96 protein-coding genes, 3 pseudogenes and 1 riboswitch (2 of these 100 only partly in view) are annotated in these 114,148 nt (G+C 72.8%); of the genes and pseudogenes, 45 read left to right on the forward strand and 54 right to left on the reverse strand.

What is annotated here, in order from left to right; translation table 11 throughout:
- Positions 1–150 carry the 3' end of an SIS domain-containing protein gene (locus tag ACH4FX_RS10320; protein WP_398477150.1) on the forward strand. The gene continues 609 nt to the left of window position 1, outside the view, so only the last 150 of its 759 coding nucleotides appear in the window; its start codon lies beyond the left edge, outside the window; it ends in the stop codon at positions 148–150.
- A gap of 56 nt (positions 151–206) precedes the next feature.
- Here the strand turns inward: ACH4FX_RS10320 and ACH4FX_RS10325 are convergent, their stop codons facing one another.
- Positions 207–1,628, reverse strand: coding sequence for a PAS domain-containing protein (locus tag ACH4FX_RS10325; RefSeq protein WP_398477694.1), 1,422 nt, complete (start codon positions 1,626–1,628; stop codon positions 207–209).
- A 560-nt stretch (positions 1,629–2,188) separates the two neighbouring features.
- Entirely contained in the window at positions 2,189–2,890 is a 702-nt protein-coding gene (gene pdxH / locus ACH4FX_RS10330; protein WP_398477152.1) for a pyridoxamine 5'-phosphate oxidase, read from the reverse strand.
- A 528-nt stretch (positions 2,891–3,418) separates the two neighbouring features.
- Between pdxH and ACH4FX_RS10335 the strand changes: the two genes are divergently transcribed.
- Positions 3,419–4,516, forward strand: coding sequence for a citrate synthase 2 (locus ACH4FX_RS10335; protein ID WP_398477154.1), 1,098 nt, complete (start codon positions 3,419–3,421; stop codon positions 4,514–4,516).
- 73 nt (positions 4,517–4,589) lie between these two features.
- On the opposite strand, the gene ACH4FX_RS10340 is transcribed toward ACH4FX_RS10335, so the two are convergent.
- The 9 genes from ACH4FX_RS10340 to ACH4FX_RS10380 all read right to left on the reverse strand — a co-directional run bounded on the left by ACH4FX_RS10340 (position 4,590) and on the right by ACH4FX_RS10380 (position 16,057).
- Entirely contained in the window at positions 4,590–5,219 is a 630-nt protein-coding gene (locus ACH4FX_RS10340; RefSeq protein ID WP_398477156.1) for a TetR/AcrR family transcriptional regulator, read from the reverse strand.
- Positions 5,207–6,007: an enoyl-CoA hydratase family protein gene (locus ACH4FX_RS10345; RefSeq protein ID WP_398477158.1), complete on the reverse strand. Its 801-nt coding sequence runs from the start codon at positions 6,005–6,007 to the stop codon at positions 5,207–5,209. Before ACH4FX_RS10345 ends, ACH4FX_RS10340 begins: the two co-directional genes overlap by 13 nt.
- Positions 6,004–7,593: a 4-coumarate--CoA ligase family protein gene (locus ACH4FX_RS10350; RefSeq protein ID WP_398477160.1), complete on the reverse strand. Its 1,590-nt coding sequence runs from the start codon at positions 7,591–7,593 to the stop codon at positions 6,004–6,006. The genes ACH4FX_RS10345 and ACH4FX_RS10350 overlap by 4 nt, the downstream gene beginning before the upstream one ends.
- A 171-nt stretch (positions 7,594–7,764) precedes the next feature.
- The gene (locus tag ACH4FX_RS10355) at positions 7,765–8,934 is read right to left on the reverse strand and encodes an acyl-CoA dehydrogenase family protein (protein WP_398477162.1); all 1,170 of its coding nucleotides are present in this window, start codon (positions 8,932–8,934) and stop codon (positions 7,765–7,767) included.
- Between the two features lie 41 nt (positions 8,935–8,975).
- On the reverse strand, positions 8,976–10,874 hold the full coding sequence (locus ACH4FX_RS10360) for an acetyl/propionyl/methylcrotonyl-CoA carboxylase subunit alpha (protein ID WP_398477164.1): 1,899 nt from the start codon (positions 10,872–10,874) through the stop codon (positions 8,976–8,978).
- A gap of 7 nt (positions 10,875–10,881) precedes the next feature.
- Positions 10,882–12,480, reverse strand: coding sequence for an acyl-CoA carboxylase subunit beta (locus tag ACH4FX_RS10365; RefSeq protein WP_398477166.1), 1,599 nt, complete (start codon positions 12,478–12,480; stop codon positions 10,882–10,884).
- A complete protein-coding gene (locus ACH4FX_RS10370; protein ID WP_398477168.1) occupies positions 12,477–14,183 on the reverse strand; it encodes an acyclic terpene utilization AtuA family protein in 1,707 nt (568 codons plus the stop codon). The genes ACH4FX_RS10365 and ACH4FX_RS10370 overlap by 4 nt, the downstream gene beginning before the upstream one ends.
- Positions 14,180–14,977 carry a TIGR03084 family metal-binding protein gene (locus ACH4FX_RS10375; RefSeq protein ID WP_398477170.1) on the reverse strand — a complete coding sequence of 266 codons (798 nt, stop codon included), beginning with the start codon at positions 14,975–14,977 and terminating at the stop codon, positions 14,180–14,182. Before ACH4FX_RS10375 ends, ACH4FX_RS10370 begins: the two co-directional genes overlap by 4 nt.
- A 156-nt stretch (positions 14,978–15,133) precedes the next feature.
- Positions 15,134–16,057, reverse strand: a complete 924-nt coding sequence (locus ACH4FX_RS10380; protein WP_398477696.1) for an EamA family transporter — start codon at positions 16,055–16,057, stop codon at positions 15,134–15,136.
- Positions 16,058–16,228: 171 nt separating this feature from the next.
- On the opposite strand from ACH4FX_RS10380, the pseudogene ACH4FX_RS10385 reads away from it, so the two are divergent.
- Positions 16,229–16,360 (forward strand): annotated as a pseudogene (locus tag ACH4FX_RS10385) (LysR family transcriptional regulator); the annotation flags it as partial.
- A 156-nt stretch (positions 16,361–16,516) separates the two neighbouring features.
- On the opposite strand, the gene ACH4FX_RS10390 reads toward ACH4FX_RS10385, so the two are convergent.
- Positions 16,517–19,354, reverse strand: a complete 2,838-nt coding sequence (locus tag ACH4FX_RS10390) for an FAD-binding and (Fe-S)-binding domain-containing protein (protein WP_398477171.1) — start codon at positions 19,352–19,354, stop codon at positions 16,517–16,519.
- Between the two features lie 62 nt (positions 19,355–19,416).
- Positions 19,417–20,787 carry an FAD-binding oxidoreductase gene (locus ACH4FX_RS10395; protein ID WP_398477173.1) on the reverse strand — a complete coding sequence of 457 codons (1,371 nt, stop codon included), beginning with the start codon at positions 20,785–20,787 and terminating at the stop codon, positions 19,417–19,419.
- A 62-nt stretch (positions 20,788–20,849) separates the two neighbouring features.
- Between ACH4FX_RS10395 and ACH4FX_RS10400 the strand changes: the two genes are divergently transcribed.
- Both ACH4FX_RS10400 and serC read left to right on the forward strand, forming a co-directional pair.
- Positions 20,850–21,830 carry a helix-turn-helix transcriptional regulator gene (locus ACH4FX_RS10400; RefSeq protein ID WP_398477175.1) on the forward strand — a complete coding sequence of 327 codons (981 nt, stop codon included), beginning with the start codon at positions 20,850–20,852 and terminating at the stop codon, positions 21,828–21,830.
- A gap of 102 nt (positions 21,831–21,932) precedes the next feature.
- A complete protein-coding gene (gene serC, locus ACH4FX_RS10405) occupies positions 21,933–23,051 on the forward strand; it encodes a phosphoserine transaminase (RefSeq protein ID WP_398477176.1) in 1,119 nt (372 codons plus the stop codon).
- Positions 23,052–23,113: 62 nt separating this feature from the next.
- On the opposite strand, the gene ACH4FX_RS10410 is transcribed toward serC, so the two are convergent.
- Positions 23,114–23,935, reverse strand: coding sequence for an ABC transporter permease (locus ACH4FX_RS10410; RefSeq protein ID WP_398477178.1), 822 nt, complete (start codon positions 23,933–23,935; stop codon positions 23,114–23,116).
- Positions 23,932–24,951: an ATP-binding cassette domain-containing protein gene (locus tag ACH4FX_RS10415; RefSeq protein ID WP_398477180.1), complete on the reverse strand. Its 1,020-nt coding sequence runs from the start codon at positions 24,949–24,951 to the stop codon at positions 23,932–23,934. Before ACH4FX_RS10415 ends, ACH4FX_RS10410 begins: the two co-directional genes overlap by 4 nt.
- 159 nt (positions 24,952–25,110) lie before the next feature.
- Between ACH4FX_RS10415 and ACH4FX_RS10420 the strand changes: the two genes are divergently transcribed.
- Positions 25,111–25,875: a TetR/AcrR family transcriptional regulator gene (locus ACH4FX_RS10420; protein WP_398477182.1), complete on the forward strand. Its 765-nt coding sequence runs from the start codon at positions 25,111–25,113 to the stop codon at positions 25,873–25,875.
- 33 nt (positions 25,876–25,908) lie between these two features.
- Here the strand turns inward: ACH4FX_RS10420 and ACH4FX_RS10425 are convergent, their stop codons facing one another.
- Positions 25,909–26,919, reverse strand: coding sequence for a hypothetical protein (locus ACH4FX_RS10425; RefSeq protein ID WP_398477184.1), 1,011 nt, complete (start codon positions 26,917–26,919; stop codon positions 25,909–25,911).
- 156 nt (positions 26,920–27,075) lie between these two features.
- On the opposite strand from ACH4FX_RS10425, the gene ACH4FX_RS10430 reads away from it, so the two are divergent.
- Both ACH4FX_RS10430 and ACH4FX_RS10435 read left to right on the forward strand, forming a co-directional pair.
- A complete protein-coding gene (locus tag ACH4FX_RS10430; RefSeq protein WP_398477186.1) occupies positions 27,076–27,765 on the forward strand; it encodes a GDSL-type esterase/lipase family protein in 690 nt (229 codons plus the stop codon).
- A gap of 62 nt (positions 27,766–27,827) precedes the next feature.
- Positions 27,828–28,826, forward strand: a complete 999-nt coding sequence (locus ACH4FX_RS10435) for an aldo/keto reductase (RefSeq protein ID WP_398477187.1) — start codon at positions 27,828–27,830, stop codon at positions 28,824–28,826.
- A 200-nt stretch (positions 28,827–29,026) separates the two neighbouring features.
- Here ACH4FX_RS10435 and thpR read toward each other — a convergent pair whose 3' ends face one another.
- The 3 genes from thpR to ACH4FX_RS10450 all read right to left on the reverse strand — a co-directional run bounded on the left by thpR (position 29,027) and on the right by ACH4FX_RS10450 (position 31,612).
- Entirely contained in the window at positions 29,027–29,593 is a 567-nt protein-coding gene (gene thpR, locus ACH4FX_RS10440; RefSeq protein WP_398477189.1) for an RNA 2',3'-cyclic phosphodiesterase, read from the reverse strand.
- A 145-nt stretch (positions 29,594–29,738) separates the two neighbouring features.
- A complete protein-coding gene (locus ACH4FX_RS10445) occupies positions 29,739–31,145 on the reverse strand; it encodes an MFS transporter (protein ID WP_398477191.1) in 1,407 nt (468 codons plus the stop codon).
- A 29-nt stretch (positions 31,146–31,174) separates the two neighbouring features.
- Entirely contained in the window at positions 31,175–31,612 is a 438-nt protein-coding gene (locus tag ACH4FX_RS10450) for a MarR family winged helix-turn-helix transcriptional regulator (RefSeq protein WP_398477193.1), read from the reverse strand.
- A gap of 130 nt (positions 31,613–31,742) precedes the next feature.
- On the opposite strand from ACH4FX_RS10450, the gene ACH4FX_RS10455 reads away from it, so the two are divergent.
- Positions 31,743–31,931 carry a ribbon-helix-helix protein, CopG family gene (locus ACH4FX_RS10455; RefSeq protein ID WP_078897657.1) on the forward strand — a complete coding sequence of 63 codons (189 nt, stop codon included), beginning with the start codon at positions 31,743–31,745 and terminating at the stop codon, positions 31,929–31,931.
- Between the two features lie 49 nt (positions 31,932–31,980).
- On the opposite strand, the gene ACH4FX_RS10460 is transcribed toward ACH4FX_RS10455, so the two are convergent.
- Positions 31,981–33,444, reverse strand: a complete 1,464-nt coding sequence (locus ACH4FX_RS10460; protein ID WP_398477195.1) for an NCS2 family permease — start codon at positions 33,442–33,444, stop codon at positions 31,981–31,983.
- Positions 33,445–33,717: 273 nt separating this feature from the next.
- On the opposite strand from ACH4FX_RS10460, the gene ACH4FX_RS10465 reads away from it, so the two are divergent.
- Both ACH4FX_RS10465 and ACH4FX_RS10470 read left to right on the forward strand, forming a co-directional pair.
- Positions 33,718–34,008, forward strand: coding sequence for a DUF2530 domain-containing protein (locus ACH4FX_RS10465; RefSeq protein ID WP_398477197.1), 291 nt, complete (start codon positions 33,718–33,720; stop codon positions 34,006–34,008).
- Positions 34,009–34,148: 140 nt separating this feature from the next.
- A complete protein-coding gene (locus tag ACH4FX_RS10470; RefSeq protein WP_398477199.1) occupies positions 34,149–36,548 on the forward strand; it encodes an HAD-IC family P-type ATPase in 2,400 nt (799 codons plus the stop codon).
- An 89-nt stretch (positions 36,549–36,637) separates the two neighbouring features.
- Here the strand turns inward: ACH4FX_RS10470 and ACH4FX_RS10475 are convergent, their stop codons facing one another.
- Together ACH4FX_RS10475 and ACH4FX_RS10480 are read right to left on the reverse strand one after the other, a co-directional pair.
- Positions 36,638–39,916, reverse strand: a complete 3,279-nt coding sequence (locus ACH4FX_RS10475) for a sacsin N-terminal ATP-binding-like domain-containing protein (protein WP_398477201.1) — start codon at positions 39,914–39,916, stop codon at positions 36,638–36,640.
- Positions 39,917–40,238: 322 nt separating this feature from the next.
- A complete protein-coding gene (locus ACH4FX_RS10480) occupies positions 40,239–41,192 on the reverse strand; it encodes a DUF3027 domain-containing protein (RefSeq protein ID WP_398477203.1) in 954 nt (317 codons plus the stop codon).
- A gap of 409 nt (positions 41,193–41,601) precedes the next feature.
- Here ACH4FX_RS10480 and ACH4FX_RS10485 point away from each other — a divergent pair, with 409 nt between their 5' ends.
- From ACH4FX_RS10485 to ACH4FX_RS10500, 4 genes are read left to right on the forward strand one after another with little or no spacing between them, the layout of a single operon-like run.
- Positions 41,602–43,134: an MFS transporter gene (locus ACH4FX_RS10485; protein ID WP_398477205.1), complete on the forward strand. Its 1,533-nt coding sequence runs from the start codon at positions 41,602–41,604 to the stop codon at positions 43,132–43,134.
- A gap of 26 nt (positions 43,135–43,160) precedes the next feature.
- Positions 43,161–43,673, forward strand: coding sequence for a hypothetical protein (locus tag ACH4FX_RS10490; protein WP_398477207.1), 513 nt, complete (start codon positions 43,161–43,163; stop codon positions 43,671–43,673).
- A gap of 36 nt (positions 43,674–43,709) precedes the next feature.
- On the forward strand, positions 43,710–44,489 hold the full coding sequence (locus ACH4FX_RS10495; protein ID WP_398477209.1) for a futalosine hydrolase: 780 nt from the start codon (positions 43,710–43,712) through the stop codon (positions 44,487–44,489).
- Entirely contained in the window at positions 44,486–45,337 is an 852-nt protein-coding gene (locus ACH4FX_RS10500) for a 1,4-dihydroxy-6-naphthoate synthase (protein WP_398477211.1), read from the forward strand. The genes ACH4FX_RS10495 and ACH4FX_RS10500 overlap by 4 nt, the downstream gene beginning before the upstream one ends.
- Positions 45,338–45,370: 33 nt before the next feature.
- On the opposite strand, the gene ACH4FX_RS10505 is transcribed toward ACH4FX_RS10500, so the two are convergent.
- Complete coding sequence (locus tag ACH4FX_RS10505) at positions 45,371–45,754, reverse strand: cold-shock protein (RefSeq protein WP_398477213.1); 384 nt, start codon at positions 45,752–45,754, stop codon at positions 45,371–45,373.
- A gap of 204 nt (positions 45,755–45,958) precedes the next feature.
- Here ACH4FX_RS10505 and ACH4FX_RS10510 point away from each other — a divergent pair, with 204 nt between their 5' ends.
- Positions 45,959–46,198 (forward strand): hypothetical protein, encoded by a 240-nt coding sequence (locus tag ACH4FX_RS10510; RefSeq protein ID WP_398477215.1) that lies wholly within the window; start codon positions 45,959–45,961, stop codon positions 46,196–46,198.
- Between the two features lie 20 nt (positions 46,199–46,218).
- Here the strand turns inward: ACH4FX_RS10510 and ACH4FX_RS10515 are convergent, their stop codons facing one another.
- On the reverse strand, positions 46,219–46,902 hold the full coding sequence (locus ACH4FX_RS10515; RefSeq protein WP_398477216.1) for an HAD family hydrolase: 684 nt from the start codon (positions 46,900–46,902) through the stop codon (positions 46,219–46,221).
- 103 nt (positions 46,903–47,005) lie between these two features.
- Here ACH4FX_RS10515 and ACH4FX_RS10520 point away from each other — a divergent pair, with 103 nt between their 5' ends.
- The 4 genes from ACH4FX_RS10520 (at position 47,006) to ACH4FX_RS10535 (ending at position 51,145) form a co-directional block, all read left to right on the forward strand.
- A complete protein-coding gene (locus ACH4FX_RS10520) occupies positions 47,006–48,034 on the forward strand; it encodes a FecCD family ABC transporter permease (RefSeq protein WP_398477218.1) in 1,029 nt (342 codons plus the stop codon).
- Entirely contained in the window at positions 48,031–49,119 is a 1,089-nt protein-coding gene (locus ACH4FX_RS10525) for a FecCD family ABC transporter permease (RefSeq protein ID WP_398477220.1), read from the forward strand. Before ACH4FX_RS10520 ends, ACH4FX_RS10525 begins: the two co-directional genes overlap by 4 nt.
- A 116-nt stretch (positions 49,120–49,235) precedes the next feature.
- Positions 49,236–50,039: an ABC transporter ATP-binding protein gene (locus ACH4FX_RS10530; RefSeq protein WP_398477698.1), complete on the forward strand. Its 804-nt coding sequence runs from the start codon at positions 49,236–49,238 to the stop codon at positions 50,037–50,039.
- A gap of 32 nt (positions 50,040–50,071) precedes the next feature.
- On the forward strand, positions 50,072–51,145 hold the full coding sequence (locus tag ACH4FX_RS10535; RefSeq protein ID WP_398477222.1) for an ABC transporter substrate-binding protein: 1,074 nt from the start codon (positions 50,072–50,074) through the stop codon (positions 51,143–51,145).
- A gap of 69 nt (positions 51,146–51,214) precedes the next feature.
- Here the strand turns inward: ACH4FX_RS10535 and ACH4FX_RS10540 are convergent, their stop codons facing one another.
- On the reverse strand, positions 51,215–52,618 hold the full coding sequence (locus tag ACH4FX_RS10540) for a hypothetical protein (RefSeq protein ID WP_398477224.1): 1,404 nt from the start codon (positions 52,616–52,618) through the stop codon (positions 51,215–51,217).
- Between the two features lie 155 nt (positions 52,619–52,773).
- On the opposite strand from ACH4FX_RS10540, the gene ACH4FX_RS10545 reads away from it, so the two are divergent.
- Complete coding sequence (locus ACH4FX_RS10545; protein WP_398477226.1) at positions 52,774–55,422, forward strand: helicase-associated domain-containing protein; 2,649 nt, start codon at positions 52,774–52,776, stop codon at positions 55,420–55,422.
- Positions 55,423–55,536: 114 nt separating this feature from the next.
- Here the strand turns inward: ACH4FX_RS10545 and ACH4FX_RS10550 are convergent, their stop codons facing one another.
- Complete coding sequence (locus ACH4FX_RS10550) at positions 55,537–56,163, reverse strand: TetR/AcrR family transcriptional regulator (protein ID WP_398477228.1); 627 nt, start codon at positions 56,161–56,163, stop codon at positions 55,537–55,539.
- A 471-nt stretch (positions 56,164–56,634) separates the two neighbouring features.
- Here ACH4FX_RS10550 and ACH4FX_RS10555 point away from each other — a divergent pair, with 471 nt between their 5' ends.
- Positions 56,635–58,275, forward strand: coding sequence for a DNA repair helicase XPB (locus tag ACH4FX_RS10555; protein ID WP_398477230.1), 1,641 nt, complete (start codon positions 56,635–56,637; stop codon positions 58,273–58,275).
- 57 nt (positions 58,276–58,332) lie between these two features.
- On the opposite strand, the gene ACH4FX_RS10560 is transcribed toward ACH4FX_RS10555, so the two are convergent.
- Positions 58,333–59,661 carry a glycosyltransferase 87 family protein gene (locus ACH4FX_RS10560; protein WP_398477232.1) on the reverse strand — a complete coding sequence of 443 codons (1,329 nt, stop codon included), beginning with the start codon at positions 59,659–59,661 and terminating at the stop codon, positions 58,333–58,335.
- 176 nt (positions 59,662–59,837) lie between these two features.
- Entirely contained in the window at positions 59,838–60,032 is a 195-nt protein-coding gene (locus ACH4FX_RS10565; protein WP_398477234.1) for a hypothetical protein, read from the reverse strand.
- Positions 60,033–60,401: 369 nt separating this feature from the next.
- On the opposite strand from ACH4FX_RS10565, the gene ACH4FX_RS10570 reads away from it, so the two are divergent.
- The gene (locus ACH4FX_RS10570; RefSeq protein WP_398477236.1) at positions 60,402–62,519 is read left to right on the forward strand and encodes a HelD family protein; all 2,118 of its coding nucleotides are present in this window, start codon (positions 60,402–60,404) and stop codon (positions 62,517–62,519) included.
- Positions 62,520–62,662: 143 nt separating this feature from the next.
- On the opposite strand, the gene ACH4FX_RS10575 is transcribed toward ACH4FX_RS10570, so the two are convergent.
- Entirely contained in the window at positions 62,663–63,367 is a 705-nt protein-coding gene (locus ACH4FX_RS10575; protein WP_398477238.1) for a copper homeostasis protein CutC, read from the reverse strand.
- A 184-nt stretch (positions 63,368–63,551) separates the two neighbouring features.
- On the opposite strand from ACH4FX_RS10575, the gene ACH4FX_RS10580 reads away from it, so the two are divergent.
- Positions 63,552–64,283: a hypothetical protein gene (locus tag ACH4FX_RS10580; protein ID WP_398477240.1), complete on the forward strand. Its 732-nt coding sequence runs from the start codon at positions 63,552–63,554 to the stop codon at positions 64,281–64,283.
- Here ACH4FX_RS10580 and ACH4FX_RS10585 read toward each other — a convergent pair.
- Both ACH4FX_RS10585 and ACH4FX_RS10590 read right to left on the reverse strand, forming a co-directional pair.
- Complete coding sequence (locus tag ACH4FX_RS10585; RefSeq protein ID WP_398477242.1) at positions 64,270–65,088, reverse strand: cytochrome c oxidase assembly protein; 819 nt, start codon at positions 65,086–65,088, stop codon at positions 64,270–64,272. The genes ACH4FX_RS10580 and ACH4FX_RS10585 overlap by 14 nt on opposite strands.
- Positions 65,085–65,555: a DUF2243 domain-containing protein gene (locus tag ACH4FX_RS10590; protein ID WP_398477244.1), complete on the reverse strand. Its 471-nt coding sequence runs from the start codon at positions 65,553–65,555 to the stop codon at positions 65,085–65,087. Before ACH4FX_RS10590 ends, ACH4FX_RS10585 begins: the two co-directional genes overlap by 4 nt.
- A 171-nt stretch (positions 65,556–65,726) precedes the next feature.
- Here ACH4FX_RS10590 and ACH4FX_RS10595 point away from each other — a divergent pair, with 171 nt between their 5' ends.
- Complete coding sequence (locus ACH4FX_RS10595) at positions 65,727–67,001, forward strand: Cmx/CmrA family chloramphenicol efflux MFS transporter (RefSeq protein ID WP_398477246.1); 1,275 nt, start codon at positions 65,727–65,729, stop codon at positions 66,999–67,001.
- A gap of 72 nt (positions 67,002–67,073) precedes the next feature.
- On the opposite strand, the gene ACH4FX_RS10600 is transcribed toward ACH4FX_RS10595, so the two are convergent.
- Together ACH4FX_RS10600 and ACH4FX_RS10605 are read right to left on the reverse strand one after the other, a co-directional pair.
- The gene (locus ACH4FX_RS10600) at positions 67,074–67,346 is read right to left on the reverse strand and encodes a DUF4031 domain-containing protein (RefSeq protein ID WP_398477248.1); all 273 of its coding nucleotides are present in this window, start codon (positions 67,344–67,346) and stop codon (positions 67,074–67,076) included.
- 1 nt (position 67,347) lies between these two features.
- Positions 67,348–67,710, reverse strand: a complete 363-nt coding sequence (locus ACH4FX_RS10605; RefSeq protein WP_398477250.1) for a hypothetical protein — start codon at positions 67,708–67,710, stop codon at positions 67,348–67,350.
- Positions 67,711–67,855: 145 nt separating this feature from the next.
- Between ACH4FX_RS10605 and ACH4FX_RS10610 the strand changes: the two genes are divergently transcribed.
- The 3 genes from ACH4FX_RS10610 (at position 67,856) to ACH4FX_RS10620 (ending at position 71,465) form a co-directional block, all read left to right on the forward strand.
- Positions 67,856–68,803, forward strand: coding sequence for a MurR/RpiR family transcriptional regulator (locus tag ACH4FX_RS10610; protein ID WP_398477252.1), 948 nt, complete (start codon positions 67,856–67,858; stop codon positions 68,801–68,803).
- A 92-nt stretch (positions 68,804–68,895) separates the two neighbouring features.
- Entirely contained in the window at positions 68,896–69,855 is a 960-nt protein-coding gene (murQ, locus tag ACH4FX_RS10615; RefSeq protein ID WP_398477254.1) for an N-acetylmuramic acid 6-phosphate etherase, read from the forward strand.
- 62 nt (positions 69,856–69,917) lie between these two features.
- Positions 69,918–71,465 carry a PTS transporter subunit EIIC gene (locus tag ACH4FX_RS10620; RefSeq protein WP_398477256.1) on the forward strand — a complete coding sequence of 516 codons (1,548 nt, stop codon included), beginning with the start codon at positions 69,918–69,920 and terminating at the stop codon, positions 71,463–71,465.
- 22 nt (positions 71,466–71,487) lie between these two features.
- On the opposite strand, the gene ACH4FX_RS10625 is transcribed toward ACH4FX_RS10620, so the two are convergent.
- From ACH4FX_RS10625 to thrC, 6 genes are all read right to left on the reverse strand, one after another.
- Positions 71,488–72,993, reverse strand: a complete 1,506-nt coding sequence (locus ACH4FX_RS10625; RefSeq protein ID WP_398477258.1) for an alanine/glycine:cation symporter family protein — start codon at positions 72,991–72,993, stop codon at positions 71,488–71,490.
- 171 nt (positions 72,994–73,164) lie between these two features.
- Positions 73,165–74,019 carry an SDR family NAD(P)-dependent oxidoreductase gene (locus ACH4FX_RS10630; protein ID WP_398477260.1) on the reverse strand — a complete coding sequence of 285 codons (855 nt, stop codon included), beginning with the start codon at positions 74,017–74,019 and terminating at the stop codon, positions 73,165–73,167.
- Positions 74,020–74,245: 226 nt separating this feature from the next.
- Positions 74,246–75,868 carry a chaperonin GroEL gene (gene groL, locus ACH4FX_RS10635; RefSeq protein WP_030022296.1) on the reverse strand — a complete coding sequence of 541 codons (1,623 nt, stop codon included), beginning with the start codon at positions 75,866–75,868 and terminating at the stop codon, positions 74,246–74,248.
- Positions 75,869–76,233: 365 nt separating this feature from the next.
- On the reverse strand, positions 76,234–76,437 hold the full coding sequence (locus ACH4FX_RS10640; protein ID WP_003986833.1) for a cold-shock protein: 204 nt from the start codon (positions 76,435–76,437) through the stop codon (positions 76,234–76,236).
- Between the two features lie 433 nt (positions 76,438–76,870).
- Positions 76,871–77,149 (reverse strand): MoaD/ThiS family protein, encoded by a 279-nt coding sequence (locus tag ACH4FX_RS10645; protein WP_398477262.1) that lies wholly within the window; start codon positions 77,147–77,149, stop codon positions 76,871–76,873.
- Between the two features lie 60 nt (positions 77,150–77,209).
- A complete protein-coding gene (thrC, locus tag ACH4FX_RS10650; protein WP_398477264.1) occupies positions 77,210–78,499 on the reverse strand; it encodes a threonine synthase in 1,290 nt (429 codons plus the stop codon).
- Positions 78,500–78,516: 17 nt separating this feature from the next.
- Positions 78,517–78,669, reverse strand: a riboswitch (SAM riboswitch).
- 163 nt (positions 78,670–78,832) lie between these two features.
- Between thrC and ACH4FX_RS10655 the strand changes: the two genes are divergently transcribed.
- Positions 78,833–79,780: a glucosyl-3-phosphoglycerate synthase gene (locus ACH4FX_RS10655; RefSeq protein WP_398477266.1), complete on the forward strand. Its 948-nt coding sequence runs from the start codon at positions 78,833–78,835 to the stop codon at positions 79,778–79,780.
- A 138-nt stretch (positions 79,781–79,918) separates the two neighbouring features.
- Positions 79,919–81,373 (forward strand): trehalose-6-phosphate synthase, encoded by a 1,455-nt coding sequence (locus tag ACH4FX_RS10660; RefSeq protein WP_398477268.1) that lies wholly within the window; start codon positions 79,919–79,921, stop codon positions 81,371–81,373.
- A 38-nt stretch (positions 81,374–81,411) separates the two neighbouring features.
- Here ACH4FX_RS10660 and otsB read toward each other — a convergent pair whose 3' ends face one another.
- The 3 genes from otsB to ACH4FX_RS10675 all read right to left on the reverse strand — a co-directional run bounded on the left by otsB (position 81,412) and on the right by ACH4FX_RS10675 (position 84,091).
- Positions 81,412–82,266 (reverse strand): trehalose-phosphatase, encoded by an 855-nt coding sequence (gene otsB / locus ACH4FX_RS10665; RefSeq protein ID WP_398477270.1) that lies wholly within the window; start codon positions 82,264–82,266, stop codon positions 81,412–81,414.
- 177 nt (positions 82,267–82,443) lie between these two features.
- Positions 82,444–82,713, reverse strand: coding sequence for a DUF3263 domain-containing protein (locus ACH4FX_RS10670; protein WP_398477700.1), 270 nt, complete (start codon positions 82,711–82,713; stop codon positions 82,444–82,446).
- 109 nt (positions 82,714–82,822) lie between these two features.
- Positions 82,823–84,091 (reverse strand): extracellular solute-binding protein, encoded by a 1,269-nt coding sequence (locus tag ACH4FX_RS10675; RefSeq protein WP_398477702.1) that lies wholly within the window; start codon positions 84,089–84,091, stop codon positions 82,823–82,825.
- 260 nt (positions 84,092–84,351) lie between these two features.
- Between ACH4FX_RS10675 and ACH4FX_RS10680 the strand changes: the two genes are divergently transcribed.
- From ACH4FX_RS10680 to ACH4FX_RS10690, 3 genes are all read left to right on the forward strand, one after another.
- Positions 84,352–85,284, forward strand: a complete 933-nt coding sequence (locus ACH4FX_RS10680; RefSeq protein ID WP_398477272.1) for an ROK family protein — start codon at positions 84,352–84,354, stop codon at positions 85,282–85,284.
- Entirely contained in the window at positions 85,284–86,495 is a 1,212-nt protein-coding gene (nagA, locus tag ACH4FX_RS10685) for an N-acetylglucosamine-6-phosphate deacetylase (RefSeq protein WP_398477274.1), read from the forward strand. Before ACH4FX_RS10680 ends, nagA begins: the two co-directional genes overlap by 1 nt.
- A 352-nt stretch (positions 86,496–86,847) precedes the next feature.
- Positions 86,848–87,777 (forward strand): 1-phosphofructokinase family hexose kinase, encoded by a 930-nt coding sequence (locus ACH4FX_RS10690; protein WP_398477276.1) that lies wholly within the window; start codon positions 86,848–86,850, stop codon positions 87,775–87,777.
- A 139-nt stretch (positions 87,778–87,916) separates the two neighbouring features.
- Here ACH4FX_RS10690 and ACH4FX_RS10695 read toward each other — a convergent pair whose 3' ends face one another.
- Positions 87,917–88,855, reverse strand: a complete 939-nt coding sequence (locus tag ACH4FX_RS10695; RefSeq protein ID WP_398477278.1) for a CBM35 domain-containing protein — start codon at positions 88,853–88,855, stop codon at positions 87,917–87,919.
- Positions 88,856–89,157: 302 nt separating this feature from the next.
- Positions 89,158–90,846 carry a diguanylate cyclase CdgB gene (cdgB, locus tag ACH4FX_RS10700; protein ID WP_398477280.1) on the reverse strand — a complete coding sequence of 563 codons (1,689 nt, stop codon included), beginning with the start codon at positions 90,844–90,846 and terminating at the stop codon, positions 89,158–89,160.
- Positions 90,847–91,148: 302 nt separating this feature from the next.
- On the opposite strand from cdgB, the gene ACH4FX_RS10705 reads away from it, so the two are divergent.
- On the forward strand, positions 91,149–91,751 hold the full coding sequence (locus ACH4FX_RS10705; protein ID WP_398477282.1) for a flavin reductase family protein: 603 nt from the start codon (positions 91,149–91,151) through the stop codon (positions 91,749–91,751).
- 161 nt (positions 91,752–91,912) lie between these two features.
- On the opposite strand, the gene arfB is transcribed toward ACH4FX_RS10705, so the two are convergent.
- Complete coding sequence (gene arfB, locus ACH4FX_RS10710; protein ID WP_398477283.1) at positions 91,913–92,350, reverse strand: alternative ribosome rescue aminoacyl-tRNA hydrolase ArfB; 438 nt, start codon at positions 92,348–92,350, stop codon at positions 91,913–91,915.
- A gap of 257 nt (positions 92,351–92,607) precedes the next feature.
- Here arfB and ACH4FX_RS10715 point away from each other — a divergent pair, with 257 nt between their 5' ends.
- Complete coding sequence (locus tag ACH4FX_RS10715; protein ID WP_398477285.1) at positions 92,608–93,183, forward strand: TerD family protein; 576 nt, start codon at positions 92,608–92,610, stop codon at positions 93,181–93,183.
- Positions 93,184–93,444: 261 nt separating this feature from the next.
- Positions 93,445–95,031, forward strand: coding sequence for an erythromycin esterase family protein (locus ACH4FX_RS10720; RefSeq protein ID WP_398477287.1), 1,587 nt, complete (start codon positions 93,445–93,447; stop codon positions 95,029–95,031).
- Positions 95,032–95,344: 313 nt separating this feature from the next.
- Here the strand turns inward: ACH4FX_RS10720 and ACH4FX_RS10725 are convergent.
- A pseudogene (locus tag ACH4FX_RS10725) lies at positions 95,345–95,527 on the reverse strand (XRE family transcriptional regulator); the annotation flags it as partial.
- On the opposite strand from ACH4FX_RS10725, the pseudogene ACH4FX_RS10730 reads away from it, so the two are divergent.
- Positions 95,454–95,685: pseudogene (locus ACH4FX_RS10730) on the forward strand (M24 family metallopeptidase); the annotation flags it as partial. The pseudogenes ACH4FX_RS10725 and ACH4FX_RS10730 sit on opposite strands and share 74 nt — an antisense overlap.
- Before the next feature lie 175 nt (positions 95,686–95,860).
- Here the strand turns inward: ACH4FX_RS10730 and ACH4FX_RS10735 are convergent.
- Positions 95,861–96,967: an SGNH/GDSL hydrolase family protein gene (locus ACH4FX_RS10735; RefSeq protein ID WP_398477289.1), complete on the reverse strand. Its 1,107-nt coding sequence runs from the start codon at positions 96,965–96,967 to the stop codon at positions 95,861–95,863.
- Between the two features lie 558 nt (positions 96,968–97,525).
- Between ACH4FX_RS10735 and ACH4FX_RS10740 the strand changes: the two genes are divergently transcribed.
- The gene (locus tag ACH4FX_RS10740) at positions 97,526–98,023 is read left to right on the forward strand and encodes a hypothetical protein (protein WP_398477291.1); all 498 of its coding nucleotides are present in this window, start codon (positions 97,526–97,528) and stop codon (positions 98,021–98,023) included.
- A 356-nt stretch (positions 98,024–98,379) separates the two neighbouring features.
- On the opposite strand, the gene ACH4FX_RS10745 is transcribed toward ACH4FX_RS10740, so the two are convergent.
- Complete coding sequence (locus ACH4FX_RS10745) at positions 98,380–99,024, reverse strand: pentapeptide repeat-containing protein (protein ID WP_398477293.1); 645 nt, start codon at positions 99,022–99,024, stop codon at positions 98,380–98,382.
- A 367-nt stretch (positions 99,025–99,391) separates the two neighbouring features.
- Between ACH4FX_RS10745 and ACH4FX_RS10750 the strand changes: the two genes are divergently transcribed.
- Together ACH4FX_RS10750 and ACH4FX_RS10755 are read left to right on the forward strand one after the other, a co-directional pair.
- Positions 99,392–100,678, forward strand: a complete 1,287-nt coding sequence (locus ACH4FX_RS10750; RefSeq protein ID WP_398477295.1) for an FAD-dependent oxidoreductase — start codon at positions 99,392–99,394, stop codon at positions 100,676–100,678.
- Between the two features lie 188 nt (positions 100,679–100,866).
- On the forward strand, positions 100,867–101,880 hold the full coding sequence (locus ACH4FX_RS10755; RefSeq protein ID WP_398477296.1) for a zinc-binding dehydrogenase: 1,014 nt from the start codon (positions 100,867–100,869) through the stop codon (positions 101,878–101,880).
- A 97-nt stretch (positions 101,881–101,977) separates the two neighbouring features.
- Here the strand turns inward: ACH4FX_RS10755 and ACH4FX_RS10760 are convergent, their stop codons facing one another.
- Positions 101,978–103,099, reverse strand: coding sequence for an aminopeptidase P family protein (locus tag ACH4FX_RS10760; protein WP_398477298.1), 1,122 nt, complete (start codon positions 103,097–103,099; stop codon positions 101,978–101,980).
- 236 nt (positions 103,100–103,335) lie between these two features.
- On the opposite strand from ACH4FX_RS10760, the gene ACH4FX_RS10765 reads away from it, so the two are divergent.
- Positions 103,336–104,217 carry a GyrI-like domain-containing protein gene (locus tag ACH4FX_RS10765; protein ID WP_398477300.1) on the forward strand — a complete coding sequence of 294 codons (882 nt, stop codon included), beginning with the start codon at positions 103,336–103,338 and terminating at the stop codon, positions 104,215–104,217.
- Positions 104,218–104,506: 289 nt separating this feature from the next.
- Complete coding sequence (locus ACH4FX_RS10770; RefSeq protein ID WP_398477302.1) at positions 104,507–105,085, forward strand: SUKH-4 family immunity protein; 579 nt, start codon at positions 104,507–104,509, stop codon at positions 105,083–105,085.
- A gap of 438 nt (positions 105,086–105,523) precedes the next feature.
- On the opposite strand, the gene ACH4FX_RS10775 is transcribed toward ACH4FX_RS10770, so the two are convergent.
- The 4 genes from ACH4FX_RS10775 to ACH4FX_RS10790 form a co-directional block, all read right to left on the reverse strand.
- Complete coding sequence (locus tag ACH4FX_RS10775; RefSeq protein WP_398477304.1) at positions 105,524–105,961, reverse strand: hypothetical protein; 438 nt, start codon at positions 105,959–105,961, stop codon at positions 105,524–105,526.
- Between the two features lie 40 nt (positions 105,962–106,001).
- Positions 106,002–106,535, reverse strand: a complete 534-nt coding sequence (locus tag ACH4FX_RS10780; protein ID WP_398477306.1) for a hypothetical protein — start codon at positions 106,533–106,535, stop codon at positions 106,002–106,004.
- A 915-nt stretch (positions 106,536–107,450) separates the two neighbouring features.
- Positions 107,451–107,891, reverse strand: a complete 441-nt coding sequence (locus ACH4FX_RS10785; RefSeq protein WP_398477308.1) for a hypothetical protein — start codon at positions 107,889–107,891, stop codon at positions 107,451–107,453.
- Between the two features lie 1,694 nt (positions 107,892–109,585).
- Positions 109,586–111,214 carry a tyrosine-type recombinase/integrase gene (locus ACH4FX_RS10790; protein WP_398477310.1) on the reverse strand — a complete coding sequence of 543 codons (1,629 nt, stop codon included), beginning with the start codon at positions 111,212–111,214 and terminating at the stop codon, positions 109,586–109,588.
- Between the two features lie 174 nt (positions 111,215–111,388).
- On the opposite strand from ACH4FX_RS10790, the gene ACH4FX_RS10795 reads away from it, so the two are divergent.
- The 3 genes from ACH4FX_RS10795 (at position 111,389) to ACH4FX_RS10805 (ending at position 113,810) form a co-directional block, all read left to right on the forward strand.
- Positions 111,389–111,580, forward strand: a complete 192-nt coding sequence (locus tag ACH4FX_RS10795) for a DNA-binding protein (RefSeq protein ID WP_398477312.1) — start codon at positions 111,389–111,391, stop codon at positions 111,578–111,580.
- Positions 111,581–111,860: 280 nt separating this feature from the next.
- Positions 111,861–112,799, forward strand: coding sequence for a zinc ribbon domain-containing protein (locus tag ACH4FX_RS10800; RefSeq protein ID WP_398477314.1), 939 nt, complete (start codon positions 111,861–111,863; stop codon positions 112,797–112,799).
- Between the two features lie 78 nt (positions 112,800–112,877).
- Complete coding sequence (locus tag ACH4FX_RS10805) at positions 112,878–113,810, forward strand: MBL fold metallo-hydrolase (RefSeq protein ID WP_398477316.1); 933 nt, start codon at positions 112,878–112,880, stop codon at positions 113,808–113,810.
- Here ACH4FX_RS10805 and ACH4FX_RS10810 read toward each other — a convergent pair.
- Positions 113,792–114,148 carry the 3' end of a helix-turn-helix domain-containing protein gene (locus ACH4FX_RS10810; RefSeq protein ID WP_398477318.1) on the reverse strand. Its footprint extends 573 nt past the window's final position, so only the last 357 of its 930 coding nucleotides appear in the window; the start codon falls outside the window, past its right edge — the gene reads right to left on this strand; its stop codon occupies positions 113,792–113,794. The two genes, ACH4FX_RS10805 and ACH4FX_RS10810, sit on opposite strands and share 19 nt — an antisense overlap.

The raw sequence follows: 114,148 nt of genomic DNA on the forward strand, positions 1-114,148 counted from the left end.
ATGCAGGCGGTCGTCGCGACGGCCGCGGGCGTGCTGGCCGACCGGGGCATCGACCCGCCGCTGCTGCGCTCCGGGAACGTGGACGGCGGGCACGACTGGAACGGCCGGGTGATGCGGGAGTACGCGGACCGGATCTACTACCGGCAGTAGACCGGATCTACTACCGGCAGTAGGCGGTGCGCGCCGGGCCCGACGGCCGCCGCGCGTCACCCCGGCGCCGGTCCCGCCACTCCCCCTGTTCCCGCCAGGTCCAGGGCCGCGGCGATCCGGGACGCGACGTCCTCCGCGTACGCCGCGTCCGCCCGGTCGAACGGGCGCCGCGAGGCTCCGCGCAGGAACGTCGCCACGCCCAGCGTCCGCCCCCGGCTGCGCAGCACCACGCACAGGCCGTGCACCGTGCCGTCCGGCCACTTGCGGGCAGCGGCCCAGCCCTCCGCGACGGCCGGGCCCGCCCCGGCCCGGACCGAGCCGCATCGTTCCAGCGCCTGGGCGGCCGGGTGGCCCGGCCCGTAGGCGACCGGGATGCCGGTGGGCGGTACGGCTTCGGACGGGCCGGGCGCCCCGGCGGGCGAGGCGATGGCCCGTACGAGGACGGGCCGGCCGTCCTCGCCGGCGGCGCCACCGGCCCCGCAGTCCGCCTCGCCCCCCGCTTCCCGCTCGCCCCCGCGGTCGCCCCCGCCTCCCACGACATCGATCAGCCCGTGATCGGCGAACCCCGCCAGGGCGAAGTCGAGGTGGACCGCCGCCGCCTCCATCGGGTCCTCGCACTCCCCCGCCGCACGGCCGGCGCGGTACAGCTGCTGGGCCCGGAAGCGCAGCAGCGAGGCTTCCTGTTCGGCGCGCTTGGCCTCCGTGACGTCCTGGAAGAGCCAGCCCACCCCGAGCGGTACGGGCTCCTCCGCCAGCGGCGAGGCCAGTCGCAGGAAGCCGCTGCGCCAGCACCGGCGGGTCTGCTCGGCCTCGTCGGACCGGAGCGTCACCCACAGCTCGGCGGCGGCCGGCGGCGTGCCCTCCGCCAGGACGTGCGTCAGGGCGCTCTCCAGCTCCTCCACGCCCTGGGACAGCAGATCGCCCAGCGGGCGCCCCAGCACGGCCGTACGGCCCATTCCCAGGGCGCGTGCGGCGTGCGCGTTGACGACGGCGGGCCGCAGGTCGGCGTCGACCAGGACCACGCCCCAGGAGGCGTCCACGAAGAGCGCCTCGCTCAGCGCGATGGAGCGCTCCAGGTCGATCTGGGCGTGCACCTCGCTGAACGCGCAGTACACGCCCGACGGCCGGCCGTCGGGCCCGAGCACCGCGGAGGACTGGGTACGCACCAGGACGCGGCGCCCGTCCTTGGTCAGCAGCGCGAACTCGTGGACCTGGCGCCCCGGCGACCGCGTCGCCGCCAGCAGCCGGGCCTCGACCTCGTCGGCGTCCTCCTTGCGGACCGCCCAGCCGGCCAGCCCCGGCCTGCCGACCGCCTCGGCCGCCGACCAGCCGAGGAGCCGTTCGGCCTCCCGGTTCCAGTGGGTGACGGTGCCGTCCGCGCCGAAGGCGCACAGCGCGGCGTCCATCCCGTCCAGCAGCGCCGCGAGCAGGCCGGAGTCCTCACTGTCCGGCTGCGGGTCCGGATCGGCGCCGGGCAGGCCGGCGGCGCACGGGCCCCCCGGGGGCGGGTCGCCCCGTTCCGCGGCCCGGCCCGGCCCTCCGGGCGGAACGGGCTCGAAGCGGTGCGACGAGGACGACGAAGAGGACGACGAAGACGAAGCAGCCACTGGCACCCCCTACGAACGCGGTCCGCATGTGCTGCACGTCGGATCATTCAACTGGAACGTGACGCGGGCCACACCCCTTTCGCGGAAATCCCCGGAAACCTGCCCGCGGGAAATTCGCTTGTGCGGCCGGCGGGCCGGTTCCTAGGGTGTGAGGACACGAGAAGGGAGGTGGTTCGGCAGATGATTTCGTACCGGACGCGTGAGGTGGCTGCGGGCTAGCGGCCCGCCGTCGCACTCTGTGTGCAGCGCCGGACCAGCGCAGGAGACGACTGCGCAGCCGGCCCAATCCCAAGCAGTCACCCGACCCGCGGGCCGCCGGTTCGTCCGACCGGTCCCTCCGTGCCACCGGCGCGGGGGAAGCCCGCGGGTCGTCTGCGTGTACGGGCCCGGCCGCGCCGCCGGGCCCCGGGTCGTGTACCGGGCGCGGGCCCTCAGGGCGCGAGCCGTACGACGGACCAGCCGTCGCGGCCCCCGTCCGCTGCCCGTTCGTAGCGCAGCCGGTCGTGCAGGCGGTTCTCCCGGCCCTGCCAGAACTCGACGGATTCCGCGACGACCCGGATGCCGCCCCAGTGCGGCGGCGCCGGCACCTGCTCGCCCTCGGGGTAGCGGGCCGCCAGCTCGGCCCAGGCGCGCTCCAGTTCGGCGCGGGAGGCGACCGGCGCGGACTGGTCGCTGGCCCAGGCACCCAGCTGCGAACCGTGCGGGCGGGTGCGGAAGTACGCGGCGGTCTCGTCGCGCCCGATGCGGGCGGCCGGGCCGGACACGATCACCTGGCGGGCGAGCGGGTGCCACGGGAAGAGCAGCGAGACGTACGGGTTCTCCGCCAGGTCACGGCCCTTGCGGCTGGTGTAGTTGGTGAAGAACACGAAGCCGTGCTCGTCGAAACGCTTGAGCAGCACGGTCCTTGAGCTGGGACGGCCGGCGGCGTCGGCGGTCGAGACGACCATCGCGTTCGGCTCGTGCAGTCCGCTCGCGGCCGCTTCCTTGAACCAGCGCGCGAACTGGTCGTACGGGCTGGGGGCGAGGTCTGCCTCGTCGAGTCCCTCGGCGCGGTACTGCGCCCGCATGGCGGAAGGATCGAGCGGGTCGGGGAGGGGCGTGTCGGCGGAGTGCACGGCCACATCTTGCAGCATGCGGGCCTGTTGGGGCAGCCGGGTGGCAAGGAAGTCTGCCCTTGGACGGCCGGGCGTAACCCTCCCGTAAGCGAAACATCCGGTGTGCCGGATCTCACGCTTCCCGGCGGGTGCCGGACCGGCCACAATCGTGCCGCGGACCACTGTGGCGCGGGAACGGCGCGGGATATCGTGTCCGCCCTGAAGTGATCGAAGTGACGTGTTCCGGGCGGGCGGCCGCGGGTGCCGGTCGGGTGACCAACGCCCGCGCGGGGCATGACGGGAGTGACCGGTACGGACCGCGAGCCGCGCAGGCGGCCGCGTAACCGGGCCGGCGCCCGGACCAGCCGTACGGAACCGGCCCGGCAGCGCGGGTCGCGGCCGGCGGACCCGGCGGTCCGCCGGAGCCGCGTGCCGCCCCGGCCGCCGCACCGGACACCGCACGGCGGCAGCCGAACCGCCGACCCGACCAGCCTGACCTGACAGATCTCGAACGCACGGCATCTTGGTCATGAGCCGCATGTCGTCCACATCTTGAGGAGCCGCCTGATGTCCGACTTCGTCCCCGGACTCGAAGGAGTCGTCGCGTTCGAAACGGAGATCGCCGAACCGGACAAGGAGGGCGGCGCGCTCCGGTACCGCGGTGTCGACATCGAGGACCTGGTCGGCAAGGTCTCCTTCGGGAACGTGTGGGGGCTGCTGGTCGACGGGTCGTTCAACCCCGGGCTGCCGCCTGCCGAACCGTTTCCCATCCCCGTCCACTCGGGTGACATCCGGGTCGACGTGCAGTCCGCGCTGGCCATGCTGGCGCCGGTGTGGGGCCTGAAGCCGCTGCTGGACACCGACGAGCAGACCGCCCGGGACGAGCTGGCGCGGGCCGCGGTCATGGCGCTGTCGTACGTCGCGCAGTCGGCGCGCGGGCAGGGTCTGCCGATGGTGCCGCAGAAGGAGATCGACAAGGCCGGCACGATCGTCGAGCGCTTCATGAAGCGCTGGCGGGGCGAGCCGGACCCGAAGCACGTCGCGGCCGTGGACGCGTACTGGACCTCGGCGGCCGAGCACGGCATGAACGCGTCCACGTTCACGGCGCGGGTCATCGCCTCGACCGGGGCCGATGTGGCGGCGGCGCTGTCCGGCGCGGTCGGCGCGATGTCCGGGCCGCTGCACGGCGGGGCGCCGTCGCGGGTCCTCGGCATGATCGAGGAGATCGAGCGGACGGGTGACGCCACGGCGTACGTGAAGCGGGCGCTGGACCGCGGCGAGCGGCTGATGGGCTTCGGCCACCGGGTCTACCGGGCCGAGGACCCGCGGGCGCGCGTCCTGCGGCGCACGGCGCGCGAGCTGGGCGCGCCGCGCTTCGAGGTCGCCGAGGCGCTGGAGAAGGCCGCCCTGGAGGAGCTGCACAACCGGCGCCCGGACCGCGTCCTGGCGACGAACGTGGAGTTCTGGGCGGCGATCGTGCTGGACTTCGCGGAGGTTCCGGCGCACATGTTCACGTCGATGTTCACGTGTGCCCGCACGGCGGGCTGGAGCGCGCACATCCTGGAGCAGAAGCGGACCGGCCGGCTGGTCCGGCCGTCGGCCACATACGTGGGCCCGGGCCCGCGCGGCCCGGAGTCGGTGGACGGCTACACGCTGCCCGCCTAGCGGGAGTCGTGTGGGGGCGCGCCACCGGTACGGGCCGGTGGCGCGCCCCCTCGTCGTGTGGCCGACGCCCGGTTCAGGAAGTGCCGTTCAGCGCTCCGTCCAAGATCCGCGCCCACTGTGTCACCACCCGTTCCCGGCGGGCCGTGTCGTCGGTCAGGAGGGTGGCCAGGCCGAGGCCGCGGGCCATGTCCAGGAGGCCCTGGACGGTCTCGCGCACGCCGGGCACCGACTCGTCGGCGCCCAGGAGCGTGACGGCCGTGCGGTGGGCCTCGCGGCCGACGCGGGCCTCCAGGGCGGTGACGCGGTCGCGGAGCGGTTCCTCGTCGGAGGCGGCCACCCACAGGTGGAGCGCGGCCCGGAAGAGGGGGCCGGTGTACAGGCCGACGATCTCCTCGACGACGATGCGGGTGCGGGCCGCGGAACCGGTGGGCGGCAGCTCCGCCGCGAGGGCCTGCAGGGCGCTCTGGCGCCGTTCCGCGACATGCTCGACGGCCGCCGTGAACAGGTCCTCGCGGGTGCGGAAGTGGTGCTGGGCGGCCCCCCGCGAGACGCCCGCGCGTTCCGCGACGACGGCGACGGTGCTGCCGCTCCAGCCGCGTTCGGCGAGGCAGGAGACGGCCGCTTCCAGGAGGGCGCGGCGGGTGGCGCGGCTGCGTTCCTGCTGGGGCTCCTTGGGGGCGCGGGCGGACGTCACCGTACCCATGACGGTTCCCGGCGCTGGAGGAAGGCGGTCATGCCCTCACGGGCCTCCTCGGAGGCGAAGAGGCGGGCCGAGGTGTCGGCGAGGGCCGCCGTGTCGCGGTCGAAGACGCGCAGGACGTCCGCGGTGACCAGGGCCTTCGAGGCGGCCAGGCCCTGGGGGGAGCCCTTGCGGAGGCCGGCCAGGACCGGTTCGAGGGCGGTGTCGGGGTCGTCGGCGGCCAGGGTCACCAGTCCGGTGCGGGCCGCTTCGGCGGCGTCGAAGCGTTCGCCGGTGAGGTAGTAGCGGGCGGCGGCCCGCGGGTCCATACGGGGCAGCAGCGGCATCGAGATGACGGCGGGGGCCAGGCCGAGGCGGGCCTCGGTGAAGGCGAAGGTGGCCCCGGGGCCCGCCACGGACACGTCGCAGGCGCCGAGCAGGCCGAGGCCGCCGGCGCGTACGTGGCCGGTGACCCTGGCGACGACCGGCTTGGGGAGTTCGATGACCGTGCGCAGCAGGCGGGCGAGGCCGAGGGGGCCGGAGACGGCCGCCCCGTCCCCGTCCGCGCCGCCGGTCGCCTCCGTGAGGTCGGCCCCCGCGCAGAACGTCGTCCCGGTGTGGGTGAGCAGGACGGCCCGGGTCCCGTCGGACGCGGCGGCCGCCGCCAGCGCCGCGTGGAGTTCGCCGACCAGGCGCCGGGAGAGCGCGTTGCGGTTGTGCGGGGAGTCGAGGGTGAGGACGGTGACGCCCCGGTCGTGGGCGTGCCGTACCAGCGGTCCGTCCGGAGTGGCGTCCGGTGTGGCGTCGCTCATGAGGCCGTGGAACTCCTTTCCCTGGCGCGCAGTTCGCGCCGCAGGATCTTGCCGGTGGCGGCGCGTGGCACGGTGTCCGTGAACTCCACCCGCCGTACTTTCTTGTACGGGGCGACCTGCCCGGCAACGTACGCGATGACCTCGTCCTCGGTGAGCCGGGCCCCCGCGGCGCCGCGCTGCCGCACGACGTACGCCTTGGGGATCTCGTTGCCGTCCGCGTCCGGCACGCCGATCACGGCGGCGTCCGCGATGCCCTCGTGGGCGAGCAGCACCGCTTCGAGGTCGGCCGGCGCGACCTGGTAACCCTTGTATTTGATCAGCTCTTTGACGCGGTCCACGACGTACAGCCAGCCGTCCGCGTCCACCCGTCCGATGTCGCCGGTGTGCAGCCAGCCGTCCGGGTCGAGCACCGCGTCGGTCTCGGCGGGCCGGCCGAGGTAGCCGCGCATGACCTGGGGGCCGCGGATGAGGATCTCGCCGCTCTCGCCGGTGCCGAGGTCCTTGCCGGTGTCCGTGCAGCGGATGCGCATCTCGGTGCCGGGCAGCAGCTTGCCGACCGTGCCGGGCGGCGCGGTGGCGCCCAGCGGTACGGCGTGGGTGCCGGGCGAGAGTTCGGTCATGCCGTACGCCTGCATGACGGGCCGGATGCCCAGGCGCCGGGAGCAGGCCTCGGCGAGCCTGGCGTCCAGCGGGGCGGCGGCGCTGACGAGGTAGTCGAGCGAGGACAGGTCGTACTGGACGACGGCCGGGTGCTTGGCGAGGGCCAGCACGATGGGCGGAGCCACGTAGACCGCGTTGACCCGGTACTTCTCGATGGTGCGCAGGAAGTTCTCGAGGTCGAAGCGGGGCAGTACGACGACGGTGGAGCCGTTGCGCAGCGGGGCGTTCATCAGGGCGGTGAGGCCGTAGATGTGGAAGAAGGGCAGTACGGCCAGGACGCGGTCGCCGGGCCCGCTGCTGATCAGCTCGTTCAGCTGGGCGAGGTTGGTGGCGATGTTGCGGTGGGTGAGCATCACGCCCTTCGGGGCGCCGGTGGTGCCGGAGGAGTACGGCAGCACGGCCAGGTCGCGGGCGGGGTCGATGCGGACGGCCGGCTCGGGCGCGGTGGAGGCGATCATGTCGCGTACCGAGCGGTGGCCGACGGCGCCGTCGCAGATGAACACCTCGGTGATGCCGCCGGCCTGTTCGGCGGCGCTGCGTGCGGTCTCCAGCAGCGGGGAGACGGTGACGATCCAGTTGGCGCCGGAGTCGCGCAGCTGCCGGGCGAACTCGCCGGAGGTGGACAGCGGGTGGACGGTGGTGATGGCCGCCCCGCAGCGGGAGGCGGCGTAGCAGACGGCCGGGTAGGCGAGGGTGTTGGGGCTGTGCAGCGCGAGCACGTCGCCCGGCCGTACGCCCGCGTCGGCCAGCGCGGCGGCGATCCGGCGGGTGGCGCCGTCGAGTTCGGCGTAGCCGACCGTGGTGCCGTCCTGGCCGTCGATCAGCGCGGGCAGGGCGGCGTGCGCGATGGCCGACCGGCCCAGTACGGCCTCGTGGATCGGCAGGTCCACGGGCGCGACATCGGCGTACTGACTGTGAAAGACCATGGCCATCCCCTCAGCAGCGGCGCGCGCCCGGTGCCGGGGCGGTGCGGGCGGGCGCCTGTCCGTGTGCGTGCAGCATCGCGGTTGCCGGTGCGGTTGTCAGTACGGCGACTGCCGGTACGGCGACCGCGGTGCCGCGCGCGGCCGGCCGGTCCACGAGGCCGTACCGGGCCCTCAGTACGACTTCGGCAGCCCGAGGCTCTGGTGGGAGACGTAGTTGAGGATCATCTCCCGGCTGACCGGGGCGATCCGCGCCACCCGGGCCGCGGTGATCAGGGAGGCCAGGCCGTACTCGCGGGTCAGGCCGTTGCCGCCGAGGGTGTGCACCGCCTGGTCCACGGCCCGCACGGCCGCTTCGGCCGCCGCGTACTTGGCCATGTTGGCGGCCTCGCCCGCGCCCGCGTCGTCGCCCGCGTCGTAGAGGTGGGCGGCCTTCTGCATCATCAGCCGGGCGAGTTCCAGCTCGATGTGGACCTGGGCGAGGGGGTGGGCGATGGCCTGGTGGGCGCCGATGGGCGCCTTCCAGACCTGGCGGGTGCGGGCGTAGTCGACGGCCCGGCCGACCGCGTAGCGGCCCATGCCGAGGGCGAACGCGGCGGTCATGACGCGCTCCGGGTTGAGCCCGGCGAAGAGCTGGAGCAGGCCCGCGTCCTCCTCTCCCACCAGCGCGTCGGGAGGCAGCCGTACATCGTCCAGCGTCAGCTCGAACTGCTTCTCCGGCGCGCCCAGTTCCATGGAGATCCGGCTGCGCCCGAACCCGGCGGCGTCGCGCGGGACGATGAACAGGCAGGGCTTGAGCTTGCCGGTGCGGGCGTCCTCGGTGCGGCCGACGATCAGCGTGGCCTCGGCGATGTCCACCCCCGATATGAAGACCTTGCGCCCGTTCAGGACCCACTCGCCGGTGGCCGGGTCGCGGCGGGCGGTGGTGGTGATGCGGTGCGAGTTGGAGCCGGCGTCCGGTTCGGTGATGCCGAAGGCCATCTTGCGGGAGCCGTCGGCGAGGCCGGGCAGCCAGGTCCGCTTCTGTTCCTCCGTACCGAAGCGGGCGATGACCGTGCCGCAGATGGCGGGCGAGACGACGAGCATGAGCAGGGGGCAGCCGGCCGCGCCCAGTTCCTCCAGCACGATGGAGAGTTCGGCGATGCCGCCGCCTCCGCCGCCGTACTCCTCGGGCAGGTTGACACCCAGGTAGCCCAGCTTTGCGGCCTCCGCCCACAGCTCGTCGGTGTGCTTGCCCTCGGCGACGACGCGGGCGAAGTACTCGCGGCCGTAGCGCTTGCCGAGCGCGGCGACGGACGCGCGGAGGGCGCGGTGTTCCTCGGTTTCGATCACGGGGGTGCTCACGGGGACTCCTTCGGAGGGGAGCGGACGCCGGAACCGGTGTCTCACTCGGTGACGACGGCCAGCGGCGTGCCGACCTCGACCTGCTGTCCGGCCTTGACGTGCAGGGCGGTCAGCGTGCCGGAGGCGGGGGCGGTGATCTTGTGTTCCATCTTCATGGCTTCCAGCCAGAGCAGCGGGGCGCCGGCCTCCACCCGGTCGCCCTCGGCCAGGCCGTCCGCCACGCGGACGACGGTGCCGGGCATGGGGGCGAGCAGCGAGCCGGGTTCGGTGCGGGCGTCGGGGTCGGGGAAGCGGGGCAGGGCGGTGAGGGTGCGGGATCCGGCGGTGGAGTCGACGAAGACCTGGTCGCCGTAGCGGGTGACGGCGAACTCGCGCCGGACGCCGTCCGCTTCGAGGACGACTCGGCCCGGGGCGGACCGGACGCGCCGTACGCCGGGGAAGTCCTCGGCGTGCAGCCCGTCCCGGCCCAGCCGGTAACGGATCTCGTGCTCGGTGCCGCCGCAGGCGTAGGTCTTGGTCTGCGGCTGCGACGGTACGTTGCGGAAGCCGCCGAAGCGGGACCGGCCGTGTGCGTCGGCGAGGGCGGCGGCCAGCGCGCACAGGCCGGTGACCGTGGCGTCCGGGGCCGCTGACAGAACGTCCGGGTCGCGGTCGTAGAAGCCGGTGTCCAGGCCGGTGGCGGCGGCGAACCCGGGGTGGCGCAGGGACCGTACGAGCAGGTCGCGGTTGGTGACCGGGCCGTGCACGCGGGCCCGTTCCAGCGCGCCCGCCAGCTTCCGTACGGCCTCGGCGCGGCTCGGTGCCCAGGCGATGACCTTGGCGAGCATCGGGTCGTAGTGGACGCCGATCACGGTGCCGTCCGCCACGCCGGAGTCGAGGCGGACCCCGTCGGGCACGGACAGGTGATGCAGCGTGCCGGTCTGCGGCTGCCAGTCCGCCGCCGGGTCCTCCGCGTACAGCCGGGCCTCGACGGCGTGTCCGTGCGGTGCGGGCGGCTCGCCGGGCAGCGCCTCGCCCTCCGCCACCCGCAGCTGGAGGGCGACGAGATCGACGCCGTACACCGCCTCGGTGACCGGGTGTTCGACCTGGAGGCGGGTGTTCATCTCCAGGAAGTGGGCGTGTCCGGCGGCGGAGACCAGGAATTCGACGGTGCCCGCGCCGCGGTAGCCGATGGTGCGGGCGGCGTCGGCCGCGGCCGTGTGCAGGGTGTCGCGCAGCGCGTCGGAGAGGCCGGGCGCGGGGGCCTCCTCGATGACCTTCTGGTGGCGGCGCTGGAGGGAGCAGTCGCGGGTGCCGAGCGTCCAGACCGTGCCGTGCGCGTCGGCGAGGACCTGGACCTCGACGTGCCGGCCGCCGACGACGTACGGCTCGGCGAAGACCTCGCCGTCCCCGAAGGCCGCGGTGGCTTCCGCCCGTGCCGCGGCCAGCTCGCCCGGCAGGTCGGCCAGTTCCCGTACGACGCGCATGCCGCGCCCGCCGCCCCCGGCCGCCGCCTTCACCAGCAGCGGCAGGTCGGCGGCGGTGGCCCGGTCCGGGTCGACGGGGGCGAGCAGCGGTACCCCGGCCGCCGCCATCAGTTCCTTGGCACGCGTCTTGGAGGCCATCGCCTCGATGGCGGCGGGCGGCGGCCCGACCCAGGTCAGGCCCGCGCCGGCGACGGCCGCGGCGAATCCGGCGTTTTCCGACAGGAAGCCGTAGCCGGGGTGGACGGCGTCGGCGCCCGCGGCCTGCGCGGCCTGCACGATCAGGTCGCCGCGCAGGTAGGTGTCGGCGGGGGCGCTGCCCGGCAGGCGTACGGCGGCGTCGGCCTCGCGGGCGTGCGGGGCGTCGGCGTCCGCGTCGGAGTACACGGCCACCGTGGCGATGCCCAGGTCCCGGCAGGTGCGGAAGATGCGGCGGGCGATCTCGCCGCGGTTGGCGACGAGCAGGGAAGAGATCACGGGTTCCTCACATCCGGAAGACGCCGAAGCCGCCCCGCGCGCCCTCGACGGGGGCGGTGTGGACGGCGGACAGGCACAGGCCGAGGACGGTCCGGGTGTCGCGCGGGTCGATGACGCCGTCGTCGTACAGCCGCCCGGACAGGAACATCGGCAGCGACTCGGACTCGATCTGCTGCTCGACCATGGCGCGCAGCCCGGCGTCGGCCTCGTCGTCGTACGGCTGCCCCTTGGCGGCGGCGGAGGCGCGCGCCACGATCGACAGCACCCCGGCGAGCTGCTGCGGTCCCATCACGGCGGACTTGGCGCTGGGCCAGGCGAACAGGAAGCGCGGGTCGTAGGCGCGCCCGCACATGCCGTAGTGCCCGGCGCCGTACGAGGCGCCCATCAGGACGGACAGGTGCGGGACGCGGGAGTTGGACACCGCGTTGATCATCATGGCGCCGTGCTTGATGATGCCGCCCTGCTCGTACTCCTTGCCGACCATGTAGCCGGTGGTGTTGTGCAGGAAGACCAGCGGGATGTCGCGCTGGTTGGCGAGCTGGATGAACTGGGCGGCCTTCTGCGACTCCGCGCTGAACAGCACGCCCTGCGCGTTGGCGAGGACGCCGACCGGGTAGCCGTGCAGCGCGGCCCACCCGGTGGTGAGCGAGGGCCCGTACAGCGGCTTGAACTCGTCGAAGTCCGAGCCGTCCACGATCCGGGCGATGACCTCGCGGGGGTCGAAGGGGGCCTTGAGGTCGCCGGGGACGATGCCCAGCAGCTCCTCCTCGGCGTACTTGGGCGGCGCGGCGGGTGCCGGTGCGGCGTGCGCCTTGCGCCAGTTGAGGCGGGCGACCACGCGGCGGGCCCGGCGCAGCGCGTCCGGCTCGTCCAGCGCGAAGTGGTCGGCGAGTCCGGACGTACGGGCGTGCATCTCGGCGCCGCCCAGCGACTCGTCGTCGCTCTCCTCGCCGGTGGCCATCTTAACCAGCGGCGGCCCGCCGAGGAAGACCTTCGCCCGCTCCCTGACCATGATCACGTGGTCGGACATGCCGGGGATGTACGCGCCGCCGGCGGTGGAGTTGCCGAAGACCACGGCGACGGTGGGGATGCCGGCGGCGGAGAGCCGGGTGATGTCCTTGAACAGCGCGCCGCCCGGGATGAAGATCTCCTTCTGGCTGGGCAGGTCCGCACCGCCTGATTCGACCAGGGAGACGACGGGCAGCCGGTTGGCGAAGGCGATCTCGTTGGCGCGCAGGGCCTTCTTCAGCGTCCATGGGTTGGAGGCGCCGCCGCGTACGGTCGGGTCGTTGGCGGTGACCAGGCACTCCACGCCCTCGATGACGCCGATGCCGGTGACCAGCGAGGCGCCCACCGGGTAGTCGCTGCCCCAGGCGGCCAGCGGCGACAGTTCGAGGAACGGCGTGTCGGGGTCGAGGAGCAGTTCGATGCGCTCGCGGGCGAGCAGCTTGCCGCGCCCCCGGTGCCGCTCGACGTACTTCGTGCCGCCCCCGCCGATGGCCTTGGCGTGCTCGGCCTCGATCTCGGCCAGCTTGGCGAGCATCGCCTCGCGGTGGGCCGCGTACTCGGGCCCGGTCGGGTCCAGTCGGCTGCCGAGCACGGTCACAGCAGTACCTCCGGTATGTCCAGGTGGCGGGCGCGCAGCCACTCCCCCAGGGCCTTGGCCTGCGGGTCGAAGCGGGCCTGCGCGGCGACGCCCGCGCCGAGCAGGCCGTCGATCACGAAGTTGAGGGAGCGCAGGTTGGGCAGGACGTGCCGGGTGACGGGCCGGTCCGCGGCCTCGGGGAGCAGGTCGCGCAGCCGGTCGGTGGTCAGCTCGTGGGCCAGCCAGCGCCAGGCGTCGTCCGTACGGGCCCATACGCCGACGTTGGCCGAGCCGCCCTTGTCGCCGCTGCGGGCCCCGGCCACCAGGCCGAGCGGCGCGCGGCGGAGGCGGCCGTCGTGGGCCAGGGGTTCGGGGAGCGGGGGCCCGGCGAGCGGCGCGGGCTCGCGGGTCTCCGCCGGGGGCGGCACCCCGACGCGGCGGCCGTCCGGGAGTACGGCGATGTGCGGTACGTCCGCCGCGTCCACGTACTCCGCCTCGAAGACGCCGTACGGCTCGCCCTTGCCCGGCGGCGCCGTCACATGGAAACCGGGGATGCTGCCGAGCGCCAGCTCGACCGCCGCGCCGCTGACCACCCGCCCCACCGCTTCCTGGTCGGCGTCCCGCACCACCAGCCGCAGCAGGGCGCTCGCCTCTTCCTGGACGGCGGCGTCGGCGTGGTCGGTGCGGGCCAGCGTCCACTCCACGGACGCCGGGCGGCGCTTCGCCGCGTCGAAGGCCGCCGCCATCTGCTCCCGTACGAGGGCGGCCTTGGCCTCGATGTCGAGGCCGGTCAGCACGAACGTGACCGCGTTGCGCCAGCCGCCGAGGCGGGTCAGGCCCACCTTCAGCGCCGGTGGCGGCGCCTCGCCGCGTACACCGTCCACCCGTACCCGGTCCGGACCGTCCTGGGCCAGCCGTACGGTGTCCAGCCGCGCGGTGACGTCCGGGCCCGGGTAGCGTGCGCCGGCCGTCTCGTAGAGCAGCTGGGCGGTGACGGTGCCGACGGTCACCGTGCCGCCGGTGCCGGGGTGCTTGGTGATCACCGAGGAGCCGTCGGCGGCGATCTCGGCGAGCGGGAAGCCGGGGCGGCGCACGTCGTGGGCGGTGAAGAAGGCGTAGTTGCCGCCGGTGGCCTGGGTGCCGCACTCCAGCACATGGCCCGCGACGACCGCGCCCGCGAGCCGGTCGTGATCGGCCGGCGCCCAGCCGAAGTGGGCCGCTGCCGCCCCGCTGACCAGGGCGGCGTCCGTGACCCGGCCGGTCACGACCACCTCGGCACCGGCTTTCAGGCACGCGGCGATGCCCCCGCCGCCCAGGTAGGCGTTGGCGGTCAGCACGCCCGCGCGCCCGCCGTACCGGGCCATGAGGTCGTCGCCCTCCACGTGCGCCACCCGGACGGGCACGCCGACCCGGTCCGCCAGCTCCCGTACGGCGTCGGCCAGCCCGGCGGGGTTGAGGCCCCCCGCGTTGGTGACGAGCCGGACTCCACGCTCGACGGCCGTCCCCAGGCTCTCCTCCAACTGCCGCAGGAACGTCTTCGCATAGCCGCGCGTGGGGTCCTTGAGCCGGTCGCGGCCCAGGATGAGCATGGTCAGTTCGGCGAGGTAGTCGCCGGTGAGGACGTCGAGCGCGCCGTCGGTGAGCATCTCGCGCACGGCGTCGAAGCGGTCGCCGTAGAAGCCGGAGGCGTTGCCGATGCGCAGCACGCCGCCGTCGCCGGTCATCGGGCGTGCCGCCCGCCGGGTGCCCGGCCCGTGCCGGGTGGCCCGGCGAACGCCTGGGCGATGCCCAGCCAGCGGTCCGCGTCCGCCCCTTCGGCCCGTACGTCCACGTCGTCGCGGTGGGCCCGCTGGGTGACCAGCAGGCAGAAGCCGAGGGCGTCGCCGGTCACCCGCTGGGCCGCGTCCGGCGGACCGTACGTCCAGGTGCCGCCGCCGGGGGCGCGCAGCTCGACGCGGAACTCCTCCTCCGGTGCGGGCAGTCCGTGCGCCGCGTACGCGAAGTCGCGCGCCCGCACGCCGATGCGGGCCACGTGCCGCAGCCGGGCGGTCGGCTCCCGCCGCACGCCCAGCGTGTCGGCGATGTCCTGGCCGTGCGCCCAGGTCTCCATCAGCCGCCCCGTGGCCATCGAGGCGGTGCTCATCTCCGTGCCGAACCAGGGCAGTTTGTCCCCGGCGGTCCGGGTGACCAGGGCCTCGTACAGCGCGGTCCGGCCCGCCCGCCAGCGCGCCAGCAGCTGATCGGGCGGTGTCCGGGCCTCCTCCGCCGCGCCCTCGTCGACAAAGGTCGCGGGGGAGGCCAGGGCCCGCCGGACCGCCGCCTCGAAGGCGGCGGGGTCGGTGGCGGACCGCAGGGCCTGCCGGTCGGTCCAGACCAGGTGCCCGATCTGGTGGGCGATCGTCCAGCCCGCGGCCGGTGTCGGCTCCGCCCACCGCGCCGGTGCCAGCCCGCCCATCAGCGCGTCGAGCGCGTCCCCTTCGTCCTTCAGGTCCGCCAGTACGGCCTCGGCGTCGGACACGCGGCACTCCCCTCGTCGGCCATCTGCCGTGCGGGCAGGGCACGTTGACTCATGCGGTGCGGGTACCGAGCGTGGCAGCGCGCGGAGAAACAATCAAGCACGCCTGCATGATTTTCTGCGGGAGGCGTGCGGCGGAGGCCCCGCACGCCCGGCGGGTCAGCCGGTCTTGCCGCCGCTCGTACTGCGTACCGCCCCCACACTGGCCAGCACCACCAGTCCGATCGCCACCACCTCGGCCCAGCCGAGCGACTGGTGCAGGACCAGGAAGCCGGCCAGCGCCCCGGCGGCCGGCTCCAGGCTCATCATCACGGCGAAACCGGAGGCCGGCAGCTTGCGCAGGGCGAGCAGTTCGAGGGTGTACGGCGTGACCGAGGAAAGCAGCGCGACGGCGGCGCCCAGACCGATCGTGACCGGGTCCAGCAGGGCCGTCCCCGCGCTGAGGAGGCCCGCCGGCAGGCTCAGCAGCGCCGCCACCGACATCGCCAGGGCCAGGCCGTCCGCCTGCGGGAAGCGCTGCCCGGTCCGGGAGGAGAGCAGGATGTACGCGGCCCACAGCGCGCCCGCCGACAGCGCGAGCCCGGCACCGAGCGGGTCCAGCCCGTCGAAGCCCTCGCGGCCGAGCAGGGCCACCCCGCCCAGCGCGAGCGCCGCCCACACCAGGCTCAGCGCCCGCCGCGAGGTGACCACCGAGAGGATCAGCGGGCCCATGAACTCCAGCGTGACGGCGGCGCCCAGCGGGATGCGGTCGATGGCCTCGTAGAAGAGGGAGTTCATGCCGAACAGGGCGACACCGAAGGCGAGGACCGTGGCCCAGTCGCCCCGGGAGTGGCCGCGCACCCTGGGGCGGCAGGCGATCAGCAGGACGAGCGCGGCGACGACCAGGCGGAGCGTGACCACGCCGAGCGCACCGGCCCGCGGGAAGAGCAGCACCGCGACCGAGGCGCCGAACTGGAGCGAGATGATGCCGCCGATGACCAGCGCGATGGATATCAGGCGCCCGCCCGCCGCCGCGTCCCGCTCGGCGGCGCGGACCTCCGGGGAGGCCGGGACCGGCTCGGGGACCGGGGGTACGGGCGGCAGGCCGGGGGCCCCGCCGGACGGGGCACCGGACCGGTCACCGGACGGATCTCCGGCCGGGGTGCCGGACTGCAGGCTGCTGGACTCGTGGCGCGACTCGTTCACACGCCCACGCTACGGTCCGCCGCACAGGGCCGTGAAATGCCTTTTCCCCTGCTGTCATGCTCCGCGCGCATGAGCATCGGGCTGCGGCATCTCCGCTGTTTCCCGGCCATTGCCGACACGCTCAGCGTCACCCGGGCCGCCGAGCGGCCGCACCCCAGCCGGCCCGCCGTCTCCCGAGCCCCGCAGCAGCTGGAGCAGGAGACCGGTACCCGGCTCGCCGACCGGTCCACCCGCCACCCGGAGCTGACGCCGGAGGGCCACGCCTTCCGCGTACGGGCCGAGGCCGCCGTCACCGCCTTCGACGACGCCCTGGCGCACACCCGCCCGGTGCCCCGGCCACTGCTCCTCGGCCACGCCCTAAGCGCCGGGCAGCGCTTCCGCCAGCACCTCGGCCAGGTGCCGGGCCCGTCGGCCGGTGAGCTGGCCGATCTGGGTACGGCAGGAGAAGCCGTCGGCGAGGACCTCCGTGCCGGGGGCCGCCTGCCGTACGGACGGCAGGAGCTGTTCTTCCGCGCAGGCCACGGACACGTCGTAGTGGCCGCGTTCGAAGCCGAAGTTCCCGGCCAGGCCGCAGCAGCCGCCGCTCAGGCCGCCCGCCAGTCCGGCCCGTTCGCGCAGGCGCTGTTCGGCCGCCTCGCCCAGGACGGCGTGCTGGTGGCAGTGAGTCTGGCCGACGGCCGGGCGGTCGACGCGCGGCGGTTCCCAGCCGGGTGCCCGCTCCTCCAGGGTCTGCGCGAAGGTCCGTACGGAGGCGGCCAGCCGCGCCGCGCGCGGGTCGTCGGGCAGCAGCTCGGGCAGGTCGGTGCGCAGGGCCGCCGCGCAGCTCGGTTCGAGGACGGTCAGCGGGGTGCCGTCGGCGAGCAGCGGGGCGAGTGCGTCCACCGTACGGCGCATGACCGCGCGCGCCTGGTCGAGCTGGCCGGTGGAGACATAGGTCAGTCCGCAGCACAGGGAGCGGCGGCGCTGCGCCGGGGGCAGCCGGACGGACAGGCCGGCGGCCTCCAGGACGCGGACGGCGGCGCGGCCGGCCTCGGGGGCGAGGTAGTTGGTGAAGGTGTCCGGCCAGAGCAGGAGCGCCGCGCCCTCCGGGGCCGGTACGGGGGCCCGCTTCGCCCACCACCGCACGAACGGCTCGGTGACCAGCTCCGGGATCGCCCGCTGGGGCGCGATGCCGCCGAGGCGCTTGCCCGCGGCGGCCAGCGGCGTCCGGGCCAGGGCGTTGAGCAGCGGCGCGACCGGGGCCGCCGCGCGCAGCCAGCGCGGCAGCCGGCCCATCGAGTAGTGCGCGGCGGGCCGCAGCCGCCCGGCGTAGTGGTGGTGCAGGAACTCGGCCTTGTACGTGGCCATGTCGACGCCGACCGGGCAGTCGCTGCGGCAGCCCTTGCACGACAGGCACAGGTCCAGCGCGTCCCGCACCTCCTCGGAACGCCAGCCGTCGGTGACCACCTCGCCCGCCAGCATCTCGTGCAGCAGCCGGGCGCGGCCCCGGGTGGAGTGCCGTTCCTCGCCGGTGGCGCGGTACGACGGGCACATGACGGCCGAGGGGCCGGGGGCGGCGTTACGGCACTTGGCGACGCCGACGCAGCGGCGGACGGCCGCCGAGAAGTCGCCGCCGTCGTGCGGGTAGCCGAACTCCACGTCCACCGGGCGCTTCGGCAGCGGCGCGAAGCGCAGGTTCTCGTCCAGCCGGTCCGGCCGGACGAGCATGCCGGGGTTCAGGCCGCCCGCCGGGTCCCACAGGTCCTTGAAGCGGCCGAAGAGGCCGACCAGTTCGGGCCCGTACATCGTCGGCAGCAGTTCGGCGCGGGCCTGCCCGTCGCCGTGCTCGCCGGAGAGCGAGCCGCCGTGCGCGACGACCAGCTCCGCCAGGTCGCCGGAGAACTCCCGGAACCGGCGGATGCCGGGGGCGGTCAGCAGGTCGAAGTCGATGCGGACGTGGATGCAGCCGTCGCCGAAGTGCCCGTACGGCGTGCCGCGCAGGCCGTGCTGGGCCAGCAGCGCCCGGAAGTCCCGCAGGTAGGCGCCGAGCCTCGGCGGCGGCACCGCGCAGTCCTCCCAGCCGGGCCACGCCTCCGAGCCGTCGGGCATCCGGGTGGCGGTGCCGGAGGCGTCCTCGCGCACCCGCCACAGCGCGCGCTGCCGCGCCGGGTCGGTCACGACCGTATGGCCGGTGGTGGCAGCGCTCCGGCACAGTTCCTCGGCGCGCGCCAGCGCCTCCCCCGGCGTCTCGCCGCCCATCTCGACGAACAGCCAGGCGCCGCCCTTGGGGAGACCCGCCGCGCTGCCCACCAGGTCGGCGGCCATGCCCTCGACGGTCAGCGGCCGGTACGGGAGCAGGGTGTGCGCCGCCTCGGCCGCCGCGCTCTCGTCCGCGTAGCCGAGCACCGCCAGCGCCTTCGCGGCGGGCGGCCTGACCAGCGCGACGGTGGCCTCGGTCAGCACGCCGAGGGTGCCCTCGCTGCCGGTGAGCGCCCGCGCCAGGTCGGTGCCCTGCTCGGGCAGCAGCGCGTCCAGCGCGTAGCCGGAAATGCGGCGCGGGAGGTCCGGGTAGCCGGTGCGCAGCAGCGCCAAGTCGCCGTCCACCAGCGCCCGTACCCCGTCCCGCAGCCGCTGCGGCAGCGCGTCCAGGGCCGCCGTGCCCCGCCCGGCGCGCAGCCGCTCGCCCCCGTACGTCAGCATCTCCAGCTCGCGCACGCTGTCGGCGGTGGTCCCCCACGCCACCGAGTGCGAGCCGCAGGAATTGTTGCCGATCATGCCGCCGAGGGTGCAGCGGCTGTGCGTGGACGGGTCCGGGCCGAAGGTCAGGCCGTGCGCGGCGGCTGCCGCCCGCAGGTCGTCGAGGACCAGCCCCGGCTGGACGACCGCCGTACCGGCCTCGGGGTCCAGCGCCACGATCCGCCGCATGTGGCGGGTGAAGTCCAGCACCACGCCGACGCCGGTGGCCTGCCCGGCGATGCTGGTGCCGCCGCCGCGCGGCACCACCGGCACGCCGTGCCCGCGGCACACCCGCAGCGCGGCGGCCACGTCCTCGGCGTCCCGCGGCGCCACCACCGCCCGTGGCACCCGGCGGTAGTTGGACGCGTCCATGGTCATCAGCGCCCGGTCCCCGGCGGCGGCCGAGACCTCGCCGCGCACCGCGGCCGTCAACTCCCGCACCAGTTCCCGCGTCCCGCGTGTTTCCGTACGATCAGCCATGCCCCCAGCCTGCCCACTCGGCCGGGGGGTTCATGGCGCTCCGGGCGGCCCGCGTTCCCGGCCTAGACCCGGAAGACGTTCTCCGGGTCGTACGCGGCCTTGGCAGCGGCCAGCCGCGTGCGCAGCGGCTCCTCGTACGCCTCGGCCGTCACGTCACCGTGATCGCCGAACAGGAAGTTGACGCTGCGGCCCACCGCCCACGGCGCCACCACGGCGAGCATCCCGGCGTGCCGGGACCGGACCGCCGTCACGTCGGTGCCGTCCAGCGGCGACAGCACGCGCAGCAGGAAACGCGCGTCCCGGTGCCCGACCGAACCACCGCCCGAAACGAGCGCGCCGCCGAGGTGGTTGAGCTGCACCACGCACATCATCGGCGCGTCCGGCCCGCCCAGCGCGGCCACCGTGCGCAGCGCGTCCGCGTCCAGGCCGCTGAGCAGCACGCCGTCGCCGTCGTAGGCGTGCGGCGCGGCCGGGTCCTGGTGGATGGTGTGCGCGTCGCTGTACGGCATCTCGCGCAGCGTGTCGGCCACCCGGGGGCCCACCGCGCGCAGCGGCGCGACCAGCCGTCCGCCGTCCTCGGCCGTTCCCGTGTACGCGATCCGGATCTGTACCAGGTACCGCCCGCGCAGATGGGCGGGCAGTACCGGGAGGTCCGGGTAGACGATCAGCCCCACCGACGAGGTCAGGGTGTCCGGCAGGTCCTCGGCCCAGGCGAGGTACGCGGCCAGCGCCTCGTCCAGCAGGTCGGCGCCGAAGACCAGCTGACCGCCGTACAGCCGCGCCACCGGCACCAGTCCGAACTCCAGCCCGGTCACCACGCCGAGCCCGTGCCCGCCGCCGAGCAGCGCCCGGAAGAGGTCCGGGTCGCGCTCCTGGGACACCCGGCGCAGCTCACCGTCGGCGGTGACCAGTTCCACCGTCCGCACGTGGTCCGACGCATAGCCGAACTCCCGCCCCAGGATGCCCAGTCCCCCGCCGAGGGTGTACCCGACGACGCCCACCCCGGGCGACGACCCGTTCACCGGCGCCAGCCTGTACGGCGCCGCCGCCTCGATCACCTTCCCCCAGAGCGCCCCCGCCCCGGCCCACGCGGTCCGCGCTTCCGGGTCGATCCGCACCTCGTCCATCCGGCGCGTGCTGACGAGCAGGCCCCCGTCGGCCGCCGCGGCGAGGCCGTGCCCGGTCGACTGGACGGACACCGGCAGTCCGTGGGCGCGGGCGTGGCGCACCGCCTCCGCCACGTCCGCCGCCGAGGCCGCCCCGACGATCACCGAAGGGCGGTGGGAGCGCCCGGTCTGGAATCCGGACCGCTCCGCGTCGTAGCCCTCGTCACCGGGCACGAGGACGACGCCGGCAGTGCGTTCGGTCAACTCGGCGAGGGAGGAAGGAGCGGTGGTGCGGGCGGGGGCGGCAGGGGTGTACGTGATGTCCATGCGGGTGACTCTGTCGCCATAACCTGACACATGCCGTCGGGTTTTCCGGGAGACTGGGACGGGTGAAATCCGACCGTCTCCTGTCGATCCTGCTGCTCCTCCAGACACGTGGCCGGGTGCCGGCCGCGGAGCTGGCCACCCGCCTGGAGGTGTCCGTCCGGACGATCTACCGCGACATCGAATCGCTGTCCGCGGCCGGGGTGCCGGTGTACGCGGAGCGCGGGCGGCACGGCGGCATCGCGCTGCTGCCCGGCTTCCGTACGGACGTGACCGGGCTGACCACCGACGAGGCGCGGGCGCTGTTCGTGCTGGCCGCCGAGGGCGCGCACCACGCGCTCGGACTGGACGACGCGCTCGGGTCCGCGCTGCGCAAGGTGATGGCCGCGCTGCCCGCCCCGCACCGCCCGGCGGCCGAGCTGACCAGCCGCCGCATCCTGGTCGATCCCGGGCGCTGGCTGTCCGGCCCGCGGCCGGCCGTGGACCTGGACACGCTGCACACCGCGGTCTTCGCCGACCGGCGGCTGCGCATCCGCTACCGGCACGGCGGCGAGACCCGGCCGCGTACCTACACCGTCGATCCGTACGGCCTCGTCTCCAAGGCCGGGACCTGGTATCTCGTCGCGGACCGGCGGCGGCGCGCCCAGCTGTTCCGGGCCGACCGGGTGGCCGCGGCCACGGTGCTCGACACGCCGGTGCGGCGCCGGGACGGTGTGGAACTGGCCGACGCGTGGGAAGCGCTGCGGCGGCAGGTGGAGGACCGGCCGGCGGGGCTGCGGGTGACCGCCCGGGTGCGGCGTCCGCGGCTGGACCTGTTCGTCCGCATCATGGGACCGGCACTGGTGGAGCCGCCCCGGGACACCGGCGGCACGTGGGTGACGGTCGAACTGGCCGTACAGGAACTGCGCGCGGTCCGGCAACTGCTCCAGTTCGCCACGACGGTCGAGGTGCTCGAACCCCCGGAGGCACGGGCGGAGCTGGCGCGGGCCGCCGCGTCGGTCACCGGCCTGTACGCGGACGACCGGCAGCCGGACACCCGGCGCTGAGCGGCCCGGCCGCCGGACCCCCGTCGAAACGGCGGCGTCCGTTCCGTCTCATCCGGTGGACCCCGGTCCTGCACCGGCCTCCTGACGGATTACGCTTCGCCCGTGGCTGATATCCAGATTCCCGCTGACATCAAGCCCGCCGACGGTCGCTTCGGCGCGGGCCCCTCCAAGGTGCGTACGGAGGCGCTCGACGCCCTCGCCGCCACCGGACGTTCCCTGCTGGGCACGTCCCACCGCCAGGCTCCGGTCAAGAACCTGGTCGGCACGGTACGCGACGGCGTACGCGAGCTGTTCCAGCTGCCCGAGGGCTACGAGGTCGTCCTCGGCAACGGCGGCTCCACCGCCTTCTGGGACATCGCGACCCACGGCCTGATCGAGAACAAGTCCCAGCACCTCACCTTCGGCGAGTTCTCCTCGAAGTTCGCCAAGGCCGCCAAGCTGGCGCCGTGGCTGGCCGAGCCGACGCTGGTCGCCGCCGACCCGGGCAGCCACCCGGAGCCGAAGGCGGAGGAGGGCGTGGACGTCTACGCCTTCACGCACAACGAGACCTCCACCGGTGTCGCCGCCCCCGTCCAGCGCGTGGCGGGCGCGGACGCCGGCTCGCTCGTCCTGGTCGACGCCACCTCCGGCGCGGGCGGCCTGCCCGTGGACATCACGCAGACCGACGTCTACTACTTCGCGCCGCAGAAGTCCTTCGCCTCCGACGGCGGCCTGTGGATCGGCGTCTTCTCCCCCGCCGCCCTGGAGCGCGCCCGCAGCATCCACGCCTCCGGCCGGCACATCCCGGAGTTCTTCTCGCTGCCGACCGCGATCGACAACTCGCTGAAGAACCAGACGTACAACACCCCGGCTCTGTCCACCCTCTTCCTGCTCGACGAGCAGCTGAAGTGGATCAACGGCCAGGGCGGCCTGGACTGGGCGGTACGGCGCACCGCGGCCTCCTCGCGCACGCTGTACGGCTGGGCCGAGGCGTCCAAGTACGCGACGCCGTTCGTCACCGACCCGGCCAAGCGCTCCCAGGTCATCGGCACCATCGATTTCGACGACGAGATCGACGCGGCGGCCGTCGCCAAGGTGCTGCGCGCCAACGGCATCGTGGACACCGAGCCGTACCGCAAGCTGGGCCGCAACCAGCTGCGCGTGGCGATGTTCCCGGCGATCGACCCGGCGGACGTCGAGGCGCTGACCGCCTGCATCGACTACGTGATCGACCAGCTGTAACAGCCGGAGACGTACGGCGGCCGGGCCCCGGCGGGCCCGGCCGTCGCGCTGTCCGCTCCCGTTCAGCGGCTCAGGCGCTGGAAGCGGCGTACGGCCAGCGGCAGGAAGACCACCGTCAGAACGGCCGGCCAGACCACCGCCATCAGCAGGGCGTGCTCCTCGATCCAGCCGCCGCCGGTCGCGCCGGGCCGCCCGAACAGCTCCCGGACGGCGTTGGCCGTCGAGGAGACCGGATTCCACATCGCCACCGCGCCGAGCCAGTCCGGCATCATCGACGGCGGCGTGAAGACGCTGGAGATCATGCCGAACGGGAAGGCCAGCGCGAACAGCCCGCCCGCCGCCTCCTGGTTGGGCACCAGCAGCCCCAGCAGCACCCCGGCCCAGATGAGGGCGAAGCGCAGGAGCAGCAGCAGGGCGAACGCGGCCGCCGTGGCGAGCGCGCCGCCGTCCGAACGCCAGCCGACGACCACGGCGATCAGCGCCAGCACCGCCAGGTCCAGCGCCGCGCCGAAGACGTCCGAGACGCCCCGCCCGCTGACCACCGCCGAACGCGCCATCGGCATCGACCGGAAGCGGTCGGTCACACCCCGGTCCTTGTCGACCGCGACCAGCATCGCGGTGTTCATGAAGCCGAAGGCCATCGTCATGGTGAACATCCCGGGCATCGCGTAGTCCCGGTAGGAGCCCCCGCCGCCGACGTCCATCGCGCTGCCGAAGACGTAGACGAAGAGCAGCACCGAGACGATCGGGAAGCCCAGCTGCCAGGCGATGTTGACGGGCTGCTTGACGAGGTGGGTCAGATCGCGGCGGACGATGGTCCAGCAGTCGGCGACGGCCCAGTACAGGCGCCGTTCGGGGAGCCGCGCGGGGGTGGCTGCGCTCATGCCGCGGCCTCCGTCCCGTACGTACCGTCGGCACCGGCCGTACCGCTCGCGGCGCCGGCCGCCTCCGTACGGCGCCCCGTCAGCCGCAGGAACACCTCGTCCAGCGTCGGCCGCCGCAGCCCGATGTCCGCCACGCCGATCCCCGCGTCCTGGAGGGCCCGCGCCACCTCGGTCAGCGCCGGCACGCCGTCGGTGACCGGCGCGCCCACCCGCCGTTCCGCCACGTCCGTGTCCGGCGCGGCACCGTCCGCGGCCACCCGGGCCAAGATCCGCGCCGCCCGCGGCAGTTCGGCGGCCTCGCGCAGCACCACCTGGACACGGTCGCCGCCGATGCCGCGCTTGAGCCCGTCCGGCGTGTCCTCCGCGACGGTGCGGCCGTGGTCGATGACGGCGATCCGGTCGGCCAGCTGGTCGGCCTCGTCGAGGTACTGCGTGGTCAGCAGGACGGTCGTACCGCCCGCGACCAGGTCCCGTACGGTCTCCCAGACCTCGTTGCGGCTGCGCGGGTCGAGCCCGGTGGTCGGCTCGTCCAGGAACAGCACCTCGGGTGCGAGCAGCACACTGGACGCCAGGTCCAGGCGCCGCCGCATGCCGCCGCTGTAGGTCCTCACCGGCCGGCCGGCCGCCTCGGCCAGTCCGAAGCGCTCCAGCAGCTCCTGCGCACGGGCCCGCGCCCGCCGCCTGTCCAGGTGGAACAGCCGCCCGAACATCTCCAGGTTCTGCCGTCCGGTCAGGATCTCGTCGACGGCGGCGTACTGCCCGGCCAGGCCGATCCGCCGGCGTACGGCGTGCGGCTCGCGCGCCACGTCGTGCCCGGCGACGACCGCCCGCCCGCCGTCCAGCCGCAGCAGCGTCGCCAGGATGCGTACGGCGGTGGTTTTGCCCGCCCCGTTCGGCCCGAGCAGGCCCTGTACGGTGCCGCGGCGGACGGCCAGGCCGAAGCCGTCGAGCGCCCGCTTGTCCCCGTACCGCTTCACCAGCCCCTCCGCCAGCACCGCCGCTTCGGATGTCCTCATGCGCCTCCCCGTCCTTCCCGCGCCCCGAAATCGGGTACGGCGTACCCAGTTCTCCGGCCCACCGTACCCGATGACCGCGTACGGCGTACCCAGTTTTCCGGCGGCAGGCGGCGTACGCCCGGCCGGGGCTCAGACGCAGGCTCTTAGACTGACGGCACCATGACGACAGAACACAGCGGCAGCGGCGACGCGGCCCGCAGCATGGAGCTGCTCTGGGGCACCGGTGAGCGCCCCACCCGCGGCCCCAAGCCCGGACTGACCCTCGACCGGATCGTCGGCGCCGCGGTGGCGGTCGCCGACGCCGAGGGGATCGGCGCGGTGTCGATGCGCCGGGTCGCCGCCGAGCTGGGCGTCGGCACCATGTCGCTCTACCGCTACGTGCCCGGCAAGGGCGAGCTGCTGGACCTGATGCTCGACCGGATCGCCGCGTTCGACCCCGCCGGCTTCCCCGGCCCCGAGGCGGGCTGGCGGACCGTCCTGGAAACCGTCGCGCGCGGCCAGTGGCAGGTCCACCACCGGCACCCCTGGCTGCTCCAGGTCGACCAGACCCGCCCGCTGCTGGGCCCCAACTCGGTGAACGCGCTGGAGTACACGCTGCGCGGGCTGTCCGGCGTCCCGCTGCGCGACCCGGAGAAGATCCGGCTGCTCACGATCCTGGAGGGGTATGTCGCGGGCGCGGCCCGCACCCGGCTCAACTCGGCGATGGCCGAGAAGCGCACCGGCATCACCGACGAGGAGTGGTGGAAGATCCAGGGCCCCTTCCTCGTCCGCGCCATGGAGAGCGGCCGCTACCCGCACCTCGCCCAGCTCTCCGAGGACACCTTCGCGACCGACGAGGACTGGGACGGCGACGCCCTGTTCGAACTGGGCCTGGCCCGACTGCTGGACGGATTCGCGGCCGACATCGAGAGGCGGGGCGGCTGAGCGGGGCCTCGGCCGCCCGCGGCCACCGGCCGCTCACCGCCGCCGGAAGACCCGCCGCAACGCCAGCACCACCACCGTCGCCACCCCGAACGTCGCCGCCGCCAGCAGGACGTTGCGGTTCTTGCCCGCGTCGTCGCCACCCTTGCCGTCGGTGCCGGACGGGTCGCCCTTGCCGCCCTTCCCGTCGGCCCCCTTCGCCGACTCCGGCAGCTGGTCGCCGCTCAGCCCCACCGGCTGCACGCGGCTGTCCTTGCCCTCCGACCCGAACAGCAGCGTCCGCCCGTCGGGGGTGAAGCTGACCGACTCCCCCTGCATCTGCAACGGCACGCCCACACTGCCGATGTCCTTGGGGCGTCCGGCATCCCAGCGGTACATCTCCGCGCCGAAGTAGCCGCGCAGCAGCAGCCTCGTGCCGTCCGGCGAGAACGCGCCGTCGGTCACCCACTGGTCGATGGGGGCGATCCGGCGGAAGGTGTTCGTACCGCGCGTCGAGAGCCTTTCCGGGCCCTCGTACAGGGCGGCGCCGCCGCTCTTCTTCTTGCTGGCGATGTAGACCCGCCCGGTCTTGGGGTGCACCATCATCGCCTCGGCGTCCCGCGGGCCCTCGTCGTACGTGACGGTGAGCTGGGCCGCGGTGACGGTCTGGTCGCGCAGCTGTTTCGGCTCGGGGAAACGGTAGATCCACACGTGCTTCCAGCTGCCGCCGAGGTTGTCGCCGATGTCGCCGACGTACACGTTGCCGTCCGGGCCGACCGAGACCGCCTCCACGTCGCGCGGATCGCCGATGCCGCGCAGGGTGACGGTGGCGACCGTACGGCCGGTCCGCCCGTCCACGGCGTAGACGTACGGCCCGTCGTCGCTGTCGTTGTGGGTCCAGTAGACCCCCGGGTGCGCCCGGCTGGCCGCGAGCCCGCTGGACTCGGTGATCCGCGGGTCGGAGAGGGTGAACCCGTCGGCTCCCCCTCCGTCGTCGGCCACCACCGGCCCGGCCGCCGCGAACAGCAGTATCCCCGCGGCCCCGGCCGCGCACAGTAGCGAACGCATGGGGCCAGCTTGCCACTTCGGTACGGCCGGCCCGCAGGCGTCCGCCGCACCGGCGGGCCCGGGGCCGCCGGTACGCCGGCCGGCTCCCTATGATCTCCGCATGAACACCCCGACCGCGCCCTCCGGCGCCCCCGGGCCGGCGGGCCGGGAGGCCATATGCGCGTGATGTTCGTCGGCGACTCGATGACGATCGGCCGTGCCGGGGACTACACCTGGCGCTACCGGATGTGGCAGCACCTGAACCGGACCTTCGGCGGGCCGTACCGCATCGTCGGACCGCGCAGCGCGCTCTACGACCCGAGCGCCGACGCGGCGGACTCGTACGCCTACCGCGACCCGGACTTCCCCGAACCCGCCCGGCGGCACCTCGCCGGGTGGGGCGAGGGCTGGTGCCACCTGGCGCCGCTGATCGGCGACGCCGTGCGCACCACCAAGGCCGACACCCTGCTGGTCTCGCTCGGGCTGATAGACCTCGGCTTCTACACGAACGCCGAGCAGACCGCCGCGAACGTGCACCGCTTCGTCGCCGCGGCGCGGGCCGCCCGCCCCTCCGTACGGGCCGTGCTGCTGCCCGTCATCCCGAACACCCGGGCCCTGTCCGACGCCCCCTTCGCCGCCGAGTGCGAACGCTTCAACGAGCTGCTGGCCAAGGCCGTCGCGGACCTCTCGACCCCCGCTTCACCGCTGCTGCTGGCCTCCCACCCGGCGGGCTACGACCTGGACCGGGACACCTACGACGGGACGCACCCCTCCGCGTCGGGCGAGCACCTGCTGGCGGCGGCCTTCGCGGACGCCCTGCACCAGGCGTGGGACGTGGGCGCGCCGTACGCGGCGGCGGACGCCTGACCCCCGCCGGCCGCGGCGCCCGTCTTGATTCGAGCGCACTCCAAGGCGTTGGCTAAGGCCCCATGGAGTACACGCAGCTCGGACGCACCGGACTCAAGGTCAGCAGGCTCGTCCTGGGAACGATGAACTTCGGGCCCCAGACGGACGAGGCCGACAGCCACGCCATCATGGACGCCGCGCTCGCCGCGGGCGTCAACTTCTTCGACACCGCCAACGTCTACGGCTGGGGCGACAACAAGGGCCGCACGGAAGAGATCATCGGCTCCTGGTTCGCACAGGGCGGCGGCCGCCGCGACAGGACCGTCCTCGCCACCAAGGTCTACGGCCACATGGGCGGCGACAAGGAGCGGGTCTGGCCCAACCACGACCGGCTCTCCGCACTGAACATCCGGCGGGCGGTGGACGCCAGCCTCAAGCGGCTGAACACCGACCACATCGACCTGTACCAGTTCCACCACGTGGACCGGCACACGCCGTGGGACGAGATCTGGCAGGCCATCGACGTCCTGGTGCAGCAGGGCAAGATCCTGTACGCCGGGTCCTCCAACCACGCCGGCTGGCACATCGCGCAGGCCAACGAGGCCGCGGCCCGGCGCGGTTCGCTGGGCCTGGTCAGCGAGCAGTGCCTGTACAACCTCGCCGAGCGGCGCGCCGAGATGGAGGTGATCCCGGCGGCGCAGGCCTACGGGCTCGGCGTCATCCCGTGGTCGCCGCTGCACGGCGGCCTGCTCGGCGGCGCCGTGCGCAAGGCGCGCGAGGGCGGCGGGGCCCGTACGAACGGGGGCCGCTCGGCCGACGCGCTGGCGAACTCCGCGATCCGGGCGCAGATCGAGGCGTACGAGAACCTGCTCGACAAGCACGGGCTGCAGCCCGGTGAGGTGGCGCTGGCCTGGCTGCTCACCCGGCCCGGGGTGACCGGGCCGATCGTCGGGCCGCGCACTTCCGGGCAGCTCGACTCCGCGCTGCGCGCCGTGGAGCTGGAACTGTCCGCGGAACTGCTGGCCTCGCTCGACGAGATCTTCCCCGGCAGCGGACCGTCGCCGGAGGCTTTCGCCTGGTGAGAGCCGGTGCGGAAGGCCGCCTCGCGCGGCGTCGTGGGCGGCCGGCCGGTGCTCAGCGCAGGGCGGCCGCCACGATCACGACGACGAGCAGCACGGCGAACAGGCCGGACATGATCCGGTTACGGGTTTTGGGGTCCACCCTTCGAGCGTAACCGGCCCGGCCGGAACACCCGCGGGCAGGCGGCCCGCACGGACCGGGGTCAGCGCCCCAGCGGCCAGGCCGCCACCGTCTCGTACCGGGGCTGTTCGCCCGGCACCCCGCCGGCCGGCAGGTGGCTGCGGACGAGCGCCAGTTCCCGCACGGTCCAGGCGTCGCCCTCGTAGTCCGCCAGGGCCTCGGCGAACGGGCGCAGGTCGAGGGCGCCCGCGCGGTTGCGGGCGACGGTCAGGTGCGGGGTGTAGGCGCGGTGGCCGGTCATCTCCACCCCGGCCCGGCGGGCCGCCGCGTTCGCCGCGTCCGCCAGCTTCCGCATGGCCGGCAGGCCGCCGTCGGCCCCGGCCCACACCACCCGGTCCGCGAAGCGCCCGCCGCCCTTGAGGCGCAGCGGGAACGGCTCGTGCCGCCGGGCCGCCCGCGCCAGCCGTGCGTGCAGCCCGGGCAGAACGGTGTCGGGCACCTCGCCGTAGAAGGCGAGCGTGAAGTGCCAGCCGGCCCGTCCGGTCCAGCGCAGCCGGTCCGCGTCGGGCAGCCGCCGCAGCCGGCGCACCCTGGCCGCGAGTTCGTCGACGGCGGCCTCGGGCGGGAGCGCGGCGGCGAAGAGTCTCATGCGGTCAGTGTCGCGCACGGGGTGCGCGGCGGGCCGGGTACCGGCCGGGGGCGGGGTACGCCCCGGAGCCGGGCAGGGCGGCGGGCCGGACGTGCCGAGGGCCGGGTCCGCCGTCCGCTCGCGGTCCCGGCCCCGTACGGAAGGCTCAGGCCGCCGCCGCCAGCCGCTCCGGGTCGCGGCGGCGCTCGCGCGGTACGAACCGTACGTGCCGGTGGCCGCGCCGCAGGTCGATCCGCACCCGCAGACCGCCCGCACGGATCAGCATCAGGCCGACGCCGACCGCGGCCAGCACGGAGATCAGGCCGCCCGCGAGGAAGCCGAGGCGGGCGCCGTAGGCGTCGGTGACCCAGCCGACGATGGGGGCGCCCAGCGGAGTGCCGCCCATGAACACCATCATGAACAGGCTCATCACCCGCCCGCGCATCAGCGGGTCGGTCGCCATCTGCACGCTGGAGTTGGCCGTGACGTTGATCGTCAGGCCGACCACGCCGATCGCGATCAGCAGCGCGCCGAAGATCCAGACCGCCGGGGAGAGGGCCGCGGCCATCTCCAGGACGCCGAACAGCAGCGCCGCGCCCACCAGGAGGCGCAGCCGCGAGGTGCTGCGCCGGGCCGCGAGCAGCGCGCCCGCCAGCGAGCCGGCCGCCATCAGGCCGTTGAACCAGGCGTACATGCCGGCGCCGCCGTGGAAGACCTTGTCGGCGAAGGCGGTCAGCCAGATCGGGAAGTTGAAGCCGAAGGTGCCGATGAAGCCGACCAGGACGATCGGCCAGATCAGCTCGGGGTGGCCCGCGACGTAGCGCACGCCTTCGCGCAGCTGGCCCTTGCCGCGCGGGGCGCGGTCGACCTTGTGCAGCTCACGGGTGCGCATCAGCAGCAGGCCGGCCAGCGGCGCGAGGAAGGACAGGCCGTTCAGGAGGAAGGCCCAGCCGCTGCCGAGGGAGGTGATCAGCGCGCCGGCCACCGCGGGGCCGATCAGCCGGGCGGACTGGAAGTTGGCGGAGTTCAGGCTGACGGCGTTGCGCAGGTCGTCCGGGCCGACCATCTCGACGACGAACGCCTGCCGGGCCGGGTTGTCGACGACGGTGATCAGGCCGAGCACGAAGGCCATCAGGTAGACGTGCCAGACCGCGACGTGCCCGCTGAGGGTCAGTACGGCCAGCACGAGACCGGTCAGGCCCATCGACGCCTGGGTGAACAGCAGCAGCCTGCGCTTGGCGACCCGGTCGGCGATGACCCCGCCGTACAGCCCGAACAGCAGCATCGGCAGGAACTGCAGGGCGGTGGTGATGCCGACGGCGGCGGAGGAGCCGGTGATGCTGACGACCAGCCAGTCCTGGGCGATGCGCTGCATCCAGGTGCCGGTGTTGGACACGACCTGTCCGGTGGCGAACAGCCGGTAGTTGCGGACGCGCAGCGAACGGAACATCCCCCCGCGCGGCCCGGCGGCGGTGCCCGGGGAGCCGGTGGGGGGCGCGGTCGCGGTGTCGGTGGCGGTGGAGTCGTCGGGTATCGGTGCGGGGGCGGAGTCTGCTCCGGATCCCGTACTCAAAGTGGGTTCGCCTCCTCGGCTCTTCGGTTCTACAGCTGGGCGAGCTTCTCCAGTACGGGTGCGGCGGTCCGCAGTGCGGCCCACTCGTCCTCGTCCAGCCCGGAGGCCAGCTCGGCCAGCCACGCGTTGCGTTTACGGCGGCTCTCTTCGAGCATCGCCTCGGCCTGTTCGGTCTGGGTGACGACCTTCTGACGGCGGTCGTCGGGGTGCGGTTCGAGCCGGACCAGGCCCTTGGCCTCCAGCATCGCCACGATGCGGGTCATCGACGGCGGCTGGACGTGTTCCTTGCGCGCCAGCTCGCCGGGGGTGGCGTGGCCGCACCGGGCGAGGGTGCCGAGCACCGACATCTCGGTCGGGCTGAGCGACTCGTCGACCCGCTGGTGCTTGAGTCGGCGGGAGAGCCGCATCACGGCGGACCGCAATGCGTTCACGGCGGCAGCGTCGTCGCCACGGGACAGTTCCGGCATGTTCGTTAGCATAACTCATTACCCTCTCTAATGAAAGCCCGTCGACATGCGGCCCTCCGCATCACGCTTCCGAGTGAGGACGCAGCGGAAAGTGACACACCTGACCGGGCGGCGAGAGGACCGTGGCGGTATGGGATCGGGAGTGCTCAGCCTGCGCATGGACGGGGAACTGCTGGAGCGCCTCCGGCAGCACGCCGCGAAACGCGGAATGAGCGTCCAGGACTATGTGACCCGGACGCTCATCCGCGAGGACTTCGACGAACGTTTCAAGTTGTCGGTGGACCGGACGGAGCGGTTCTACGCGGCCCCGCCGCTGTGAGCCGGGCCGCGCATGCGAGCCGGACCCGCCGTACGGACCCGCCGGGTGCCTATCTGACGCCCAGCGCCTGCTCGATCGGGTTGAGCAGGAAGTAGACGAGGAACGCCAGCCCCACGGCGTTCAGCAGCCAGGGGATCTCCTTGAAGCGGCCGGTCGCCGTGCGCAGCAGGATGAAGGCCAGCACGCCCATGCCGATGCCGTTGGTGATGCTGTAGGTGAACGGCATCGAGACGATCGTCAGGAACGCCGGGACGGCGATGGTGAAGTCGCCCCAGTCGATGTCCCGGACGTTGGCGGACATGATCAGGAAGCCGACGACCAGCAGCGCGGGCGTCGCGGCCTGCGACGGGACGACCGTCGCCAGCGGTGTGAAGACCAGGGCGAGGAGGAAGAGCCCGCCGGTCACGACATTGGCCAGACCGGTGCGGGCCCCCTCGCCGACACCCGCGGTGGACTCCACGAAGCAGGTGTTGGCCGAGGCCGAGCCGACGCCGCCGGCCGCCACCGCGATGCCGTCCACCATCAGGATGCGGCCCATGCCGGGCAGGCTGCCGTTCTCGTCGGTCAGCCCGGCCTCCTCGCCGACGCCGATGATCGTGCCCATCGCGTCGAAGAAGCCGGACAGCAGCACGGTGAAGACGAACAGGCAGCCGGTCAGCAGACCGACCTCCTTGAAGCCGCCGAACAGGCTGATCTGGCCGACCAGGCCGAAGTCCGGGGCGCCGACGATGCTGTCCGGCACGTTCGGCACGGCCAGGCCCCAGCTCGCGTCGGGGATCTCGGCGACGGCGTTGATGATGATCGCGACGATCGCCATCACGACCATGCCGATCAGGATCGCGCCCTTGGTCTTCCGCACGGTCAGCAGGAACATCAGCGCCAGGCCCACCACGAAGACCAGCACCGGCCAGCCCTGGAGCTGCCCGCCCTGGCCCAGTGCCAGCGGCACGGTGGTGTGCGCGGCGTCCGGGTTGCGGGTGACGAAGCCCGCGTCGACCAGACCGACCAGCGAGATGAACAGGCCGATGCCGATCGCGATGGCGCGCCGCAGCCCGTTCGGGATCGCGTCCATGACCCGCTGCCGCAGGCCGGAGGCGACCAGGATCATCAGCACCAGACCGGCCAGTACGACCATGCCCATCGCATCCGGCCAGCTCATCTTGGGGGCGAGCTGGAGGGAGACGACGGCGTTGATGCCGAGGCCGGCGGCGACGGCGATCGGCACGTTGCCGATGACGCCCATCAGGAGCGTGGACAGGCCCGCCATCAGGGCGGTGGCGGTGACCAGCTGGCCGTTGTCCAAGTGGTGACCGAACTTGTCCTGACCGGCACCGAGGATGATCGGGTTCAGCACGACGATGTACGCCATGGCGAAGAAGGTGGCCAGACCGCCGCGCAGCTCGCGGGAGACCGTCGAACCCCGCTCGGAGATCTTGAAGAACCGGTCGAGACCGTTCCTGGGCGGCTTGGGACTCTGGACGGCGTCGACCGGCGTGGTGGCCGAGGGGGACATGCGCGGACCTCAGTCGTACGGGCCTGGGCAGGCGTGGGGGCCCGGAGCGGGCCCAGAACACAAACGAACCGGACCTCATTGGACGATTCAACGAACCAAACCAGTCAGATCCGGATAGGTTCAGTATGAATAAACAAGACGATGATCGCTATCTCCGCGCGTAGACCCCGGCGGGACACGGGCCGCGGGCGTTCCGGTGGCCGCCCGGGAGCGTGCCGTGCGTCCCGCCCGGCCGGAATCGGGCCGGGCGGCGGCTGCCCGTAAGCTGGCCCCATGTGGAAGAAGTCCGAACTGCGCGAGGCCCCGGAGCCTCTTGAGGGCCCCGTCGTCGGCACGATCACCGGCGGCACCGTCATCTGGTTCGTGCTCTTCCTGGCCCAGCTCCCCTTCTACGGCTGGTTCGCCGACCACGACCGCACCTGGTGGGTGTGGACCTGCCTGGCCGGCGGCTGCCTCGGCATCCTGGGCATCTGGTACGTGCGCAAGCGCGACGCCGCCATCAAGCGCGCGGCGGCCGCCGCTGCCGCGCCGGACGCGGACCGGGCCGCCGCCGACGCGTCCTGAGCGCACACGCCGACAAATCCACCCCATAGGGGACGCACCACACCGCTCCGCGGTTGACGCCGACCCCTCCAACAACTCCCGACACCTTCCTGTCCGCATCCAGCGGGTGAATCGTCCGCTCCGCCCGTAACGTCGGAGGCATGACTGAGCGGGCCAGGACCAAAGCCGAGGAATCCGAGCCGGGCGCCGCCGGCGTGCCGGCCCACCGCGGCCTGACCGCCGCCGAGGTCGCCGAGCGGGTGGCCAGAGGCGAGGTCAACGACGTCCCCGTACGGTCCTCGCGCTCCACCGCCGACATCGTCCGGTCGAACGTCTTCACCCGCTTCAACGCCATCATCGGCGTGCTGTTCGTGATCATCCTGATCGTCGGCCCGATCCAGGACGGCCTGTTCGGCTTCGTCATCGTCGCCAACACCGGCATCGGCATCATCCAGGAGCTGCGCGCCAAGAAGACCCTGGACAGCCTGGCCGTCCTGGGCGAGTCCAGGCCGACGGTGCGGCGCGACGGCACCGCCGCCGAGATCCCCACCTCCGAGGTCGTGCTCGGCGACGTCATCGAACTGGGCCCCGGTGACAAGGTCATCGTCGACGGCGAGGTGCTGGAGGGCGACGGCCTGGAGATCGACGAGTCGCTGCTCACCGGCGAGGCCGACCCGGTCGTCAAGAAGCCCGGCGACAAGGTGATGTCCGGCAGCTTCGTGGTCGCCGGCGGCGGCGCGTTCACCGCCACCAAGGTCGGGCGCGAGGCGTACGCGGCCCAGCTGGCCGAGGAGGCGTCCCGCTTCACCCTCGTCCACTCCGAGCTGCGCACCGGCATCAGCCAGATCCTCAAGTACGTGACGTGGATGATGGTGCCGACCGCCGTCGGCCTCATCCTCAGCCACCTGTTCACGCTGAACATGGGCGGCGACGACGCGGTGCGCCGGATGGTCGCCGGCATCGTCCCGATGATCCCCGAGGGCCTGGTGCTGCTCACCTCCGTCGCCTTCGCGATCGGCGTGATCCGGCTCGGCCGCAAGCAGTGCCTGGTCCAGGAACTGCCCGCGATCGAGGGCCTGGCCCGCGTCGACGTGGTCTGCCTGGACAAGACCGGCACGCTCACCGAGGGCGGCATGGACGTCAGCGAGCTGCGGCCGCTCGACGGGGCGGACGAGGACCGGCTCCGGCAGGTCCTCGGCGCCCTCGGGGCCTCCGATCCGCGCCCCAACGCCTCCCTCCAGGCGATCATCGACGCCTACCCGGCCGGCGACGGCTGGCGGTCCACCGACGCGCTGCCCTTCTCCTCCGCCCGCAAGTACAGCGGCGCGGCCCTGGAGAGCCCGGACGGCGAACGCGCCACCTGGCTGCTCGGCGCCCCCGACGTGCTCCTGCCCTCCGGCGACGGCGCCCTCGCCGAGATCGACGACCTCAACGCCCAGGGCCTGCGCGTCCTCCTGCTGGCCCGCGCCGAACAGGGCCTGCACGACCCCTCCGTCGCCGACCACGTACGCCCCACCGCCCTCATCGTCCTCGAACAGCGGCTGCGCCCCGACGCGATGGACACCCTGCGGTACTTCGAGGAACAGGGCGTCCAGGCGAAGGTCATCTCCGGCGACAACGCGGTGTCGGTCGGCGCGGTGGCCGGCAAACTCGGCATGCCGGGCGCCGAGTCCCCCGTGGACGCGCGCGAACTCCCCGCCGACCTGGAGGAGATGGGCAAGGTACTGGAGGACGGCGCGGTCTTCGGCCGGGTCACGCCGCAGCAGAAGCGGGACATGGTCGGAGCGCTCCAGGCGCGCGGCCACAACGTCGCGATGACCGGTGACGGCGTCAACGACGTCCTCGCCCTCAAGGACGCCGACATCGGCGTCTCCATGGGCGCGGGCAGCGAGGCCACGAAGGCCGTCGCACAGATCGTGCTGCTCAACAACAGCTTCGCGACGCTGCCTTCGGTGGTCGCCGAGGGCCGCCGGGTGATCGGCAACATCACCCGCGTCGCCACGCTCTTCCTGACCAAGACCGTCTACTCGGTGTTGCTCGCGATCCTGGTCGCCTGCTGCCAGATCCCGTACCCGTACCTGCCGCGGCACCTGACGCTGCTGTCCACCCTCACCATCGGCGTACCGGCCTTCTTCCTGGCCCTCGCCCCCAACAAGGAGCGCGCGAAGCCGCACTTCGTCCGGCGGGTGATGCGGTACGCGGTCCCGTCCGGCCTGATCATCGGCCTCGCCGCCTTCGCCACCTACCTGCTGGCCCGCAGCCACTACACCGGCCCCGACGCGCTGGCGGCCGAGACGAGCGCGGCCACGCTGACGCTGTTCCTCAGCGCCATGTGGGTCCTGGTGATCATCGCCCGCCCGTACACCTGGTGGCGCGTCGGCCTGGTCCTGGCCATGGCCCTGGGCTTCCTGATCGTCCTCGTCGTCCCCTGGCTCCAGGACTTCTTCGACCTGAAACTGGTCGGTACGACGATGCCGTGGGCCGCGGTGGGCGTCGCCGTCGCGGCGGCACTGCTGCTGGAGATCGCGTGGCGGGTGATGGGACGGCGGTTCCCGGCGTAGCCGGCCGCGGCGACGGCTCCCCCCGGACGTGGCGCGGCCGGGCGGAACAGGGGACCGGCCTCGTTCCGCCCGGCCGCGCCGTACCGGCACTAGTCGAACCAGCGGGCCTCCGCCAGCTCCTCCGCGCGTTCCAGGTCCTCCAGGAGCGCGGCGGTCTCGAAGCGGCGGGGCCACTGGCCGGCGGCCCAGGCGAGGCCGGCGGCCACGCCCTCCAGGGTCGCGGCGTGGACGGTGCCGTCGGGGGTCCGGCGCCAGTCGAGTTCGGTGCCGTCCTCGACGGTCAGCTCCTCGTGTTCGACGTACGAGTGCGGCGTGTCCGGGCCGAGGAGGGTGCGGACCGGCTCCGGGACCTCGTGCCGGGTGCCCTCCGAGGTGACGGGCGCCGCGAAGACCTCGCTCAGCCGCCGCACCTGGAACAGTTCGGCCAGCTCCGCCGCGCGGGCCGGACGTACCGGCAGCAGCGGCAGCCCGGCGACCAGCGGCATCAGGTCGGGCGCGTCCGCGACCACCGCCTCGGCCGCGTCCACCACGCGGGCCTCGCCGTCGACCACGGCCCGCAGCTCGTCGGGGAGCGTGACCTGCTCCGGGTCCAGGTCCGCCAGCACCCCGTACAGCGCGTGCAGCTGCGCGGAGTCCACCTCGCGTGCCGGGTCCGCGAGACGGGCGAGCAGTTCGGCCGCGCCGCCCGGCTCCTCCAGCAGCGCCGCGACGGAGGTCCGTACCCCCAGGGCGCGCAGCACCTGGGCGTCCACCTCGCCCGCGTCCGCCGACTCGTACAGCCCGGCCAGCAGCGGATCGCCGCCCGCGGCCCGCAGGCCCGCCGGACGGCGGCCGTCCAGCACCGGGTGCCCGCGCAGCCACCACGCCGTGTACGGGCGCACCAGCTCGGTCGTCCCGTCCGGCAGCAGCACCCGTACGGGCGCGGTCAGCGCGTCCCGCAGCGGCGGCCGCGACAGCATCGCCAGCGCCTGCGGCCACGCGTCGTCGTCTACCAGGTCCAGGTCCCGCACGGCCACGATCTCCGTCGCGACCGGCGGCACCGGCGTCTCCGGCAGCCCGTCGAGGACGTCCTCGCACCACACGTCCACGGCGTCCAGCACGCCGACGTCGTCCGGCTCGGTGAAGTCCCCGTCCCGCGGCTCCAGTTCGTCCGGGTCCAGCACCACGTCGGGGGCCCGGACCAGGGCGAAGCCGGCCAGCACGCCGACGGCGGTCAGCGGCTGCTCACCCCACCGCTCGGCGAACCCGGCGTCGACCGCGGCGAGTTCGCCTTCCCGGATCACCCGCTCGAAGTCGCTGCCCGGGAGCACCAGTTCGCCCGCCGGGGCCGGTTCGCCGTCCTCGTCGGGCAGCGCGAGCGCGGCCAGCCAGGGCTCGTCGCCGGGCGCGAGGTGCGCGTCGCGCACCAGGCCGAGCACGGCCTCCGCCAGCTCCTCACCGCCGAGGCCGCCCGGCTCGCCGTCGAAGCCGAAGGCGTAGTCGTCCTCGGCCGCGTCCAGGGAGCCCGCGACGGCCGCCCTTACCTGGGGGGTCGTCAGGACGGCACGCGGGTTCGCCGGGGTGGCACCCAGCTTCTCCAGCAGGGGGTGTACGGCGTCCGGGTGCGCGACCTTCAGGCCCAGGCGGGCCAGCGTACGGTGCCGGTCCGCCGCGCCGCCCTCGCCGCTCTCCGGGAGCGGCAACAGCACCTGGCGCGGTCCGATCGTGGTGCGCGCCGCGCGGCCGTCCTCGGTCGCGGAACCGGCCAGCGGCACCGGGAGCCCGCTCAGCCGCTCCGGGTCCGTACCGGCCAGCGAGTCGTACAGCCGCCACCACCACGCGGGCGCCCGCTCCACACCGGCCAGCCGGTCGACGACCTCGCCCAGCGGCACCCGCGCGACCCCCAGGGCACGCAGCTCGGGCCGCCGCTCCAGTCCGGCGGGCAGCAGGCTCGGGAACAGCTCCGCCAGTACCCGGACCGTGTCGGCACCGGCCCCCTCGACCAGCTCCGCGTCCACCGGCCGCAGGACGTACGCGTCCTCCTCACCACGGGCACCGCCCCAGCCGCCGCCCTCACCAGGGGCCAGCTCGTCGGGGCCGCTCGTGCCCGGTACCGCCTGAAGGGGCTGCGTGACGGGTGACGGCGTGGTCGGCGCGGCCGCACTCGGCAGGAAACGCACCCGCGGCAGCAGCTCCAGCACCTGGCGCCGCAGCTCGTTGTCCAGCTCGCCCTGGCCCAGCGGGCCCGGCACGAGGTCGATCGTGCCGGCCGAGACGGGCTGCCAGGCGGCCAGCAGCGCCGCGTACGCCTCGGCGGCGCGCCGTACGAGGTGGTCGGTGAGCGCGCCGGGCGCGACGCGGCGCCGGGTCGGCTCCAGCGGGAACGACGCGATCAGCAGCGCCGGCAGGCCGTGCTGCTCGTCGGTGGGCGTCGGCGCGTGCACGACCGGCGCGGTCGCCGGGCGCACCGGCGCGCCCTCCGCGTCCACCGGCACCGCCCAGGTCACCGCCCAGTTCGGGCGCAAACGCTCCTCCACCGGGCGGTCCGCCAGCAGCTCCGGCCCCAGCGTGCCGCTCTCGCTCCTGACCCGCCAGCGGGAGGTGCCGCGTTCGCTGTCCTCGATGACGGTGTACGCCCCCTCCTGGCGGCGCCTCAGCTCCCGTACGCCGTCGGGGGTCTCGATCACGACCTCGGCCAGGCCGGGCAGCGTCAGCAGCAACGCGGCGTCGATACCGGCCAGCAGGCGCACCGTCAGCTCGTGGGCGGCGCCGTCGCGCAGCGGCAGTACGACGGAGGTGTCATAACCCTGGGGGGCGCTGCCCTCGGCGGGGAAGGGCAGGCGCAGCACCGGTACGTGGCCGTCGCGGCGGCGCAGTTCGCCACCGAGGCCGGGGCTGTGCGCGGCGAACTGGCTCGCCAGCTCCCGGGCCTCGGTCAGCGACCAGCGGACGCCGCCGGTGCGGCCGATCAGCGCGGGCTCGTCGCTGACCGCCAGCACCGCCGAGAAGCCGACGCCGAAGCGGCCGACGGAGACCGCGGCCTCGGTCTCGCGCTTGGCGGAGGCGCGCAGCGTGGACAGGGACTCGACGCCGGTGGCGTCGAGGGGGGCACCGGTGTTGGAGGCGACCAGCACGGCGGGGCCGGAGCCGGGGCCTTCGGCCGGGTGCAGGGTCAGGCGCAGCCGTCCGGGGACGCCGGCGCGGGCGGCGGCGTCCGAGGCGTTCTGCGCCAGCTCCACGGCGAGACGGTCGCGGTAGCCGCCGAGGGCGAGATCCTCCTCGGCGTTCGCATCCTCCCGGAACCGGGCCGGCGAGGCCGCCCAGGCGTCGAGCACTCCCCGCCGCAGCCGGGCCGTCCCGAACGGATCTGCCTCTGCCGCTTCGCTCACGTTGTCTCCCGATGCTCTGGTGCCGGCTTCATTTTCTACCGGGTGGGGGTCACGCTTGCGGTGGGGGTGTGGTGGGGGGTGCACGTCTTGCGCGTTACGCGCGGTGGGGGGTGCGCGTTCTGCACATTACGCCCGGTGGGGCTGCGCGCCGTGCGCGGTCTGTCCGGTGGTGGGGGCTCGGGGCCCCTCCGGAGTCTCTCTCCCCCAGCCTCCGGCCGGGGGGAGAGATGCCCCCCTGCGCACCCCCGCCCCACAAACAAAGCAAACGCGTATCCGCGCGCAGCGCGGGCCCGGTACCCCCCACCCAAGCGAAGCGCAGCGATTAGCTGTGCCCGAACTCTTCCCCCGGCCCGGCCTCCTCCACCGACCCCCCGGCCCGATCGGGCCGCAACGGCATCGGGTCGACGACGGTCTCGTCGATGACCGGCGGGGCCGGACGCGGAGGCTTCGGCATGACGGCCGCCTCCGAGTGGCCCCCACATCCGTACCCGAGGGACACGACGTGCCCGTCCGCGGGACCGAACTCGTTGGCGCAGATGCCGAACGCCTGGCGCAGGGAGCCGGCCAGCGGGACCAGGAAGCCGCAGGAGACGCAGTTGGCGGGGGCCGCCTGGGCCATGGCGGTCTTGGGGCCGTAGGTCTCTTCCCAGCGGTCGGCCGCGGCGTGCAGGCCGTAGCGGGAGAGGACCCGGGGGCGCCCCATGCCCAGCTCGTCGGCGACCGAGGCGATGCTGCCGCGGGCGGTCGTCTCGGGCTGGGCCGCGGGCGAGCCGGGCTCGACGTCCGCGTCCTCGGCGTCCGCCAGCTCGGCGACGCCCGGCGCGACCTGGGCGGGGCCGGCCGCCGGGCCCCCCACGGCCGCTTCCTCCGCGGCAGCGGAGTTCGGCGGCGGCGCGTCCTCGCCGGTGAAGCCCGGCTCCAGCCGGAGGTCCTCCGCCTCGGTGGGCAGCAGGTCCCCGGGACCCATGTCGCCGGGGCGCAGCCGCTCGCTCCACGGCACCCACTCGGGCGCGAGCAGCGCGTCGGGGCCGGGCAGCAGGACGGACTCGTCGAGGGTGACGTGCTTGGCGCGGGAGGCGCGGGCGACGGTCACGGCCCAGCGCCAGCCCCGGTAGCCGGGCTCCCGGCATTCGAACAGGTGCGTGACGACGCGGTCCCCGTCGGCGACGGCGTCGACGTGCTCGCCGACCGTTCCCGGCGCCGCGGCCTCCTCGGCCGCCGCGCGGGCAAGGTCGACCGCCTCGGCGCACAGGCGGTCAGGGGTACGGCTTCGCATCGCAGCACTCACAAGAATCGATTCTCTCTTCCACGCCGTCTCACGAGTGCGCCAGCCGGAGCTGTCCTGTCCTGTCCGGACGACCGGCGTGCCGGTGCGGGCGGAGCGGACCTGGGGACCGCGTCGACGTCCGCGCCCGGGCATCTCGGCCGAGCGCACCTCCTACGAACCATTCTGCGGGATCGCGGCAAGGCGCGCGGCCAAGGACGACCGCCGGTGGCGCGCTACACACGCTACCCCTTCAACGGTGGACGATCCCTCGGCGGGAGCGGCAAATGTCACCGGCAGCGGCCACCGGCCGTGCGCCCCGGCGCGACAGGCCGCGGAAACAGCCATGGCCCGGGCGAGTTGGGGGCACTATTGCTGCGTGGCTGCCGGACGGGCGTCGAGAAGGACGAGGCTGCCGCGGATGCCGCGGGCGCCGCGGGCCCCCAGGCGGGGCACCGCGGGGTCCGGCCGGGCCCCGCGGATCGCCAAGGCTTCGCGGATTTCCGCCGGCCCGCGCGTCCAGAAGGGGGCGCGGGTCTCCACGGCGTCCACGAGACCCGGCGTGGCCGGCGCCCGGGCGGGCCGCGCGTGCCGCGCCGTGGGCCGGACGCTGCGCCGCCCGTTCGCGGCGGCCGGGCGCGGCATACGGCGCGCGACGCATGCGCACGGCGCGGGCGAGTCGGGCCTGGGCAAGCTGATCGAACTGCACGCGGTGAACTCGGCCGGCGACATGATGATCACGGTGGCGCTGGCCTCGACGGTCTTCTTCTCGGTGCCGACGGACCAGGCGCGCGGCCGGGTGGCGCTCTACCTGGCCGTGACGATGGCGCCGTTCGCGCTGCTCGCGCCGGTGGTCGGGCCGCTGCTGGACCGGGTGCCGCACGGCCGCCGGGCCGCGATGGCGGGGGCCATGCTGGCCCGGGCGCTGCTCGCGCTGACCATGGCGGGCGCGGTCGCGGGCGGCGGGCTGGAGCTGTATCCGGCGGCACTGGGCGTATTGGTGTCCTCGAAGGCGTACGGGGTGGTGCGGAGCGCCGTCGTACCGCGCCTGCTGCCGCCCCGTATCTCCCTGGTGAAGGCCAATTCGCGGGTGACGCTGGCCGGGCTGCTGGCGACCGGGGCCGCGGCGCCGGTGGGCGGCGCGCTGCATCTGATCGGGCCGGACTGGCCGCTGTACGGCGCGTTCGCGGTCTTCGTGGCGGGCACCTTCCTGTCGTTCTCGCTGCCGCACAAGGTGGACTCGGCGAAGGGCGAGGGGCGGGCGCGGCTGGCGTCCGCGGAGGACGGCGAGCGGCCGGGCGGGGCGGCCGGGGAGCGGCCGGGGAAGGCCCTGGCGGGCGGGCGGCGGCCCGGGCTGCGGACGGTCGGCCCGTCCGTGCTGCACGGCCTCCAGGCCAATTGCTCGCTGCGCTCGCTGTCCGGTCTGCTGACGTTCTTCCTGGCCTTCCTGCTGCGCGAGCATCCGCTCGGCGGGCTGGGGCCGCAGGTCTCGCTGGGGCTGGTGGCGGTGGCGGCGGGCGCGGGCAACGCGCTGGGCACGGCGGTCGGGGCGTGGCTGCGGGCCCGGGCCCCGGAGCTGATCATCGCGGTGGTGCTGGGGCTGGCGCTGGCCGTCGCGGTCACGGCGGCGGTCTTCTACGCGGTGCTGGCGATCGTGGTGGTGACGGCCGCGGCGGCGACGGCAGGCCTGTGCCAGGCGCTGGGGAAGCTGTCGCTGGACGCGGTGATCCAGCGCGATGTGCCGGAACCGGTCCGTACCTCGGCGTTCGCCCGTTCCGAGACCGCGCTCCAGCTGTCCTGGGTGGTCGGCGGCGCCGTCGGCATCGTGCTGCCGCTGAGCGGGACGGTGGGGCTGGCGGTGGCCGCGGCGCCGGTGACGGCGGGCGCGCTGCTGGCCGTACGGGGTCTGCTGGGCGCGGCGCGGCACGGCGCGCCCCACCCTCGTGTGGCGTGAGCGGAACCGACCGATAGCCTGCCCGCATGACCGCGTTCTCTTCTTGGGGCACAGGCCGCCGCGCCGCTGCCGCCCTCGGTGCCGTGTCCCTGGGGCTCATCACCCTCTCCGCCTGTGAGAAGCCGACTCCGCTCGCCACGGTGACCGCCGGCAAGGACACCGTGACCGCCGAGGCCGCCTGCTACGACGACGGCAAGGTGATCGGCGATCTGGCCTCCACCGACAAGAAGGCGCAGGCCGAGTTCACCAAGTGCCTGACCACCGAGCCCAAGAAGACGATCACCGTGCACCCGGGTGAGAAGCTGCGCCTGGGCGTCGAGCCGGACGTGGCCGAGGACGGCTGGATCGCGCTGTCCAACAGCAGCCCGATCACCAACATGAGCAAGCAGACGTACCAGGTCGTGCCCAACGCCGACCAGCTCTTCGTCAACCAGCAGACGCGCAGCCTGGCCGACACCACCGTGGTGTCCGTCGTGGCGTCCAAGGGCGGCAAGTACACCGGCGTGTGGAACGTCAAGCTCCAGCGCGCCGAGTCCTGAGTCCGCTGTCGTCCGCGCGAGGCCGGTGGTGATGAGGTGACCGTGACGCGTGTCCTGGTCGTCACCGCCGTCGCGGCCGAGCGCGACGCGGTGGTCGCGGGCGTGGCCGGCGGCGACGGTGCCGAGGTCGTCGCGCTGCCGGCGGGCGGCCATGTGCTGCACCGGGTACGGGCGGGCGAGCGCTCCGAGGTGGTCCTCGACGGGCTGGCCGCCGGTGTCGGCCCGGCCGCCGCTGCCGCCGGGGCGGCCACCGCGCTGACCGCCGCGATCTGTGGCGGATCCGGCTACGACCTCGTCATCTCCGCCGGGATCGGGGGCGGCTTCGGGCCCGATCCGGCCGTGGGACGGCCCGGGGCCGCGGTCGGCGCCACGGTCGTCGCGGACGAGATCGTCGCCGCCGACCTGGGCGCCGAGACCCCGGACGGCTTCGTTCCGGTGACCGACCTCGGTTTCGGCACCGTCGTCCACACCCCGCCGCCGGACCTGGTGCGGGCGCTCGCCACGGCGACCGGTGCCGCGTGCGGCGCGGTGCTCACCGCCTCGACCGTGACCGGCAGCGCCGAGCACGCCGCGCGGCTCGCCGCCCGCCACCCGCGCGCCCTGGTCGAGGCGATGGAGGGCTTCGGCGTCGCCGAGGCCGCCGCCGCACAGGGCCTGCCGGTGCTCGAAATCCGTACGGTCTCCAACCCCGTCGGCCCGCGCGATCGCGCCGCGTGGCGCATCGGGGACGCGCTCGGCGCGCTCTCCGCCGCCTGCGCCGCGCTCCCCCGCGTCCTGACGGCGGCCGGGGCCCCGACCTCCTGGAGGACGCCATGAGCGACCCGCTCAAGATCGCCTACTCGCCGTGCCCGAACGACACCTTCGTCTTCCACGCGTGGGCGCACGGCAAGGTCCCGGGCGCGCCCGCGCTGGACGTCACCTTCGCCGACATCGACGTCACCAACGGCATGGCGGAACGCGGCGAGTTCGACGTCCTGAAGGTGTCGTACGCGGTGCTGCCGTGGGTGCTGGAGGAGTACGCGCTGCTGCCCTGCGGCGGCGCGCTGGGGCGCGGCTGCGGTCCGCTGGTGCTCACCAGGGAGCCGGGCGAGGCCAAGGACCTGGCGGGCAAGACGGTGGCGGTGCCCAGCGAGCGGTCCACCGCGTACCTGCTGTTCCGGCTGTGGGCGGCCGACGAGGTGCCCGGCGGCGTCGGCGAGGTCCGGGTGCTGCCGTTCGACGAGATCATGCCGGCGGTACGGGACGGCCGGGTGGACGCCGGGCTGGTCATCCACGAGGCCCGCTTCACGTACCAGAACTACGGGCTGAGCCGCCTGGCCGACATGGGCGAGCACTGGGAGCGCACCACCGGGCTGCCGATCCCGCTGGGCGCGATCATCGCCAAGCGCTCGCTGGGCGCGGAGCGGCTGCGCGAGCTGGCCGCGGCGGCCCGCGAGTCGGTCCGGATGGCCTGGGACGACACCGAGGCGTCGCGCGCTTACGTACTGGAGCACGCGCAGGAGATGGACCCGGCCGTCGCCGACCAGCACATCGGTCTGTACGTGAACGAGTTCACCGCCGACCTCGGCGAGGACGGCTACGCGGCGGTACGCGGCCTGCTCACGCGCGCCGCGGCCGAGGGGCTCGTACCGCCCCTCGGCCGCGATGCGCTGAACTTCGTCTAGCCGGGTCCGGGCGCGGCCCGGACCCGGCGTCCGTCAGACGTCGAGCTGGTCGGCGACCGCGCGCAGCATGCCCGCGATCTTCGCGCCGTGCTGCTTGTCGGGGTAGCGCCCGCGCTCCAGCTGCTGGGTGACGCTCTCCAGGAGCGTGGTGAGGTCCTGCACGATCGACGCCAGCTCGTCCGGCTTGCGGCGCTGGGCCGCCGCCACCGACGGCGCGGGGTCGAGGATCGTCACCGAAAGCGCCTGGTCGCCGCGCTGGCCGGCCACCACGCCGAATTCGACGCGCTGGCCCGGCTTGAGTGCGTCCACGCCGTCGGGCAGCACCGACGAGTGCACGAAGACGTCACCGCCGTCGTCGCGGGAGAGAAAGCCGAAGCCCTTCTCGCTGTTGAACCACTTGACCTTGCCGGTAGGCACGTCTGTCCTCGTCCTCGTACTCGTCGGAAAACCACTGGGGTCTGGTTACTGCGTCTTCTGCGTTGCCTGCGGGAAAACAGCTCTGGATAGCAGTGCAGCGGGCCACCTGACCCGCCACCCCCCAAGGCTAATGGTCCGGTGCCCGGTGACAAGACGTCGCCGGGTGGTTCCCCCGCGCTTCTGGCCCGGACTTACCCTGGTCCCGTGTCTGACGAAACTCCCCAGGCCGGGGATCTGCTGGTGCGGATCGGCGCGATTGTTTTCCTGATTGGCGCGGTGGCCACACTCGCCACCGTCGCCCCGCTGTTCATCGGCGCCGATCCGCTGCCGTCCGTCTTCTACTGGGTCTGCATGCTGATGGGCGCCGGCTTCGTCGTCGCCGCGGCCGGAGTGATCCGTTCCGTCGCGGCGCAACGGCGGCAGGCGCGGTCGTCCGCCGGCTAGCCGCGCCGGAGGTAACGGACTCAGGCGTTCCGCCGGTCCCGGCCGGCCAGGTACTCCTCCAGCCAGGCCGGGAAGCCGGTCAGGTCGTCGAGGAGGACGTGGGCGCCGGCCGCGCGCAGCTCGTCCGCGGCGCACGGTCCGGTGGCCACGGCGACGGACAGGGCGTCGGCGGTGTGCGCACCGCGTACGTCACCGGTGTGGTCGCCGACGTAGACGGCCGCGCCGTGCGCGCGCAGCGCCTCGGCCTTGGCCTCCGCCCACAGCGAGCCGATGACGGCGTCCGCCGCGATGTCCAGGTGCTCCAGGTGCAGCTTGGCGTTGGGCTCGTACTTCGCGGTGACGACGATGGCCCGCCCGCCGTGGCGCTGTACGGCGGCCACCGCCTCGCGGGCGCCCGGCATCGCGAGCGTCCCGGTGATGGCGTGTTCCGGGTACAGCGACCGGTACAGGTCGCTGACCTCCGCGACCCGCTCCGCGGGGAACCACCGGCGGATCTCCTGCTCCAGCGGCGGCCCGAGCCGGGTGATCGCCGCGTCCGCGTCGATGTACGTGCCGGTCGCGGCGGACAGCGCCTCGTAGGCCGCCTTGATGCCGGGGCGGGAGTCGATCAGCGTCATGTCCAGGTCGAAACCGACGGTGAGCGTCTTCGAGGCGGTGGCGACCGTGGGATCGGGTACCGGGGTGTGCGCAGCCATGGTGGCCATTGTGGCCGATGACCGCGGTGGGACGGGCCGTACACTTAGCCTCGCCTAACCTCACCCCGTGCCGCGCGCCCCCGCGCCGCGGCGCCACCGCGAAATGGAACCGATGCCAGTCGTCCGGGCCAGCAGCCCCAGAGCCTCCCTGGTGAGACGCCGCGTCGGCTGGACGGCCGGGGCCGCGCTCGTCCTGCTGCTCGCGGTGCTCCTCTCCCTCGCGGTCGGCAGCCGCCAGTTCGCGCCGTCCGAGGTGCTCGACGCGCTGCTGCACGGCGGGGACGGCGACGCCGCCCAGGTGGTGCGCTTCCTGCGGCTGCCGCGCACGCTGATCGGCCTGATGGTCGGCGCCGCGCTCGCCCTGGCGGGCACCGCCATGCAGGGCATCACCCGCAACCCCATCGCCGACCCGGGCGTCCTCGGCATCAGCCAGGGCGCCTCGGTGGGCGTGGTCCTCGCGCTGTCCTTCCTCGGGGTGCACACCCTCAGCGGCTACGTGTGGTTCGCCTTCGCGGGCGCCGGGATCGCCGCGGTGGCCGTGTACGCGATCGCGTCCAGCGGGCGCGGCGGCGCGACGCCGGTGAAGCTGGCGCTGTCCGGCGCGGCGATCAACGCGCTGCTCGTCGCGGTCACCATGGCGGTGCTGACGACGAAGGCCGCGGCGCTGGACGAGTTCCGGTTCTGGCAGGTCGGCTCGCTGACCGGCCGGGACAGCGAGGTGGCCGCGCAGATCTGGCCGTTCCTGCTGGCGGGCGCGGTGCTGGTGCTGTCCGTCGCGCGCGGCCTGGACGCGCTGGCGCTGGGCGAGGACGTGGCCAGGGGGCTCGGGCAGAACGTCGCGGTCGTACGGGTCGTGGCCGGGCTCGGCGCGGCGGTGCTGACCGGCGCGGGCGTCGCGGCGGCCGGGCCGATCGCCTTCGTCGGGCTCGCCGTGCCGCACCTCGCCCGCGCGGCCGTGGGCGGCGACCACCGCTGGCTGCTGCCGATGGCGGCGCTCCTCGGCCCGGTCGTGGTGCTGGTCTCGGACACCGTCGGGCGCGTGCTGTTCCCGCCGTCCGAGGTGCCGGCGGGTGTGATGACGGCGCTGATCGGCGTGCCGTTCCTGGTGACCCTGGTGCGGCGGAAGGCGGTGCCGGCATGACGGCCCCGGCGATCGGAGGCGATACGGCGGTACGGCGGGGGCGAACGCGGCCCGCAGGGTACGCCCTCGTGCGCGCCGGGCGCGGCTCCTTCCTCGTGCACCGGCGGGCGACGGCCGTCGCCGCCGTGCTCGCCGTGCTGCTCGCCGCCGTCTGCCTGGCGTACCTGTGCGTCGGCGAGTCCTTCGTGGCGCCCGGCGAGGCGCTGAAGGCCGTCTTCGGGCAGCCCTCCGCGGCGGAGCTGGTCGTCGGCACGCTGCGGCTGCCGCGGATGGCGGTCGGGCTGCTGGTCGGCGCGGCCTTCGGGATCGCGGGCGCGCTGATCCAGACCGTCGCGCGCAACCCGCTCGCCAGCCCGGACGTCATCGGCGTCACCCAGGGCGCGAGCGCGCTGACGGTGGGCGCGATGACGTTCGGCGTGACCTCGTACACCGTCCTGCCGTACCTGTCGGTGGCCGGCGGGGTGCTCGCCGCCGGCCTCGGCTACGTCTTCGCCTGGCGCGGCGGCCTGCACGCCACCCGCTTCGTGCTGATCGGCATCGGCTTCGCCGTCGCGCTGCGCTCGGTCACCCACCTGTTCCTCACCAAGGGCGACTACCTCGTCGCGCAGCAGGCGCAGGTGTGGATGACCGGTTCGCTCAACGGGCGCGGCTGGGCCGAGGCCGCGCCGCTGGGCTGGGCGCTGCTGGTGCTGCTGCCCGCCGTCCTGTGGGCGGCCCGGGCCCAGCGCACCGTCTCGCTGGACGACGCCACCGCGACCGCGCTCGGCGTACGGCTGAACCGCACCCGGCTCGGCCTGGTCGCGCTCGGCGTGGTGCTGGCGTCGATGGCGACCGGCGCGGCCGGCCCGGTCGACTTCGTGGCGCTGCTCGCCCCGCAGACCGCCCGGCGGCTGACCCGTACCGCGCAGATCCCGCTGCTGTGCTCGGCGCTGCTGGGGGCGGTCGTGGTCGTGCTCGGCGACCTGCTGGCCCGCAAGCTGTTCGCGCCGACCGAGCTGCCGGTGGGCGTGCTGACCGCGGCCGTCGGCGCCCCGTACCTGATCCACCTGATCATCCGCAGCCGTGCCGTGGGAGGACGAGCGTGACCGAGGGCACCGAGGACGCCGCGCGGGCCGGGAGCGCCGCGCAGACCGGGGACGCCGGGGGCGCCGGGGGCACCGGGGCGGCGCCGGCGGCCGGCAGCCGGCTCACGGCCCGGGACCTGACGCTGGCCTACGAGGACCGCACGGTCGTCGACGGGCTCGACATCGACCTTCCGCACGGCGCGGTCACGGTCGTCGTCGGCCCCAACGCCTGCGGCAAGTCCACGCTGCTGCGGGCGCTCGGCCGGCTGCTCAAGCCGCGCCGCGGCGCCGTCCTGCTGGACGGTACGGACCTGGCCCGCATCCCCACCAAGAAGATCGCCCGGTCGGTGGGGCTGCTGCCGCAGACCCCGGTGGCACCCGAGGCGATCACCGTCGCCGACCTGGTCTCGCGCGGCCGCCAGCCGCACCAGCACTGGTGGCAGCAGTGGTCCGAGGCGGACGAGCGGGCCGTCACCGAGGCCATGGCCCGTACAGACGTGGCGCAGCTGGCGGACCGGCCGGTGGACGAGCTGTCCGGCGGCCAGCGGCAGCGGGTGTGGATCGCGATGGCGCTCGCCCAGGAGACCGACCTGCTGCTCCTGGACGAGCCGACGACCTACCTGGACATCTCGCACCAGGTCGAGGTGCTGGACCTGATACGGCAGCTCAACCACGACCGGGGGCGCACCGTCGTCGCCGTCCTGCACGACCTCAACCAGGCCGCGCGCTACGCCGACCACCTGGTGGCGATGAAGCAGGGCCGGATCGTCGCCCAGGGGCGCCCGTCGGAGGTCGTCACGGCCGAACTGGTGCGGGAGGTGTTCGGGCTGGAGTCGGTGGTCGTACCCGATCCGGTGACGGGTTCACCCCTGGTGGTCCCGGGGCGGCCTTGGCAGGCTCCGGAGGAGGCGGTGGCCGCGGCCCCGCCCGGGTCCGCGTAAGTTCCGTCCGCTCCCCAGCCGAAAGGGCTCCCATGCCGTTCCCCGCAGTCCCCGGCCCGGTCCCGCGGCGCGGGCGCCGTCGCGCCGTGCTCGCCGTGACCACCGCGCTGACCGCTTCCCTGACCCTGGCCGCCTGCGGATCGGGCGGCTCCGGCGGCTCGTCCGGAACGGGTGGTTCCGGCGCTGCGGCCAAGCCCGCCGACTGCCCGGCGCAGCCCGCCACCACCTGGGCGAAGCCCGTGTCCGGCGCGGGCACGCACCGGGTGCGTACGGCGCAGGGCGAGGTGGAGGTGCCCAACACGCCGCGGCGGGTGGTGGTGCTGGACACCGCGGAGCTGGATTCGGCGATCACCCTCGGGGTCGAGCCGGTCGGCGCCACCCGCTCCGACGTGGCCGGCGGCTTCCTGGACTACCTGCCCAAGGACAAGGTCGCGGGCATCAAGGACGTCGGCAAGATCGGCGCGCCGAACCTGGAGGCGGTCGCCGCGCTCAAGCCGGACCTGATCCTGACCAGCAAGGTGCGCGACGGCAAGCGCTACGAGCAGCTCAAGGCCATCGCGCCCACGGTCATGACGGAGACCACCGGCTACCCGTGGAAGCAGAACTTCGCCACCCACGCCGACGCGCTCGGCAAGATCCCGGAGGCGCGGCAGGCGGTCACCGCCTACGAGGCCCACGCCAAGCGGGTCACCGCGGCGCTCGGCGGGGCCACGGCGGCGCGGCGGACCACGACGAACGTCGTCCGCTTCGTCGAGGGCGCCGACACCCGCATCTACGGCTGCCGCAGCTACATCGGCACGATCCTCGACGACATCGGCACCGGCCCGACCAGCGTGGTGCAGAACGCCCGCGACGGGATGATGATCGAGGTCAGCACGGAGCAGATGACCAAGGCGGACGCGGACGCGGTCTTCTACTCGGCGTACGGCAGCCCCGAGAAGTCCAAGGAGACGCAGGTGACCGGCGGGGCGCTGTGGAAGAACATGAAGGCGGTCAAGAACGGCCGGGCCTTCCGCGTCGACGACCAGCTGTGGATCCAGGGCATCGGCTACACGGCGGCGGACAAGATCCTGGACCAGTTGCAGGAGAAGCTGGCGCAGAAGTAGGCGGCGGCCGGGCGGGCCGGTTCTCGTACGGCCCGCCCGACGCCCCGGCGCCCCCGGCGCCCCCGGCGCTCACCGCGGCTGCCGCCGCATCCGCCACACCAGGAACAGGGCCGAGGCGACGGCCGCGACACGCACCACCACCGGCAGCACCCCGGTCAGCTCCTGCCCCAGCTGTCCCTCGGCGATCGGATCGCCCCACTGCCGGTCGACCCGGCCCCACAGCCACACCACCAGGCCGCCGACGAGCACTCCCGGCACGCCCAGCGCCGCGAACTTCGCCTCCCGGCGGGGCAGCCGCCGGGAGCTGTAGGCGATCACCCACCCACCGGCCAGCGCGAGCCAGGACCCGATGACCGCGCCCGCCACCAGCAGCAGGACGGCCAGCAGCAGGACCGGGCTGAGCGGGGGCCGGGCGACCGGCTCGTACTCCACCGCTTCGGGCTCCTCGGCGTACGGCTCCGGGGCGCCGGACCTCCGCCGCCACGCGAGCACCCGCGACAGCACGCCGCGCGGCGCCCCGGCCGCCTCCTCGCCGTGCTCGCCGCCCGCCTCCTCGTCCTCCTCGGCCTCGTCCTCCGCCGCGTCGTCGTCCGCGTCCCGCCCGCCCTTCTCCAGGGACGGCGGGCCCTCCTTGCGCTCGCCCGGCGGGCGCTCCCGGATCTCGGGGATCTCGATGCCGCCGATGAAGCCGGGCACCGTCTCACCGGGCCCGTACGGCCCGTACGGGTCCTCCTCCACGCGCCACCAGTCCGGTTCGGCGCTGCCGTCACCGAGTTCGTCGAACCCCGCGAGGTGCGGCGGAGAGGCGGCCGGCGGCGGTTCCGGCTCCCGGGCGCGGACGGAGCGGCGCCTGCCGTCCCGCGGGGCGGGGACCTTTCCGGCGAGGCCGCGCAGCCCTTCACCGAGACCGGAGAGGCCGGAGAGGCCGGGCAGTCCGGAGAGACCGCCGGTTCTGCCGGGGCCGCCGGAGAGACCGCCGGAGTGGGCGGGGCCGCCGTTCCGGTCGCCGGGAGTGGCGGGACGGTCCGGTTCACCGGGGTCGCCCGTACGGCTCGCCTTGCCGGGGCCGCCCGTACCGCTCGCCTTGCCGGGGCCGCCCGTACGGCTGTCGCCCGTACCGCCGCCGCCCGGACCGCTCGCACCGCCCGGACGGCCCGGGCCCAGGAGGCGGGCCGCCCCGCCCAGCCTGTCGCGCAGGCCCGGCCGGGGTTCCGCCGCGCCCGACGGCCCCGGCGGCCCCGGCGCGGGCGGCGGTCCGCTGCCGCCCGCCGCCGCCACCACCGCCTCGGGCGTACCGAGCCGGGACAGCACGCGTCTGACCCCCGGCACCGTGTCCGCCTTCGCCGCGTCCACCTGCGCCCGCAGCTCGGCCACCAGGCGCATCCGCGCCCCGGAGGACAGCCCGCGCTGCTGGGCCAGATCACCGACCCGGCTCAGATAGTCAAAGACCAGCTGGTCGCTCTCGATCCCCACGAAATCCCCTGTGGCACAGCCCGGTTCCTCCGCAGACGGTACCGCCGATCGGCCCGCCCGCGGAGGCGGCACCGCCGGACCTCCGGAGGCCGTACCCGGCCCCGGGCGCGGCGCCGCGCCCGACATCGCCGGCCGCCCCCGCTACCGTGTAGCGGATGAGTGAAACTCCCCGCACGCTCGCCGAAGAGCTCCGCACCCGCCCGGACAGCGGGCTCGCCGACCTGCTGCGGGCCCGTCCCGACCTCCTCAACCCGGTCCCCGGCGACCTGACCCAGCTCGCCACCCGGGCAGGTACCCGCGCCTCGGTCGTGCGGGCGGTGGAGCGCCTGGACCGTTTCGCGCTCCAGGCCGCCGAGGCGCTGGCGGTGGCCCCGGACCCCTGCCCGTACGGGACGCTGCTGGGACTGATGGCGGGGGACGCCGGTGACGCGGGGACGGCCGGTGCGGACGGGGCGGACGCGGGGCCGGATCTGCTCCCCGGCACCGTCGCGGCCATCACCGACGAGCTGCCCCGCGCCGTACGGACCCTGCGCGAACAGGCGCTGGTCTGGGGCGGGGACGACCGGCTGCGCCTGGTCCGTACGGCCCGCGAACTGCTCGCGCCCGGCCCCGTGCACCCCTCCCCCACCGGCCTCGGCCCCACCGTCGCCGAGGCCACGGCCGGTATGTCGCCGGGCCGCCTCCAGGAGATCCTGACCGCGGCCGGGCTGCCCACGACGCACGACCCGGTGACCGCCGTCGCCGCCCTGACCGGGCTGTTCGAGGACCGTACGCGCATGGCCGCACTGCTGGCCGCCGCGCCCGCCGAGGCGCACGCCGTCCTGGACCGGCTGGTCTGGGGCCCGCCGTACGGCGCCGTCACCGACCGGCCCGCCGCGCACCTGCGATGGCTGCTCGACCGGGGGCTGCTGCTGCCCGCCGGACCGCGCAACGTCGTCCTCCCCCGCGAGGCCGCGCTGCACCTGCGCGCGGGGCGCGCCCACCGCGTCCCCGAGCCACTGCCGCCCGCCCTCGCGCCCACCACCGCACGCGATCCACAGCTTGTGGACAGCGCCGCCGCGGGCCAGGCCTTCACCGCCCTGGCCACCATCGAGGAACTGCTCAAGGAATGGGACCTCGGCGGGCCGGGGGTGCTGCGGGCCGGCGGCCTGAGCGTCCGGGACCTCAAGCGGACCGCCGTCGCCCTGGACTGCACCGAACAGCTCGCCGCCTTCTGGCTCGAACTCGCCTACGCCGCCGGGCTGCTGGCGTCCGACGGGGAGGCCGACGAGCGGTACGCGCCCACGCCCGCCGCCGAGGACTGGCGCCAACTGCCCGCCGAGGAGCGCTGGGCGCGGCTGGCCACGGCCTGGCTCGCGGCGACCCGTACGGCCGGGCTGGTCGGCACCGCCGATCCCAAGGGCCGCACCCTGTCCGCGCTCGGCCCGAACCTCGACCGGTCCCCGGCGCCCGAAGTGCGCCGCCGGACGCTCACGCTGCTCGCGTCCCTGGCACCCGGCACCTCCGTACCGGCCGACGCCGTACTGGACCGGCTGCGGTGGGAGCGACCGCTGCGCGGAGCCGGAGCCGCTGCGGAACCGGGCGGCTCCCCGGGCAACGGCCCACAGACCAGTGGCCGCCGCCCGGCCGCCGCCTCGGACGCCAATGCCGCCCGCAACGCGAGCGCGGCGGCCACCGCCGGCTCGGCCACCGACGACCTGCGCTCCCGCCTCGCCCGGTGGACGCTCGCCGAAGCAGAACTCCTCGGCATCACCGGCCGCGGCGCCCTCGCGACCCACGCCCGAGCCCTCCTGGACACCGATACCGACGCGGACGCGGGGACCGGTACCGGTGCGGGCACCGGCGCCGAGTCAGCCCCCGCCGCGCGCGCCGCCGCACTCCTGGCCCCGCTCCTCCCCGAACCCCTCGACCACATCCTCCTCCAGGCCGACCTGACCGCCGTGGCTCCCGGCCCGCTGGAGCGCCCGCTCGCCGACGCGCTCGGCGTGCTCGCCGACATCGAGTCCAAGGGCGGCGCCACGGTCTACCGCTTCACCCCGGCCTCCGTACGCCGCGCCCTGGACGCCGGCCGGTCCGCGGCCGAGTTGCAGTCCTTCCTCGCCACCCACTCCCGCACCCCGGTGCCGCAGCCGCTCGCCTACCTCATCGACGACGTGGCGCGGCGGCACGGCCGGCTCCGCGTCGGGGCGGCCTCCGCGTACGTACGCTGCGACGACGACGCGCTGCTCGCGGAGATCCTCGCCGACCGCCGCGCCGCCGGCCTGCGCCTGCGCCGGCTCGCGCCGACCGTGCTGGCCTCGGCCGCCCCGCCCGACCAGCTCCTGGAGGGCCTGCGCGCGATGGGCTACGCGCCGGCCGCCGAATCCGCCGAGGGCGACGTCCTGATCGCCCGCCCGGACGCCTACCGCACCCCGCCGCGCAGCGCGCCCACCCCGGTCCCCGACGGCCCGCCCGCGCCCGACGGCACCCTCCTCGAAGCGGCGGTACGCGCCATCCGCGCCGGCGACCTCGCGGCCACCGCCGAACGCAAGCCGACGAGCGCCCCCGCCGCGGCCCCCGGCGCCCTTCCCCGCACCACGTCCGCCGAGACCCTGGCCACCATGCAGGCCGCCGTCCTGACCAACGCCGCCCTGTGGATCGGCTACGTCAACGCCGACGGCGCCGCCAGCCAGCGCGTGATCGCCCCGGTCCGCGTCGAGGGCGGCTTCGTCACCGCCTACGACCACACCGCCGACGAGGTCCGCACCTTCCCCCTCCACCGCATCACCGGCGTAGCGGAACTCGCGGACGAGACGGCGTCCTGACCGGGTTCCGCCCCACACCCCTATGGGTAAGCCCCCGCCGGGGGGACGAAAGCGTTCGATCGGCCTGTAAGACGGCCCGGGGACCGGTTGACGCCCCACGCCCACCCGCCCAGCTCAGCCGGGCGTCCGTTCGCGGGCGCCGTACCGGAGGCCGTCCACGAGCAGCGCGACCATCCGTCGCGTGTGGCCGTCGGCGTCCTCCTCGGAAGGCAGGGTCAGGTTGCGGGTGGCGGTCAGCAGGTCCTCGGGGTCGATGTCGGGGCGGATCTCGCCGGCCCGTACCGCGGTGTCGATGAGCCCGCCGAGGACCGGCATGAAGCGCTCCTCGAAGTAGGCGGGCAAGGTGTCGTAGGCCGGGTCCCCCGAGTGCAGGGCGGCACTGAGCCCGCGCTTCGTGGCGATGAAGGCCGTGAAGCGCTGCAACCACTGGGAGAGCGCCTCGGCCGGTCCGTACTGCTCCGCCAGGGATTCCGCGGCGTCGGCGCAGGCGTCGACCTCGTGCCGGAAGACGGCGGCGATGAGATCGGAGCGCTGCGGGAAGTGGCGGTAGAGCGTGCCGGCCCCGACGCCCGCCCGGGCGGTGATCCGGCGTACCGGGGCGTCCACCCCCGAGGTGGCGAAGATCTCGGCAGCCGCCGTGAGCAGGGCGTCGAGGTTGCGTCGTACGTCGGCGCGCACACGCTTACCGCCCTGCTCCCCGGCCGCGTCCGCGTCGGCCGCCCGGGTCGGGTCGTCGCTCACGAGGTCTCCTCCTGCTGAAACGCGCGCCGTTGCGCGGCGTCTGCCTCCGGCCCTCCGGCCGGAACGTCGGCCGGCTCTCCGCCCCACAGCGCGGCACCCGGCACCCGGCACCCGGCACCCGGCACCCGGCCATCGTACGAGGCGGTCCTGGGCGTCCCGTGCCCCCGGCCGCACCGGCGTCGGGCTCCAACGGCCGCCGGACAGAGCCCTGTGGCATCCCCGTTGCCCCTCTTGCCCGCCTACGGTGATCATCACTCCACGGGCCGCCCGACCCGTCTGCGTCCGCTGCCGTTACCCGAACCGCCGGCCGGCCGTGCGTTCTCCGCGGTCCCCGGTCCACGCGTCCGCCATGCGGCATACTCGAAGTTTGGCCGTCGGCCGGCACGCCTGGGGGCGTCGAGCGCGCGGCATGGCCCGGGCCGTGACGGGCGAGGTGTCCGTCACTCCGGAATCCCCGCTGTGGAGGTATGTGTGTCCTGCTTGATCGTCCAGAGCGACAAGACGCTGCTGCTGGAAGTCGACCACGAGCAGGCGGAGGCGTGCCGTCGGGCCATTGCGCCGTTCGCCGAGCTGGAGCGGGCGCCCGAGCACATGCACACGTACCGGGTGACGCCGCTCGGCCTGTGGAACGCGCGGGCCGCCGGGCACGACGCCGAGCAGGTCGTGGACGCGCTGGTCCAGTTCTCGCGCTATCCGGTGCCGCATGCGCTGCTCGTGGACATCGCCGAGACCATGTCCCGGTACGGCCGCCTGACCCTGAGCAAGCACCCCGCGCACGGGCTGGTGCTGACCACCACCGACCGGCCGGTGCTGGAGGAGGTCCTGCGGTCGAAGAAGGTGCAGCCCCTGGTGGGGGCGCGGCTGGACCCGGACACGGTGGTGGTGCATCCGTCCGAGCGCGGGCAGATCAAGCAGACGCTGCTCAAGCTGGGCTGGCCGGCCGAGGACCTGGCCGGGTACGTGGACGGTGAGGCGCACCCGATCGCGCTGGACGAGGCCGGCTGGTCGCTGCGGCCGTATCAGGAGCAGGCCGTGGAAGGGTTCTGGCACGGCGGGTCGGGTGTCGTCGTGCTGCCCTGTGGCGCGGGGAAGACGCTGGTGGGGGCCGGTGCGATGGCACGGGCCCAGGCGACCACGCTGATCCTGGTCACCAACACCGTCTCGGCGCGGCAGTGGAAGCACGAGCTGGTCCGGCGCACCTCGCTGACCGAGGACGAGGTCGGCGAGTACAGCGGTACGAAGAAGGAGATCCGGCCGGTCACCATCGCCACGTACCAGGTGCTGACGACCAAGCGGAAGGGGATCTACCCGCACCTGGAGCTGTTCGACTCGCGGGACTGGGGGCTGATCGTCTACGACGAGGTGCACCTGCTTCCCGCGCCGGTCTTCAAGTTCACCGCCGATCTCCAGGCGCGGCGGCGGCTGGGGCTGACCGCGACGCTCGTACGGGAGGACGGGCGCGAGTCGGACGTCTTCTCGCTGATCGGGCCGAAGCGCTTCGACGCGCCGTGGAAGGAGATCGAGGCGCAGGGCTACATCGCGCCGGCGGACTGCGTCGAGGTGCGGGTCAACCTGACCGACGCGGAGCGGCTGGCGTACGCGACGGCCGAGGCCGAGGAGAAGTACCGGTACTGCGCGACGACGGCCAGCAAGCAGAGCGTGACCGAGGCGCTGGTACGGCGGCACAAGGGCGAGCAGACCCTGGTGATCGGGCAGTACATCGACCAGCTCGACGAGCTGGGTGAGCACCTGGACGCCCCGGTGATCAAGGGCGAGACGTCCAACGCGCAGCGTGAGAAGCTCTTCGACGCGTTCCGGGAGGGCGAGATCTCCGTCCTCGTCGTGTCCAAGGTCGCGAACTTCTCGATCGACCTGCCGGAGGCGACGGTCGCGATCCAGGTGTCGGGCACCTTCGGGTCCCGGCAGGAGGAGGCGCAGCGGCTGGGGCGGGTGCTGCGGCCCAAGGCGGACGGGCACGAGGCGCGCTTCTACTCGGTCGTCGCCCGCGACACCGTCGACCAGGACTTCGCGGCGCACCGGCAGCGCTTCCTGGCGGAGCAGGGGTACGCGTACCGGATCGTGGACGCGACGGACCTGCTGGCGGAGGGCTGAGCGGAGCCGCCCGGCCCCGGGCGGGCCATGCGCCGGCGCTCGGGATGCGGCCGCGCGTCAGCGCTCGGGGATGCGGGTGCTCAGTTCGCGGGCCGGGCGGGCGGCGCGGGGCAGCGGGAAGGGCCGGCGGGCCAGGGCGGCCGGCGGACCGGCCGGGACCCGGCGGCTCCACCAGGCGAGCGCCGCCAGCAGCGCCAGCCCCAGGACCGGGTACGGGGCCGCCGGCAGCTGCTCCCACCAGGACAGGTGCAGGTCGCGGTCGCCCTGGTGCGGTATCACCCACATCGTGCGGGCTGTGAAGACGACCGCCACGGCCGCGAGCAGGACACGGCGCCACCGTACGCCGTGGGTGTGCGCCCCGAGGGCGACCAGCAGCGGCACGCACCACACCCAGTGGTGGGACCAGCTGATCGGCGAGACCAGCAGCGCCGTCACGGCGGTGCACAGCACGCCCCAGGAGTCCAGGCCGCGCCGCAGGTACACCCGGCGGGCGACGAAGAGGCCGGCCATGCCGGTCACCAGCGCCACGGCCGCCCACAGCAGGCCCGGTTCCGGGGTGTGCAGGACCCGGGCCAGGAGCCCCTGCACGGACTGGTTGTCGACGATCCACGCCTTGCCGACCCGGCCGGTCTCGAACATCCGCCGCGTCCAGAACTCCACGCTGGCACCCGGCAGCACCAGCAGCCCGAGCAGGACGGAGACCGCGAAACCGGCCAGGGCGGTGCAGGCGGCGCGCACCCGGCCGGTGATCAGCAGGTAGACGGCGAACACCGCGGGGGTCAGCTTGATGCCGGTCGCGATGCCCAGGGCGAAGCCCTTGAGACGGGCGTCGTCCGGCCGGGCCAGGTCCCACAGGACGAGGCAGGTGAGCGCGAGGTTGACCTGCCCGAACACGAGGGTCTGGAAGACCGGTTCGAGCCAGACGGCGAGCGCGGTCGCGGCGAGCACGGCCGGGAGTGTGCGCGCGGCGCCGAGCCGGGCCGCGCCGCCGGGGACGCCGGCGCCGGTGGTGTACGCGGCTTTGTACGACAGGTGCAGCAGGACCGGGATGAGGGCCACGTTGACGAGGACGGAGGCGACCTTGAGGGCACCGAGCGGGAGCCAGGTCGTCGGGATGAACAGCAGGGCGGCGAAGGGCGGGTACGTCGCGGGCAGTTTCCACTCGGTGACGGTGAAGCCGTACAGGTCGCCGCCGGTCGCCGCGGCCTCGCCCTCGGCGCGGTAGACCGCTATGTCCGACATGGACAGCGGGACCAGCCGGAACACGGCGGCCAGCGCTCCCGCGGACACCGCCAGCAACAGCACGGCGGCGAGCGTCTTCGGCGTGATGTGGCGTACCCAGGGCCGTCTGTGCGGCACCGACCGCGTCCCCTCGGCGGCAGACACTTGCTTGGCCCCTCCTCGTCGCCGAACGCACGCTGTCTGCGGTGACGCTAGTCGATCGAGACCGACTGTTTGTAACGGTTTCCGGTCATCCACATGCTGATTTGGGGTCGGTCAACGGGCCGGGCCGTGCGCGGCGGGCCCGGTGGACGGCGCCGAGCCGGTGGCGGGTGCGGGGCTCAGTCCTCCGCGTACTCCCCGAGGAGGACGACGCTGACCGCGGCGGCGGCGAAGACCTTGACCGCGCGGAAGACGTTGCCCACTATGTGGCGCTGCTCATGGGAGCGCGGGGCGCCGTCGGCGGCGGCCGGGCCGAGGGCGGTGGCGCCGTGGGTCGGGTGCAGGGTGCCTGGGGTGATGGTTGCGCTGCTCATGTCTCCATCATGGTTTTCCGGACCCCGCCGCACATCGGCCCACGGGCCCATCTCCGACCGGCCTCCGGTCAGCCCATGGTGCGATGCCGTCCCCTACGGGAGATGGACGCGGCCGGGCGGAAAGTCCAGGGCCGGCGCATCCACCGTCATTCCGGGCGACCCGCAACGGCGCCCGCCCGACCGCAAAAAACCATTGGCGGCCCCCGATACCTGCTGGCTACAATCGCCGGTCTTCCCGCCTCCCTCAGCGGAGTGCCACCGGCCGCACGGAAACCGGCCGGCTTCCCGCGTCACGCAGCCGCGACGTCATGCCCAGGACTACGTCCGCCGTCAGGCCCGTACGTAGCCGGATCCGCCGGAGGCAACACCGTGCCCACGCATGCCCACGACCACGCGCCCGCCCAGGACCACGCCCGCGACCAGGACCCCGCGCCCGACCGGCAGGACCCCCTGGAGCGCGAACGCGCCCACCTCGCCGCCTCCCGCGCGGCGCTGCGCGCCATGCGCCGGGACGCCGAGTCGCTCGACATCGCGGACGTCACCGCGAACTGGGTCAACGCCGAGGTGCTCCAGGGCGAGGTGGAGGCCCGCATCAAGGCGCTCGCCGACCTGGCCGACACCCCGCTCTTCTTCGGCCGCCTCGACTACCTGCACGCGCCGGGTACGGAGGCGGCCGAGGGCGCGGCGGGCGAGAGCTTCTACATCGGCCGCCGGCACGTCCACGACGCCGACGGCGACCCGATGGTCATCGACTGGCGCGCGCCGGTCTCGCAGCCGTTCTACCGGGCCTCCAAGAAGGACCCGATGGACCTCGAACTGCGCCGCCGGTTCGGCTACACCGGCGGGCGGCTGACCGCGTACGAGGACGAGCACCTGGCCGATCCGGCGGAGGCCGAGCAGCACAGCAAGCTGCTCCAGTCCGAGATCGAACGGCCGCGCGTGGGCCCGATGCGCGACATCGTCGCGACGATCCAGCCGGAGCAGGACGAGATCGTGCGCGCCGGGGTCGGCGGCACCGTGTGCGTCCAGGGGGCGCCGGGCACCGGCAAGACCGCGGTGGGCCTGCACCGGGTCGCGTACCTGCTGTACGCGCACCGGGAGCGCCTCGCCCGTTCCGGCACGCTCGTGATCGGCCCGAACCGCTCGTTCCTGCACTACATCGAGCAGGTGCTGCCCGCGCTGGGCGAGCTGGAGGTCAAGCAGGCCACCGTCGACGACCTGGTGGCGCACGTCGAGGTGCGGGGGACGGACGACGCCGCGGCGGCGACGGTCAAGGGCGACGCACGGCTCGCGGAGGTCCTGCGGCGGGCGGTGTGGTCGCATGTGCGCAAGCCCACCGAGGCGTGTGTGGTGGTGCGCGGCTCACGGCGCTGGCGAGTGCCCGCGTACGAGATCGAGGAGATCGTCGAGGAGCTGCTGCGCCGCGACATCCGCTACGGCGCGGCCCGTGAGGCGCTGCCGCAGCGGATCGCGCACGCGGTGCTCGTACGGATGGAGCAGGCGGGCGAGGCGCCGGACGACCGGGTGCAGGACGCGGTGGCGCGCAACGCGGCGGTCAAGGCCGTGGTCAAGGAGGTGTGGCCGGTGGTCGATCCGGCCAGGCTGGTGCTGCGGCTGCTGGGCGACGCGGAGTTCCTGGCCGAGCAGGCGGCGGGCGTCCTGACGCCGGAGGAGCAGAAGACGATCCTGTGGGCGAAGCCGGCCCGCAGTGTGAAGAGCGCCAAGTGGTCGGCGGCGGACGCGGTGCTGATCGACGAGGCGGCGGACCTGATCTCCCGTACGCACTCCCTGGGCCACGTGGTGCTGGACGAGGCGCAGGACCTGTCGCCGATGCAGTACCGGGCGGTGGGGCGGCGCTGTACGACCGGTTCGGCGACGATCCTCGGCGACATCGCGCAGGGCACCACCCCGTGGTCCACCGACACGTGGGAAGAGGCGCTGGCCCACCTGGGAAAGCCGGGCGCGCGGATCGAGGAGCTGACGCTGGGCTTCCGGGTGCCGCGCGAGGTGATCGCGTACGCGTCGCGGCTGCTGCCCGCGATCGCCCCGGACCTGACCGAGGCGACCTCCATCCGCGAGTCGGCGGGCGACTTCGCGATCCGGCAGGTGCCGGCGGCGGAGCTGGACGACGCGGTGATCGCCGCCTGCCACGCGGCGCTGGCCAAGGAGGGGTCGATCGGCCTGATCGCGGCCGAGGCACGGCTGCCCGCGCTGCTCGCGGCGCTGGAGGCGGCGGGCCTGGCCGTGCTGGCCCCGGGCGAGGAGACCTCGGCGGAGGCCCGGCTCACCCTGGTCCCGGCCACGCTCGCCAAGGGCCTCGAATACGACTACGTGGTGCTGGACGAGCCCGCCGCGATCGTCGACGGCGAACCGGACGAGCGCACCGGCCTGCGCCGCCTGTACGTCTGCCTGACCCGCCCGGTCTCCGGGCTGACGGTGGTCCACGCGGCCGGCCTGCCGGAGCAGCTCACGCAGCCGGCCGGGTGAGCCGGGCCGCCGGGTGAGGTGCGGATCAGCTCCAGCAGAAGCGGGCCCGGGACCGGCCGTCGGCGCCCGCCGCACGTGTCCCGGCCGCAGACGCAGACGGGGCGGCCCCGCGCCGTACGGGCCCGCCCCCTTGCCCAGTCCGCTTAGACCGGCACCCCCTCCAGCGCCCCCCGCCACTCCGCCACGGCCGCCGCGTCCACCGGTGCGGTCCAGCCGGACGGGCGTGCCGCCCCGCCGATGTGGAAGGCGTCCACGCCGGCCGCCTGGAGCTCCGGCAGGTGCGCGAGCACCAGGCCGCCGCCGACCAGGAGCCGGGGCTCGTACCCGGGCTCGCCCTCCGCCGTACGGGCGCGCTCGGCCAGCAGCGTGGGCAGGCCGTCGGCGACGCCCGCGGGCGAGCCCGCCGTCAGGTAGGTGTCCAGGCCGGGCAGCCCGGCCAGTTCCTTGCGCAGCGCGTCGCGGTCGGCGGCCCGGTCGATGGCCCGGTGGAACGTCCACCGGCAGCCGTCGACCGCCCCGGCCAGCGCGCGGACGGCCGCCAGGTCGGCCCGGCCGTCCGGGTCGAGGAAGCCGAAGACGAACTCCTCCGCCCCCTCGGCCCGCAGCGCGGCGGCCGACGCGCACAGGGCGTCCACCTCGCCGGCCGCGAACCCGTCGGCGGCCCGCAGCATCACCCGCACCGGGATGTCGACGGCCGCCCGGACCGCCGCGACGGTGCGCGGCGACGGGGTGAGGCCGTCGGCGGCCATGTCGCTGACGAGTTCGAGGCGGTCCGCCCCGCCGGCCTGGGCGGCCACCGCGTCCGCGGCGTCGAGCGCGATCACCTCCAGGAGTGCGCGCTTGGTCATGGGTCCCCATTCCTTCGACGTGACGACTTCAGCAGGACGAGACGGGATGCCGACACGGACAGCGAGAGGACGACAGGTCTAGTCCAATATCCAGGGTACGGGCCGACCCGCCCCCGGGGACCACAACGCCCCGGTGTTCGACCGGAAACCCCCTCTTGACCGCCGCGCGGGCACAATGGCCCGTATGGCTCGCACGACACCTCCGTCCGGTACGTCGCACATCCACTACGGTGGCGGTGCCGACCCGTTCCCGGACCTGCACCACCGCTGGGCCACCGCCGTCGCCGGCGCCCGGGGCGGCGACGGTCCCGCGGACCCCGACCCGGCCCCGTACGCGGACAACCTGCTCGCCCGCTGGGCCGAGCCGCAGCGCCGCTACCACACCACCGGCCACCTCATCGCCGTCCTGGACCGCATCGACGAGCTGGCCGTGCACGCCACCGACCTGGACGCCGGCGTGCCCGTGGACTGGGACGCCGTCCGGCTCGCCGCCTGGTTCCACGACGCCGTCTACCGGCCCGAACGCTCCGAGAACGAGGAGCGCAGCGCCTCCCTCGCCGAGCGCGCCCTGCCCGAACTGGGCATCGGCGAAGCCTGTACGGCGGAGGTCGCCCGGCTCGTCCGGCTCACCGCGAGCCACGACCCGGCCCCGGACGACCACAACGGCGCCGCCCTGTGCGACGCGGACCTGGCGGTCCTGGCGAGCGCTCCCGAGCAGTACGCGGCCTACGCCGCCGCCGTCCGCGAGGAGTACGTGTTCGTCCCGGACCGGGAGTTCCGCGCCGGGCGCGCCGGGGTACTGCGCCAGCTCCTGAGCATGGACAGCCTCTTCCGCACGCCGTACGGCAAGCAGCAGTGGGAGCGGGTGGCCCGCCGCAACCTGACCACCGAACTGGAGCTGCTCACCACCGGGTAGCGGCGGCCGTCGCACCGCGGGGCGCGTGCCGCCCCGCGCGCCGCTCGCGCCGCAGGGCGCGCCCCTCGGACCGGTACCACTGCCACGCCACGACGGCCGCCAGCGCCAGCTCGACCGCGTCGCCGCCGTAGTACATGACCTGCGAGGCCAGGTGCAGGTCGGCCGGGGCGAAGCCGGTGCCCGGCGGGCCCGCCGCGTACAGGGACTTGGCGAGGACGGCGTGTGCCGTGCCCGCGGCCAGCAGCACGGCGGCCCGCAGGCCGGGGCCGGGGCGGTGGCGTACGGGGTCCAGGGCCAGCAGCCCGAAGGAGAACAGGACGCCGGCGAGCAGAATGTGGACGTGCACGGCCGTGTTCAGCCAGGGACTGTGGTGGCTGACGGACAGCAGCGGGGTGCGGTAGAGCAGCCACAGCCCGCCGAAGTCGAGCAGGGCGGCCACCGGCGGCAGGGCGGGGAGCGTCGCCCAGCGCGAGCGGGTCAGCGTCACCAGGCCGCGGCGCAGCGGTACGGGCGCGGTGCGCAGGAGCAGTGTCAGCGGGCGGCCGAGCACCAGGAGCAGCGGGGCGAGCATGCCGACGCACAGGTGCGTGAGCATGTGCGCGGTGAACGGCGGCGCGGCGCCCCAGGGCTCGGCGACGCCCGCCACCAGCACCGCGCCGCCCGCGCAGAACAGCGCGTCGCGCCCGAACGGCCAGGCGTCCCCACGGGCGCGCAGCCGGGCCGCGGCGGCCAGGTACGCGAGGCAGCCCAGGACGGCGGCGGTGGTGACGGCCGCGGTGAAGGGCGCGGGCAGGGCGGCCGTCATCGGGTGCGGGAGGCGGCGTGCGGCTCGTCACGCGAGGAGGCGCGTGACGGCGTACGGGAGGCGCGTACGAGCAGCAGCGCGCCGGCCACCAGGAGCAGCACGGCGATCCCGTTCCACGTCCAGTCGTACGGTGCCAGGTCCACGCCGTACCGGATCTGATGGATGCCCAGCCCCTTGTGCTGGAACGTGCCGTCGTAGAGCTGGAAACCGCCCAGCCCCAGGCACAGGCCGCCCCACCACGCCCGGGGCACCAGCGTCCCGCGGCGCCGCACGTCCGCGTACAGCACCAGGCCGGCCACCATCGCGAGCCAGCTGCCCGCGTGGAAGAGCCCGTCGGAGACCAGGCCGACGTCCGTGGTGGACTTGTCGTAGAAATGATGCCAGTGCAGCAGTTGGTGGAACACCGTCTCGTCGATGAACGCAGCCGTGCCGATCCCCGTGAGTACGCCACTGAGCACCGACCGCATGCGGACCTCCTCGCGTCGTGGACCGGGCGGAGCCGCCGGGGTACCCGTGGCCCCGGGGGTGAAACGCGGGGGCGGTGCGGCCCGGCCACCGGCGCGGAACCGGGCGGTACCGTTCCGGTCCGGACCGCGCGACCGGGAATGTCAGGCGCGTCGGCACTGTTCGTGCCTGACATGCCAGACCATCCCGTCCCCGCTTCCGCACCCGCTCCCGCCCGCACCCGTATGCCCCTGGCCGTCTACGTCCTCGGCCTCTCCGTCTTCGCCCTCGGCACCAGCGAATTCATGCTGTCCGGAATCCTCCAGCCGCTCGCCCGGGACATGGGGGTGTCCATTCCGCAGGCCGGGCTCCTGGTCTCCGCCTTCGCGATCGGCATGGTCGTCGGCGCGCCGGTGCTCGCCGGGGCCACCCTCCAACTGCCGCGCCGCACCACGCTGATCGCGCTGCTCACCGTCTTCGGCCTCGGGCAGGTGGCCGGCGCGGTGGCGCCGTCGTACGGGGTGCTGTTCGCCTCGCGCGTGGTCAGCGCGCTCGCCTGCGCCGGGTTCTGGGCGGTCGGCGCGGCCGTCGCGGTGTCGCTGGTGCCGGTCACGGCGCGGGCCCGCGCGATGGCCGTGATGGTCGGCGGTCTGAGCATCGCGAACATCGCGGGCGTGCCGGCCGGCGCGCTGCTCGGGCAGCACGCGGGCTGGCGGTCGGCCTTCTGGGCGGTGGCGGCGCTGTCCGCGATCGGCCTGATCGGTGTGGTCGCGCTGGTGCCGCGGACCGCCGTGCCGACCGGTGACGAGCGCCCCGCGCTCCGCCGCGAGCTGAGCATCTACCGGGACAAGCAGGTCTGGCTGGCGCTGATCGGCACCGCGCTGAACGGTGCGGCGGTCTTCGCGCTGTTCTCCTACCTGGCGCCGCTGCTGACCGACACCGCGGGACTGTCCGAGGGCAGCGTGCCGACCGTGCTGGCGCTGTTCGGCGTGGGCGCGCTGATCGGTACGTTCGTCGGCGGGCGCATCGCCGACGCGCACCCGTTCGGCACGATCCTCGGCGGCATCGGCGCCTCGGCGACCGTGCTGGCGCTGCTGGCCCTGACCGCACACAGCCCCGTCGCCGCCGTCACGCTCTCGCTGCTGCTGGGCGTCACCGCGTTCGCCACCGCACCGGCCCTGAACGCCCGGATGTTCAACGTGGCGACCGCCGCGCCGACGCTGGCCGGCGCGACCACCACGTCCGCCTTCAACATGGGCAACACCGTCGGGCCGTGGCTCGGCGGGCTGGTCATCGGCGCGGGCTGGGGCTACCCGGCGGTCGCCTGGACGGGCGCACTGCTCGCGGCGCTGGGCGTCGTCACCACACTGGTGGCCCTCCGGCTGCACCGGGCGCGGAGCGCTTCGCGGCTGGTGGCCTCCTCGGACGACGTGCGGCGCACGCGGCACGAGGCGGCGGAGCGGGTCTGACCGCCGCGGACCGGTCCGGCCCGCCGGACCGGTCCGTCCCCCACCGGGCCGGTCCACCACCCCCCGCCGCCGCTACCGGCTCGTCTCCCGGCTCTTCGGCCTGCGCAGGCCCGCCGCACGCAGCCGGTGCACCAGCTCCCTGCTGCCGACCTCCGCGGCGCCGGCGCGCACCGCGTCCCCGTACCGCTCCGCCGGTATGTCGTAGTGATCGCGGTCGAACGCCTTGCGCGGGGCGCCGATCCGCTCCGCGAACGCGTGCAGTTCCTCGAACGAGACGTCGCTGACCAGGTGGGACCACATCCGGCCGTGTCCCGGCCAGGTAGGCGGGTCGATGAAGAGGGCCACGTCAGCCTCCCGCGGTGGCGCCCAGCGAGCCGACCGGGGCCACCGAGACCGCCGTCTTGGGGCAGACCCAGTGCGGGTCGGGGCCCAGCTCCGGCTCCACGTCCAGCGCGTGGGGATCGCCGCCGTGCAGGCACACGGGGCACAGGGGCCAGCGGCCGTACCGCTCCAGCAGCGCGTCCTGGACGTCCTGCGCTATCAGCCCGGCCACGAACGCGGCGCCCTCGGGCCACTGCTGCACCCACCATCGGCGGTGCGTCACGGAGTCCTCGACGAGCGAGACGATCTCCGCGTCGGCGACCTCGCCCGCCACCAGGTCCGCGAGGACCAGGGCACGGGCCGCGTGCAGTGCCTGTTCGAGCTCCATGCCCCCATTCTCTCCCGCACCACCGACAACCGCCCCGGCTGTCCACACCGGCCGCCCGGCCCGGCGCTCGCACCCCGTCCGCACGGTTGTCCACAGGTTCGCACGGGGTATTGACGCGGACCGGCGGTGAAATTAGTTTTCAGCTGTGCGCCCTGATGTGAAGGAAACTTTCAAGGGCTCCGGTGCCGGCGCCCGGCCCGCCCCGAGTCCGCCCGCCCCCGCCGCCCTGGCCGCCAAGGTGCGCACGCTCGCACCGTCCATGACCCGCTCCATGCAGCGGGTCGCGGAGGCGGTCGCGGGCGACCCGGCCGGCTGTGCCGCGCTCACCGTCACCGGCCTCGCGGCCCGTACGGGCACGAGCGAGGCCACCGTCGTGCGCACCTCCCGCCTGCTCGGCTATCCGGGCTACCGCGACCTGCGGCTCGCGCTGGCCGCCCTCGCCGCCCAGCAGGCCACCGGCCGCGCGCCCGCCGTCACCGCCGACATAGCGGTCGACGACGCGCTCCCGGACGTGGTCGCCAAGCTGGCCCAGGAGGAGCAGCAGTGCCTGGCCGACACCGCGGCCGGGCTGGACCTGACGCAGCTGGAGGCGGCCGTCGCCGCCCTGGCCGCCGCCCGGCGCATCGACGTCTACGGCATAGGCGCCTCCAACCTGGTCGGCCAGGACCTGGTCCAGAAGCTGCTGCGCATCGGCCTGATCGCGCACGCCCACTCCGACCCCCACCTCGCCGTGACCAACGCGGTCCAGATGCGGGCCGGTGACGTGGCCATCGCGATCACCCACTCCGGGCGCACGACCGACGTCATAGAGCCGCTGCGGGTGGCCTTCGACCACGGCGCGACGACCATCGCGATCACCGGCCGCCCGGACGGCGACATCGCCTCGTACGCCGACCACATCCTCACCACCTCCACCGCCCGCGAGAGCGAGCTGCGCCCCGCCGCCATGTCCTCCCGCACCAGCCAGCTGCTCGTCGTGGACTGCCTGTTCGTCGGGGTCGCGCAGCGTACGTACGAGACCGCCGCACCCGCCCTGTCCGCCTCCTACGAAGCGCTCGCCCACCGCCACTCGCCCCGCGCCCCCAACCGCTGACCGTCGGCCGACCCGTCGTCCGCCGGTTCCCGCCACGTCGTCTCCACTCCCCCGTACAGAGCCGTACGAGCCCGGAAAGAGCCGCCACCGCCATGACCTCCCCCGCCGAGTACGCCCAGCTGCGCGCCCAGCTGGACACCCTGACCACCGAAGCCTTCCGGCCCGAACTGGCCGAGATCGACCGGCTGTCCACGCTGGAGATCGCCCGCACGATGAACGGCGAGGACGCCACCGTCCCCGCCGCCGTCGCCGACCAGCTGCCCGCCATCGCCGCCGCCATCGACGCCACCGCCGAGCGGATGGCCCGCGGCGGCCGGCTGGTCTACGCGGGCGCCGGCACGGCCGGCCGCCTCGGCGTGCTGGACGCGAGCGAGTGCCCGCCCACCTTCAACACCGACCCGTCCGAGGTCGTGGGCCTGATCGCGGGCGGCCCCGCCGCCATGGTCGCCGCCGTCGAGGGCGCCGAGGACCGCGCGGACCTGGCCGCCGCCGACCTGGACGCGCTGGGTCTGACCGCCGACGACACGGTCGTCGGCATCTCCGCCTCCGGCCGCACGCCGTACGCGATCGGCGCCGTCGAACACGCCCGCACGGCCTGCGGCGCCCTGACCGTCGGTCTGTCCTGCAACGCGGGCTCGGCGCTGGCCGCGGCCGCCGACCACGGCATCGAGGTGGTCGTCGGCCCCGAACTCCTCACCGGCTCGACCCGTTTGAAGGCCGGCACGGCGCAGAAGCTGGTCCTCAACATGCTCTCGACCATCACCATGATCCGGCTGGGCAAGACCTACGGGAACCTGATGGTGGACGTCCGCGCCTCCAACGAGAAGCTGCGGGCCCGCTCGCGGCGCATCGTGGCGCTGGCCACCGGCGCCGGGGACGCGGAGATCGAGGCCGCGCTCGCCGCCACGGACGGGGAGGTCAAAAACGCCATCCTCGTCGTGCTCGCCGGGGTCGACGGGCCGACTGCGGCCCGGCTGCTGGCCGACTCCCGCGGCCACCTCCGCGCCGCCCTGCACACCGCACTGCACACCCCGCCCCTTCAGGACGGCTGACCCGGCCGGGCGCCCCGCCGCCTCCGGACCGTCCCGGCACACCCGCACAGCAAGGCACCACCATGTCCGATGAGAAGAACCGCGCCACCGCCGCCGCGATCCTCCCCCTGGTCGGCGGCGCCGCCAACATCACGTCCGTCACCCACTGCATGACCCGGCTGCGCCTCGGCGTCGCGGACCGCTCGCTGGTCCAGGACGACGCCCTGAAGGCACTGCCCGCCGTCCTGGGCGTGGTGGAGGACGACACGTACCAGATCGTGCTGGGCCCCGGCACGGTCGCCCGCGTCACCCCGGAGTTCGCCGCCCTGGTCGACGCCGGGCGCGACGCGGCGCCCGTCCCGGAGGACCCACCCGCCACACCCCCGGCACCCGCCCCCGCCGCTCCCGCACCCCCCACCGCCGAGGAACTCGCCGCCCAGGGCGCCGCCCTGAAAGCCCGGCAGAAGGCCAGGAACGCCACCCCGGTCAAGCTCTTCCTGCGCCGGATCGCGAACATCTTCGTACCGCTGATCCCCGCCCTCATCGGCTGCGGCATCATCGCCGGCCTGAACGGCCTGCTGACCAACTTCGGCGTGCTGCCCGCCCTGGTCCCGGCGCTGGCCGCCATCGCCTCCGGCTTCCTGTCCCTGATCGCGGTCTTCGTCGGCCACAACACCGCGAAGGAGTTCGGCGGCACGCCCGTGCTGGGCGGCGCGGTCGCCGCGATCATCATGTACGCGGGCGTCGCCAAGGTGACCGCCTTCGGCCACCAGCTGGCGCCGGGCCAGGGCGGTGTCCTGGGCGCGCTGGGCGCGGCGCTGCTCGCCGTACAGATCGAGAAGTGGTGCCGCCGGCACGTCCCCGAGGCGCTGGACGTCCTGGTCACCCCCACCGTGACCGTGCTGGTCTCCGGCCTGGTCACGCTCTTCGGCCTGATGTTCGTGGCCGGTGAGATCGCCACCGCCATCGGCACGTGCGCCACCTGGCTGCTCGCCCACGGCGGCGCCGCGGCCGGGTTCCTGCTCGGCGGCCTCTTCCTCCCGCTCGTCATGCTCGGCCTGCACCAGGCCCTGATCCCCCTCCACACCACACTGATCGAACAGCAGGGCTACACGGTCCTGCTGCCGATCCTGGCGATGGCCGGCGCCGGCCAGGTGGGCGCCGCGCTGGCGGTCTACGTCCGGCTGCCGGGCAACCGCTCGATCCGTACGACCATCAGGTCCGCGCTGCCCGCCGGCTTCCTCGGCGTCGGCGAACCGCTGATCTACGGCGTCTCACTGCCGCTGGGCCGCCCGTTCGTGACCGCCTGCGTCGGGGGCGCGTTCGGCGGCGGCTTCGTCGGCCTGTTCAACCAGCTCGGCACGGCGGTCGGCTCGACCGCCATCGGCCCGTCCGGCTGGGCCCTGTTCCCCCTGCTCAAGGGCAACCAGTCCCTCGGCGCGACCCTGCTCGTCTACGCCCTCGGCCTGCTCATCGGCTACGCGGCCGGCTTCCTGGCCACGTACTTCTTCGGCTTCGGCAAGCAGGCCCGGACGGAGCTGAACACCGCCCCGCCACCGCCCGGCGCCGATGCCCCGGCCGCGTCCCGGCCGGACGCCGCCCGCCCGGACCAGCAGCCGACCACCGTCTGACCGGGCACCCGGCCGCGGCGGCTCAGCGCACGCCCGCGCCCGCCCGGGCCCCGACCGCCCGCTCCCGGTCCTCCCGTTCCCCGCGCTCCACCGCGGCCGCGGGCCGCTCGTCCGGCCAGCACTCCACGCCCGTCAGGTCCGGCATGCGGGAGCCGGTGAACACCGGGTCCCGCCCCGACCGGCGCTGGGCCGTGTAGTCGTCGAGGAGGCGGAAGGCGATCGCCGAGAGCGGGAGGATGGCGAGCAGGTTGATCAGCGCCATGAGGCCCATGAAGACGTCGGCGAGGTTCCAGACGACGCCGACCGAGCCCAGCGCGCCCAGGAAGACGACGGCCAGGACGACGGCGCGGTAGGCGGGCAGGACCCAGGCGCGCCGGGTCAGGAAGCCGATGTTGGACTCGCCGTAGTAGTAGTTGCCGATCATGGAACTGAAGGCGAGCAGGAAGACGATGGCCGTCAGCACGTGACCGGCCCAGCCGCCGAGCGTGTCGGTCAGCGCGGACTGGGTGAGGTCGGCGCCCCGCCGGCCGCCCGGCTCGGGGGCGGTCGTCAGGATGATGAAGGCGGTCATCGAACAGATCAGCAGGGTGTCGAAGAAGACGCCGAGGGACTGCACGAGGCCCTGCTTGACCGGGTGGGTGACCTCGGCCGCCGCGCCCGCGTTGGGCGCCGAGCCCAGACCCGCCTCGTTGGAGAACATCCCGCGCCGGACGCCCTGCTGGATCGCCGCGCCGAGCCCGCCGGCCGCCAGCTCCTTGACGCCGAAGGCACCGCCGACGATGTCGCCGCACACCCGCGGCAGATCACCGAGGTTGAGCAGGACGACCGTGGCGCCCAGCAGCAGGTAGACGACGGCCATGACCGGTACGAGGACGGTCGTGACCGCCGAGATGCGGCGCACGCCGCCGCAGATCGCGAGGCCCAGGAGCACGGCCAGCAGCACGCCGACCGCCGGGGCGAACCAGCCCGGTCCGCCGCCGGGCACGGAGCCGGAGGCCACGGCCGTGATCGTGTTGGACTGCACGGCGTTGAAGACGAACCCGAAGGTCACGGTGATCGCCACCGCGAACAGCACCCCCGGCCAGCGCTTGCCGAGCCCGCGCTGCATGTAATACGCGGGGCCGCCCCGGTACGTGCCGGACCCGCCGCGGTCGCGCACCTTGTAGAGCTGTGCCAGCGCCGATTCCACGAAGGCCGAGGCACCGCCGATCAGCGCCATCACCCACATCCAGAACACCGCGCCCGCGCCGCCGAGGGTGATGGCGGTGGCGACACCGGCGATGTTGCCCGTACCGACCCGCGCCGCCGCGGAGATGGTGAAGGCGCCGAAGGACGAGACCGGCTTGGAGCCGTCCGCCCGGGGCTGCGACCGGTCCCTGAGCACGCGCAGCATTTCCGGGAAGAGCCGCAGCTGTACGGCCTTGGAACGGACCGTGAAATACAGGCCCGCGCAGACCACCAGCGGTATCAGCAGGTAGGTCCACAGACCGTCGTTGACGGCGACGATCAGGGAGTCGAGCGTGCTCATGGGCGTCCTTAAGGGGGCGTCCGGGGTGCGGGGGGCGGCCGTACCGGAAGATCACCTTCCGGCAAGGCTCCGGAAAGTATGGCCGCCATGTCCATACCGGGACCAGCGCCGCCTTACATGCCGTATCTCACAGAAAGCGACATACCGCCGAGGCGGCCCGGCGGTGCCCGCTCACAGGGCGCAGCCGTGCAGCCCGCCGTCGACGACCAGGTCCTGCCCGTTGACGTACGCCGCTTCGCCGGAGGCCAGGAAGGCGACCGCGGCGGCGATCTCCTCGGGATGCGCGAACCGGCCCGCCGCCGTCTGCGCCCGCAGCCTCTCCGCCTCCGCCGGATCGATGTCCGAGCCCGCGAACATCGGCGTGTCGACGTAGCCGGGGCTGACCGAGTTGACGCGGATACGGCGCCCGGCGAGCGCCGCCGCGAGCGTGCGCGCGAGGTTGTGCGCGGCGGCCTTGGTCGCGGAGTGCAGGGTGGCGTCCGCCTGCCCGCGCTGGATGAGCGACGAGGCGTTGATGACGACTGCGCCACCGTCCCGCAGCAGCGGCAGCGCGCGCTGGACGGTGAAGAAGACGCCCTTGAAGTTCACGCCGACCGCACGGTCGAAGTCGGCCTCGGTGATCTCTTCGAAGGGGGCCGCGGCGTACACCCCGGCGTTGGCGAAGATGATGTCGAGGCGCCCGAAGCGCTCGCGCACGGCCTGCACCACGGCGTCGAGGTCGGCGACGGAGGCGGTGTCGGCCCGTACGGCCAGCACCCGGTCCGCGGCGGCGCCCGCCACCCCCGTGCTGCCGCCCGCGACGGCCGTCTCACCGCCCGTCACCGCCGCTTCCGCCCGTTCCCGCAGGTGCGCGGCGGCGGTGTCGAGGCGGCGCGCGTCGCGTCCGCACACCACCACCCGCGCGCCGTCCGCGAGCAGCCGCCGCGCGGCCGCCAGGCCCACACCGCTGCTGCCGCCGGTGATCAGCGCGACGGTGTCCGCGTCGAACCGGTCCGGTCGGGCGGTCTGCCCGTTTCGAGTCGTCATGGGGGTTCGTGTACCCGTCACCCGGGGGCCACGCAAGGACCGCCGTACCCAACCGCCGTGCCCGACCGTCGGACCTCAGCCGTACGGAGCCGGGCGCCCGCCGGGCACGGACCCGGACGCGCGCCGGTCCCGGGCGCCTGCCGGGCCCGAAAACGCCGCCGGGGCGGCACCCCCCTGGGAGGAGGGGTACCGCCCCGGCGAACCAAGGACAGGTGATCCGGGAGGATCAGAAGTCCATGTCACCGCCCGGCATGCCGCCCGGAGCAGCCGCGGCGGCCTTCTCCGGCTTGTCGGCGATGACGGCCTCGGTGGTCAGGAACAGCGCGGCGATCGACGCGGCGTTCTGCAGCGCGGAGCGCGTGACCTTGGCGGGGTCGATGATGCCCTCGGCGATCATGTCGACGTACTCGCCGGTCGCGGCGTTCAGACCGTGGCCGACGGCCAGGTTGCGCACCTTCTCCACGACGACGCCGCCCTCGAGGCCGCCGTTGACGGAGATCTGCTTGAGCGGGGCCTCCAGCGCCAGCTTCACCGCGGCGGCACCGGTGGCCTCGTCACCCTCCAGCTCCAGCTTCTCGAAGACCGAGGAGGCCTGCAGCAGGGCGACGCCACCGCCGGCGACGATGCCCTCCTCGACGGCCGCCTTCGCGTTGCGCACGGCGTCCTCGATGCGGTGCTTGCGCTCCTTGAGCTCGACCTCGGTGGCGGCACCGGCCTTGATGACGGCCACGCCGCCGGCCAGCTTCGCCAGGCGCTCCTGGAGCTTCTCGCGGTCGTAGTCCGAGTCGCTGTTCTCGATCTCGGCGCGGATCTGGTTGACGCGGCCCTGGACCTGCTCGCTGTCGCCGGCACCGTCGACGATGGTGGTCTCGTCCTTGGTGATGACGACCTTGCGGGCGCGGCCGAGCAGGTCGAGACCGGCGTTCTCCAGCTTGAGGCCGACCTCCTCGGAGATGACCGTGCCACCGGTGAGGATGGCGATGTCGCCGAGCATGGCCTTGCGGCGGTCGCCGAAGCCCGGGGCCTTGACCGCGACGGACTTGAAGGTGCCGCGGATCTTGTTGACGACCAGGGTCGACAGGGCCTCGCCCTCGACGTCCTCGGCGATGATCAGCAGCGGCTTGCCCGACTGCATGACCTTCTCCAGCAGCGGAAGGAGGTCCTTCACGTTGGAGATCTTCGAGTTGACGATGAGGATGTACGGGTCGTCGAGCGACGCCTCCATCCGCTCCATGTCGGTGGCGAAGTACGCCGAGATGTAGCCCTTGTCGAAGCGCATACCCTCGGTGAGCTCCAGCTCCAGACCGAAGGTCTGGGACTCCTCGACGGTGATGACGCCTTCCTTGCCGACCTTGTCCATGGCCTCGGCGATCAGCTCGCCGATCTGGGTGTCGGCGGCGGAGATGGAGGCGGTCGAGGCGATCTGCTCCTTGGTCTCCACGTCCTTGGCCTGCTCCAGCAGGGCGGCGGAGACGGCCTCGACGGCGCGCTCGATGCCGCGCTTGAGCGCCATCGGGTTGGCGCCGGCGGCGACGTTGCGCAGGCCCTCGCGGACCAGGGCCTGGGCCAGGACGGTCGCGGTCGTCGTGCCGTCACCGGCGACGTCGTCCGTCTTCTTCGCGACCTCCTTGACCAGCTCGGCGCCGATCTTCTCGTACGGGTCTTCGAGCTCGATCTCCTTGGCGATGGACACACCATCGTTGGTGATCGTGGGGGCGCCCCACTTCTTCTCGAGGACGACGTTACGGCCCTTGGGGCCGAGGGTGACCTTGACGGCGTCGGCGAGCTGGTTCATCCCGCGCTCGAGACCGCGCCGTGCCTCCTCGTCGAACGCGATGATCTTGGCCATGTGAAGTGGTCCTCCCGGACTGGGGGTCCCCCCGGACGGAGTCTGGGGGAGGGTGGATACTCCGGACCGCGCTGGCGCCCGCGACGGACGGTCTGCGACCCTGTGGTTCCTTGCCCCACCGGCCCGCCGACCTCACCGAGTCGGTCCTTAGCTGTCACTCTCACTCGTAGAGTGCTAACGCAATGATTAGCACTCGACCCACGAGAGTGCAAGCGCGTTGGCGAGAGCTCTCCCCCGGCGCGACAACCGTCAAACCGGGCACGGCCGGATGGCCCGGCGCGCCCCGCGGCGTCCGGGCCGCATACAGAAGGTCCGCGCCTCCCCAAGGAGACGCGGACCCTCGTACGCAGCAGTCGGTCGGCGCTTCAGCCGGCCACGCGGACCATGTCCGCCTGCGGCCCTTTCTGGCCCTGCGAGATCTCGAACTCGACCCGCTGGCCCTCCTCAAGGGTGCGGTAGCCGTCCATCTGGATCGCGCTGTAGTGGACGAAAACATCCGCACCACCGTCGACCGCGATGAAGCCGTACCCCTTCTCCGCGTTGAACCACTTGACGGTGCCCTGAGCCATGCCTAACTCCCCTATTACTGGCCCTTGCACAGGACCGCACTCCGCGGACCCGGGTCAGACCTCACCCCCCGACAGGAGGGGGTGTGCGCCGGAACGCGTCGACCGCCGCTGAATGTATCTGTCCAACTGCCCAGCGCAACAGGTCAATCGGACGAGAATTCTGCGTGCGAACAATCGCAAAAATGCGGATATATGCCCATACTCCTGGGCAAGTCGGGCCGGGCATAGCTCACCAACGCGACAATTCATGTCCACACTTCGCCCACAACTTGCCGGGGTCTTCTCTGCGCTCGGCACGCGTACGACGAGGGATCACCACAACTGTATCGCCTTTAACAACACGGAATCGCCCCGTCCGCTTCGTGGCGGACGGGGCGATTCCGGCCGTCGGCCCCGGAAAGGGCCGGAAAGAATCCTTACGGCTTCCTGGCGCTCAGCAGCCGCCGGCCACCGCCGGAATGATCGAGACGCCCGCGCCGTCCGGGGTCGGGGTCTGAAGGCCCTGCTCGAAGCGCACGTCGTCGTCGTTGACGTAGACGTTCACGAAGCGGCGCAGCTTGCCGGTGTCGTCCAGGACGCGCGCCGCGATCCCGGAGTGGTTCTTCTCCAGGTCCGCGATGACCTCGGAGAGGTTCGCGCCCTCGGCGGGCACCTCGGCCCGGCCGCCGGTGTAGGTGCGCAGGATGGTCGGGATGCGGACGTTGACGCTCATGGTGTTCTGCCTTCCGGCTTGCGGGCGGGATGCGGGAGGGAGGGACGGGACGGGTGGCGGTCAGCCCGCCAGGCCGGCCGCGCGGAACGCGTCCAGGCTCGGCCGGATGGTGGCCGTCGGCCCGGTGGTCGGCGCGACCGCGTCCAGCGTCTTGAGGCCGTCCCCGGTGTTCAGCACGACGGTGGTCAGCGCCGGGTCGAGCAGGCCGTTCTCGATCAGCTTCTCGGTGACGCCCACGGTCACCCCGCCGGCGGTCTCCGCGAAGATGCCCTCCGTACGGGCCAGCAGCTTGATCGCGTCGACCACCTGCGCGTCGGTGACGTCCTCGACGGCGCCGCCGGTGCGCCGGGCGATGTCGAGCACGTACGGGCCGTCGGCCGGGTTGCCGATCGCCAGCGACTTGGCGATGGTGTCCGGCTTCTGCGGCCGTACCACGTCGTGGCCCGCCTTGAAGGCGGTGGAGACCGGCGAGCAGCCCTCGGCCTGGGCGCCGAAGATCTTGTACGGCCGGTCCTCGACCAGCCCGAGCGCGATCAGCTCCTTCAGCCCCTTGTCGATCTTCGTGAGCTGGGAGCCGGAGGCGATCGGGATGACGATCTGGTCCGGCAGCCGCCAGCCGAGCTGCTCGCAGATCTCGTAGGCGAGGGTCTTGGAGCCCTCTCCGTAGTACGGGCGCAGATTGACGTTGACGAAGCCCCAGCCCTCGCCGAGCGGGTCGCCGATCAGCTCCGAGCAGAAGCGGTTGACATCGTCGTAGGTGCCCTCGATGCCGACCAGCTCGCCGCCGTAGACCGCGGCCATGACGACCTTGCCCGCCTCCAGGTCGTGCGGGATGAACACGCAGGAGCGGAAACCGGCGCGGGCCGCGGCGGCGCCCACCGCGCCGGCCAGGTTGCCGGTGGAGGAGCAGGACAGGGTGGTGAAGCCGAAGGCGCGGGCGGCCTCGACGGCGATGGCGACGACCCGGTCCTTGAAGGAGTGGGTCGGGTTGCCGGAGTCGTCCTTGACGTACAGGCCGCCGGTGACGCCCAGCTCGCGGGCCAGGTTGTCGGCCTTGACCAGCTTGGTCAGGCCGGGGTTGAGGTTGGGCTTGGCCGCCACGTCGGCGGGGACGGGCAGCAGCGGCGCGTACCGCCAGATGCTGTTGGGGCCCGCCTCGATCCGCTTGCGCAGCCCCTCGGGGTCGCCCGCCGGCAGGTCGTACGCCACTTCCAGGGGCCCGAAGCAGACGGCGCAGGCGAAGATCGGTCCGAGGTCGAAGCGCTCGCCGCACTCGCGGCAGGACAGGGCGACGGCGGGGCCCAGGGAGACCGTGGTGGAGAGGGTGCTTTCGGGGGATTGCACAGCCATGGAGGCGAGGCCCTTTCTCCTCATCTTCCTCGCGGCGCATCTCGCCACGAGACGGAATTGGCACCTTCCCTAGCCGGAGCCCCGCGGTCCGCGGCGGGCGCGGAGACGAGACGGCTGGAGGGTTGCCGGGGCTTCAACGGGCCGTGTCCCTCTGCCCCTCTGGATGAGCGGTATGGCGCTGGGCCGGGGCCCAGGCGTTTGTCGCGGCGACCCCGGCATGTCCGGGGCGATCGCGTTGTTCAAGACTGTAGCCGAAGGGCCGGGCGGTTGAGACAGCCGTCCGCACCGCGAGATGGATCACATCGCTGGTCCGGGAACGAAGGAGACGCGCAGGTGCTGGAAGAGGTGGAGCGCTGGCTGGCCAGCCGGTCCTGGTCGGCCGCCGACCGCCCGCTCGACCGGCTGCTGGCCGCCAAGCGCGAGACGGGGCAGACGGTCTCCGTCGTGCTGCCGGCGCTCGACGAGGAGGCGACGGTCGGCGCGATCGTCGAGGCGATCCGTACGGAGCTGATGACACCGTCGGTGCCGCTCGTCGACGAGCTGGTGGTGCTGGACTCCGGGTCCACGGACGGCACGGCCAAGGTCGCGGCCGAGGCGGGCGCGCGGGTGGTCCACCGGGACGAGGTGCTGCCGCGGCTGCCCGCGCTGCCCGGCAAGGGCGAGGTGCTGTGGCGCTCCCTGCTGGTCACCCGCGGTGACATCGTCTGCTTCGTCGACGCCGACCTGCGCGAGTTCTCCGCCACGTTCGTCTCCGGGATCGTCGGGCCGCTGCTGACCGACCCGGGCGTGCAGTTCGTCAAGGGGATGTACGACCGGCCGCTGGGCGAGGCGGCGGGGCAGGGCGGCCGGGTCACCGAGCTGGTCGCCCGGCCGCTGCTGAACCTGCACTGGCCGCAGCTGGCCGGATTCGTGCAGCCGCTGGGCGGCGAGTACGCGGCCCGCCGGTCGCTGCTGGAGCGGCTGCCGTTCCCGGTGGGCTACGGCGTGGAGCTGGGCCTGCTGGTCGACGCGCTGCACACGGCCGGGCTGGACGCGCTGGCCCAGGTCGACGTCGGGGTGCGCAAGCACCGCCACCAGGGCGGCCAGGCGCTCGGCCGGATGGCGGCGGCGATCTACCGCACCGCGCAGCTGCGGCTGGCGCGCGGCCACCTGGTGCGCCCGCGGCTGACCCAGTTCGAGCGCGGCGAGGCCGGTTTCGTACCGCGCACCTGGGACGTGGACACCGAGGAGCGGCCGCCGATGGCGGAGATACCGGAGTACGCGGAGCGCCGCGCGGCCTGAGCCGGGGCCGGGTCGGGGCGCTCCCGGCACAGAGCCGGAGAAGCCCTCCGGGTACCTCGCCGGCCACCGCGGAAAACCGTGACGTCCGCCCTGGGCGCCGCACGTTTGAGCGGATCTGTCGCGGGCTAGTCTCGCAGCATGGTCTCCGCGCGTTCTGGTGCCCAGGTTCTCGTCGCGTCCAATCGCGGCCCGGTCTCGTACACGAAGGGGGAGGACGGCTCGCTCACCGCCAAACGGGGCGGCGGCGGGCTGGTCTCCGGTCTCTCCGCCATCGGCTCCGACGGGGCGGTGTGGGTGTGCGCCGCCCTCGGGGACGGCGACCGTGTGGCCGCCCGGCGCGCCGGCGGCCACCTGGACACCGCCGACACGGGCGGGCAGCACGTGCGCATGCTGGACATCCCCGCCGATGTCTTCACCGACGCCTACAACGGCATCGCGAACTCGGTGCTCTGGTTCGTCCACCACCTGCTCTACCAGACACCGCTGGAGCCGTCCTTCGACGAGGGTTTCCGCGCCCGGTGGGCGTCGTACGAGGCGTACAACGCGGCCTTCGCGGACGCGCTCGCCGACGAGGCCGCGCCCGGTGCCGTGGTGCTGGTGCAGGACTACCACCTCGCGCTGGTCCCCGGCCTGCTCCGCGCCCGCCGCCCCGACCTGCGCATCGGGCACTTCTCGCACACGCCGTGGGCGCCCGCCGACTACTTCCGGATGCTGCCGGACGACGTGGCCGAGGCGGTGCTGCTCGGGATGCTGGGCGGCGACCGGGCGGCGTTCCTGACGCGCCGCTGGGCCGAGGCGTTCGCGGAGTGCTGCGTGGCGGTGCTGGGCGCCGAGGTCACGCACGGGGACGACGGGCTGAGCGTCACCCACGCGGGCCGTACGACCCGGCTCGGCGTGCACGGGCTGGGCGCGGACGCGGAGTTCCTGCGGGAGCGGGCGCACCGGCCGGACGTGGACGAGCGGCTGGCCGCGCTGCGCGAGCAGATCGGCGGCGAGGACCGCAGGACGATCGTCCGGGTGGACCGTACGGAGCTGTCGAAGAACATCGTGCGCGGGCTGCGCGCGTACCGGGCGCTGCTGGCCGGTCGCCCCGAGTGGCGCGAGCGCGTCGTGCACGTGGCGTTCGCCTACCCCTCCCGGCAGGACCTGGAGGTCTACCGCGCGTACACGGACGAAGTCGGGCGGCTCGCCGAGGAGATCAACGCCGAGTTCGGCACACCGGGCTGGCAGCCGGTGGTGCTGCACGTGAAGGACGACTTCGCACGGTCGCTGGCCGCCTACCGGATCGCCGACGTGGCGCTGGTCAACCCGATCAGGGACGGTATGAACCTGGTCGCCAAGGAGATCCCGGTGGTCTCGGAGCGGGGCTGCGCGCTGGTGCTGTCCCGTGAGGCCGGGGCGTACGCGGAGCTGGGCGACGACGCGTTCTGCGTCAATCCGTACGACATCACCGGCACCGCCGACGCGCTGCACGAGGCGCTGTCCCTGGAGGACGGCGAGCGGGCCGAGCGCACGAAGCGGCTGGCCGCGGCGGCCACCGCGCTGCCGCCGGACCGGTGGTTCCTCCAGCAGCTGCGGGCGCTGGAGCAGTAGCGGAGCCGGGGCCCCGGGGAGGGCCCCGGCCGCGTGCGTCAGGCGGCCGTCTCCAGCCGGTCCGCGAGGGCGTTCAGCAGGGCGACGACGCCCGCCGGGCCGTCGACGACGAGGTCGGCCCGGCCGGCCAGCTCGGCGACCTCCGCGCTGCCGCTGCACACGAGCACCCCGGCCAGGCCGTCCGACCGGAGCTTGTCCACGGCGGAGTAGGCGGCGAGGTCGCCCAGGTCGTCGCCCGCGTAGAGGACGGTGGTGGCGCCGGTCTCGCGTACGTAGTCGGCCAGCGCGACGCCCTTGTCCATGCCGGGCGGGCGCAGTTCGAGGACGTACCGGCCCGGTTCGACGATCAGGCCGTGCCGTTCGGCGAGCGCGTACAGCGGCTCGCGCAGCAGCTCGAAGGCGGCCTGCGGGTCCTCGGCGCGGCGGGTGTGGACGGCGATGGCGCGGCCCTTGTCCTCCACCCACGAGGCGTGCCAGGCGCCCAGCCCGTCCAGGACGCCGGGCAGTTCGGCCTGGACGGCGGCGACGCCCGGGGGCGGCGCGGGGGCCTGGACCGTGCCGGTGGCCGCGTCCCAGCGCTCGGCGCCGTAGCCGCCCAGGATCACGAGCCGCTCCAGGCCCGGCGCGTCCGCGAAGCCGCCGAGGCGGACCGCGACGCCGGCCGGGCGTCCGGTGATGACCACCGGCGAGCACAGGCGCGGTGCCAGGCGGGCGAGCGCCGCCACGGCCCCGGGGTGGGCGCGGGCCTTCTCGGGGTCGGGCACGATGTCGGCGAGCGTGCCGTCGAAGTCCAGAGCGATCACGGCCCGGCCGGGGCTGTCCAGCAGCGCGGCGAGGCCGTCCCGGCCCGCTTCGGTGACCGGCGTCGGCAAGGTGTTCGGGGGGCTGCCCATGGCGACGACATTACCGGGCGGGCGCGGGCGCGTGCCGGGCGTACCGGCGCATCGGCTACAACGTGCCGTCGCCGCCGGACCGTACGGGCGGCTCCGCGCCGGACGGGGCGGGGCTCGGCGGCAGGCGGCGGGACGGGGCTCGGCAGCAGGCGGCGGGGCGGCGGCAGACGGCAGGGCTCAGCGGCGGCTGCGCCGGGCCTCGCGGACGCGGCGCAGCCGGTTGACCGTGACCGGGTCGTGGGCGAGCGCCCGCGGGTCGTCCAGCAGCGCGTTCAGCAGCTGGTAGTAGCGGGTCGGCGAGATGCCGAGCCGCTCGCGGATGACCCGCTCCTTGGCCCCCGGGCGCGGCCAGGAGCGGCGTTCGACACCGAGCACCGCCTCGTCCTGGGGGGACAGTGCTCCTATGCCACCGCCTCCGGTGCCGCCCTCGGTGCCGTCGCTCGTCATCACCCGTCCACGATAAGGCCGCGGTACGACAATCCCCGCCGCCGTCCCGGAACCCCCGGGGTGCGGGGCCCGCCCGGCGCCCCGCGCCCGCGCGCTCTCGCGCGCCGGCTCACTTGACGGTGTTGTCCGCCTCGTTCGCCGTGTTCTGGATGTCGCTGAGCACACCGGCCGGGTTGCCGTTGGCGCCCACCGCGGTGCCCATCTTCGCCTTGACGGTCTTGCTGACCAGCGGCCAGGAGGTCTTGTTCGCGGGGTAGAACTCGGCGGTGGCCAGCTGCCGCAGGAAGCTGTGCAGCTTGGCGTACTTGCTGTCGGCGAGCATCGCCTGGGAGCCGGAGGTGGTGACGGGCAGCAGGCCGTACTCCCCCGAGAAGTCCATGACGTTCTTCTCGTTGTAGACGAAGTCCAGGAACTTGCCGACCTCGTCGCGGTGGCCGTTCTGCTTGAACGCCGTCATCCAGTCGGCGACGCCCATGGTCGCCTTGGCCTTGCCGTCCACACCCGGCAGGTCGACGGTGCCGTAGTCGATGCCCTTGGCCTCGGCCTGCTTCATCAGGGTGGGGTGGCCGTTGAGCATGCCGACGTCACCGGCCGCGAAGGCGTTGAAGGCGTCCTGGCGGTTGAGCTTGGCCGGGTCCATACCGGTCAGGCCGGGGCCGACCAGGTCCTTCTTCAGCCATTCGAAGGTCTTGACGTTCTGCGGGGAGTCGATCGTGTACTTGCCGATGCTGTCCGTGTAGCTGCCGCCGCCACTGAGCATCCACATCAGCGTCTCGGCCTGCGTCTCCTCCGGGCCGAGCGGCAGCGCGTACGGCATCTTCACGCCCTTGGCCTTGAGCTTGGCCGCGTCCGCGGCCACCTCCGACCAGTTCTGCGGCGGGTCGGTGATGCCCGCCTCGGCGAAGAGCTTCTTGTTGTAGAACAGGCGGCGGGTGCTGGCGCCGAACGGCATGCCGTACTGGATGCGCTGGTACTCCCCCGCCTCGGCGAGGGCGGGCACGAAGTCGGCCTGCACGGGTATGGAGAGCAGCTGGTCGGCGCTGTAGAGCTTGCCCTCGGCCGCGTAGTCCGCGTACGCGCCGATCTGCGCCATGTCCGGCGCCTTACCGGACTTGACCAGGTCCTCGACCTTCTTGTCGACGTCCTTCCAGCTGTAGACCGAGACCTCGACCTTGATGCCCGGGTTCTTCTTCTCGAACTCCTTGGTGAGCTTGTCCCAGTAGTGCTGGGAGGAGTTCGCCTCGGTGTCGCCGTAGTCCGCCGCGATGAGCTTGAGCGTGACGTCTCCGCCGCCCGCGCCGCTGCCGCAGGCGGACAGGGAAAGCGTCATGGCCGTGGTGAGTCCCGCTGCCGCCAGGCTCAAGTACCGCCGCTGCACTGCCATTACCGCCTTTTGTCCCGAATGTTCCGTGCTTGCCGGGGAATGCCCCGTGGCTTCAGGGGTCCGCCCTCAACCGGCATGAACAACGAGTCTCCCCCGTGTACCCACACAAGGTCTACACCACCCCCCATATCGCTTGCGTATCGCCTGTCACACACGGAGATCACGCCGGTCCGACCGGCCCGCCCCGGACCGAACCACGCCATCCCCCGCGAGTGGACTAGACCTTTCACGCCGGATCGCGCGAGACTGTTCCCGTGAGACACGTCATCGCCCTTGATGTGGGCGGCACCGGAATGAAGGCCGCCCTGGCGGGGGCGGACGGCACGCTGCTGTACGAGGCCCGGCGTCCCACCGGGCGTGAACGCGGCCCGGAGGCGGTCGTCGCGGCGATCCTGGACTTCGCCGGGGAACTGCGCGAGACCGGACTGCGGCGGTTCGGCGCCCCGGCGGTGGCGGCCGGCGTCGCCGTACCGGGCATCGTCGACGACGCGCGCGGCCTCGCCGTCTTCGCCGCCAACCTCGGCTGGCGCGACGTACCGCTGCGCGCCCTGCTCTCCGAGCGCCTGGGCGGCGTCCCGGTCGCGCTCGGCCACGACGTCCGCACCGGTGGCCTGGCCGAGGGCCGGATCGGCGCCGGCCGGGACGCCGACCGCTTCCTGTTCGTCCCGCTCGGCACCGGCATCGCGGGCGCGATCGGCATCGAGGGCCGCATCGAGGCGGGCGCGCACGGCAGCGCGGGCGAGATCGGCCACATCGTCGTCCGGCCCGGCGGACCCGCCTGCGGCTGCGGGCAGCGCGGCTGCCTGGAGACGCTGGCCTCCGCCGCCGCCGTCGGCCGCGCCTGGGCCGCCGCCTGCCACGACCCGCAGGCCACCGCGGTGGACGCCGCCAAGGCCGTGGAGTCCGGCGACGAGCGGGCGCTGGCCGTGTGGCGGGACGCGGTGGCCGCGCTCGCCGACGGGCTGGTCACCTCGCTGACCCTGCTCGACCCGGACACCCTGATCATCGGCGGCGGACTCGCCGAGGCGGGCGACACGCTGTTCGAGCCGCTGCGGGAGGCGGTCCGTGAGCGGGTGACCTTCCAGCGGCTCCCCCTGATCGTTCCGGCGGCGCTCGGGGACGCCGCCGGCTGCCTGGGCGCAGGTCTGCTCGCCTGGGATCTTCTCTCCACGGAGGTAACTGCCTGATGCCGCTGCAACAGTCCGGGGACCGCGCCCCGAGCCCCCGGCGCACCGTCCTGACCGGAGCCCGGGTCGCCCTGCCGTCCGGCGTGGCCGACGCGGGCCGGGTGGCCTTCGAGGGCACCCGGATCACCGAGGCCGCGAGCGCCGCCGGAACGGCCGCCCCGGCCCCCGGGGACCAGGTCGTCGACCTGACCGGCCACCTCGTCGTCCCCGGCTTCGTGGACATCCACGTCCACGGCGGGGGCGGCGGCTCCTTCTCGTCCGCCGACCCCGACGAGTGCCTGACGGTGATCGACACCCACCGGCGGCGCGGCACCACCACCATGCTCGCCTCCACCGTCACCGGCGACCTGGACGACCTGTCCCGGCAGGCCGGTGTCCTGGCCGAGCTGACCGAGCAGGGCGAGCTGGCCGGCGTCCACTTCGAGGGCCCCTTCATCTCCCCGCACCGCTGCGGCGCCCACCAGCCCGGCCTGCTGCGCGACCCCGACCCGGCGGACGTGCGCAAGCTCGTCGACGCCGCGCGCGGCACCGCGAAGATGATGACCCTGGCGCCCGAGCTGCCCGGTGGCCTGGAGTCCGTACGCCTGCTCGCCGAGACCGGCGTGCTCGCCGCGATCGGCCACACCGACTCCTCGTACGACGCGACCCGCGAGGCCATCGACGCGGGCGCGACCGTCGCCACCCACCTGTTCAACGCGATGCCGCCGCTCGGGCACCGCGCGCCCGGCCCGGTCACCGCGCTCCTGGAGGACGAGCGGGTCACCGTCGAGCTGATCAACGACGGTACGCATCTGCACCCGGCCGTCCTGGAGCTGGCCTTCCGGGACGCGGGCGCGGACCGGGTCGCCTTCATCACCGACGCGATGGGCGCGGCCGGCATGAACGACGGCATGTATCCGCTCGGCCCGATGAAGGTCGAGGTCAAGGACGGTGTCGCCCGCATCAGCGAGGGCCCCACCGCCGGCTCCATCGCGGGCTCCACCCTCACCCTCGACCACGCCTTCAAGCGCGCCGTGACCGTCGACGGCCTGTCCGTCGCCCAGGCCGTACAGGCCCTGTCGGGCAACCCGGCCCGGCTGCTCGGCATCGACGGCCGCACCGGCTCGATCGAGCCGGGCAAGGACGCCGACCTGGTCGTCCTGGACGCCTCGTACGACCTGGTGGGCGTGGTGCGACGAGGGGAGTGGGTGGTGCGGCCGCGGGGGGTGTGACAGAGGGCGGACGTTACGGGGCGGCGGGTGTGGCGGGAGGGCCGGGCACGCGCGGGTGCGGCGGGTGAGCCGGGTGCGGCGAGCCGGGGACAGTGGGGCGGGCACGCGCGGGTGCGGTGCTTCGGCGGTACCCGCCCGTACGGCGGTACGGGCCCGACCATGGCCGGTTCGGCGCTGCCGGACCGGTCGCGGCGGTGCGGCGGTCGGCCCAAGGGGTGGGCCAACCGCCGCTCGCGATGGCATGATCGCTGCGCACTCGCGCACCCGCGCAGCAGTCCGTCCCGCAAGGGCCCACCGGTCGCCGGCCCGGTGTGCCGCCGTTCGTCCACGTATGTTCCGGGGAGGGGGAACCATGATCCTCACGGTCACGCTGAACGCAGCCCTCGACATCACCTACCGCGTGCCCCGGCTCCAGCCGCACACCACCCACCGCGTCACCGAGGTCGCCGAGCGCCCCGGCGGCAAGGGCCTCAACGTCGCCCGGGTGCTGACCGCGCTCGGCCACGAGGCGGTCGCCACCGGCTTCGCGGGCGGCGGCACCGGCGACGCGCTGCGCTCGCTGCTCGCCCAGGAGACGGCGGTGACCGACGCGCTGGTCCCGGTCGGCGGCGCGACCCGGCGCACCGTCGCCGTCGTGGACGAGTCCACCGGTGACACCACGCAGCTCAACGAGGCGGGCCCGACCGTGACGCCCGCCGAGTGGGACGCGTTCATGACCACCTACCGCGAACTGCTCGCCGACGCGCGGGCGGTGGCCCTGTGCGGCAGCCTCCCGCCGGGCGTCCCGGTCGACGTCTACGCGCGGCTGACCCGCGCCGCCCGTACGGCGGACGTGCCGGTCCTCCTGGACACCAGCGGCGAACCGCTGCGCCGCGGGCTGGCCGCCCGCCCCGACCTCGCCAAGCCCAACGCGGACGAACTCGCCGCCCTCACCGGCTCCACCGAACCGCTGCGCGCCGCCCGCGACGCCCGCCGCCGCGGCGCCCACACGGTGGCCGCCTCCCTGGGCGCCGACGGCATGCTCGTGGTCACCGCGGACGGCGCCTGGCAGGCCGCCCCGCCCCGCCGCATCGCCGGCAACCCGACCGGCGCCGGCGACTCCGCCGTGGCCGGCCTGCTCTCCGGCCTGGTCGAAGACCTCTCCTGGCCGGCCCGCCTGGCCCGCGCGGTGGCCCTGTCGGCAGCGACGGTCCGGGCCCCGGCGGCCGGCGAGTTCGACCGGGGGACGTACGAGGAACTGCTGCCGCAGATCACGGTGAAGGAGCATCCGGTGGCGGCGTGACGGCGCACGGCGCCGGTCCGGTACGGGGCACAGGTGACAGGTGGGGTGCAGGTGCCTCGGGGGTGACGGGCGAGGTGCCCGCGCGACGGCGGGGTGACCGTGCGGCGGGCAAGCCGGCCGCGTGACGGGCGGCGGACCGTCAGCGCTTCACATGCCCCGCCTTGAGCCAGACGCGGTCGAGGTTGACCTCGCACTGGTCGCCCTGCTCGCAGGAGATCTTGATCGTGTTGGTGCCCTTGTTGAGCTTGATCCAGCGCCAGGTGTTGGTCCAGCCCTTGTCCCAGGCACCTTCCGAGGCACGCGCGAAGTTCGACATGTTGATCTTGTCGGGCGTGCCCCCGTTGACCGCGAGCGTCGTCTTGGCGTCCTTGCCCGGCACGCCGTAGTCGATGAGCAGCGTGTAGTCACCGGTCTGGGGGACGTCGACCGACCAGGTCGCGGAGGCGCCGACCTTGTTCAGCGACACATACGCGCCGTTGGTCGACTTCGCGCCCGGCACCGACTTGTCCGTGGTCGCCTCCGGGCTGAGCGACAGCGACGCCGCGGCCTCCTTCGGCAGCGGGCCCTGGGACGGCTTGTCCGACGGCTTCTCGCTGGGCTCGACGGACTGGCCGGCCGTCGGCGTCGGGTCGCCGCCGCCCGCTTCGTCCTTCTTGTCGCCGGTGTTGGTGAGCATCGCCACGCCGATGCCGATGCAGACCACCGCGACGACCGCGACCGCGCCGATCAGCAGGCCCTTGTGGCTGCGCTTGGGCGGGCCGTCCTGGCCGTGCCCCGGGGGCGGGCCCTGGCGGGGGCCGCTGCCGCCCGGGAGTGTCTCGGGGGCGGCGTAGTGGGCGTTCTGCTGCCCGTAGGGCTGCTGGGCGGGGACCTGCTGCTGGCCGTACTGGCGCTGCCCGTACTGCCGCTCGCCGACCGCGCGCACCTGGTTGTACGAGGCCCGCGGTACGCCCGGCCGACGCGCCGCCGAACCGCCCGCCGCGTCCTGTGCGCCGCCCTCGCCGCCTTCGGAGCGGTAGAGGTGGGCGAACGGGTCGTCGTCCTCGGGCGTGCCCGCGCCGTTGTTGCCGGCCGTCATTCCGTGTCACTCCCCAGCGGTCTGTACGAGATGGCTTACTGAGTCCTCAGGCCCCCGGCGGCGCCCCGCCGCATCGGCGCAGCCTACCCCGTACGAGGGATGCCACGCCGAGCCGGAACGGCCACCGGACCGCTACCGCCGGCCCACGGCCCGGCGCGTCGCACGTCACGGCCCGGGCGTGCGTCCCGGGCGCGCCCCAGAGCGCGATCCGGCGTACGGCGCGGCGTGCGATCCGGCGGGCGGACCGGCGCGCGGCACAGCTCGTACCCCGGCGCGCGGTACGGCGTGCCCGCCCGCGCGTCTCAGCCCGCCCGCCGCCCCGCCTTCGAACGGGACCGCTTCTCGACGTACATCCGCTGGTCGGCGGATTGCAGGACCTCCTCGGCGGACATCCCGCAGGCGGCCCAGCCGATGCCGAAGCTGGCGCCGACCCGTACCGCCCGGCCGTCCACCCGGATCGGCGGGATGATGCCGTTGCGCAGCCGCACCGCGAGGTCCTGTGCGTCGGCCTTGCCCAGGCCGTCCGCGAGGACCACGAACTCGTCGCCGCCGAGCCGGGCGACCGTGTCGCCGTCCCGGACGCCGTTGGTCAGCCGCCGGGCCACCTCGATGAGCACCGCGTCACCGGTGTGGTGCCCGAAGCGGTCGTTGATCGACTTGAAGCCGTCCAGGTCGCAGAAGAGGACCGCGAGCCCCTTGGCCCCGTCGTCCTCCGGCCCGTCCGACGGTGCGATGACGTGCACATGATGATCGTACGGGCCGGGCGGCACCCGGTCCGGGCCGTCGATGACGTCGTACCCGTCGAACACCTCGGGGGCGTCGGAGCCGAAGCCGTGCGCCTCCTGGAAGGCGGCGACCGAGGCGGCGGACGCGGCCGAGGCGTACGCGTCGGCGTCCGAGCCGGGCGGGCGCGAACACAGCCGGGCGCCGAGCCGGGTGCGCAGCTCGGCGGCGTTGGGCAGGCCGGTCAGCGAATCGTGGCTGGCGCGGTGCGCGAGCTGGAGCTCATGGCGCTTGCGCTCCTCGATGTCCTCGACATGGGTCAGCAGGAAGCGCGGCCCGTCGGCGGTGTCCGCGACGACGGAGTTGCGCAGCGAGACCCACACGTACGTGCCGTCGCGGCGGGCGAGGCGCAGCTCGGCGCGCCCGCCCTCGGCGGAGGTGCGCAGCAGCGTGCCGATGTCCTCCGGGTGGACCAGGTCGGCGAACGAGTAGCGGCGCATGGCGGAGGCCGGGCGGCCCAGCAGCCGGCACAGCGCGTCGTTCGTCCGGTGGAGCCGGCCGTGCTGGTCGCCGCCCATCTCGGCGATGGCCATGCCGCTGGGCGCGTACTCGAACGCCTGCCGGAAGCTTTCCTCACTGGCACGCAGGGCCTGCTGCTCGCGCTCCAGGCGCACCAGCGCGCGCTGCATGTTGGCCCGCAGCCGGGCGTTGCTGATCGCGATGGCGGACTGGAACGCGTACATCTGGAGCGCTTCCTGCCCCCACGCGCCGGGCCGGCGGCCGTTGCGCGGCTTGTCGACGGAGAGCACACCGAGCAGTTCACCGCCGCCGTTCGCGGCCGTGTACATGGGCGCGAAGAGGCGGTCCATCGGATGCCACTCGTCGGGGAAGCGCGGCTCGGGCCCGGCGGCGTGCCACTGCGGCACATCGTCGTCGTCCAGCACCCAGCCCTCGGTGTGCGGGATGAAGCACAGGCCGCCCCAGCGTTCGGCCATGTTCAGCCGGCGGTCCCACGAGGCGCGGGAGCCGACCCGGCCCGCCATGAGGGCCTCGGCACCGGCACTGCCGGCGACCGCGGCCACCACGAGGTCACCGTCCGGCCGGACGAGGTTGACCGCGGCCAGCTCGTAACCGAGCCCCGTGATCACGCCGTCGGCGACGGTCTGCAGGGTGTCTGCAAGGCTGCGTGCGGTGTTCAGCTCGGCGACCACTTGGTGCAGCTGCCGCAGGGTCGCAAGACGGACGTATGGCTCCGACTCGGTCTCCATCGCTCGCTCTCCCCGAGACCTCGACAGCAACTCCAGGATTCTGTGTCGTCCGATTGCCACGGCCACTGAATCACAGTGAGCTGTTCACTCGGTACACAGGGTCAACAATTACCGCCTGCTGTGACTCAAGTCACAGAGCGTGGCGACCACTTGATGATCTTCGAAACGGGGCCGCTGGAGGCACTTCTACAATTCCTGAACGCAAATACGGACGCAAGGGCGGGCTCCGTCGCCGGTCCTAGGGCGCGCCTGGTCCCGCGGCCCGATGCGGACGTTCCGCGGCCCCCGTTAGCGTTCATGGCGTGTTCACGAAAACCTCCGCCGCCACGCCCGGCGACCGCTCCGCCGCGCCCGCCACACCACTCTCCGCGCCCGGCGGAACGGCGATCCCCCATCCTGGAGGGGTGAGTGACGACGAGTTCCGCGCCGCCCTGTCCCGGCTCGCCGCCGGGGTCGTACTGATCACCGCGCACGATCCGGAGGACGGTCCGCGCGGCGAGGACGTGGGAATGACCGCCACGGCCTTCATGTCCGTCTCGCTCGAACCGCCCTTGGTGATGGTGAGCGTTCGCAACGACTCACGCATGGACGACCTTCTGGAACGCCAGCCCCTATGGGCGGTTTCGGTGCTGTCGGAAGGGCAGCGGCACATTGCGGGCCGGTTCGCCATGAAGAACCGCATCAGCGACCGACTGCTCTTCCAGGACATTCCCACGGAACAGGGCGAAGCCACCGGAGCGCCCCTGATCGGCGGAGCCCTGGCGCGCCTCGAATGCCGTACGGAACAACGGGTCGTCGCCGGCGATCACACCCTGGTCATCGGCCGGGTGCTGACGGCGGGCATTCCCGGCGAGGACCGGGGGCCGCTGATGTACTTCCGGGGGAAGTACCGGCATTTGGGGTGAGAGGGCGCCGGGGGCGGGGGCGCGGGAGTGCAGGCGCATGAGGGCGCCGGGGTGCGGGGGCGCGGGGAGGGCCAGGCGCGCCGGCGGAGAGGGGATTCGCGTACGTGCGAGCCGGGGACGCGCGGGGTGCGGCAGGGTGCGACCGGTCGCGGACCCGTCGCTCACGACCAGTCGCGGCCGGAGCGCCCGCGCTTGATGTCGCCGCGCTGCTTCTTCTCCCGTAGCCGGCGCTCGTTGATGCCGCGCGGTATCCGGCTCTTGCGCCGCGGCTTGGGCGGCGGCGCGGTGACCTCGGCGAGCAGCGCGGCGAGCCGTACGGCGGCGGTCTCGCGGTTGCGCCACTGCGAACGGTGCTCGGAGGCCCGTACGGACACCACCCCGCCCTGCAGCAGCCGGCCGCGCTCGGCCAGCCGCTGGAGCGCCCGTTCCTTCCACACCTCGGGCAGCGCCTCCGAGCCGGCCACGTCGAAACGCAACTCGACCTGGCTGTCCGACGTGTTGACGTGCTGTCCGCCGGGCCCCGAGGAGCGCGAGAAACGCCACACCAGCTCGACCTCCGGAAGAGCGACCGAACCGCGGATGACATAGGGCCCTGACATGCCCCCATGATCCCGCTTCCGCCCGCTCACGTCACCTTGTTTTGCCGTACCGCCACAGCCGCCCCTCCTTGTTTTGCCGCCCCGCCACAGCCGCCTCCCCTTCACCTGCCGTACCGTCTCGCCACCCGGCATCAGGAATTGGCAAAGAAAGTAAAGGGAGCTGGAACCCGACGGTCCCCTCATCGCGTTGTGCAGGGTGACGGTAGCTTCGTCCGCAGTACGGAGCCCGACGATTCGACGAGGAAAGGGACATCCCCATGGCTGTAAGCCTGTCCAAGGGCGGCAACGTCTCGCTCACCAAGGAGGCACCGGGCCTGACCGCCGTCACGGTCGGCCTCGGCTGGGACGTCCGCACCACCACCGGCACGGACTTCGACCTCGACGCGAGCGCCATCGCGGTCAACACGAGCGGCAAGGTCTACTCGGACCAGCACTTCGTCTTCTTCAACAACAAGGTCACGCCGGACCGGTCCATCGAGCACACGGGTGACAACGTCACCGGTGAGGGCGAGGGCGACGACGAGCAGATCAAGGTCGACCTGGCCGCCCTCCCGGCCGACATCGACAAGATCGTCTTCCCGGTCTCGATCTACGACGCCGAGAGCCGCAGCCAGAACTTCGGCCAGGTGCGCAACGCCTTCATCCGCATCGTCAACCAGGCCGGCGGCGCCGAGATCGCCCGCTACGACCTGAGCGAGGACGCGGCGACCGAGACCGCCATGGTCTTCGGCGAGCTGTACCGCAACGGCGCCGAGTGGAAGTTCCGCGCCGTCGGCCAGGGCTACGCCTCGGGCCTGGCCGGCATCGCGAAGGACTTCGGCGTCAACGTCTGATCCTCCGTACGGCATCCCGGACGCAGGCCGCCCCTGACCGGCGGCCTGCCCCGGGTCGGCCACACACCGCGCCCCGCCGGAACTTCGGTCCCGGCGGGGCGCGGTGTTCTGCGTGGAGGGCGGCCGGAGGTGTACTCAGAGGCCCCTCGCAGAGGGGGCTGTCCCCCTGTCGGATCCGGCGGCTGTCCGTAGCGCGCGGCCAGGTGCGCGCGAGCCATGATCCTTCCCAAGTCGCCGCACGCAAGCCGAGGGACGGACAGCATGGCCAGACACCCGAACCGCATCAGCCGCCAGGGACTCCTGACGACGGCGATGATCACGGCGGGAGCGGTCCTCGCTCCCGTCACAGCCCAGGCGGTGGTGGCGGCGTCGACGACTCCCGTGGCCCAGGTGGCTGCGAGGGCGACTCCGGCGGCGCAGGTGGCGGCTCCGGCGGCCAAGGAGGCTGCGACGGCGGCCCCGGCGGCGAAGGAGGCTGCGATGGCGACTCCGGCGGTGAAGGCGCCAGCGGCAGCGGCAGCGGCGGCAGCAGCAGCGCCAGTGGCCACGGCAGCCGCAGCAGCCACGGGAGGCGCAACAGCCCCGACCACCCCAGCGGCCCACAGGAACCAGAATCCGGTCCGCGCCCTGGAGCAGGCGGCCCACCCGCTGCGTTCGACCGAGCCCGGACGGAAGACGGCCGACCTGCGCGCCCTCTCCGCGATGATCGGCGACGCCAAGGTGGTCGGCCTCGGCGAGGCCACCCACGGCTCCCACGAGTTCTTCACCATGAAGCAGCGCCTGTTCCGCCACCTCGTCGAGGAGAAAGGCTTCACCACCTTCGCCCTGGAGCTGAGCTGGTCCGCGGGCCTGGAGATCGACGCGTACCTCCAGACCGGCAAGGGCGACGCCCGCCGGGTCGCCAAGCACGCGCTGGCCAACTCTCCCTGGGACCGCGAAGAGTTCGTCAGCCTCATCACCTGGATGCGCGACTACAACCGTCGCCACCCCCACCACACCGTCCACTTCATGGGCGACGACATCGGCGCTCCCTCGATCGACGACGCGTTCTTCGACCGGGTGACCGGCTACGTCCAGCGCACCCACCCCGAGGCATTGCCGCAGCTCAACGAGCTGTACGCCGGCCTGCGCCCGATCGATGACGTCTTCGCCTATCTGCGCAAGCCGATGGCGGAACGGCAACGGCTCGCCGCCAAGGCGCAGCAGGCTCTGGAGCTGATCACCAGCCGGAAGGGCGCCGGCGGAGACGCGTACGAAGCGTACGCATGGGCCGAGCAGAACGCCCGGTACATCGCGCAGACCACCGAGTTCCTCACCATGGACGTCGAGGACCCGGCCTCGCTCACCGCCGCCCAGCGCTTCCGTGACCAGGTGATGGCCCAGAACATCACCTGGTGGCAGCGGCGCACCGGCCACAAGATCCTGCTCTCCGCGCAGAACGACCACGTCGGCTACGTGGCCGGCGACCCGCAGCTGTACCCCAAGACGCAGGGGTCGTTTCTGCGCGACACGATGGGCAAGGGCTACCTGCCCATCGGCTTCACCTTCTACCGGGGCTCCTTCCTGTCGAAGGACGACCCCCTCTCCGGCGGCTGGAAAAAATTCACTGTGGGCGCGCCGAAGCCCGCCATGAATGAGCACACCCTCGACCAGGTCCGCTACCGGAACTTCTACCTCGACGTCCGCCAAGCCCCGCAGGCCGCACGCACCTGGCTGAACGTCACCCGCCCCACGCGCAACATCGGCACCCAATACCCTCACCCGGACGCCCACGTAGCGATCGCCCGCTCCTTCGACGTCTTGATCCATCTCCACGAGGTCAGCGCGGCCATCAAGACAAAACCGTGACGCCGTAGGGCCGCTTACCGGTCCGGGACCGGTCCGGGACCGGGTCCGGGCCGGGACCGGTCCCGTCGCGAGCCGCATTGCGCTCCACGTGGGGGCGGGGCCAGGTCAGGACGCCAGGGCAGGCCAGGACGGGGCCGGGTCCAGATCGGATGGGGATCGGATCCGGATGGAGACCGTGCGGACGAGACACCGGCTGCGCGCGCTCTGAGGCCCCTCCCCCAGCCTTCCCCGGCCCCCTCTCAGCCTCCCTCAGCCATCCCCTCAAAGCAGCCTCAAGCAGCCACGCCTGGCATCCCCCGCTCCTGTCCTCTTCCGGCTCGGGCATGGCCAGCACCGCAAGCTCGTCGAGCGACAGCCCGAGCGCCCCGACCAGCGCGGCAACGGTGAAGAAGGCCGGTGTCGGCGCCCAGCCCGTCTCGATCTTGCGCAGTGCCTCCGCGGGCCGCCCGCAGTTCGCCCCCATCCCCTTCCCGGCCGTCCTCTCCACCTCGGACAACGACGCGCGTGCACGGCATACCGGGCCCGTACAGGCTGCACGACGGCGACCTGGTCAGCATCGACTGCGGCGCGATCATCAACGGCTGGGCGGGAGACGCCGCCCTCAGCTTCACGGTCGGCACCCCGAGCCCGGCGGACCGGAAGCTGATGGACACCACCCGCGTCCCCCGTTTCCGGGCCGGGCGGCAGGTGAGATCACGCCCAGCCGCGAGCCGGAGCCCGGCCACGCACCTTGGCCCCCACTCGCCGGGGGCACATGGCCCCAAGCCTGACTCCTCACTGGCCCGGGGCCACACAGCTCCGGGCCCGCCTCCTCACTCGCCCCGGGCCCTCACAACTCGTCCAGGTCCACCGCCTCGGCCATCGCGCGGTAACCGGCGTCGCTCGGGTGGAGGTGGTCGCCGACGTCGTAGAGCGGGGCCAGGCGGTCGTGGTCGGCCGGGTCGGACAGGGCCCGGTCCAGGTCGATGACGGCGTCGTACTCACCGGAGGTGCGTATCCAGTCGTTGAGCGCGTCGCGCTTGGCCTCGCCGCGCTCGGAGTAGTACGCGGCGCCCTTGAACGGCGTGACCGTCGCACCGATCACCTTCACCCCGGCCGCGTGCGCCTGCCGGATGAACGACCGGTGTTCCGCGATGAGTTGGGCGACCGACACGTCAGGGGCCGGGCCGTCGGGCCAGTCCGGCGACTCGCTGGCACCGATGTCGTTGATCCCCTCCAGCACGATCACCGTGCCCACATTCGGCTCGCAGAGCACGTCGTGCCGGAAACGGGCCACGCCCTTCTCCCCGGCCCACATCGAGTCCGCGGTGACCCGGTTGCCGCCGATGCCGTGGTTGAGCACGCTGCGTGGGCGCCCGGTGGCCGCGAAACGCTCCGCCAGCGCGTCCGGGTAGCGTCGGTGCGCGTCGGGGGTGGAGCCGTAGCCATCGGTGATGGAGTCACCGAAGGCCACCACCGCCTTCCGGCGCGCGTCGTCCTTGCCGCCGGCGACCTCGACGCCCGACAGGTAGTACCAGGACTGGTTCCGCTCCGTGAACGCCTCCGCCCCGGTGTCCGACCGGTGGTCGCCCTTCGCACGGTAGGTCGTGGCGAGGGCCGACTGGTGGAAGGTGGCGGGGCCGGTCGGCCCGGCCACGTACAGCGTCACGGTCAGCGACTCCAGCGCCCGGACCTTCATCGGCAGCCCGTCACTGCGCACCTCGCCGCCCGCCGGCACGGTCACCGACCGGTGCCGGCCGAAGAACAGGTCCCGTACGGAACCGTGCTGCACCGCTGCTCCCTTGCCCGCACGGGCGATGGTCGCACCGGTCACCGTCAGCGGCGTACGGCCGTAACGGTTGGATACCTCGATACGGGCCTCGGCCCCGCCCGTGCTGACCCGGACGACCTGCCGGACCGTATGGTTGGTGAAGCCCTGCGTCGACCAGTTGGGCACCAGCGCGTGCGGCGCCTGGGGTGAGGCCGCCCAGCCACCTCGCCACCGCTGCCCGTGGCCGTGTTTTCCGGCACATTCGCCGACGCGATCACTGCCCGGGGCACTGCTCGGTGCACTGCCCGGAACGCTGGTCCGGGCACCGGCCTGGGCACCGGCCTGCTCAGCACTGTCGGCTCTGGCCTGCCCAGCAGCGTGAGCACTGGCCTGGCCAGCACCGTGGGCACTGGCCTGCTCAGTGCCCTGGACGCTCCCGGCCCGTGCGCCGTTGCTTTTCCCCGCCCCCACTTCTCCCGTCGCAGACGCCGACGCGGCCACGGCAGCCGCATCCCGCTCCGTACCGAGCGCCGGCAGCACGGCCAGCACCGCGGTAGCGAGCAGTGCGACACCCGAGCGTCTGCCCTTGGTACCTGTCATGATCCATCCCCGCCCTCTGACTCATGCGATTCCTTGCTCCGGCTCGCTCCGGCTCGCTCCGGCTCGGCCACAGCCACACCCTCGGACGGCTGCGCCGGCCTTTGGCGGCACGGCCGAACGTACGAACGTGACACCATCGAGGATGTGATCGACCTCGGCTACTCCCTTTCCCGCCGTTTTCCGGACCCGCCGCAGACGGACTACCGCACCGCGGACGTACGGGCCCTTCGCCACGACCTCTTCTGCGGCGACATCTACCTGGCCGACACCAAGGCGGACCGTGAGGTCTCGACCGCCTGGGGCTGGGTGCCGGTGCTGGACTTCGCCTGGGCCCTGTGCGACATCGTGGAACGGATCGACCGCGATCCGCTCGGCAACCGCGCCGCACAGCCGCAGTACGCGGAACTGGATTTCACCGAGTCGGCGGACCGGATGTACTTCGAGCGCCGCTTCGGCTGGGTGGATGTCGACGCCGACTGGATGCCGGCCGAAGAGGCCCCGCTCACGTTCCAGCACTCCGCGCTGCGCCGCGAGGCCCGCGACTTCCTGCACGATCTGATCGCCGACCTCACCGACCTGCACGACGGGCTCGCCGACAACCCGGCCGTATGGGACCTCCAGGCCCGCTTCCCCCGCGTCTGACCGTTCCCCCGCCGACCGTTCCTCCGCTTCGTACCGTTAGCCCGCGTCGTACCGTTAGCCCGCGTCGCACCGTTCGCTCGTGTCTGACCGATTCCCCGCGCCTGACCATTCGCCCGGCCGCATCGTCCCCGCGCGCACGCCCCGGCATCCCGCCCGCCGCCCGTACCTCGACCAGCGCCCCTACGTCGGCACGCGCCCCCGCCCCGACACATCTCCTCGCCGCGACTCGCGTCCCGACCTCGATCCGCACGCCCACCTCGACTCGCGTTCCCACCTCAGTCCGCCCCCGTCCCGGCTCGCGCCCCGGCGCGGTTCGCAGTCCCGTCCCCGCCCCGCTCTTCCCCGGCTCCCCTCACTCACTCCACCCGCACCCCGATCTCCGCGGCGAACGCGGGTGCCAGGTCCATCAGCTGGGCCGGGCTGATCACCGCACCCGCCAGCCGGTCGATGCCCCGCGCGATGTCCAGGCGCGCGACCCCGCGCAGGTCGACATCCCGCATCCGTACGCCGCTGAAGTCCACCCGGGACAGCGTGCAGTCGTCGAAGCTGACCCGCTCCAGCTCCGCACCGGCGAAGTCCGCCTCCACCAGCACGCATCCCTCGAACGCCACGTCCTTCAGCTTCGCCTTGCGCAGATTGAGGAAGTCGATCTTCCCGCCGCGCACCACGACCCGTTCCAGCACCGCCGCGTGCATCTGAACGCCACCGAGCCGCGCGTCCAGGACCTCGACATCCCGTAGCGAAGCCTGCGACAGGTCCGTCCCGACACCGCGCACCCCGTCCAGCACGCTGTCGATGAACCGCGCTCGGCTCAGAGCCACCTCGTCCAGCGCGCACCGCCGCACCGCGCAGTCCATGAACCGGGCCCCGCGCCCCACCTGCCCCGCCAGGTCGGTGTCCGCGAACTCCAGCCCGTCGTAATCCCCCTCGGTCTCCAACTCCGCGTCGGCGTACGGGCTCAGCTCCGGCAGCCGCACCGTGGGCCGCCGTACCTCCCGCACTGTGCGCCCCGCGCCCGCCGCCGGCCTCTCCCCCGCGGAACGCCCCTTCCGATCCCCTACGGAACGCCCCTCCCGAGCCGCCTGTCCCGGCCGCCCCGCCCCGCCGTCACGCTCCCGCACGCCTGCCCACCACCTTCCACATTTCCGTGCCGCTCCCGCCGCACATCGCTGACTGAACCCATCGTGGACCACCCCACTGACAATCGCCCCGAACCGGCCTCTGACCAGCGGAAACACGAGTACTCCCGGGTGCATGTCACAACCGCCGCCGCCCCACCCGTCCACTCCGCGAAGACATCCACACGCCCGGGCCCCCGGACGCCCGACCACGTATCCGCCCCGCACCTCACCCCAAGGAGCACCCGCCATGCGACCCCACATCACCGTCATCGGAGGCGGCTCCGCGGGCCTGACCGCGGCCATCTCCTCCGCCGAGGGCGGCGCCTCGGTCACTCTCTACGAGGCGCACCGTTCACTCGGCGGCCGGGCCCGCACCGCCGACGGCCCGTACCGTACGAACGAGGGCCCGCACGCCCTGTACAACGGCGGCCCGCACTGGACCTGGCTCAAGCAGCGCGGCCTCCTCAAGCCGCTCGCACCGCTACCGCCCCTGCAAGCCTCTCGCGTCCGCTTCCACCGCGGCGGCGTGCTGCGCCGCTTCCCTCCGGCCGGCCTGCTGAAGCTGCGCGGCCACAAGAACGCGCCGGTCGACCGGGACTTCCTCAGCTGGGCCGCCTCCCAAGCGGGCGAGGCGACGGCACGCGCCGCCGCCCACTACGTCGGCGTCGCGACCTTCCACCACGACCCCGGCCAGCTCTCCGCCGCCTTCGTCCAGGAGCGGTTGCGCCGCACCACAACGCTCCCGCCCGAGGCGCACTACATCCGAGGCGGCTGGGGTGAACTGATCGCCCGTATGGCGGACCACGCGCGGCAGTTGGGCGTACACATCGAGACCGGCGCCCGCGTCGACGCGTTGCCCGAGGATGGCCCCGTGATCGTCGCGACGCACCTCGAATCCGCCCGCGCCCTGCTCAAGGACGAGCGCCTGACCTGGGACAGTGCCCGTACGGCGCTGCTCGACATCGCCCTGCGGTCCCGGCGCGGCGACCTGCTCGCGATCTCCGGCCTCGACTTCCCCGGCTGGATCGAACGCTTCACCACTCAGGACCGCTCCCTCGCCCCGCACGGCGAGCAACTCCTCCAGTGCCAGGTCGGCATCGGCCCGGACGAGAACCGCGCCGACGGCATCGCCCGCGCCGAGCACCTGCTGGACTCCGGTTTCCCGCAGTGGCGCGAGCGCCTGACCTGGCGCAGTGAAGCCCTCTCCCTCGGCCGTACGGGTGCGGTGGACCTGCCCGGCACGACCTGGCGCGACCGGCCCGCCGTCGAACGCGGGGACGGCGTCTACCTGGCGGGCGACCAGGTGGCCGCCCCTGGCGTACTGAGTGAGGTCTCGTTCAGCAGCGCTCTGGAGGCGAGCACGCTGGCGCTCCGTTCCGCCAACCGCAACGGCAGCGCAAGGACCAAGGGCACCGTCAATCCCACCAGCACCACCAAGACCAACGACACCGGCAAGACCAACGACGCCAGCAAGACCAACGACGCCAGCAGGCCCAGCCCCGCAGGCCCCGCCTCTCGCCTCCAGGCATCGTGAGCCGACCGCCGTACTACGGAAGCCCTTGCGGATTCGGACACGTCCTGCACGTGCCCGATCGCCCTGGATCGCGCACCGACGCGCCCTGCGCAAAACCCGACAGCAACCGACCTTGACCTCAACCAGAGTTGAGGAACGAGAGTGAGGGCCAGGCAGCACGACCTACCACCTTCACCAGGAGCAACACCATGCACGCGATCCGCCTGCACGCCTTCGGCCCCGCCGAAAACCTCGTCTACGAGCGGGTCGAGACCCCGCTGCCGGGCCCTGGCCAGGTCCGGATCGCCGTTGCGGCAGCCGGCGTCCACCTGCTCGACACGGCGCTGCGCCAGGGCCTCGCGGGCGGCCCGGCCCCGCTTCCCGAGTTGCCGACCATCCCCGGCCGGGAGGTCGCGGGCACGGTCGACGCCCTCGGCGAGGGCACCGACCCCGCGTGGCTGGGCCGCCGGGTCGTCGCCCACCTGGGTATGAACCCGGGCGGCTACGCCGAGCAGGCCGTCGTCGACGCCGAGAAGCTCCATGACATACCCGGCAATCTGGACGAGGCCCAGGCCGTCGCCATGATCGGCACCGGCCGCACCACCATGGGCATCCTCCTCTTCGCCGACCTCACCGCCGACGACATCGCCATCGTCCCGGCCGCGGCCGGCGGCATCGGCTCGCTGCTCGTCCAGTACGCGAAGAACGTCGGCGCCACCGTCATCGGCCTCGCGGGCGGCCCGGCCAAGGTCGAACGCGTACGGAAGCTGGGCGCCGACCTCGCCGTGGACTACAAGGACGCCGACTGGCCCTCCGAAGTGCGCGCCTTCCTGGACGAGCGCGAAGCCACGGGCGCCACCGTCGTCTTCGACTCCGTGGGCGGCGACCCGGGCCGCGCCGCGGTGAACCTGCTCGCCCGGGGCGGGCGGCACCTCGTCTTCGGATGGTCCTCGGGCGGCCCGCTCACCGGTGGCCCGCTGACCTTCGCCGAGGGTGAGCTGGCCGAGCGCGGCATCACCTCCGAGTCCGTACTCGGCCCCGCCATGCTGGCCAAGGCAGGTGGCGACAATCCGATGCGCACCCTGGAGACCGCGTCGCTCGCCGAGGCGGCGGCGGGCCGTCTCGTACCGGACGTACAGCGCTTCCCGCTCGCGGACGCGGCGGCGGCACACCGCGCGCTGGAGAGCCGCGGGACGATGGGCAAGGTCGTACTGATCCCGTAACCCGCCCACAACGCCCCCCCGGTACGAGCCGCACCATCACACCGTACGGCGGCCCCACGACGCCGTACGTCGCCCCACCCGCCCCTCCCCCCACATCTCACCTCACCACCCTCAACACCCCCCGATCACTCCCGTTCAACCACCGCCCGCCCGTCTCCGTACACGTCACGATGTCCCCGATCCGTACGCCGAACCGCCCTGGAAGGTAGATCCCCGGCTCGATCGAGAAACACATTCCGGGAACCAGCGGCAGTTGCTCACCTTCCACCAGGTACGGCGGTTCGTGGGTGACGGCACCGATCCCCCGGCCCGTACGGTGGGTGAAGTACTTCCCGTAGCCTGCCGCCTTGATGACCCTCCGGGCCGCCCTGTCGATCTCCTGGCAGGCCGCGCCCGGCCGTACCGCCTCGAAGGCCGCCTGCTGCGCCTCCCGTACGACCTCATGCACCTTGCGTTCCTCGGCGGACGGCGGCGATCCCACGCGTACGGCCCGGCCGGTGTTCGAACCGTAACCGTTCTTCAGCCCGGCGAAATCGAGCACGATCATGTCCCCGTCCGCAATCACCCGGTCGCCCGCCTCATGTAGCGGATCAGCACCGTTGGGGCCCGAGCCGACGACCACGAAAGCGACCGCCTCGTGCCCGTTTGCGGCGAGCAACCGCGCTATATCAGACGCGACTTCTCGTTCCCTCCGCCCGGCGAAGCGCAGGCCCAGGACTGCCTCGTACGTGGCGTCCGAGGCCGCCGCGGCAGCCGCCAGCCGCTCCACCTCGTAGGCGTCCTTGACCGCGCGCAGCATCGGCAGCGCCTCCGTCACCGCGAGGTACGCAGACTCTGGCACGGCGCGCTGCAAGGCCAGCAGGTCGCGCGCCCACGTCATGTCCGAAATCGCGTAGCGCTCGCCCGCGGTCAGCCAGTTCGCCAGTAGGCCGTACGGGTCAGCGCCCAGCGACCAGGTGGTCAGGTCCAGCGCGTCCGCACCGGAAGCCCGTTCCGCGACGGCCCCCTCGTCCGCCGGCACCAGCAGCTGCGGCCGCCGCTCGGGGGTGATGACCAGCGCGGTCACCAGCCCTCTGAAGTGCGCGGGGGTGTATCCGCACAGCCACACCATCAAGGGCCCCGGCGTCACGATCAGCCCTGCCAGCCCCGCTTCCTCCGCGGCCCGGACCGCCCGGGTCATCCGCCGTTCGTGATCCACACGCCCCAGTGAAGTCACCATGCCGGCGAACCTACGCCGTTACGCGTACGCCTCACCCGATCGAACACGCCACCGCCAAGCGGCGCCCCGGTCCGCCCAACCACACTCTGAAACGCGACCGCTGCCGGACGACTTCCGACCACTACCGATCGCAGAGGATCGAGCCCAACCGCACCCGACCGGACCGGGCATGAAATATCGGGCCCAACAGCATGCGATCTTCTTAACGTGATGAGCGCAAAGGTAAGGAGACCGGAGTGCTGGAGCGGCTGAACGAGGCCCTGGAACACATCGAGTCGCACCTCGACCAGCGGATCGAGGTGACTGAGCTGGCGCGCATCGCGATGACGTCGGAATACCACTTCCGCCGGATGTTCTCCGCACTCGCGGGAATCCCGCTGTCGGAGTACATCCGGCGCCGGCGGCTCACGGTCGCGGCAGCCGAGGTACTGGCCGGGCAGCGGACTCTACTGGACATTGCGGTGCGGTACGGCTACGGCTCGGGCGAAGCGTTCGCCCGAGCCTTCAGGGCCGTACACGGCGTCGGGCCGGGTGAAGTCCGGCGAGCCGGTGCGGCGCTGCACTCCCAGCCCCGGATGTCCTTCCGCCTCATCGTCGAGGGGAGCAGCAGCATGCGATACCGGATCGCGGAGAGGGAAGAGTTCCACGTCGTCGGCAAGAAAGCCCGGGTTCCACTCGTCCACCAGGGCGTGAACCCGGCAATCGCGGAATTCATCCGCGGCATCGACCAGGAGACACTGGAGCACATCAAGGCACTGTCCGACCGACAGCCGGAGGGGCTCGTCGCAGTGTGCGACAACCTCGACCCGAGCCGGGCGGAGGGCACCGAACTGGACTACTACCACGGGGTGGTGACACAGGCAGACGCCCCGGCCAACTCCGACGGCCTGGACACACTGGTCGTCCCGGCAGGCACCTGGGCGGTCTTCGAAAATTCCGGCCCGTTCCCGGAGTCCCTCCAGCTCCTGTGGCGCGACATCTTCGCCCAGTGGTTCCCGTCCAACCCGTACCAGAGCCGCCCGGGCCCGGAAATCCTGCGCACCCGGTTGTCGGAGGACGCGACGCGGGCGGACGCAGAGCTGTGGATTCCGGTGGAGAGGGCGACAGCTTCGGACTGACGTGAGTACGGGCGGGGCCTGACCTGCCCCACCCGACATACGACAAAACCCCACCAGAAAACCGGCGCGCCTTGCCCCCCAACCGCAGCCCCCGCTGCCACATCACCAGCAAAGTCACCCTCACGGGAACCGGCCCAGCATCGGCAGCACTTGGGTTGTCCTGTAGTCGCTCATTCCCTGTACTCGACCCGGATGGCATCGGCCGGCTCGTCCGCGGCTTTCAAACTGGACGGGGGCAAGGGCATGCTCTTGTCCTCCGTTACCTCGTGCGAAGGACCAGGTGCATCACATGACGACTCCCGTCGACAAGGCAACGCTGGAAGGCTGTTTCAGCGAGCACGAGTTGGTCACTCTGCCGGAAGAGACGCTGGAATGCATCGAGCATGCACCCAGTCGGCGCTTCCTACGCGAGGTGGGGCTTCCGGTTCACGCCAATCCGTGGTTCGACCTGATCGACAGGTCCGCGCGGGACCTCAAGACGGTCGGCGCCTGCTACGAAGGCCTGAACGAGCGTTGGGCGAACCTTCCCGACAACGCGGCGAACTGGATCCTGCTCGGCACGGTTCCGTATGACGACATTGCCCTGGACGTTGCTACCGGTACCGTCCTGTGCCTCCCGCAGGACGAGGATGAGGTCTACCCACTCAACAAGGACCTCTACTCTTTCGCCCACTTTCTCTACCTGCTTGAGGTCGAGCGCCCGAACTACGACGAGGAACTGAATGAAGACCTCGTTCCCGAGAGAGCCGAAGAAGCCGGGAAACGACTGACCGAGCAAATGCGAGCTATCGACCCGGCGGCCCTCGGTGTCCGTCACTCTCGTTGGCACGAAATCCTGGGGTGGGTCTCTGACCCGGATGCCAGATAGCCCACAGCACCCTTCGCGACCACACCACTGGTCTAGAAGTAACTAGACAGTCCAAGGCAAAATGTGGCGCTTCGGGCAGGAGTCGGCGGACGATCCGCTGAGCACACCCGGAGCGTCCACGAGCTGGAACAGGTGATCGCAAGCTGATAGGTCGGCTCCTACCTCTTTCCGCTGTGGGTGACCCAACGGAATAACGAAGCCCCCGAACGGCATAGCCGTGGAGGCGGGTAGATGACGCGCCCCGCCACCGATTGGACGTCGCTCACCCTTGCGCTCATCGTCACCGTGGGCGCCCCAGGCCGCATGTACGCGTGACAGCTATCCACAGTGGACGGCAGATCACCCTCTCCTTGACGGCTACCTGCCTCCAGTGCCCGCCGACGTGCTGGTTCCACGAAGCGGGGCCCGTCCCCATGACGGGCCCCGCCACGCATCGCGCTAACTCTGCTTACGCTCGCGCCAGAGTCTGCGGGCCACCAGGAATACGAACAGGATGACGATGGGGCAGGCCGCGACAACTGTGGGAAGTCCACTGGGCCATCCCTCACCGGTGGGGAAGGGGATGGTCAAGGCGGTGATGAGGGGAACTCCACAGAGGAGAATGCCCAGACCCCAGGACCAGACCTTTTTGAAGCCACTCCACCAGCTTTGAGATTGCACCCATGCTTCTGCATACATGAGAACGGCCGCAACCGGCCACACGATGACTAGGGCGATGACCGGCGAAAGAGCGAGACCCTTTTGGCCAATCAACTCCCGGATGAAGGAGGCCCCCGGATAGGACAGGGCAAAGCACAGAGCGACAGCGACGGCGCTGTACCCTATGGCCTCCTTCACGCTTACCTGCTCGCCGTCTTCGGACGCCTTACCCAGCACTCCTACTCCCTGGCAATCGTATGGCCGGCCTTCCTTACCGTTAGGCGCAGGCGCTGGCGACTCCGTCGAGACCACTCACGGCCATGACGAAGTCGGCGAACTCGTCGCCGGCCTCCGGCGGAACGTGCCCTTCCTTGATGAACTTCCAGGCGTACTTGGCGAACTTCGCGAAGCCTCCGAGCTTGCCGATGATACGGCTGACCTTCGCTACGGGTATGCCGTTCTCTGCGGCGAACTTTGCGATGGCGATGGTGCAGCCCATCCAGTTGACCCGCAGGACTGGACCGTTGGCGGTGGCGGCGACAGACCCCTTGTCTCCCATGGACCGGGTCAGATATTCGATGACCTCACGGTCGTTGAGATTTTTCTTCTGCAGATGCTCCGGGGCGTTCTCGATGGCACGCGCGAACCGTTCCAATGCCTTGATCGCTGCTGCATCGCTGACGTCCGGTGCAGCCGACACGGCAGCCGGGGCCTGGCGGTGAGTGACGGCGTTGGCTGCCGGGCCGGCAAGACCAAGCGTCACCGCCATCAGTGCCGTTGTCGCAGCGATCCGCAGCGTATTAGACTTCACTTATTGCACTCCTTGTGTGATGCCGGGGAAGAGGGCATGGCGGAGTGATCGGTGAACAGCCTGCAAGCACAAACCGGTCTCCCCCCAGTCTTCTTCCCCGTTCTTCTTCCCCAAGCCGCAACAGGCGAGGTCAGCGCCGGCGGCCGGAGCGAAGCTAACACCTCACAAAGGCATGTCTCAAGCGATCTTCCTTGATGGTGCCTATGCCCCTCTAAACGGACTTGTCGCGCATTGCTACGCCCCAGACCTTTGGCTCAGCCAGTCACCCGACGGCGCTCACCGGCCGTCAGCAAACAAATCAGTCACATCTTTACCAACTCCGTCGTTGGCGTCCTAAACAGCGCGCCACTGCGAAAACTGGCCGTCATGAGGTCGGGGCTTCTGGATACCGCCCGTCCATTCGTCCCCTCCCTGCCAGGCCAGGCGCCCCCGGCCGAGTCCATCGCCCACGCCTGCCCCGGGACCAGCCATGAATCCGCACCAACAGCGTCACCTGCTGCGCCAACTGAGCGCGGGGACTGCGAGGAAAACGCTCCCGAGGAAGTGGACCCGGGCCGAGGGTGAATGGCCCGGCGGAGGCGATGTCAGCTGGGCGCAGCACCCGCCCCGGAGTGGGCAGTGGAGGAACGATGAGTGCGGCGGCCCAGAAATGCTCCCTGAAGGGCGCCTGCAAAGGGCACGGCCCCAGGCTCTGGCCAGCCATCGCAACGCATCAGCGATATCGCGTTCAGCCGCTCCGTACACATTGATGGCCAGGAACGTCTGAAGCAGGAAGTAGGCGCCGCCGAGCGCAAGACCCAGCCAGTACGAACCGGACAGCCAGGCGATGGCTGGAACTCCGAAGGATGTCGCGGCAAGTCCGGCTGCGGCCCACAAAGCCGAACCGACCTTCAGGCAGGCAGACGCTCGCTAGGCTCAAAGACCGGTGATCAGATCGGGCCTGACGCCGATCGCCGCGAGATCCCTACGGACGGCACCCACAAAGTTCTTGACCTCCGCTACAAGAACGTCCCAAGTGACGGGCGCGGTCCACGCGTCGGGTTCGAAGACGGAGCCGACCTGCCAGCCCTCTGCCGACCTCACGATCCGCACGGCACCCGGGTCCGTGTAGGACATCGAGTCGAAGGCGAAGTCGTCCCGCTCACCGTCCAACCGGTAAAGCCAGCTCACCAGAGCGCGTGCCAACTCAGCTACAGGGAACAGCTTTTCCGCGAACACCACGCGGTCGCCGTCCTGGATGACCAGATCGGCCTCGATGTCCACGAGCAGAACTCCGACAGGCGCCGTCTCGGGCTGAAGACCGCGCCGGCGCAGATCCGGCGCACCCACGTTCTGGTACGCGAACCTCACCGGCATTTGGGCCTCCCCAGCGTTCATGGGCGCCACAGATCTATAGGCCACCCTTGCAGCAAACCACTGGGGCGACACGGCTCGATCTGCTTAGAAAAATCTTCAGAAGGAGAATAACATACTCACCCCTTGCCGCCTCGCCGAAGGAGTGAATTGATGCGGGATGCAAATGCTACTTCTCCCCGTGAGTTCCTTGAAAACTGGAGGCGAGGCCACTCGATCAACCGCTACCCCTGGTTCGGATGGGTGTCGCCGGTGGCCGGGAAGGAGGCCACGACCACGTGCTCTTCGGGTGGAGTTGTCGCGAGTGGTCACCTATTCCTATCCGCGTGATCGAGAGCGTAGAGCCGTTCGGGCAGACCGCATGCGGGGGCCACAGTCATCCACTCGTAGAGCTGCGGATCAAGGAACCACAGACCGAAGAGGAAAAGGCGTTCCTGGCCCCAGCTGCGCCACCGCCACACGTTATTCGATACCAGGTCAGGGCCGCGCAGCCACCTCCTATTTTGCTAGAGGAATGGGACTACCGGGCTCAACGAGACCTCAGCCTGGCAAAGTGCTTACTATCATTGGGTCGACACTCGATCAAAGGACGAATCTGGGCAGCCCGTAGGGCCTGGCCATAGCTCCTCAGTCATCAAGCTAATCTGCGGCAACGCAGAGCATTACCCATAAGAACCGCGAGATACTGCTCCGCGCGCTCCTGATCTGCAAGCGCTTAACGCTACCGGCGTCACCGGCACGCCAAAAAACCAGACTGGCGTAGGACGCCTACTGACCAGGGCCCGCAACGACATCAACCCGCACATCGGCAAGCACCGTCTCGACCGGTTGCGCCCGGAGCACCTGGGCCAGCTCTACGCCGACCTGTCGCCCCAGAGGCACGCGCCGTCTTACGTGCTCAAGGCCCACCGACCGCTATCAGGTGTTTTGAGAATCGCTCACCACCACGAGCTGGCAGGGTGCGACGCCGCCATCCTCGTAGGCGACCCCTCGGTGGGGGCGCCGCACCCTTCACGCAGGAGAGGAGCAGGCAAAAGGCTTCCTGAAAACCTGGGGAGCTTGGGGACACCCACCCACCTGAGTACAACCCACTGCTACGTGAAGCCCACGGCCCCTTGCCCCAGAAAGCCGCCCGGTGCATCGGCAGGTCCCCGTGGCCGCAAACCGAGAAAACTGAGACCAGGACTGAGACCAGGACTGAGACCACGAGCACCAAGGACGCCCGCGCCCGGCGCCGCCGCCGGATCAAGTAGCAGCAGAAAGCCCCAGGTCATCATCGATGACCTGGGGCTTTCGCTCGTTGAGCCCCCTGTCGGATTCGAACCGACGACCTACGCTTTACAAGAGCGGTCCGGTCGGAAATCGAGCCGGATAAGCAGCGGTTCGGAGCGATACCCAACCCGCCTTTCTGTAACCGCGGAACGCCGTCTGAAGAGGCATTTCACCTGCTCAGCGGCTCTTCAATAGGTAGTCCTGGAGCCTGCTCTGCCGCAGGCCCTTCCTTGGCTTTCCTCATCTTTCCCGGCCTGTCCCTGGCCTTCTGTCCACGTTCTGTCCACGGTCAGTCCCCGAACACCCCTTCTTCTGGGAAGCGGCCTGACGCAGGAGGACGAACGCGAGTTCCCGCAGGTCAGCCCTGCCCTGCCGTCTACCGGTCCAACGCTTCGCATTCGCGCTCGCCACGCATAACCACACCCTCACGCCGACATCACCTGACAGGGGACGGAGCAACCGTCGACTTCATCCTGGCCGCCCCCGCCGGCCCCAGGCTCTTCTGGTTCTGGGACCGAGACGACGAGGGACAGCTTCGGAGCAGTACCGTCCTCCGTCGTGTTGGCTCGCGGTACGAGGGTGACCGGCGCGTTCGCCGCTGCCTGATCGAACTGTGGCATGAGTGAGGTGTAGGTGTCGGCGGTGAGGGAGTAGTTGCTGTGACCGAGGAGAGCTTGGATGGCCTTCATGGACAGGCCGGCCGCGAGGCTCAGCGACGCGGCGCAGTGACGGAGGTCGTGAAGGCGGATTGGAGGAAGATCGAGCCTTTTGACCAGGCGTTCGAAGGCTTGCGAGACGTTGTCCGGGTTGTGGGGGCTTCCGTCCTCAGTGGTGAACACGCGGCCTGAGTTGACGTAGGGGCCGTACTTCTCGGGTTCGGCCAAGTGCTTCGCTTCCCAGGCTTCGCGCTCGACTTTCTGTGCCTCGCGCACAGCTCGGAGCAGTGCGCGGGTCACGTCGTCCAAGGTGACGGTGCGGCGTCCACTGCGGCTCTTGGGAGTGTCTTCCCAGACCTCGCTGTAGGTGCGGCCCTTGACCAATTGCTCGACGACCTTGATCGTCCCGGCTTCGAGGTCCGTTTCCGTCCAGGGCAGGCCGACAGTTTCGCCGCGTCGTGTCGCTCTGAAGACCGCGAGGTGCCACATGGGGTACATGCGGTGACCGGTTGCGCCGTCGAGGAACTGCCCGGTCTGTTCCGGCGTCCAGACCATGACGGGGCCAGGGATTTCTCCTGTGTCCCGCCAGCGGGCAACACGTTCGTCTGTCCAGACGAGGGCTTCCGGACGCTCGTACTTAGGGAGCACAACGCCTTTGGTGAAGTTCTCCGTGATCAGCTTTTCTGTGACCGCGGCGTCGAGTGCGGCAGAGAGGGTGTCTTTGAACTTCTTCTGTGTGCCCGGCCCCGTCTCTCTGCGTGGCCTCTGACGTGCCTCGTGAAGTGCCGCCTTGGCCTCGGTCCACCGCTGGCGCAGGTGCGGCGGGCGGGGTTTCGCCGCGGCCTTCCATGCTCGGTGAGCGTCGTCGCACTCGGCCTTCGCCTGCTGGGCTGCGAGCCGGTTGGCTGCTTTGGTTTCGTTGAGGGCCCAGATCTCTTCGAACATCTCCTGGATGTGGCGCTTGCGCAGTTGCCGCAGGGGGAGGTGGCCGAGGGCGGGGATGAAGATCCGCTCAACGTAGTCTTCGTAGTCCTTGCGGGTGCTGCGCTTGAGATCGACGCGCTGGCGCAGCCAGCGGCGCAGGTACTCAGCGACCGTTTCCTTGGAGTCGATGTTGATCCCGCCCTGGGCCTCGTCCCAGAGCTTCTGTGCTGCTTCCTTCGCCTTGGTCTGGGTTCGGAAGCCGCCCTTGCGGGGCCGGCGCCGTTCGCCGCCTGGGCCGTCGGGCAGGTTGAGGTAGTAGGCCCAGGAGCCGTGGTCTCGCTTCTTCAGGTTCGGGCAGGCCGAGCCGATCTCGCGGCGCTTCGGCTTGCCATCGGGCTTGAGCACCGGTTGTCCGGCATCATCGAGGACTGGCTCCGTGCACGAGCATCGCTTGTAGGTGGTTCCGTCGAACACGCAGGCTCCTGTTTGAGCTGGGTTTTCCTTGCGTGTCCTGATCTTTCTGTAGCGGAGCTCGGGCTTCCTTGGGCGCCGTATGCTTCCGGTCAGGTGGCGCGGGGATGAAGGATTTGACCACCTATGACCGCATCTGCGATCGGTTCTGCTGCATCTGCCTCTGAGCGTGGGGACATGTCCGTGGAGGAGGTGCTGGCGCTTCCGCTTGCGATCAGCGTGGCGACTGCTGCACGCGCTTTCAAGATCGGGCCGGACAAGGCGTACCGGCTGATCGAGCAGGGCGCCTTCCCGGCGAAGCTGATCCCGCTGGGCGATACGACCAAGGTGGCGACGGCGTCCGTCTGGGAGGCGCTTGGCCTTCGGTAGCAGCTTTTACTGCGGCCTGTTTCTCGAGGAGCCGTCGCCCTCTCGTGGGCCCACCTGGCATTTACCGGCCCCTTTCGTAGCCTTGAGCAACCGAACACGGGCGAGTGCCGCACGTCACTTTTCGTTTTTTTGTGCGAGCCCACGCGCTTTGACCTGCGCAAACGTCAGTCAACGTCCACGGAGTGGAGAGACTCCCTATGTCGCCCAAGTACATTGGCCTATTACGGAGCTAAGGGACCGCTATGGGCACGGCGGTCGCACTCCCGATGGATGGAGATTCATGGCACGGCTATCGGGCTACGTTCGACCTGGGGTCCTGCACCAGCAGGAAGCTCAAGGTCTGCGTGAGGGCACTTCGCGGCTGTTCTTGGACGAGCCCGTGGGCACGGTAGTGCGCCAACTCACCGCCAAGGGGTACACCAACGCGCGTGGCAACCCCTGGACCGCCGACGCATTCGTGCGGGCCGTACTCAACCCGCTCATGGCGGGCCTCGACAAGAACGGTGACCCCATCGAGGACTTCGGGGACACGGTTCTCACACCAGACGAGCACCGAAGGCTGAACGCACTGTTCGCTAAGCGCCGCGGCGAACAGACTCCCCCACGCGAACCGCACGACTACCTGCTGACCTCCGGGCTGTCTGAGTGCGGCCGGTGCGCCTTCCCCATGCAGGGGGCACGGGTGACCGGTGACGCCGATCCCGGCTACCGGTGCCCGCCCCCCAAGGAGGGCCGCCCTTCGTGCGGTGGCGTCCGCATGAACGCCAACCGGCTGGAAGGGGCTGTAGTCGAACAGGTTCTCGCAGATATTCTGCGCCCGGGGACCCACGAGCGGCTACTACAAGTCCAGGAGGACGTCAGGGCCGAAGTGCGGCGTCTGCGCGAGCACGTCGAGGGAGCCGAGGAGCGGTTCAAGGAACTGGGCGACCTCTACGGGCGCGGCCTGTTGGTGCGCTCGGCGTTTCTGGCCGCGCAGAAGGCCACCAAGGAGGACCTGAAGCGGGCCCGGTCCCGGCTTCGGTTCCTGGAGCAGATCGCGGATGTGCCGATCTCTGACGTCACCGATTTCGTCGCGTGGTGGAAGACCGCTCCGCGGGCTTCTCAGCGGGCGCTCATCGCCCTGGAAGTCTCCAGGGTTCGCGTCATGCCGTCAGGCGGCGGACGGCACTCAGACCCTCACCAGCGGATCGCCATCGACTGGCGCACGCCCGCCAACTGATTCTGAAACACCCTGCGCCCCGTCTGCCGGGGCGCTCCGTCGTGTCTGCACGCCATGCACAGCAAGTTGGAGCCTTCCTTGTCGATCCCTTCCCTCGTTCCGCTGTCGTCCACCGCATGGGCGTGGATGCATAACAGCACCGCCTGGGGTTACAGCAACTGCGGGCTCATCGCGTCCGAGGGCCAGGCTCTGCTGGTGGACACGCAGTTCACGCTGGCCGGCACGCGGCAGTTCCTGGACGCGGTGGAGGAGGCCGTGCCGGGGGTGGAGATCATCACCGTGGTGAACTCGCACCAGAACGGGGATCACACGTGGGGGAACCAGCTGTTGCCCGAAGCGGAAATCATCACGTCAGCCGCGTCGGCTGCGCATCTGTGTGAGGAGATCAGCCCGGAGCAGATGATGATGCTCAGCCGGTCGGCGCCCACATCCGCAGTCACCGCGTACGCCGCGAAGCACATCGGCGGGTTCGACTTCAGCGGCATCACGGTCACCGGCGCGACCCGCACGTTCACTGGAACCCTGGAGGTGAAGGTCGGGCGGGCAGCGGTGGAGCTCCTGGATCTCGGTCCAGCGCACAGTGCGGGTGACGTGGCCGTGCACCTGCCCGAGGACCGGGTCGTTTTCTCGGGCGACACGCTGTTCGTTGGGGCCCACATGATTGTGTGGTCCGACTCTCTCAGTGCGTGTATCGCGGCCTGCGACCGGCTGTTGGAAACGGGAGCCACGACATTCGTTCCGGGGCACGGCGAAATCACCGACCGGGCAGGCGTGATCGCCTTCCGCGATGCCCTCGCTCGTGTGCATGAAGATGCCGCGTCTTACGCTTTGAGTGGTGTCGAGTTGTCCGACGCGGTCCGCCTGGTGAAGGCGTCGCACGCCGGCAAGCTCGCGCATCCTGAGCGGCTTTTCACAGCCGTCGCCGCTGCTTATAAGGAAGCAGGCGCGGAAGGCAGCCCTTCCACAGTTATGGGGCTTGTAGAGGGAATGGCTCAGCTGTCGGCCGAGTAATCGGGCGGCACGATAAGCATCATGCGCTGGCTCTTGTCGCTGAGCGGAGCGAAGCAGCGGAAGATGACTTCGAACTCCTCTTCGCCGCGGTTGGGCAGGTACATCCATCGCCGGTCGCCGTCGGGATGTGTGACGCTCGTGAGGTCGTCGGTGAGCAGCCGAGCCGCGACCTTGTCGCGCTCTTTGATCTCGGCGACGACCTCGGCGAGCCTGCGGTTCTCCGGCTGTTGCTCGTGGGCCAGGCGCAGTTGGGACGCCATGGGCTTGCCCCAGTCTTCTTCCCAGTTGATCAGTTGCAGCCTGGCCTCGGGGTAGGTCAGGCACCAGACCATGATGTT

Source organism: Streptomyces sp. NPDC018019 (genome assembly GCF_044327805.1).
In the GTDB taxonomy this organism is placed as follows: Bacteria; Actinomycetota; Actinomycetes; order Streptomycetales; family Streptomycetaceae; genus Streptomyces.

Excerpts from the sequence above, each read along its gene's own strand:
- ACH4FX_RS10335 (WP_398477154.1), top strand. The coding sequence starts at position 3,419 with ATGTCCGACTTCGTCCCCGGACTCGAAGGAGTCGTCGCGTTCGAAACG.
- ACH4FX_RS10605 (WP_398477250.1), bottom strand. The coding sequence starts at position 67,710 with ATGGAGCTCGAACAGGCACTGCACGCGGCCCGTGCCCTGGTCCTCGCG.
- cdgB (WP_398477280.1), bottom strand. The coding sequence starts at position 90,846 with ATGGAGACCGAGTCGGAGCCATACGTCCGTCTTGCGACCCTGCGGCAG.
- ACH4FX_RS10695 (WP_398477278.1), bottom strand. The coding sequence starts at position 88,855 with ATGACGGCCGGCAACAACGGCGCGGGCACGCCCGAGGACGACGACCCG.
- murQ (WP_398477254.1), top strand. The coding sequence starts at position 68,896 with ATGACCTCCCCCGCCGAGTACGCCCAGCTGCGCGCCCAGCTGGACACC.
- ACH4FX_RS10350 (WP_398477160.1), bottom strand. The coding sequence starts at position 7,593 with ATGGTCTTTCACAGTCAGTACGCCGATGTCGCGCCCGTGGACCTGCCG.
- ACH4FX_RS10455 (WP_078897657.1), top strand. The coding sequence starts at position 31,743 with ATGGGATCGGGAGTGCTCAGCCTGCGCATGGACGGGGAACTGCTGGAG.
- ACH4FX_RS10785 (WP_398477308.1), bottom strand. The coding sequence starts at position 107,891 with ATGCCGGTGAGGTTCGCGTACCAGAACGTGGGTGCGCCGGATCTGCGC.
- ACH4FX_RS10720 (WP_398477287.1), top strand. The coding sequence starts at position 93,445 with ATGGCCAGACACCCGAACCGCATCAGCCGCCAGGGACTCCTGACGACG.
- arfB (WP_398477283.1), bottom strand. The coding sequence starts at position 92,350 with ATGTCAGGGCCCTATGTCATCCGCGGTTCGGTCGCTCTTCCGGAGGTC.
- ACH4FX_RS10800 (WP_398477314.1), top strand. The coding sequence starts at position 111,861 with ATGGCACGGCTATCGGGCTACGTTCGACCTGGGGTCCTGCACCAGCAG.
- ACH4FX_RS10575 (WP_398477238.1), bottom strand. The coding sequence starts at position 63,367 with ATGACCAAGCGCGCACTCCTGGAGGTGATCGCGCTCGACGCCGCGGAC.
- ACH4FX_RS10755 (WP_398477296.1), top strand. The coding sequence starts at position 100,867 with ATGCACGCGATCCGCCTGCACGCCTTCGGCCCCGCCGAAAACCTCGTC.
- ACH4FX_RS10450 (WP_398477193.1), bottom strand. The coding sequence starts at position 31,612 with ATGCCGGAACTGTCCCGTGGCGACGACGCTGCCGCCGTGAACGCATTG.
- ACH4FX_RS10580 (WP_398477240.1), top strand. The coding sequence starts at position 63,552 with ATGGCTCGCACGACACCTCCGTCCGGTACGTCGCACATCCACTACGGT.
- ACH4FX_RS10345 (WP_398477158.1), bottom strand. The coding sequence starts at position 6,007 with ATGAGCGACGCCACACCGGACGCCACTCCGGACGGACCGCTGGTACGG.
- thrC (WP_398477264.1), bottom strand. The coding sequence starts at position 78,499 with ATGGCTGTGCAATCCCCCGAAAGCACCCTCTCCACCACGGTCTCCCTG.
- ACH4FX_RS10590 (WP_398477244.1), bottom strand. The coding sequence starts at position 65,555 with ATGCGGTCGGTGCTCAGTGGCGTACTCACGGGGATCGGCACGGCTGCG.
- ACH4FX_RS10545 (WP_398477226.1), top strand. The coding sequence starts at position 52,774 with ATGAGTGAAACTCCCCGCACGCTCGCCGAAGAGCTCCGCACCCGCCCG.
- ACH4FX_RS10760 (WP_398477298.1), bottom strand. The coding sequence starts at position 103,099 with ATGGTGACTTCACTGGGGCGTGTGGATCACGAACGGCGGATGACCCGG.
- ACH4FX_RS10750 (WP_398477295.1), top strand. The coding sequence starts at position 99,392 with ATGCGACCCCACATCACCGTCATCGGAGGCGGCTCCGCGGGCCTGACC.
- ACH4FX_RS10470 (WP_398477199.1), top strand. The coding sequence starts at position 34,149 with ATGACTGAGCGGGCCAGGACCAAAGCCGAGGAATCCGAGCCGGGCGCC.
- ACH4FX_RS10670 (WP_398477700.1), bottom strand. The coding sequence starts at position 82,713 with ATGACGAGCGACGGCACCGAGGGCGGCACCGGAGGCGGTGGCATAGGA.
- thpR (WP_398477189.1), bottom strand. The coding sequence starts at position 29,593 with ATGAGACTCTTCGCCGCCGCGCTCCCGCCCGAGGCCGCCGTCGACGAA.
- ACH4FX_RS10430 (WP_398477186.1), top strand. The coding sequence starts at position 27,076 with ATGCGCGTGATGTTCGTCGGCGACTCGATGACGATCGGCCGTGCCGGG.
- ACH4FX_RS10565 (WP_398477234.1), bottom strand. The coding sequence starts at position 60,032 with ATGAGCAGCGCAACCATCACCCCAGGCACCCTGCACCCGACCCACGGC.
- ACH4FX_RS10420 (WP_398477182.1), top strand. The coding sequence starts at position 25,111 with ATGACGACAGAACACAGCGGCAGCGGCGACGCGGCCCGCAGCATGGAG.
- ACH4FX_RS10585 (WP_398477242.1), bottom strand. The coding sequence starts at position 65,088 with ATGACGGCCGCCCTGCCCGCGCCCTTCACCGCGGCCGTCACCACCGCC.
- ACH4FX_RS10770 (WP_398477302.1), top strand. The coding sequence starts at position 104,507 with ATGACGACTCCCGTCGACAAGGCAACGCTGGAAGGCTGTTTCAGCGAG.
- ACH4FX_RS10645 (WP_398477262.1), bottom strand. The coding sequence starts at position 77,149 with ATGAGCGTCAACGTCCGCATCCCGACCATCCTGCGCACCTACACCGGC.
- ACH4FX_RS10520 (WP_398477218.1), top strand. The coding sequence starts at position 47,006 with ATGCCAGTCGTCCGGGCCAGCAGCCCCAGAGCCTCCCTGGTGAGACGC.
- ACH4FX_RS10640 (WP_003986833.1), bottom strand. The coding sequence starts at position 76,437 with ATGGCTCAGGGCACCGTCAAGTGGTTCAACGCGGAGAAGGGGTACGGC.
- ACH4FX_RS10410 (WP_398477178.1), bottom strand. The coding sequence starts at position 23,935 with ATGAGCGCAGCCACCCCCGCGCGGCTCCCCGAACGGCGCCTGTACTGG.
- ACH4FX_RS10460 (WP_398477195.1), bottom strand. The coding sequence starts at position 33,444 with ATGTCCCCCTCGGCCACCACGCCGGTCGACGCCGTCCAGAGTCCCAAG.
- otsB (WP_398477270.1), bottom strand. The coding sequence starts at position 82,266 with ATGGGCAGCCCCCCGAACACCTTGCCGACGCCGGTCACCGAAGCGGGC.
- ACH4FX_RS10340 (WP_398477156.1), bottom strand. The coding sequence starts at position 5,219 with ATGGGTACGGTGACGTCCGCCCGCGCCCCCAAGGAGCCCCAGCAGGAA.
- ACH4FX_RS10490 (WP_398477207.1), top strand. The coding sequence starts at position 43,161 with ATGACCGCGTTCTCTTCTTGGGGCACAGGCCGCCGCGCCGCTGCCGCC.
- ACH4FX_RS10395 (WP_398477173.1), bottom strand. The coding sequence starts at position 20,787 with ATGGACATCACGTACACCCCTGCCGCCCCCGCCCGCACCACCGCTCCT.
- ACH4FX_RS10370 (WP_398477168.1), bottom strand. The coding sequence starts at position 14,183 with ATGACCGGCGACGGCGGCGTGCTGCGCATCGGCAACGCCTCCGGCTTC.
- nagA (WP_398477274.1), top strand. The coding sequence starts at position 85,284 with ATGCCGCTGCAACAGTCCGGGGACCGCGCCCCGAGCCCCCGGCGCACC.
- ACH4FX_RS10715 (WP_398477285.1), top strand. The coding sequence starts at position 92,608 with ATGGCTGTAAGCCTGTCCAAGGGCGGCAACGTCTCGCTCACCAAGGAG.
- ACH4FX_RS10390 (WP_398477171.1), bottom strand. The coding sequence starts at position 19,354 with ATGGCTGATCGTACGGAAACACGCGGGACGCGGGAACTGGTGCGGGAG.
- ACH4FX_RS10625 (WP_398477258.1), bottom strand. The coding sequence starts at position 72,993 with ATGAGCACGCTCGACTCCCTGATCGTCGCCGTCAACGACGGTCTGTGG.
- ACH4FX_RS10630 (WP_398477260.1), bottom strand. The coding sequence starts at position 74,019 with ATGACGACTCGAAACGGGCAGACCGCCCGACCGGACCGGTTCGACGCG.
- ACH4FX_RS10620 (WP_398477256.1), top strand. The coding sequence starts at position 69,918 with ATGTCCGATGAGAAGAACCGCGCCACCGCCGCCGCGATCCTCCCCCTG.
- ACH4FX_RS10425 (WP_398477184.1), bottom strand. The coding sequence starts at position 26,919 with ATGCGTTCGCTACTGTGCGCGGCCGGGGCCGCGGGGATACTGCTGTTC.
- ACH4FX_RS10515 (WP_398477216.1), bottom strand. The coding sequence starts at position 46,902 with ATGGCCACCATGGCTGCGCACACCCCGGTACCCGATCCCACGGTCGCC.
- ACH4FX_RS10795 (WP_398477312.1), top strand. The coding sequence starts at position 111,389 with ATGTCCGTGGAGGAGGTGCTGGCGCTTCCGCTTGCGATCAGCGTGGCG.
- ACH4FX_RS10435 (WP_398477187.1), top strand. The coding sequence starts at position 27,828 with ATGGAGTACACGCAGCTCGGACGCACCGGACTCAAGGTCAGCAGGCTC.
- ACH4FX_RS10485 (WP_398477205.1), top strand. The coding sequence starts at position 41,602 with ATGCCGCGGGCGCCGCGGGCCCCCAGGCGGGGCACCGCGGGGTCCGGC.
- ACH4FX_RS10525 (WP_398477220.1), top strand. The coding sequence starts at position 48,031 with ATGACGGCCCCGGCGATCGGAGGCGATACGGCGGTACGGCGGGGGCGA.
- pdxH (WP_398477152.1), bottom strand. The coding sequence starts at position 2,890 with ATGCTGCAAGATGTGGCCGTGCACTCCGCCGACACGCCCCTCCCCGAC.
- ACH4FX_RS10595 (WP_398477246.1), top strand. The coding sequence starts at position 65,727 with ATGCCAGACCATCCCGTCCCCGCTTCCGCACCCGCTCCCGCCCGCACC.
- groL (WP_030022296.1), bottom strand. The coding sequence starts at position 75,868 with ATGGCCAAGATCATCGCGTTCGACGAGGAGGCACGGCGCGGTCTCGAG.
- ACH4FX_RS10480 (WP_398477203.1), bottom strand. The coding sequence starts at position 41,192 with ATGCGAAGCCGTACCCCTGACCGCCTGTGCGCCGAGGCGGTCGACCTT.
- ACH4FX_RS10535 (WP_398477222.1), top strand. The coding sequence starts at position 50,072 with ATGCCGTTCCCCGCAGTCCCCGGCCCGGTCCCGCGGCGCGGGCGCCGT.
- ACH4FX_RS10660 (WP_398477268.1), top strand. The coding sequence starts at position 79,919 with ATGGTCTCCGCGCGTTCTGGTGCCCAGGTTCTCGTCGCGTCCAATCGC.
- ACH4FX_RS10465 (WP_398477197.1), top strand. The coding sequence starts at position 33,718 with ATGTGGAAGAAGTCCGAACTGCGCGAGGCCCCGGAGCCTCTTGAGGGC.
- ACH4FX_RS10500 (WP_398477211.1), top strand. The coding sequence starts at position 44,486 with ATGAGCGACCCGCTCAAGATCGCCTACTCGCCGTGCCCGAACGACACC.
- ACH4FX_RS10415 (WP_398477180.1), bottom strand. The coding sequence starts at position 24,951 with ATGAGGACATCCGAAGCGGCGGTGCTGGCGGAGGGGCTGGTGAAGCGG.
- ACH4FX_RS10690 (WP_398477276.1), top strand. The coding sequence starts at position 86,848 with ATGATCCTCACGGTCACGCTGAACGCAGCCCTCGACATCACCTACCGC.